This is a genomic window from Streptomyces sp. NPDC002386, from assembly GCF_053593175.1.
The window spans coordinates 1-115,108 of record NZ_JBSFBX010000009.1 but is presented as its reverse complement, the minus strand read 5'-3'; the positions used below and the strand labels follow the sequence as shown (position 1 = coordinate 115,108).

Here is a 115,108-nt window from a genome sequence, read left to right as displayed (position 1 = left end):
GCTTGACGCCCAGGCCGACCTCGGTGGCGATCATGAACGGGCGCAGGTAGAGGGACTCCTCGCCGCCGTGCGCGGGCACCCAGTCCTTGTCCTGCTGGACCAGGAGGTCACACGCCTCGACGAACGTCTCGACAGGCAGCTCCGGCATGGCGAGACGGCGCGCGGACCGCTGGAAGCGCTTGGCGTTCTGGTCCGGGCGGAAGGTGGCGACCGTGCCGTCGGGCTGGCGGTACGCCTTCAGGCCCTCGAAGATCTCCTGGGCGTAGTGCAGGACGTTGGTGGCCGGGTCGAGGGGGATCGGCGCGTACGGAACGAGCTGGCCGTCGTGCCAGCCGCGCCCCTCGGTCCACTTGATCGTCACCATGTGGTCGGTGAAGTGGCGGCCGAATCCGGGGCTGGCCAGGATCGCCTCGCGCTCCGCGGCGGCGAGCGGGTGGGCGGAGGGCTTGAGCTCGATCGTGGGCGTCGTCATGAGTGGTTGTCCTTCACCGGTGAGTAGTGACCGGGCCGCGCTCATGCCCCTCACCGGCCGGTGGCCGGTGCTAGGACGTCCGAGCTTTCCCTCATGTCGCGGCTCCGCGTTCGATTATCGCGCGCGGACCACGGCGGACGGAATCGGGGTGAAAGCGGTCCAGTGGTTGATGGTGGCACCCGGCGAGGCACAAAAGAAGCCGCCGGGTGCGTGTGCGACCCGACGGCTCGTGCGTGGCGCGGCGGGTCAGCCGGCTACGCGTACGGCGAGGGCGTCGCCGATCTCGGAGGTGCTGCGGGCGGGCTTGCCCACCCGCTCGGTGAGGTCGGCGGCGACCGCGGCGTCGATGCGGTCGGCCTCGGCGTCGTGGCCGAGGTGGCGCAGCAGCAGCGCGACGGACAGCACCGTGGCGCTGGGGTCGGCCTTGCCCTGTCCCGCGATGTCCGGTGCGGAGCCGTGCACCGGCTCGAACATGGACGGGAACTCGCCGCCGGGGTTGATGTTGCCGGAGGCGGCCACGCCGATACCTCCGGAGACGGCCGCGGCGAGGTCGGTGATGATGTCGCCGAAGAGGTTGTCGGTGACGATCACGTCGAAGCGGGCGGGGTCGGTGACCAGGTAGATGGTCGCCGCGTCCACGTGGATGTAGTCGGTGGTGACCTCGGGGTACTCCTCGGCCACCTTGTTGAAGACGTTCGTCCACAGGTGCCCGGCGAAGGTCAGCACGTTGTTCTTGTGGACCAGCGTGAGCTTCTTGCGCGGGCGGGCCTGGGCACGGGCGAAGGCGTCGCGGACCACGCGCTCGACCCCGTAGGCCGTGTTGACGGAGACCTCGGTGGCGACCTCGTGCTCGGTGCCCTTGCGGATGGTGCCGCCGTTGCCCGTGTAGGGGCCCTCGGTGCCCTCGCGGACGACCACGAAGTCGATCTCCGGCTGGCCGGCCAGCGGGGTGGAGACGCCGGGCAGCAGCTTCGACGGGCGCAGGTTGACGTGGTGGTCGAAGGCGAAGCGGAGCTTGAGCAGGAAGCCTCGCTCCAGCACGCCGGAGGGGACCGACGGGTCGCCGATGGCGCCGAGCAGGATGGCGTCGTGCCGCTTCAGGGCGTCGAGGTCCGCGTCGGTGAGGGTCTCACCGGTGGCGTGGTAGCGCCTGGCGCCGAAGTCGTACTCCTTGGTCTCCAGCTTCACATCCTGCGGCAGGACGGCGGAGAGGACCTTGAGACCCTCGGCCACGACCTCCTGGCCGATGCCGTCACCGGGGATCACTGCGAGATTGAGGCTGCGAGACATGTCGGGCACCCTACTCCTCGTCCCAGAGGATGACATGCCCTGTCCGCGATGCGGACACGCGGGCCTCCGGCCCCTTCCGGGATGCGGCGCGGCGGGGGGCCGCGCCGCACCCCGGGCGGGTGCGGCTCCCGGACCGGTGGCGGCTCAGTGGCCGGTCTCGCCGCCGTTGTCGCGGCGGTCGAGGGCACGCTGGAGGGCGGCGGCGGCGTTCTTGCGCTCGGACTCGGTCGAGCGGGTCACGTGGCGGACTCGGCGGCGGACGGTCGTCTCGGCCATGATGAATCGACTCCTTCGGGAAACCGGAGTACGGCAGGGGGGGTTGCGAGACTCCTCCGCTGCCTAATGGGCGCGGGCGGGGCCCCCAGAGGGCGGAGAGCGGTGCCGCAGGGGTTGCCTGCACGGGGACCGGCTCACGACCGCCACTCGCTGGATCGAGCGAGACGTTCGACTTCTACAAAGCTAAGGGAGCTCGACGCGCCTGTCTGCACAATTACTCGGACTTCCTACTATCTGAGACGGCGGATCCCGCCACACGGCCGCGACCTGCGCTTTGTCCGTGTACGGTCGACTCGGGCCCTCACTCGATCGACAGGGACGTCCGCCACCGCCGGCAAGGGAGAGGATCGAATGAATCAATCCGCGTGCGGGGGGAGCTTCCGCGTCGAGGACCTGTGGCCGCGGTTCGAGGAGTGGCTGGCCCGCAACGCCCCGGAGGACGGGGCGGCGCTCCGTCCCGGCGCGTCCGCCGCGGAGCTGGCCGGGCTGGAGGCAGAGCTCGGGTTCCCGCTCCACGACGATCTGAAGGCGCTGCTCGCCCGGCACAACGGGGTCGTCCCCCGCCGGTCGAGCACCCAGGCCGGGGCCTTCCTCCTCGGGCACGGACCGCTCGGCACCGACGGGATCGCGCAGTGGCGGGGCCATCTCGCCGAGATGGCGTCGGAGGCTGTGGAGGAGGGTTACGAGGACGAGGTCGTGGGGCGGACCGCGCACGAGCGCTGGGTGCCCTTCGCGCAGAGCCTCACCGGCGACCTGCTCTTCGTGGACCACCGCGACGACCACTACGGCGAGGTCGGGGAGATCTCGTTCGGCGACCCCGAGTACCGGTGGCTGTGGCCGGGGCTGGGCCTGATGCTGCACGACCTGTGCGAGTCACTGGAGGGCATGGCGCCGCTGCCGACGGCGGGCCGCCGCCCCTCCGTCCACGAGGGACGCATGCTCGAGTGGGTCACGGCCTGAGCGCGCCGGGAGACGGAAGCGGCCCTCCGGGTGCGTGACCCGGAGGGCCGGTTCACCGGCGCCCGCCGCTAGCTGATGTTGCAGACGGACTTGATGTCGCAGTACTCGAAGCCGGTCTGGACGTAGTACGCGTCGTCGTCCAGGAGCCCGATCTCGGAGGTGAACCGTCCGAGGTCACCACCGGCGTCGGTGTTCTGCTTGGCCGGAACGGCGGCCCGGCCGCAGATCTCGTTCCAGCTCGGGTACGGGTAGTTGTTGTCCAGCTCCAGCATCCAGGTGCCGTCCGTCTGCTTGTCCGCGTACATCTGGACGCAGTACTTGCCGGAACTGAGCGTCTGCCCGCCGCTCTCGCGCGACTTCGCGAAGGGGTACTCGTCGCAACTCGTGCCGTCGGCGGCCGGGTTGGGGTTCCACTCCGCCACGGCGAGCATGCACATCTTGTCGCGGTTCTCCTTGGCCTTCGTCTCGTCGGCCAGGCGGTGCAGCGGCTTGTCGAACTTCTCGCTGCCCGGGTGGGACGCCAGCTTCTCCATGAGCACCCAGTAGTACGAGGCGGCGGCCGGGTACTTCTTGGTGTTCAGCTGCAGCGTCGGGGTGTACTTCGGGAAGACGCACCCCGTGTTGCCGCCCACCTTGTTGTCGCACCGGACGTCGAACCCGTTGTTGCTCCACTTCGGGACCGCCTGGACGGCCGCGTCCGGGGTGGACCAGCTGGTCTGCCAGGTGAAGTCGAGCCGGTCCTCGCCGCCGCCGACCTTGTTCCACGAGAAGGTGTTGGTACGGGTGGCGACGTGCGGGTCACCCGCGGTCCAGGTCAGGCCGCCGCTCCAGGTGCCGTAACTCTCCGAGCAGGCGGTGGTGGACCAGCACTCCTCGTCGTACGAGGTCATCGTCGTGGAGCTGATGCCCGTCATGTTGACCAGGGAGACCTCGGTCCACGTGGTGAACTGGTTCGACTTCGGGTCGAGGTTGATCTCCTGGATGACCTTGACGGTCGCGTTGCCGACGGGGGCGCCGTCACGGCTCGCGGTGAGCACGAGGAGCCCGCGCATGCAGCCCTGGGTCCTCGTCTGCATGGCGGCGCCGTTGATGTCCTTGCACCATCCCACGGGACCCGCCGCGGCGGCCACGGACGGCGCGACGCTCCTGCCGGTCCTCGCGCTCCTCTCCTCCTTCTTGGTCAGCGGCTTGTACGTGGCGCACATGGTGACGCCGTCACGGCCGGCCGAGCACGACTCCTCGCCCGGAGCGCCGGCGAGCGCACGGGACATGAGCGAGGACGTGGTGCTGACCTCCTTGGCGTCCTGGGCGGCCACGAAGTCGACGTCGGGGGCGTTCGGATCCGCCTCCGGGAAGGTGATGGCGTTCAGGCCGTCGTGGTCGCCGGGCACGAACGCGAGCGCGTCGAAGGCGATGTCCTTGGTGCCGTCGCCCCCGTTGAAGTTGTCCAGGCTCACCTGGGGCGTCGTGTCGGTGAACCGGTACGAACCCAGGGACACCCACTTGTTGGACTGGTTGTCCGCCTGCGAGATCTGCTTGGTGACGGTGCCGAAGGCCGTCTGGATCCGGTAGTTGGCGGCACCGGTCTGCGCCCCGTGGTCCGGGATGTGCGCGAACACCTCGGCCTGACCGCCGTATTCGGTGATCTTCCGCCCCAGCTTCCAGGTCCCGGTCACCTTCATCCGGTCGCCCGGCGGCGGGTAGGACTCCGGGGAGCGGGTGTGGGTGAACCAGAAGTGGTTTCCGTAGCCGGCGCCGATCTGATGAGTGTCGATCTTGCCGGGGTAGGTGGTGACGGTCTGCCCGGTCTCGGAGTCGACGATGTCCGAGGGCTGGTAGGACAGGGTGAAGGTGCCGTCCGATCTCGCCGGGCCGCAGCCCCGCGAGTTCGATCCGGCCGGCGTGGTGCCGTCGGGGATGTCGTCGACGATCAGCGCGTTGGACGGCAGGCCCGTGGAACAGCGCGGCGGGTAGGAGTTGGCGTCGGCCTGCTCGGGGTAGCCGGTGTTGAAGCGGTGCACCTGGTGACCGCACTCGGCCAGTCTGTCGCAGTCCTTCCACTGGGCCGGCTTGTCCCACCAGCAGTGCAGCCAGTGCGGGTTGGTGTCGCTGTCACCCGAGTCCAGGGTGCAGGCCCCCTGGCCGGGGTCGTTGGAGTCGCTGTCGCCGATCCTGGACGGGTCGCAGTGGTTGCTGCTGTCGCAGAACAGGTCGATCGGCGGCTTGACGGCGGTGCGCTGGAGGTTGCTGTTCCACCAGGCGGAGAGGTAGCCGGGACGGAAGTCGCCGGGGGCGAACATGGCGGAGATGGGCCGCGCGGCCCAGCCGAGCACCTTCTCCTCGTACGGCCAGTCCTGCGGGTGCGCGGCGTGGCTGTAGTCGTCGCCGCCGCCCGCGTTCTCCAGGAACGGGGTGCGGTTGGCCTTCCACAGGGGGTTGGCCGGGTTGTTGGTCCAGCCGAGGCCCTGGTGTCCGCCGGAGTCCGGCGTGTTGTAGAAGCCGGAGTTGTACGCCCACAGGGCGAAGAACCAGTTCTCGATCCACTGCGGGTGGCCGTCGTTGACCTTCATCCCGGCGTAGTACGTGTCGTTCCACTTGTGGGAGAGGATCTGTACGCCGTAGGCGATGTTGGCGGCGTAGTCGAGGGCCACGGCCTCCTGCGTGGTGGGCGGCAGCGCGGTCTCGCCCGGCTTGGTCTTCCCCGCCAGGCGCATGCCGTCGGTGGCCTGGGTGATCCCGTAACCGCAGTCGGCCTCGGAGAAGTTGATGCGCCAGGGGTCGGCCTGGGTGCCGTCGGAGGTGTACTGGGTGCCGTAGTAGTTGCCGATGAGGCTGTTGGCGGTCACCCCCGGGACGGCGAAGCGGGTGGCCTGCCACATGTTGGACTCCTGCGCGGTGACACCGAGCATCACCTGCGAGGGGATGTGCCACCGGTCGGTGACGTCGGGGTCCTCGTTGTCGAGGGTCCCGTTGGGGTCGCCGGCCAGCACGACCGGCGGGAACAGCCCGTTCGGGCTGTAGCCGTCCATGCCGGTGTTCTTCCAGTTGGCCGGCCGGTCGAAGCGCAGCTCACCGACGACGGCCTGGTCCACGGCCCACTCGACCTGGCGCGGAGTGGGCTGGAACGCCTGCTTCCTGACGTCGTTGCGGGCCACCGAGCAGTACCGCTCGTCGGTGCCCTCGGCGGGGTCGCCCGGGGAGGCGGCCAGGACCTGTGCCCGGGCCGGCCGGGTGGACGTGCCGCCGGCACCGTTCCCGGTGGACGGGTGCCCGGTGGGTGAGGCGTCCGGAACGCCCGTGGCCGCTCCGCGGACCGGGGAGGGGGCGGCGCCCAGGGCGGCGGCCTTCGCTCCGCCGACGCGGTGCCGGCCGGGGATCGCGTCCAGGACGGTCCGCTTGCCGCTGTCCAGGGCGTGCAGGGTGATGCGCGCCGTGCGGATGCCGCTCGCCTCGTCCTTGCCGAGCGACGTGGTCCTCCCGTCGGCCCACGTGGTGCTGAGCGCCACGCCGCCGTGCCGGGACAGGCGGGCTCCCTTGGGCAGTCCGCCGGGGTTGCCGAACAGCCTGGGCTGCTTCCCGGTGCTCCTGGCGTGTCCGGTGACGAACACCCGGCCGTCGGCGGAGGAGGTGAGGTCCCAGTCGGTGAGCCGGCCGGACGCCACGGTGGCGGGCTTCGTCCTCCTGCCCTCGCGCAGGGAGGCGGCGGGAAGGTGTTCGGCCCAGGACGCAGGCCTGCCGTTCTCCTTCTTGTCCTGCTCGCGGTCGATGAAGGCCAGGCCGCCGTCACCGTCCTCGGTGAGCTGGAACGGCACGCCGCGGGTGGCGGCCAGCACGGTCTCCTTGCCCCCGCTGATCCGGACGATCCTGTTCATGTGCGCGGCGGCGATGCCGTGCTCGACGGGTATCGCGGAGGTGACCTCGCCGGGCCGCACGACGGGCCTGGCCTGCCTGCCGGTCGCGGTGTCGACGGCGATCAGGCGGGTCTGCTGCTTCTTGTCGCCCTCGTGGGTGAGCTGCGTGAACACGGCCCGCTCCCCGTTGCCGCAGCCGGGGCTGAAGTAGGCCAGCGAGGAGGTGAACGGCAGCTTGGTGACCTTGCCCGTGGTCAGGTCGACGACGGCGGTGAAGGCACCGCGGGCCATCAGTTCCGGCCGGTTGGTGAACGTACGCGGCGCGTAGGCGACGGCGACCCGCTTGCCGGACGCGGTCGTACAGGCGTTGCCGATCCAGGCGTCGGCTCCGATGCCCGGCTCGGACAGGGTCGCCGCCGTCCTCCACCGGTAGCCGTCCTTGGCGTCGGCGACCAGCACGTGGAACCCGGAGGCGTCCCCGCTGGTGGTGAAGGCGGTGTCGGAGGAGGCGGCGTAGTCGCGCCCGAGAACGGCGGAGCGTTCCGCCTTGGGTATCGCTTCCGGTTCGACGCCCGTTCCGCCCTGACCGCGCCACCCGTTCGCGGCGGATTTCGGCGGTGTGGAGTCAGCGAGGCTCTGGCCGGTCGTGCCGGCCACGAGCAGGGCTGTACAGGCGGTGATCGTCATCGCCTGCCACAGATGTGTGCGCTTCACGTGCCCCCTCTTCATCGGTGCGGACGCACGTTCCGGCGCGGGCCGCGGCGGCCTGCTCTCGCCGGCGGCCCCGTGGGCCGTGCAGTGGCCCGCTTGTATTCCTCTTGGACTGATTGCCGGAAAACGGCACCGCGGGGCCATGCCGGACGCGTCGATCAATGGAGCCATTCCGGTGCGCGACGAGACCGAATCCCCGACACCGGTCGGCATTCCGGGAATCGTTGACGTATCCGCGTAAGTCGTTCCAACTCGGCGTTTCCAGCAGGGCAGACGCAGCCTACGCGAACACCCTTACGGGTCAAGCGACTTTCAGGATGCGGGAAATCGCCGACCGATTTCAGCCGGCATCGACAAATGCGGACCGCCCACTCGGCTCATATCCGGAATGCCAACAATGGGCACTCGCCCTCGGAGCGGGCGACGTTCTCGGCCGCCGGAGAAAACCGATTTCACCGCCCTGGGCCGACGGCCGGCGACATGCCGTCAGACCACGTCTCCGTCACGCCAGTCGAAGACCAGCTCGTGCCCCGGGTCGAGCGGCCGCCCGGACGGGACCGGCCAGAGGTGGATGCTCCCTTCCTCCTCCGGCAGGCGGACGATCCCGGACGGCGAGAGGGCGCACACGCGCCCGCTCCACCGCAGCCAGCCGCGGGCCGCGTACAGCGGGGCGCCGTCCTCGCTCGCGCAGAGCGCGCCGAGGTCGTAGGCCCGGTCGACGACGCGCTCGAGAGCCGCCATCACCCGGCCCCCCAGCCCCGCCCGCCGCACATCGGCCCGCACCGCGACGGCCTCCACGTATCCGGTGCGCAGCCAGTGCCCCTGATGCCGCGTCCTGCGCATCACGACGGAGCCGTGCGCGGCGAGCCCGGCACCGTCGTGCACGAGGGCGTGGACGCCGCCGAGGCCGTGGTCCCAGTCCTCGTCACTGAAGTCGCCGTCGAAGGCGTCGTCCAACAGCGCTCTGGCGGAACGGCGTTCGGCCGGATCGAGGTCGGACGTGTGGGCGGTGCGCAGACGGAGGGTCATGCCCCCAGTATCCATCTAACCTTTAAAAACATGTTGACTGGTTAGGGGAAGGCGTGCTGGACTGCCCCCCATGCCCACTCACCAGGTCCACCACCGCACCGTCACCGTCCGCGGCCTCGAGGTGTACTACCGCGAGGCGGGACCCTCCGACGCCCCGGCGCTGCTGCTCCTGCACGGCTTCCCGAGCAGCTCGCACATGTTCCGCGACCTGATCCCGCTGCTCGCCGACCGGTACCGGGTGATCGCCCCCGACCACATCGGCTTCGGCCGGTCGGCGGTGCCCGGTCCGGCGGAGTTCTCCTACACCTTCGACGAACTCGCCTCCGTCACCGACGAGTTCACCCAGCGGCTGGGGCTGGAGCGGTACGCCCTCTACATCCAGGACTACGGCGCACCGATAGGCCTGCGCCTGGCCCTCGCACACCCCGGCCGGGTGACCGCGATCGTCACGCAGAACGGCAACGCCTACGAGGAGGGGCTGGGCGCGGAGGCCTGGGCGCCCGTGCTGGCCCTGATCGAGAAGCGGACACCGCAGACGGAGGCGCCGGTGCGGGAGATCTACTCCCCCGACGGCGTCAAGTGGCAGTACCTGCACGGGGTTCCGGACCCCTCACTGGTCAGCCCGGACGCCTACGAGCACGACACGGCGCTGCTGGCCCGCCCCGGCCAGTCGGAGATCCAGCTCGACCTGATCTCCGACTACGGCGCCAACCTCGCGCTCTACCCGGCCTTCCACGAGTACTTCCGCGTGAGCCGGGTCCCGCTGCTCGCGGTCTGGGGCGGACACGACGAGATCTTCGTGCCGGCCGGCGCGCTCGCCTTCCAGCGGGACCTCCCGGAGGCCGAGGTGCACCTGCTGCCCGCCGGGCACTTCGCCCTGGAGACGCACGCCGACGCGATCGCCGCGCTCATGCGGGACTTCCTCGGCCGTCACCTGCCCACCGGCTGAGCAGTTCGCGAAAGCCCCCGGGATCGTCCACCCACGGCATGTGCCCGGCGCCGGGGAGCGTGACCCGGCGGACGTGCGGCAGCGCCGCGGCGAGGGAGTCGACGGCCGTACGGGGGCGGATGTCGTGGGCGCCGTCGACGATCAGCACCGGCACCTCGAGGGCCCGGCAGGCGGAGCGCAGCGCTGGGGTGCCCCAGGTGCGCCGCCGTTCCTCGTTGAGGGCGCCGGCACACTCGGAGTTGATCCCGAACCACGGCTCGGCCATGCGCCCGGCCGGCTCCAGGGCCCGGTCCCGGTCCTCGAACTCCACGGACCAGTGCAGCACGGCCCGTTCCCGCTCCTCGTTCGGCGTGCGCGTCGCGATGCCGGACAACTCCCGCCAGCGGGCCAGGCGTTCGGGGTGGTCGGCGAGGCGGGCGAGGAAGTTCTCCTTGTACCCGGGGTGCCAGTCGGCGTCCGGGCCGATGCCGGTGCCGGAGACGTAGACCAGGGCGCTCACCCGGTCCGGGTGGGCCAGTGCGTAGCCCAGGCCGAGCTGAGCGCCCCAGGAGTGGCCGAGCAGCATCATCCGCTCCAGGCCGAAGTGGCGTCGTACGGCGTCCAGGTCGGCGACGAGGCGCGCGGTGGTCCAGGGGCCGTCGGCGCGCTCCGAGCGGCCGCAGCCACGCTGGTCCCAGCGGATCACGGGGGTGACGTCCGCGAGCAGCGCGGCCAGGTCGCCGAACATGTCCCACAGGCCCGGTCCGCCGTGGCACAGCACCAGCGGATCACCCTCGCCGTCCGACCGCTCCGCCCACAGCCGTGCCCCGTCGTCCGCCGTCACCGTCATGAACACATGGTGACAGAGCCGGAATTGGCAACGGGCCGGGAAGCCTGCTCGGGGGTCAGGCTTCCCGGCCCGAGTTCACGGGTCGGGCGGAGGTCAGCCCATGTGCGGGTAGGAGTAGTCGGTCGGCGGGACCAGGGTCTCCTTGATGGCGCGGGTCAGGGTCCAGCGCATCAGGTTCTGCGGGGCGCCGGCCTTGTCGTTGGTGCCGGAGGCGCGGCCGCCGCCGAAGGGCTGCTGGCCGACCACGGCGCCGGTCGACTTGTCGTTGATGTAGAAGTTGCCCGCCGCGTAGCGGAGCTTGTCCATCGTGTAAGCGGCCGCCGCGCGGTCGCCGGAGATGACGGCGCCGGTGAGGGCGTAGTCGGACGCCGACTCCATCTGGGTCAGCATCTCGTCGTACTTGTCGTCCTCGTAGACGTGCACGGCGAGGAAGGGGCCGAAGTACTCGGTCGTGAAGACCTCGTTCTCCGGGTCCGTGCACTCGACGACGGTCGGGCGCACGAAGTAGCCGACGGAGTCGTCGTACGTACCGCCCGCGACGATCGTGCAGGTCGGGTCAGCCTTGGCGCGGTCGATGGCCGCCTTGTTCTTGGCGAAGGACCGCTCGTCGATGACGGCGCCGATGAAGTTCGACAGGTCGGTGACGTCACCCATGGTCAGGTGGTCGACCTCGGCCGCGAACTCCTCCTTGAAACCGGAGTTCCAGATGGAGGCCGGGATGTAGGCGCGGGAGCTCGCCGAGCACTTCTGGCCCTGGTACTCGAAGGAACCGCGGGTCAGGGCGGTCTTGAGGACCGCGCGGTCCGCCGACGGGTGGGCGACGACGAAGTCCTTGCCGCCGGTCTCGCCGACCAGACGCGGGTAGGAGCGGTACTTCTCGATGTTGTTGCCGACCGTCTTCCACAGGTACTGGAAGGTCTTGGTCGAGCCGGTGAAGTGGATACCGGCCAGGTCGCGGTGCTCGAGGGCGACCTTGGAGACCTCGATGCCGTCGCCGGTGACGAGGTTGATGACGCCCTTGGGCAGGCCCGCCTCCTCCAGGAGCTGCATCAGCAGCACGGCGGCGTGGGTCTGCGTCGGGGACGGCTTCCACACGACGACGTTGCCCATGAGCGCCGGGGCGGTGGGCAGGTTGCCCGCGATCGCCGTGAAGTTGAAGGGCGTGATCGCGTAGACGAAGCCCTCCAGCGGGCGGTGGTCCATGCGGTTCCACACGCCCGGGGAGTTCGCCGGCGGCTGCTCGGCGAGGATCTGGCGGGCGTAGTGGACGTTGAAGCGCCAGAAGTCGACGAGCTCGCACGGGGTGTCGATCTCGGCCTGCTGGGCGGTCTTCGACTGGCCGAGCATGGTGGAGGCGGCCAGCGTCTCGCGCCAGGGGCCGGACAGCAGCTCGGCGGCGCGCAGGATGATCGCGGCGCGGTCGTCGAAGGACATGGCGCGCCAGGCCGGCGCGGCGGCCAGGGCCGCGTCGACGGCGTCCCGGGCGTCCTGCTGGGTCGCGTGCCGGCCGGTGCCGATGACGGCCTTGTGGTTGTGCGGCTGGACGACCTGGAAGGGCTCGCCGCCGCCGAGGCGCTTCTCGCCGCCGATGGTCATCGGCAGCTCGATCGGGTTCTCGGCCAGCTCCTTGAGCTTCGCCTCCAGGCGGGAGCGCTCGGGCGAGCCGGGGGCGTAGCCGTGCACCGGCTCGTTGACCGGGGTGGGGACCTGGGTCACAGCGTCCATAGGATCCTTGACTCCTTGTACGTTGAGCGGGTGTTCGGGCTCAGCCCTTGCTGACCATGCTGCGCAGGAAGAAGCGCAGGTTCGCCGGCTTCTCCGCGAGACGGCGCATGAAGTAGCCGTACCAGTCGGTGCCGTAGGCGGTGTAGACGCGCATGCGGTGGCCCTCGGCGGCCAGCCGCAGGTGCTCGTCGCCGCGGATGCCGTACAGCATCTGGAACTCGTACTCGTCCAGCTTGCGGCCGGCCTGGTGGGCCAGCTCCTGGGCTATGGAGATCAGGCGCGGGTCGTGGGACCCGATCATCGGGTAGCCCTCGCCCTCCATCAGCGTCCTCAGGATACGGACGTACGCCTTGTCGATCTCGTGCTTCTGCTGGTACGCGACCTCGGCCGGCTCCTTGTAGGCGCCCTTCACCAGGCGCACCCGGCTGCCGGCCTCCGCGAGGCGGCGGGCGTCGGCCTCGGTGCGGAAGAGGTAGGCCTGGATGACGCAGCCGGTCTGCGGGAAGTCCTTCCGCAGCTCCTCGTGGATGGCGAACATCGAGTCCAGGGTGGTGTGGTCCTCGGCGTCGAGCGTGACGGTGGTGCCGATGGCCGCGGCGGCCTCGACCACCGGGCGGACATTGGCGAGGGCCAGCTCGTGGCCGCCCTGGAATGCGGGGGCGGGCCCGGAGGGCCCATCGTTCAGGGCGGTGGCGGGCGACGGGAGGGCCTGTCCGAACATGGAGAGCTTGACGGACATCTCGACCTTCTCGCCCAGCCCCAGCTCCTCGAGCCGGCCGATCAGCTCCAGGTAGGCGTCCCGGGCGGCGGAGGCCTGCTCGGGGGTGGTGATGTCCTCGCCGACGACGTCCATCGTCAGCTCCAGGCCCTTGGCCGTCAGATCCCTGATGATCGGGACGATGTCGGTCACGGTCTCGCCGGGGATGAAGCGGTCCACGACCTGCTTGGTCACCGGAGCCGCCGAGATCAGGCGTCGCATCCGGTCGCTGCGCGACGCGGCGAGAATCACGGGACCCAGCACGGGGCACCTCCACTACAAAAGCACCAAATACGGCCGACGTCCGACGATTCGGGTACGGCACGGAGAACCACCGTGAAACTTACGGATCACTCCGATCGTCTGCCATCGACAGCTGTCACGCATCCGTGCCCGGTATCTCAGACAGATGTATGAAGCGGACCCGGAAGTGCGCGAGAATACGGGGGTGGCGTCGGAGTACAGGGCTGACTACCAGGAGCTCGTGGACGAGATCTCGGAGCTGCTGGGCGTTCCCGCGACCCTGGAGAACCGCGACTTCGAGCTGATCGCCTTCGGGGCGTACGACAGCGAGGGCGACCTGGACCCGTCGGCCCTGGACCCGGTGCGCACCCGCTCGATCCTGACCCGGCGTTCCACCGCGACGGTGCGGGAGTGGTTCGAGGGCTTCGGCATCACCCGGGCGACCGGACCGGTCCGCATCCCGCCGACCCCGGAGGCCGGCGTCTACCGCGGACGCATCTGCCTGCCGGTGCGCCACCGGGGGGTGGTCCTCGGCTACGTCTGGCTGCTGGACGACGACCCCGGTCCGACGGAGGCCCAACTGGGCGCCGCCATGCAGGTGACCGGCCGGATCGGCGCCCTGCTCGCGGACGAGCAGCGGGCGGGGGCGGGGCTGGGCCGGGAGCTGCGGGCGGTGCTGACCGCGGAACGCGGCTGGCAGCAGGACATGGCGGTGGCCGAACTGCGCACCGCGCTGGGGACGCGCGCCGACGCTCCGCACACGCTGGTCTGCGTCGCCCCCTGGCCGTCGGCCGACCCGGACGACGCGCCGTCCGTCCGCACGGTCCCGCACGCGACGGCGCTGTGCACCGTCCCCTGGGGGGCCACGGAGCAGAGCCTGGCGGTGCTGGTGCGGCTCCGCTCGGCGGACGTGGCGGCACCGGCCCTGACGGCCGCGTCCCGGGTGCTGAAGGAGTCGGCAGGGGCGCGCGGCGCGCACCGGCCCGGGGACGCGGCGGCCGCGGGGGTCGGTGAGCCCCGGCTCGGGCTGGCCGAGCTGGGCGAGGTCTGGCAGGAGGCGTCCGCCGCGGCGCGGGCGGCGCTGGCCGAGCCGCGGTTCGGGCCGGTCGCGGAGTGGGGGCGCGTCGGCCCGTACCGGCTGCTGACCGCGCTGCCGCCGCAGGCCGCCCACGACCCCGCGGTCGGCCCGCTTCTGACCCCGGCCCACCGGGAGCTGGCCCGCACCGCGGAGGTCTACCTCGACTGCGCGGGGCAGGCCGGCCGCACGGCGGCCGAGCTGGGTGTCCACCGGCAGACCCTCTACTACCGCCTCTCCCGCGTCGAGCAGCTCACCGGCCTCGACCTGGACGACGGCGAGGACCGGCTGCTGCTGCACATGGCGCTGAAGCGGGCGCGGCTGGCCTGAGCCGCCGGGCCGGACGGTCAGCGGTTCGCGGCCTCGATGACCATGCGCAGGCCCTCGGCCAGCGCGTCCCCGTCGGGAGCGGTCTTCGGGTCGAAGGTCCACTGGGCGATGAGACCGGTCATCAGGGTCACGTAGAACCTGCCGAGAGTGTCAGCGGTCTCGTCCGGGACGTCCTCCTCCCGGCCGCCCATGAGCATCGGGATGAGACCGCGGCCGGCCTCGCGCTGCGCGAGCGCCAGATGGTCGCGGACCTCGGGGAGCTGGTCGCCCATGACCACGATCTCCATACTGAGGCGCCACATCGAGCCGGGCGCGCGCATCGTGTCCACGACGTTCGACCACACCCACCGGAAGCGCTCCAGGGAACCGGGCGCACCCTCCGGCTCCACGGCGCCCCCTCCGTCGAAGGCGTCGGACAGCCCCTCCACCAGCGCGACGTACGCCTTGGCCAGCAGGGCGTCCTTCGAACCGTAGTGGTAGCCGATCGAGGCCAGGTTGGTCCCCGAGGCCTTGACGATGTCGCGCGCGGTGGTGCGCGCGAAGCCCTTCTCCAGCAGGCAGCTCTTGGCGCCTTCGAGCAGATCCTCACGGTGTCCCATGCGGTCCAGCCTAGCGCCGGATCCATACGGCCGTCCTAGACGCATGACCTATACAAGCGTTCTAGACACGCGTTTAATACGCCCGTACAGTCACCGTCATGACGAACTCGACGAGCACCGACTCCCCCGGCGGCCGCGCGGGCCGCCGCGAATGGACCGCGCTCTGCGTGCTGATGCTTCCGCTGCTGCTGGTCTCGATGGACGTCTCCGTCCTGTACTTCGCCATCCCGGCGATCAGCGCGGACCTGGAGCCGACCGGCACCCAGCAGCTGTGGATCTTCGACATCTACGCCTTCGTCCTGGCGGGCCTGCTGATGACGATGGGCTCGCTGGGCGACCGCATCGGCAGGCGCCGGCTGCTGCTGATCGGCGCGGCCGCGTTCGGCGCCGCGTCCCTGGTGGCGGCATACGCCGACAGCGCCGAGACCCTGATCGCGGCCCGCGCCGTCCTCGGCATCGGCGGCGCGACCCTGATGCCGTCGACCATGGCGCTGCTCCGCACGATGTTCACCGACCCCGCGCAGCGCGCGAAGGCGATCGGCATCTGGTCGGGCGTCATGACCGGCGGTATCGCGCTCGGTTCGGTGCTCAGCGGTGTCCTGGTCCAGTACTTCTGGTGGGGCTCGGTCTTCCTGGTCAACCTGCCGGCGATGGCACTGCTGCTGCTCCTCGGCCCGGTGCTGCTGCCCGAGTCGAGGAACCCGGAACCCGGCCGCTTCGACCTGCTGAGCGTGCCGCTGTCGATGGCCGCGGTGCTCCCCGTGATCTACGGCCTCAAGGAGATCCCGTCGGAGGGCTGGCACCCGCGGTACGTCGTCCCGGTCACCGTGGGCCTGCTCTTCGCGGCGCTGTTCGTCCACCGGCAGCGCACCGCGGCCTCACCGATGATCCCGCCGGCCCTCTTCCGCGGCCGCGGCTTCGCCCCCGCCGTCCTGCTGAACCTCGTCTCCGCGCTGGCGATGATCGGTTCGGCCTTCTTCACCACGCAGTACCTGCAGTCGGTGCTGGACAAGAGCGCGATGGAGGCGGCCCTGTGGTCGCTGCTGCCGTCGGTGCCGATCGGCCTGGCGGCCCCGGCCGCGACCGCCCTGGTCCAGCGGGGCGTCGACCGCGCCTACGTGGTCACCGCCGGCTTCGCCGTCGCGGCGGTCGGCTTCGGCATGCTGGCCCTGACCGGCACGGACTCGCTCTGGATCGTCCTCGCCGCCTGCGGGGTCCTCGCGTCCGGCATCGTCATGGTGATGTCCCAGATGACGGACCTGGCGATGGGCACGGCCCCGGTGGAGCAGGCGGGCACGGCCTCGGCTCTGCTGGAGACCGGCCAGGAGTTCGGCGGCGCGCTGGGCATGGCGGCCCTCGGCTCCATCGGTACGGCCCTGTTCCGCCACGGGATGCCGGCCTCGGCCCCGGCCGAGGCGCACGAGACCCTGGGCGGCGCGCTCGCGGTCGCCGGACGGCTGCCGGAGCGCTCGGGCGACGCCCTGGCGGCCGCGGCCCGGGAGGAGTTCACGACCGGGATGCACGGGGCGGCGATCGCGGGGGCGGCGGTGCTGGTCGTCGCGGCCGCCGCGGCGGCGGTGACACTGCGCGGGACCGGGGCGCGGCACGCTCCGGCAGCCACGGCCGGGATGGAGACAGCGGCCTGAGACGTGGCCGGACACGAGGAAGCGCCGGACGGGTCCTGGACCCGTCCGGCGCTTCCCGGTGGTCGGTCGGGTCAGACCAGGTTCACCGAGCGGGCGGAGGTCGCCCCGATCTCCTCCGCGACCTCGGCCAGCACGCCGGCGGCCACCGTGTCGTCGACGGTCAGGACGGCCAGGGCCTCCCCGCCCGCCGCCGCGCGGGCGACCTGCATACCGGCGATGTTGAGGCCGGCCTCGCCGAGGATGCGGCCGACGGTGCCGACGACACCCGGACGGTCCTCGTAGCGCAGGACGACCATGTGGTCGGCGAGGGCGAGGTCGACGTCGTAGTCGCCGACCGCGACGATCTTCTGCAGGTGCTTCGGGCCGGCCAGCGTGCCGGAGACCGACACCTCCTCGCCGCCCGCCAGCGTGCCGCGCACGGTCACCACGTTGCGGTGCTCGGCGGACTCGGAGCTGGTCGTCAGGCGCACCTCGACACCGCGCTCCTGCGCGAACAGCGGGGCGTTGACGTACGACACGGTCTCGTCGACGACGTCCTCGAAGACGCCCTTGAGCGCGGAGAGCTCGAGCACCTTCACGTCGTGCTGGGTGATCTCGCCGTAGACCTCGACGTCGAGACGGACCGCGACCTCGCCCGCGAGGGCGGTGAAGATGCGGCCGAGGCGCTCGGCGAGCGGCAGACCCGGCTTGACGTCCTCCGCGATGACACCGCCCTGCACGTTCACCGCGTCCGGCACCAGCTCGCCGGCGAGCGCCAGGCGCACCGACCGCGCGACGGCGATGCCGGCCTTCTCCTGGGCCTCGTCCGTGGACGCGCCGAGGTGCGGGGTGCAGACGACCTGGTCCAGCTCGAACAGCGGGGAGTCCGTGCAGGGCTCCTTCGCGTACACGTCGAGACCGGCGCCGGCCACCCGGCCCTCCTTCAGCGCCGCGTACAGCGCCGCCTCGTCGACGATGCCGCCGCGGGCCGCGTTGACGATGCGCACGCTGGGCTTGACCTTGCGCAGCGCCTCGTCGCCGATCAGACCGAGGGTCTCGGGGGTCTTCGGCAGGTGGACGGTGATGAAGTCGGAGACCTCGAGCAGCTCGTCGAGGGAGAGCACCTTGACGCCCATCTGCGCGGCCCGCGCGGGCTGCACGTAGGGGTCGTAGGCGACGACCTTCATGCCGAAGGCGGACATGCGCTGGGCGACGAGGGCGCCGATGCGGCCCAGGCCCACGACACCGAGGGTCTTCTCGGCCAGCTCGACACCGGTGTACTTGCTGCGCTTCCACTCGCCGTTCTTCAGCGCGGCGTTGGCCTGCGGGATGTTGCGGGCGGTGGCGAGGAGCAGACCGCAGGCGAGCTCGGCGGCGGTCACGATGTTCGAGGTCGGGGCGTTGACGACCATCACGCCGGCCTTGGTGGAGGCGGAGACGTCGACGTTGTCCAGGCCGACGCCGGCTCGCGCGACGACCTTGAGCTGCTTCGCGGCGGCGACGGCCTCCGCGTCGACCTTGGTGGCGGACCGGATCAGGATCGCGTCGACGTCGGCGATGGCGGGGAGCAGCTCGGCGCGGTCCGCGCCGTTGCAGTGCCGGATCTCGAAGTCCGGGCCAAGCGCGTCGACGGTGGCGGGCGACAGCTCTTCAGCGATGAGTACGACGGGTTTCGAGCTCACGTGAGTCCTCACAAGTCCAATGCGGACGGCCGTCCCGACGGCCGCTGGCGGTGGAGGGGGGCTAGCCGCGGAAGACGCACGACGCTGTGGGCCTGACGCGTATGTTGTGCAGCAGTCTAGTGGCGTGCAGGAGGCCGTCTTGCGCCTCTGCGGAAGGATCACCCGTCCGTGGCTGGACGGGGTGGACAAAGGGGGCCGGAGCAGTGTGCCCCGACCCCCTGACGTGGGGCTTACGCCTCCTCGTTCACCCAGCTCATCAGCTTGCGGAGCTGCTTGCCGGTGGTCTCCAGCAGGTGCTCGGAGTCCTGCTGCTTGTACTCGTTGTACTTCTTCAGGCCGCCGTGGTACTCGTCCATCCAGTTCTGGGCGAAGGAGCCGTCCTGGATCTCGGCGAGGACCTTCTTCATCTCGGCCTTGGTGGCGTCGGTGATGATGCGCGGGCCGGTGACGTAGTCGCCCCACTCGGCGGTCTCGGAGATGGACCAGCGCATCTTCTCCAGGCCGCCCTCGTACATGAGGTCCACGATCAGCTTCAGCTCGTGCAGGCACTCGAAGTAGGCGATCTCGGGCTGGTAGCCCGCCTCGGTCAGGGTCTCGAAGCCCGCCTTCACCAGCGCGGCGGTGCCACCGCACAGGACGGCCTGCTCGCCGAACAGGTCGGTCTCGGTCTCCTCGGTGAAGGTCGTCTTGATGACGCCGGCCCGGGTGCCGCCGATGCCCTTGGCGTAGGACAGGGCCAGCGCGAAGGCGTTGCCGGAGGCGTCCTGCTCGACGGCGGCGATGCAGGGAACGCCGCGGCCCTCCTCGTACTGGCGGCGGACCAGGTGGCCCGGGCCCTTCGGGGCGACCATGCAGACGTCGACGCCGGCCGGGGGCTTGATGAAGCCGAAGCGGATGTTGAAGCCGTGGCCGAAGAACAGCGCGTCGCCGTCCTTCAGGTTGGGGGCGATCGACTCCTCGTAGACCTGGCCCTGGATCGGGTCCGGGACGAGGACCATGATGACGTCGGCCTCGGCGGCGGCCTCGGCCGGGGTCACCACGCGCAGGCCCTGCTCCTCGGCCTTGGCCTTGGACTTGGAGCCCTCGTGCAGACCGACACGGACGTCGACACCGGAGTCGCGCAGCGACAGCGCGTGGGCGTGGCCCTGGCTGCCGTAGCCGATGACCGCGACCTTGCGGCCCTGGATGATGGACAGGTCGGCGTCAGCGTCGTAGAACAGCTCGGCCACTTTGGGTTCTCTCCTTGGTGTGCAGTTTCTGCTCCCACCGTATGCCGGTGAGGGGGAAGGAAGTCTCGGGGTCTCGGCATACGGGCGGACGGTGCGCGCCGGCCGCCCGTACCCAGCCTTACGCGGATCGGTCCAGAGCGCGAAGCGACCGGTCCGTGATCGAACGGGCGCCGCGGCCGATCGCGATCGTGCCGGACTGGACCAGCTCCTTGATGCCGAACGGCTCCAGCATCTTGAGCATGGCGGACAGCTTGTCGCTGGACCCGGTGGCCTCGATGGTCACGGCCTCCGGGGAGACGTCCACGGTCTTGGCGCGGAAGAGCTGGACGATCTCCACGATCTGGGAGCGGGTCTCGTTGTCGGCGCGGACCTTCACCAGGACGAGTTCGCGCTGAACGGCCTGTCCGGGCTCCAGCTCCACGATCTTCAGCACGTTGACGAGCTTGTTGAGCTGCTTGGTGACCTGCTCCAACGGGAACTCCTCGACGCTGACCACGATGGTGATCCGGGAGATGTCGGGGTGCTCGGTGACGCCCACGGCGAGCGAGTCGATGTTGAAGCCGCGACGGGAGAAGAGGGCGGCGATCCGGGCGAGGATGCCGGGGGTGTTCTCCACCAGGACGGAGAGCGTGTGCTTGGACATGTCTGGTCTTCCTCTTCGCTCTTCCGGCTCAGTCGTCTTCGCTGTCGCCGAAGTCGGGGCGGACGTCCCGGGCGGCCATGATCTCGTCGTTGGAGGTGCCGGCGGCGACCATCGGCCACACCATCGCGTCCTCGTGGACGATGAAGTCGACGACGACGGGGCGGTCGTTGATGGAGTTCGCCTCCTCGATGACCTTGTCCAAGTCCTCCGGGCGCTCGCAGCGGATCGCGTAACAGCCCATCGCCTCCGACAGCTTCACGAAGTCGGGGACCCGGGTGCCCCTGGCCTCCGGGTTGACGTCCTCCGGACCGGAGTGCAGGACGGTGTTGGAGTACCGCTGGTTGTAGAACAGGGTCTGCCACTGGCGGACCATCCCGAGGGCGCCGTTGTTGATGACGGCGACCTTGATCGGGATGTTGTTCAGGGCGCAGGTGGTCAGCTCCTGATTGGTCATCTGGAAGCAGCCGTCGCCGTCGATCGCCCACACCGTGCGGTCGGGCTGCCCGGCCTTGGCGCCCATCGCGGCCGGGACCGCGTAGCCCATGGTTCCGGCGCCGCCGGAGTTCAGCCAGGTGGCGGGCTGTTCGTACTGGATGAAGTGCGCGGACCACATCTGGTGCTGGCCGACGCCCGCCGCGAAGATCGTGCCCTCGGGCGCGAGCTGCCCGACGCGCTCGATGACGGCCTGCGGGGACAGCGAGCCGTCCTCGGGCTGGTCGTAGCCGAGCGGGTAGGTGTCGCGCCAGCGGCTCAGGTCGCTCCACCAGGCGGTGTAGTCACCCTTGTGGCCCTCGCTGTGCTCCTTCTGCACCGCCTGGACCAGGTCGGCGATGACCTCGCGGGCGTCGCCGACGATCGGCACGTCGGCGGCGCGGTTCTTGCCGATCTCGGCGGGGTCGATGTCGGCGTGGACGATCTTGGCGTACGGGGCGAAGCTGTCCAGCTTGCCGGTGACGCGGTCGTCGAAGCGGGCTCCGAGGGCGACGATCAGGTCGGCCTTCTGCAGCGCGGTGACGGCGGTGACCGCACCGTGCATGCCCGGCATTCCCACGTGCAGCGGGTGGCTGTCGGGGAACGCGCCGAGCGCCATCAGGGTGGTGGTGACGGGCGCTCCGGTGAGTTCGGCGAGGACCTTCAGCTCGGCGGTGGCCCGCGCCTTGAGGACGCCGCCGCCGACGTAGAGCACGGGACGCCTGGCCGTGGTGATCAGCTTGGCGGCCTCGCGGATCTGCTTGGCGTGCGGCTTGGTCACCGGGCGGTAGCCGGGCAGGTCCGTGACCGGCGGCCAGGAGAAGGTGGTCTTCGCCTGGAGGGCGTCCTTGGCGATGTCCACCAGGACCGGGCCGGGGCGGCCGGTGGAGGCGATGTGGAAGGCCTCCGCGATGGTCCGCGGGATGTCCTCGGCCTTGGTGACCAGGAAGTTGTGCTTGGTGATCGGCATGGTGATGCCGACGATGTCCGCCTCCTGGAAGGCGTCGGTGCCGATCGCCTTGGACGCGACCTGCCCGGTGATCGCCACGAGCGGCACCGAGTCCATGTGCGCGTCGGCGATCGGGGTGACCAGGTTGGTCGCGCCCGGGCCCGAGGTCGCCATGCAGACGCCGACCTTGCCGGTGGCCTGCGCATAACCGGTGGCCGCGTGGCCGGCGCCCTGCTCGTGCCGGACCAGGACGTGCCGGACCCGGGTGGAGTCCATCAGCGGGTCGTAAGCGGGCAGGATCGCCCCGCCGGGAATGCCGAATACCGTGTCCGCGCCGACCTCCTCGAGGGAGCGGATGAGGGACTGCGCGCCCGTGACGTGCTCGACGGGGGCGGACTGATGTCCTCCGGATCGGGGCCGGGGCTGCGGATGGGCCCCGGTGGCCTGCTCGGTCATCGGCTTCTCTTCTCGATGCTGAGGTCTTATGCGAGGTTTGGGCGGAGTCGAGGTGCCGCACGAAAGGCGCTCGTGCAACAAAAAACCCCTCGTGCCGGAAGGCAAGCGAGGGGAGCGCGCCGGGTAGGTCGCTGGGGATTCCGGATCGTCCTCCGGTGGGTCCCAGTTCAGCCGACGCGCTGTCCAAGTACGAGAATTCGGGTGCGCATGGCACTGACCCTCCCCCCGGCACGCACCACGTGTCAAGTGGGTGGGACGGGCGTCTCATTATGTGAGCGGAGTGCACTGCCACCTCCGATGACGGCGGACACTCCTCCGGTGTACACCCCCGCGGCTCCACCGGCGAACGCCGGTTCGGCGGGTGCGTGCGGCACCGGGTAATGGCCTGATCCGAGCGCCCGGCGCAGCCGGCACTCGTCCAGCATGCCCGCGAACGCGCTGCCCTGGCCGTGGGTGCAGCCCATGGCGCGCAGCACGGTCACCTGTTCCGGCAGATCCACGCCCTCGGCGACGGACTGGAGCCCGAGATCGCAGGCGATCCGGAGCAGCCCGCTGGTGATCTTGTGCAGCCGCCCCGACTCCACGACCCCCTCGACCAGCCCGCGGTCCAGCTTGAGGATGTCCACGGGCAGCCGCCGGAGGGCGGTGATGGCCGCGTGGCCGCTGCCGAAGCCGTCGAGCGCGATCCGTACGCCGAGCCGGCTGAGCGCGGTCAGCCGCCGCTCCAGTTCCTCCAGCGAGGTCCGGTGGTCGGTGTCGGTCAGCTCCAGGACCAGCGCGCCGGGCGGCAGCCCGTGCCGGTTGAGCAGGGCCTCCACGGTGCCCAGCGGCATCGAGCGGTCCAGCAGCCGCCGGGCGCTCAGCCGCACGGCGACCGGCACGACGTGTCCGGCGGCGGCCCGCTCCGCGGCCTGGTCCACCGCCTCCCGCAGGATCCAGCGGTCCAGCTCCGCGGTCTTGTCGCCGTCCTCGGCCACTCTCAGGAACTCGGCCGGGGTGAACAGCACCCCTTGGGAGGAGCGCCAGCGCGCCTGCGCGGAGACCGCCGTGATCCGGCCGTTCCCGAGGCTCACCACCGGCTGGTGCAGCAGCGTGAACTCGCCGTCGTGCAGGGCGGCGCGCAGCCGGGTGGCCAGCTCCGCCTTGCGGACGACGTCCTGCTGCATCTGCGGGCGGTACAGCTCGACGCGGCCCTTGCCGGCCGATTTCGCGCGGTACATCGCGAGGTCGGCGTTGCGCAGCAGCTCGCCCGCGCCGAGTCCCGGCTCGGCGAAGGCGACGCCGATGGAGGCGTTGACCCGGACATCGTTGCCGTCGATGGAGTAGGGCTGGGAGAGGGTGGTCCTGAGGCGGTCGGCGAGTTCCATGATGTTCCGCTCCCGGGCCGCCCGGTCCCGGGTGCCGTCCCCGGCGATCAGGGCGGCGAACTCGTCGCCGCCCAGCCGGGACGCGGTGTCCCCCTGCCGGACCGCGTCCTGGAGTCTGCGGGCGGCCTGGACGAGCAGCTCGTCCCCGGCCTGGTGCCCGATCGTGTCGTTGACGGCCTTGAAGCCGTCCAGGTCGATGAAGAGCACGGCGGTGCCGCGCAGGGCGGCGCCCCGGTCGGTGGCGCGGCGGCCGGAGAGGGCCTGCTGGACACGCCGGGTGAACAGCGCGCGGTTGGGCAGGTCGGTGAGCGGGTCGTGCTCGGCGTTGTGCTGCAGCTGGGCCTGGAGCCGGACCCTCTCGGTCACGTCCCGGCTGTTGAAGATCAGGCCGCCGTGGTGGCGGTTGACGGTGGACTCGACGTTGAGCCAGCCTCCGTCGCCCGACCGGAACCGGCACTCGATGCGGGTGGTGGGTTCGTCCAGGGGGCTGGCGGCGAGGAAGCGGCGCACCTCGTGCACCACGCAGCCCAGGTCCTCCGAGTGGATCAGCGCGGCCAGTTCGGTGCCCACCAGGTCCTCGGCGGGCCGCCCGTAGACCCCGGCGGCGGCCGGGGAGACATAGCGCAGGATGCCGTTGGGCGCGGCGATCATGATGACGTCGCTGGAGCCCTGCACCAGGGAGCGGAAGTGGTTCTCCTTCTGCGCCAGTTCCTGGGTGAGGGTGATGTTGTCCAGCAGCATGATGCCCTGCCGCATGACGAGCGCCAGCACGACGGCGCCCGCGGTGATCAGCACGACGTGGTCGGGCCTGCGGCCGTTGAGCACGTTGTAGAGGATGCCCAGGGTGCACACGGCGGCGGCCAGGTACGGCGTGAGCGCGGCCAGCGAGCCGGTGATCGGCCGTCCCGGCAGGTACCGCGGGTGGTCGCCGCCGCCCGGCGGGGGCGGGGGCACGTGAGGCTGGCCGGGGCCGCGCTGCCCCGGCACGTGCTCGTGCACGACGCGCGAGTGCCCCTCGGGCACGCGCCGTTCGCCGTCCGCCGCCCCGAGGCGGTGGGACGCGGCCCAGGGTGCGTAGGCGAGCAGCAGTGAACCGGCGAACCAGCCCGCGTCCAGCAGTTGCCCGGAGTGGTAACTGCTGTGCAGCAGAGGCGAGGTGAACAGCGCGTCGCACATCACGGTCAGGGCGAGCGCGCCGATCGCGGTGTTGACCGCCGTGCGGTTGCCCGGGGAGCGGCGGAAGTGCAGCGCGAGCACCATGCTCACGAGCGCGATGTCCAGCAGCGGGTACGCCAGCGACAGCGCCGTGTGCGCCACGCTCGGCCCGTCGAACCGGGCGGCCTGGGCCAGGGCGAGGCTCCAGGACAGGGTGAGCAGCGAGCCGCCGATCAGCCAGGCGTCCAGCGCCAGGCAGATCCAGCCCGCCCGGTTCGCCGGCCGCTGGGCGAGGACCAGCAGGCCCACGATGGCGGGCGGCGCGAAGCACAGGAAGAACAGGTCGGCGTAGCTGGGGCTGGGGACGGGCCGGTCCAGGACGACCTCGTACCACCCCCAGACCGCGTTGCCGAGGCACGCCATCGCCGAGGAGAGCGCGAAGAGCAGCCAGGCCGACCGGAAGCGGATCCGGGGCCCGCGGGCGTAGCGGAAGCAGGAGACCGCGGCGGCGCCGGCCGCGGCGCTCAGCCCGAAGTCGCCCATGAACAGCGCGACTTGCTCGGAGCCCCAGTCGAGCATCGAGCCGATCGCATAGGCCCCGCACACCAGGGCGAGGACGAGCTGGGGCACCAGCCGCGGCCCGCCGGCGGCGGACGGCGGGCGGGCGGGCGCGAGGGACGGCGGCGCCGACGGAGGCAGCGGCGTGCCGTCGAGGGTGCCCGTCAGGGCGGGCGGGGCGTTCACCGGGGCCTCCCGGTGCACGCCGCTCCCGGCTCCCCGGTGTCCCGGTGCGCCGCGAGCCTGCCGCGGCCGGCCGGTTTGCGGTGGCAGTGATGGCTCGTGTGGTGGCCGCGTCTGCACGCGGTCGTGCGCCAGGGTCCCCGCCGGCGGCTCCGCCGCGTCGGATCGTTCGTCCATAGGCCGTGCATCGCCCGTCGCCCCCCTCACAAGTCCGATCTGTCGATCCCCGGCGCCGAACGTTCGGCGGCGCAGCCCCTGTCGGGACGATACACCAGGATCGTCACTCAGGGACATAGCTTCTCTACGCTCCGTGACGACCAGCGAAGATGTCAACACGTTCCGCGCTCGAAAGATTGCGGAGGGTGCCGGGAGTGTGTCAGGTCCCCGTAGTGAGGATCACGTTCCGCAGGGGCTCGTGGTTCACGAATCGGTGCAACTGGTCCACCAGGAGCCGCTTGGCGCGCGGCAGGAAGGCCGAGGTGGGTCCGCCGACGTGCGGGCTGATGAGCACACCGGGCGCCGTCCACAGCGGGTGTCCCGGCGGCAGCGGTTCGGGGTCCGTGACGTCGAGGGCGGCCGTGATGCGCCCCTTCTCCACCTCGGTGAGCAGCGCGTTCGTGTCCACGACAGGTCCGCGGGAGACGTTGACGAGCAGCGCCCCGTCCTTCATCAGACTCAGGAAGTCCGCGTTCACCAGACCTCTGGTCGCCTCCGTCAACGGCGTGGAGAGGATCACGACGTCGGCTTTCGGAAGCAGTGAGGGCAATTCGGTGAGCGGATGCACGGGCCCGCGCGCCGTAGCGCGCCCTGAGCGCGCGACGCGCGCCACCCGCGCGAGTTCGAAGGGCGCGAGCCGGTCCTCGATGGCGGCACCGATGGCGCCGTAGCCGATGATCAGGGCGGTCTTGTCGGCGAGCGCGGGGTGGAAGCCCCCGCGCCACTCGCCCCGGTCCTGGGCCCGGACGAAGTCGGGGATGCCCCGCAGCGAGGCGAGGACGAGCGCGAGGGCCAGTTCGGCCGTGCTGGCCTCGTGGACCCCGCGCGCGTTGCAGAGCCGGACGCCCGGGGGCAGGTGCCGCAGACCCGGGTTCAGGTGGTCGACACCGGCCGACAGCGTCTGCACGACCCGCACGGTGCTCATGCGGGCCATCGGCCGCAGACCGACGGCGCTCGCCCGCATGTACGGCACGACGTAGAAGGCGCAGTCGGCCGGGTCGCCGGGAAACTCCTGCTCGCCGTCGTCGCCCCCGTCCCAGAACAGGTAACGGGGCCCCTGGGGAAGCCCTTCGATCTCCTCCGGCGCGATGGGAAGCCACACGTCTTGTGTCATGCCGAGGAGGCTATGTCAGGCGCGCGGACGGGGGGCGTTAGGTTGGGGGACCGGACGAGGGAGGTTCACGGGCAGGTGGAGCGCAGGACGATCGGCGCGGGTGCGCTCGCGGTGGGGGCCGTCGGACTCGGGTGCATGCCGATGAGCTGGGCGTACACCGGCTCCCGGCAGCGGGGCGACGAGTCGCTCAGAACCGTGCACCGGGCACTGGACCTGGGCTCGACCCTGCTGGACACGGCCGACATGTACGGCCCCTTCACCAACGAGCTGCTGCTGGGCCGGGTGCTCAGGGAGCGTCGCCGGGACGCCTTCGTGTCGACCAAGGCGGGGCTGCTCGTGGGCGAGCAGCACATCGTGGCCAACGGCCGCCCGGGCTATGTGAGACGGGCCTGCGACGCCTCGCTCAGGCGCCTGCAGACGGATGTGATCGACCTCTACCAGCTGCACCGCGCCGATCCCGAGGTCCCCGTGGAGGAGACCTGGGGCGCGATGGCCGACCTGGTGCGGGCCGGGAAGGTACGGGCACTGGGCCTGTGCGCGGTGGGCGCGCGCGCCGGCCGCCGGCCAGGCAGCCGGCTCCACGACACCACGCTGCGTCAGCTCCACCGGGTGCAGCAGGTCTTCCCGGTGAGCGCGGTGCAGGCGGAGCTGTCGGTGTGGTCGCCGGAGGCGCTGGACACGCTGCTGCCGTGGTGCGAGGCGCGGGGCGTGGGCTTCCTGGCCGCGATGCCGCTGGGCAGCGGCTTCCTGACCGGCACGCTGACGCCCGGCGAGGGCTTCGAACGGGACGACGTACGCGCCCGGCACCCCCGGTTCACGGCCGAGATGATGGCGGCCAACCAGCCGATCGTCGCCGGTCTGCGCCGCGTCGCCCGGCGGCACGGCGCGGACGTCACGGCGGCGCAGGTGGCGCTGGCCTGGGTGCTGGCGCAGGGGCGCCAGGTGATCGCGCTGCCCGGCACCAAGCGGGAGCGCTGGGCCGGGGAGAACGCTGCGGCGGCCGCACTGCGTCTGACCGCGGAGGACCTGGCGGAGGTGTCCCGGCTGCCGGCGGCACGGGGCTCCTGGGACTGAGCGGTCCCGCATGCGGCGCGCGCCGGGCGGGAACCCGGGCGGGACGGGCGGAGTATGAGAGGGAGAGGCTGTCGTACGTCCGCCACTGCGAAGGGACCATGATCGTGCAACGCCGAGTTGTGACGGCCGTGTTGGCCGCGACCGCGCTCCTGCTGACGGCGGGCTGCTCCTCCGGCGGCCAGGGCTTCCCGGCCGACGGCGGGAGCACCACGCCGAGGGGGTCGGCCACGGCCACCGCCCCGTCCGGCCGTCCCACCGAGTCGGCGCCGCCGGCCAAGGGCTCGGTGAAGGTGCTGCGCACCGTCGCCGAGGGCCTGAAGACGCCGTGGGGCCTGGCCCCGCTCCCCGACGGCGGGCTGCTGGTCTCCTCCCGGGACGACGGCACGATCACCCGCGTCGACGACAGGACGGGCCGCGAGACCGAGCTGGGCACGGTCTCGGGTGTCGCCGCGGAGGGCGAGGGCGGCCTGCTCGGCATCGCCCTCTCCCCCGGCTTCGCCTCGGACCACATGATCTACGCCTACTTCACCTCGGCCTCGGACAACCGCGTCGTGCGGATGCTGTACGACGCGGGCAAGCCGGCCGGTGAGCAACTGGGCGCCCCGGACACGGTCTTCAAGGGCATCCCCAAGGGGTTCATCCACAACGGCGGCCGGATCGCCTTCGGCCCGGACCGGATGCTGTACGCGGGCACGGGCGAGAGCGGCGACCGCGGGCTGGCCCAGGACAAGAAGTCGCTGGGCGGCAAGATCCTCCGCCTCACCCCGGAGGGCGAGCCGGCCCCCGGCAACCCGTTCCCCGGCTCCCCCGTGTACTCGTACGGCCACCGCAACGTCCAGGGGCTGGCCTGGGACTCCCGGCAGCGCCTGTTCGCCTCCGAGTTCGGCCAGGACACCTGGGACGAGCTGAACGCGATCGTGCCGGGCGGGAACTACGGCTGGCCGGACGCCGAGGGGCGGTCCTCCGGCTCGGGCTTCCGCGACCCGGTGGCCCAGTGGCACACCGACGAGGCCTCCCCGAGCGGGATCGCCTACGTCGACGGGGTCATCTGGATGGCCGGCCTGAAGGGCGAACGGCTGTGGCGCATCCCGCTGCGCGGCACCGCCGCCTCGGCGGCCCCCCAGGCGTTCCTCACCGGCGAGTACGGCAGGCTGCGCACCGTGGTCCCGGCCGGGAAGGGCAAGGTGTGGCTGGTCACGAGCAACACCGACGGCCGGGGTTCACCGAAGAAGGGGGACGACCGGGTGCTGGAGGTGTCGGTCCGCTAGCGGCCCCCTGGTGCCCGCCGCGCTCAGCCCGCCACCAGCCGGTCCTCGGTGTCCGGCGGGAACAGGCCGAGCCGGTGCGCCACCGCCGCCGCCTCGCCCCGGCCGGAGACACCGAGCTTGGCCAGGATGTTGGAGACGTGCACGCTCGCGGTCTTCGGGGAGATGAACAGCTCCTCGGCTATCTGGCGGTTGGTGCGGCCGGCCGAGACCAGGCGCAGGACGTCCCGCTCCCGGCTGGTGAGGCCGAGGGCCGACACCGGATCGGCGGGCGCGAGGGACCGGCGCGGGGCGTGGCCGAGGGTGAGCCGGGCGCGCTGGGCGAGCCGGGCGACCGCGTCGGCGAGCGGGCGGGCGCCGAGGTGGCCGGCGACCGCACCGGACAGTCTCAGCAGCTCCACGGCCCGCTCCCGGTGCTCCTCGCCGCCGTCGGTCAGCAGCGCCTGGGCGAGGCGGTGGCGGACCCGGGCCAGGTCGTAGGGGCGGTCCAGGCACTCGAAGGCCGTGACCACCGGTGACCAGGTGCCGTCGGTGTCCCGGCCCTCGGCCCGGAGCAGTTCGGCGCGGGTCCACTCGTCGTACGCCCGCCACAGGGGGGCGTCGGCGATGAGCCCGCGGGCCGCCTCGGAGAGCCGGCCGAGCATGTCCGCCCGGCCGGCCTCGGCGGCGGGCAGGGTGCCCGCGTCGGCCTCGGCGGTGGCCATCGCCAGCAGCAGCGGCCACGCGTAGCGCTGGGTGCCGGCCGGGAAGCCGGCCTCCAGGGCGGTCAGGAACTCGGCCCGTGCGTCGGCGAGCCGGCCCTCCCACGCGGCGACGCCCACGGCGATGCGGGCCAGGGGCAGCCCGTTCTGGGGCATCGGGTCGCGGGTGCCGTAGTGGGTGCGGGCGGTGGCCAGTTGGCGCGCGGCCTCCGCGCCGTCGCCGTGGGCCAGGGCGAGGTGGGCCAGGCGCAGGGCGCCCGCGCCGCGGGGTTTGGCGCTGCGCCCGATGCGGATCGCCTGCCCGGCCGCCTCGGCGGCCTCCTCCCACCGGCCCAGCGAGTACAGCGCGTCGGAGAGGTTGCCCCACACCCAGGCCTGGGAGTCGGGCAGCCCGTGGCGGCGGGTGAAGGCGATGCCCTCGCGCAGGATGGGCTCGGCGTCCCGGTCCCGGCCGACGGACTGCAGCGAGCCCGGCAGGTTCACATGGGCGCGGCCCGCCACCTGCGACACGCCCTCGGCGATCGCCTCCTCCTTGACCCGGGACATCTCCGCGAGCCCGGCCTCGATGTCACCGGCGTCGACCATGAGGCCGCCCAGGGTGAGGCGGGCGTTGAGCTCGATCTCGCGGGCGTTCACCATGCGCGCGTACTCGACGGCCTGCTCGGCGTCGGCGAGGGCCTCGGGTCCGGGCCGGTGCAGCATGGACCAGCCGGCGGCCTCGGTCAACACCTCGGCGTGCACCTCGGAGGGCGGCAGGCCCCGCACGAGTTCCTGCGCGGTGGCCAGTTCGGACCGTCCGTCGCCGCGGGCCAGGGCCTGGACCAGGCGGGAGCGCTGGACCCAGAACCAGGCGGCGCGCAGCGGGTCCGGATCGTCGTCGAGCAGTTGCAGCGCCCGCCTGACGATCTTCAGGGCGCGTTCGCGTTCGCCGCCGAAGCGCCCGGCGACCGCCGCCTCGGCCATGAGGTCGAGGTAGCGCAGCGGAGTGGTGGCCGGGTCGCAGCCGCACGGCGGGTAGACGCCGGTGTAGTCGACCGGGCGCAGGGCGGAGCGGACCTCCTGGGGCACGGTGTCCCACAGCTCCATCGCCCGCTCCAGGAGCCGAAGTTGCTCGGTGTAGGCGTGCCGGCGGCGGGCCACGACGGAGGCCTCCAGGACCGTGGGCAGGGCCTTGGCGGGGTCGTGGGCGTGGTACCAGTAGCTGGCCAGGCGCATCACCCGGGCGCCCGCGGGGACCAGCGAGGGGTCGGCCTCCAGGGCCTCGGCGTAGCGGCGGTTCAGGCGCGAGCGTTCACCGGGCAGCAGGTCGTCGGCGACGGCCTCGCGGACGAGGGCGTGCCGGAAGCGGTAGCCGTCGCCGTCCGGGGTGGCGGTGAGGATGTTGGCGCCCACGGCGGCCCGCAGGGCCTCGATGAGGTCGTCCTCGGTGAACCGGGCGACGGCGGCGATGAGCCGGTACTCCACGGTGGAGCCGCCCTCGGCGACGATCCGGGCGACCCGCTGGGCGCTCTCGGGCAGCTTCTCGACCCGGACCAGGAGCAGGTCGCGCAGGGAGTCGGAGAGGCCGGTGCAGCAGTCCTCGCAGGCGGCGACGGCCAGTTCCTCGACGAAGAAGGCGTTGCCGTCGGAGCGTTCGAAGATCGCGTCGACCTGCGCGGGGTCGGGTTCGGTGGCGAGGATGCCGGCGATCTGGCGGGCCACCTCCTCGCGGGTGAAGCGGGCGAGTTCGAGCCGGCGGACGGTGCGCAGCCGGTCGAGTTCGGCGAGCAGGGGGCGCAGCGGGTGGCGGCGGTGGATGTCGTCGGCGCGGTAGGTGGCCAGTACCAGGAGGTGGCCGGTGCGCAGGGTGCGGAAGAGATAGGCCAGCAGATGGCGGGTCGAGGCGTCGGCCCAGTGCAGGTCCTCCAGGACGAGGACGACCGTGCGCTCGGCGGCGGCCCGCTCCAGCAGCCGGGCGGTGAGTTCGAAGAGGCGGGCGGTGCCCAGCTCGTCGTGGCGGCTGGAGGCGGCCTCGCCGAGCTCGGGCAGCAGCCGGGCCAGTTCCTCCTCCTGTCCGGCCGCGGCGGCGGCGAACTCCTCGGGCAGGGCGTCGCGCAGGGCGCGCAGCGCGCTGGAGAAGGGGGCGAAGGGCAGCCCGTCGGCGCCGATCTCCACACAGCCGCCCACGGCGACGACCGCGGACCGGCGGCCGGCGACGGCGGCGAACTCCTCGACGAGGCGGGTCTTGCCGACCCCCGCCTCGCCGCCGAGCAGCAGCGCCTGCGGCTCGCCCGCGGCGGCGCGGGCGAGCGCGTCGTTCAAGGCGTCCAACTCGTCGGCGCGGCCGACGAACACGGGACTGACGGACCTGTTCTCCACGGGCCCGAGCATCGCACGAGGTCCGGAGGTCGCGGGACCCGTTTTCCACAGTATCGGTGCGATGGTCGTACGAATGGTCGGGACGACCGCGCCGGTACCGGCGCCCTCGGCGGCGCTGGTACCGGCGCCCGCGGGCCCGGCGCTCACGCGGTGCGCGGGAGCCGGTGCCGGCGGGGGCGGTCGGTATGGGGTTCGGCACCAAGGGCACCGAAGGGGGCCGTCTCCTCGCCGCGGGCGGCGCGGCGGGCGCCGGCGGCCTCGCGGGCCAGGCGCTCCTGGGCGGCCGCCCGGCGCAGCTCGGTGTGACGGAAGCGGTGGGTCTCGTACTCGTACATGGCGTGGTCCTTCCGGAGGCCGGTGTCGGCGTCGCTCGTTGCGATGCCTCCACACTCGTCCCCCAGGGGGGTCCGCCACATCGGGAGAGTTCCGCATCCTGGGGACCCGCATCCGGGCCTGGACACGGGTAAGGGGCCCCAGGGGCTCCCTAAGGTGCTCGGGGAGTCCCTAAGGCCCCTGCGGACCGGCGGGTTCTCAGCCCGTGGAGGGCAGGGCGAGCAGCGCGTCGGAGTACTTCAGGACCGCCAGCAGCAGACCGATGACGCCGAGCGAGACACCGCCCCACGCGACCGACCTGATCCACGCGGCCGACGGGCGGCCGGGGGTGCCGAACGCGGGCCGGACGAGCACGACCACGCCGGTGACCAGCGCGGCCAGCGCGAACAGGCCGGCCCACAGGGCGGTGGTGTGCCACGCGTCGCCGTAGACCTCCCTGATCTGCTTGGCGACGCTCGCGCCGGAGGAGGTCTGGAGCTGGCCGACCAGGGTCTCGCGGGCGGCGGCGACGGTACCGATCCAGCCACCGGTGAGGGAGACCAGGCCGAGCGCCGCGGAGACCACGGCACCGGCGCCCAGCCCGACCCCGGAGGGCGCCTTCTCCGCGGTCTCCTCCTCGAACGCGCCGGCCTCCTCGGGCCCCTCGGGCTCCTCCCGCTCCCCGGCCCGCGGCGCCGCGCCGGTCCCCCGGTCCTCCCCGCCGTCCCCGGCCGGGCCGGTGCCGTCCGCCGCCTTCGTGGCGTCCGTCCCGGTGGCGGCCGCCGCCTCCTCGGCCGTCCGCTCGTCGTCGGTCCTGTTGACGTCCTGTGTGTTCGTTGCCATGCCCGGCACCGTACGGATGCCGTCTGAGAGGTCTCTTAATGATCGTCCGGCGCGGTACGCGCGCGTGCCGCACGCCACTCGGGCGCCAGCACCGACCAGATCTCGGTGTCCGTGCGCACACCCCGGTACGGGTAGTTCTCCCGCAGCACGCCCTCCCGGGTCATGCCGAGGCGCCGCGCCACGCCGATGCTGGGCCCGTTGGCCGTCGACACGTGCCACTCCACCCGGTGCATGTGCCGCTCCTCGAACGCCCAGTCGAGCAGCACCCGCATGCCCCGCGTGACCAGCCCGCGCCCGGCCGCCGCCGGCTCCAGCCAGCAGCCCGCCTCGCAGACCCCGCTGGGGGTGTCCCACACCCGGAACAGCAGTCCCCCGGCCAGCCGCCCGTCCAGCCACACCCCGTGCAGGCTGCCGGTGTCGGCGCCGCGCTTCTCGGCGTACGAGGCGAGGTAGGCGCGGGCGGCGTCCAGGTCGGTCACCACGTCCGGCAGGCCGACGTGCCGGCCGATGAACTCACGTCCCCGGTCGATGTTGGCGAGCAGGTCCGCCGCGTGCCAGACCTCCAGAGGCCGCAGTTCGGCGCCGTCGTCACCCAGGGACATCGCGTACATCGCGCTGCCGCTCCTCCCGCATCACCACCGTCCGGACGTCGCTCACCCTCTCACGCGCGGGCGGCGTTCAGTCGAACTGGTCTCCGAGTGCCATGACCGCCGTACCGGCCACCAGCAGCCACAGCGCCCGGCGGGTACGGCCGCGGGCGCCGAGGACGGCGGCGAGGGCGCACAGGGCGGCGCCCAGGGCGTAGGCGGCGGCGACGAGGGCCGGGGCCGAGCCGGTGAGCCGGAGCAGCGCGGCGGCGCAGCCCGCCAGGAAGAGCAGGCCTCCGGTGCCCGCCGCGGTCCACCGGGCCCGGCGGGCGTCCTCGACGTCGTCGTGGTGGCCGTCCGGCTCGTCCGGCTCATCCGGCTCGTCCGCCTCGGCTATGACGGGTTCGGCGTCGGAATCGGTACGTCCACTCATGGCGGGTGAGCGTATAACGTCCGCCCCCGCCCGCCGCGCGGGGCCGTGACCTGGGCCGGTGCGCCCATCCGGCCGGGCGCAGCGCGACGGCCCCGGAGGATGTCCTCCGGGGCCGTCGCGTGTGGTGGCTCAGCCCTCGCTGACGCCCAGCTTCTCGAGGATCAGCTCCTTGACGCGGGCCGCGTCCGCCTGACCCCGGGTCGCCTTCATGACCGCGCCCACCAGGGCACCGGCCGCGGCCACCTTGCCACTGCGGATCTTGTCCGCGATGCCCGGGTTGCCGGCGATGGCCTCCTCGACGGCGGCGGTCAGCGCGCCCTCGTCGGAGACGACCTTCAGACCGCGCTTGTCGACCACCTCGTCCGGGGTGCCCTCGCCCGCGAGGACGCCCTCGATGACCTGGCGGGCCAGCTTGTCGTTCAGGTCACCGGAGTTCACCAGCTCGGTGACCCGGGCGACCTGCCGCGGCGTGATGGCCAGCTCGTCCAGCGACTTGCCCGACTCGTTCGCGCTGCGCGCCAGTTCGCCCATCCACCACTTGCGGGCGGAGGCCGCGTCGGCACCGGCGTCGATGGTGGCGACGATCGGGTCCAGCGCACCGGCGTTCAGGATCGCCTGCATGTCGGTGGCCGAGATGCCCCACTCGGAGAGCAGCCGGGTACGGCGGACCAGCGGCATCTCCGGCAGCGCGGCGCGGATCTCCTCGACCCACTCGCGGGACGGGGCGACCGGGACGAGGTCGGGCTCCGGGAAGTACCGGTAGTCCTCGGCCTCCTCCTTCACGCGGCCGGACGTGGTGGACCCGGTGTCCTCGTGGAAGTGCCGGGTCTCCTGCACGATCGTGCCGCCGGACGACAGCACGGCCGCGTGCCGCTGGATCTCGAAGCGGGCCGCACGCTCCACGGACCGCAGCGAGTTGACGTTCTTCGTCTCCGAACGCGTGCCGAACTTCTCGGTGCCGTTCGGACGCAGCGACAGGTTCACGTCGCAGCGCATCTGGCCCATCTCCATGCGGGCCTCGGAGACACCGAGGGCACGGATGACCTCGCGCAGCTCGCGGACGTAGGCGCGCGCGACCTCGGGGGCCCGCTCGCCGGCGCCCTCGATCGGCTTGGTGACGATCTCGATGAGCGGGATGCCCGCGCGGTTGTAGTCCAGCAGCGAGTGGGACGCGCCGTGGATACGGCCGGTGGCGCCGCCGACGTGCGTCGACTTGCCGGTGTCCTCCTCCATGTGGGCGCGCTCGATCTCCACGCGGAAGCTCTCGCCGTCCTCCAGCTGCACGTCGAGGTAGCCGTTGAAGGCGATCGGCTCGTCGTACTGGGAGGTCTGGAAGTTCTTCGGCATGTCCGGATAGAAGTAGTTCTTCCGGGCGAAGCGGCACCACTCGGCGATCTCGCAGTTCAGCGCGAGGCCGATCTTGATCGCGGACTCGACGCCGGTCGCGTTGACGACCGGGAGCGCGCCGGGCATGCCGAGGCAGACCGGGCAGGTCTGCGAGTTGGGCTCGGCGCCCAGCTCGGTCGAGCACCCGCAGAACATCTTGGTCTTGGTGCCTAGTTCGACATGGACCTCAAGGCCCATGACGGGGTCGTACGACGCCAGCGCGTCCTCGTACGACACCAGGTCGGTCGTGGTGGTCACGGTGAAAACTTCCCTCTCAGCCCAGCAGGACGTCGTCGTCGCCCAGCCGCTTCAGCTCGCGGTAGAGGATGGCGAGGCCGGTGACGATCGCGACGGCGGACACGGTGGCGTCGATCAGCCGCAGTGTGTCCTGCTCGGCGCGCGCCTTCTTGATCTGCTTGGCCACGCCGAGCGCGCTGAACGCGGTCCCGGCCATCGACAGGTACGTGCCGGACTTCGACTTCTTGAAGCCCTTGGCCTTGTTCAGTGCGCTCACAGCGACGGAGCCTCCTCGATCAGCGGGTGCCCCCACCTTTCCACGAACGCGGCCTCGACGGCGGCGCCGACCTTGTACAGCCGGTCGTCCTTGAGCGCCGGGGCGATGATCTGCAGGCCCACCGGGAGGTTGTCCTCCGGGGCGAGGCCGCAGGGCAGCGACATGGCCGCGTTGCCCGCCAGGTTGGTCGGGATGGTGCACAGGTCGGCCAGGTACATCGCCATCGGGTCGTCGGCACGCTCGCCGATCGCGAAGGCGGTGGTCGGCGTGGTCGGCGACACGATGACGTCGACCTGCTCGAAGGCCTTCTCGAAGTCACGCGTGATGAGCGTGCGGACCTTCTGCGCGGAGCCGTAGTACGCGTCGTAGTAGCCGCTCGACAGGGCGTAGGTGCCGAGCATCACGCGCCGCTTCACCTCGGGGCCGAAGCCCGCCTCACGGGTGAGGGAGGTGACCTCCTCGGCGGAGTGGCCGCCGTCGTCGCCGGTCCTGAGGCCGTAGCGCAGGCCGTCGAAGCGGGCGAGGTTCGAGGAGCACTCGGACGGCGCGATCAGGTAGTACGCGGAGAGCGCGAGGTCGAAGGACGGGCAGTCCAGCTCGACGATCTCGGCGCCCAGCTCCTTCAGCAGCTCCACCGACTCGTCGAAGCGCTGCACGACGCCGGCCTGGTAGCCCTCGCCGCGGAACTGCTTGACGACGCCGACCCGCATGCCCGCGACGCTGCCGTTGCGCGCGGCCTCGACCACCGGCGGGACCGGGGCGTCGATGGAGGTGGAGTCGAGCGGGTCGTGCCCGGCGATGACCTCGTGCAGCAGGGCCGCGTCGAGCACCGTGCGGGCGCAGGGGCCGCCCTGGTCGAGGGAGGACGAGAAGGCGACCATGCCGTAGCGGGAGACCGCGCCGTAGGTCGGCTTCACGCCCACCGTGCCGGTGACGGCGGCCGGCTGGCGGATGGAGCCGCCGGTGTCGGTGCCGATGGCGAGCGGGGCCTGGAAGGAGGCCAGCGCGGCGGAGGAACCGCCACCGGAGCCGCCGGGGATCTTGGTGAGGTCCCAGGGGTTGCCGGTCGGGCCGTAGGCGCTGTTCTCGGTGGAGGAGCCCATGGCGAACTCGTCCATGTTGGTCTTGCCGAGGATGACGACGTCGGCGGCCTTGAGCCGCTTGGTGAGCGTCGCGTCGTACGGGGGGATCCAGCCTTCGAGGATCTTGGAGCCGACGGTGGTCGGCACGCCCTCGGTGGTGAAGATGTCCTTGAGCGCGAGCGGGACGCCGGCCAGCGGGCCGAGCTTCTCGCCGCGGGCCCGCTTCTCGTCCACGGCGCGGGCCTGGGCGAGGGCGCCCTCGCGGTCGACGTGCAGGAAGGCGTGCACCTTCTCGTCGACGGCCTCGATGCGGGCGAGGTGGGCCTCGGTGACCTCGACGGCCGTCAGCTCGCCGGAGGCGATCTTCTCGGCGGTCTCGGCGGCCGTGAGCTTGATGATGTCCGTCATGGTCAGTCCTCCCCCAGGATCTGCGGCACCTTGAAACGCTGCTGCTCCTGGGCCGGGGCGCCGGAGAGCGCCTGCGCGGGGGTGAGCGAGGGACGGACCTCGTCCGCGCGCATGACGTTCGTCAGCGGCAGCGGGTGGGAGGTCGGCGGTACGTCTTGGTCGGCGACCTCGCTGACGCGGGCGACCGCGCCGATGATGTCGTCGAGCTGGCCCGCGAAGTGATCGAGTTCTTCGGGCTTCAGCTCCAGACGCGCCAGCCGGGCGAGGTGGGCGACCTCCTCGCGCGTGATGCCAGGCATGCAGCGATCCTCTGGGGTGAGTGCGTGTGGTTTGCGGCCGGGGGCCGGCGTCGCCTTCCCGCCGTCCGCCCGGAGGGCGGGCCGTGCGGCGTCTGGTGCGTGCGATCGCAAGGCGCCGGAGCGCCCTCGTGGCGGAGCCACGTGGGCGATTCGGCAACGCGGCGAGCGTGCGTGCCAGGCGTCGCGCGGCAGGCGGGAATGTGACGCCAGTCCCCAATCCTATGGGGCGGGGAGCGGTGCCCGTGAAACGGTTTGCCCGCGTCCCCGCCCGTGCCCCGGCCCGCGGCGGCCGCGCACCCCGGCTCAGCGGCGCCGGGCGTCCCAGGCGCGGCTCCTCAGGAAGTGGTTGTCGTACAGATCCTGCACCTCCAGCAGGCTCTCGGAGGTTGCCTCGCCGAGGGCGATGCGCTGGAGGTGGCGGAAGTACTCGAAGCGCTCGACACCCGGCGTGAGGACTATGAGCAGGTCGGCGCCGGCCCCGGGCACGGCGGCGAAGGCGTGCGGCCTGCCGGGCGGGACGACGACGAGGTCGCCCGGGCCGGCGGTGACGACGTCGTCGCCGGAGAGGATGTCGGCGGCGCCGTCCAGCAGGAAGAACATCTCGGCGGAGTTGTCGTGCCGGTGCGGTCGGGCGCCGTCGGCGCCCTCCCGGAGGGTGACCCGCTGGGTGGACAGCGCGCCACCGGTCGCGCTGCTGTCGGCCAGCAGGCGGACGGTGACGGGCGCGCGGCCGACCACCTCGGCCCCGGCCTCGCGGACGATCACGGTCTCGTCGAACTTCGGAACGAACAGCGACATCTTCGAACCCCCTGGTGACGGTGGTGCCGCGGTCAGACGAGGAAGAGCAGGGCGGCGCTGATCAGTACGACGACCGCCGTGGCGAAGTGGATCCCGAAGGCGACGGCCCGCGCACCACCGTGCCGCAGGACTATCAGCGTGTCACCGAGCGGCACGAGCGCCACGCAGACCATGAACCAGGCCTCGGCCCGGGCTCCGGCGAAGGCCAGCAGCGCCAGGCCCACCACTCCGAGGGCGCCGTCCCGGAGGCCCTTGATCGTGAGGTACGCCCCGGCGTCGCCGGCCGGGTCGGCCGGTACCCCGTAGCCGGCCGCGGCGGGCCGGGGCTGGAACAGGAAGCGGTATCCGAGGAACAGGCAGAACAGGTCGAGCACGACAGCCAGGGTGTACGCGGTGACGGTCACGTCATCTCTCCTTGCTAGCAGCGCTAGTGATGCAAGCGAAGCTAGCAGAGCGGCGGTAGAAACGCTAGCGGTGCTAGCATCACGGTCATGTCGATCCAGACGCGCCGGGAGCGCGAACGAGCGGAACGCGAGCGGCTGATCGTCACGGCCGCACGGGAACTCGCCGAGGCGGAGGGCTGGGACGCGGTCACCACGCGCCGGCTGGCCGCCGAGATCGAGTACAGCCAGCCCGTCCTCTACAGCCACTTCAAGGGCAAGGGCGCGATCATGGCCGCGGTCGCGGTGCAGGGCTGCGCCGACCTGGCGGCGGAGCTGCGGACGGCTCGCGCGAAGGTGCGGGATCCGCGGGACCCGCGGGAGCCACTGGCGGCGGTGGCGCGGACGTACACGTCCTTCGCGCGGCGCCGGCCGGCCCTCTACGACGCCATGTTCACCCATCTGGTGGACCTGCCGTTCGCCACGCCGGAGGCCCCCGAGGCGCTGCAGGAGGCGTTCGGGGAGCTGCTGCTCGCGGTGGAGCCGGTCGCTGCGCGGGGCGACGAGCCGGGTCTGCTCACGGAGACGTTCTGGGCGGCCCTGCACGGGCTGGTCACGCTGATGCGCAGCGGACGGCTGCCGGAGGAGGCGCACGAGCGCAGACTGGCGCTGCTGATCGGTCACTTCGCGGCGGGCTGACCGCCGCCCGCGGCCGGACGGTTCGCGGCGGTCGGACCGCCGCCCGCGGCCGGGCGGTTCGCGCCGGGCGGACCGCCCGCGCCCGGGCGCGGCCGGCCGGGCGCTACTCGGCGGCCGGCAGCGCGGCGCGCGGCCGCTGCCAGCCGCGCGACCCGCGGGCCCGCAGCCACGAGGTCGTCTCGTCCGGCGGCATCGCGGCGGCGACCAGCCAGCCCTGCACCGCGTCGCAGCCGAGGTCCCGCAGCCGCTCCCAGGTCTCGTCGTCCTCCACGCCCTCGGCGACGACGAGCAGCCCCAGCGAGTGCGCCAGGTCGACAGTGCAGCGCACGATCTCGGCGTCCTCGGTGTCGACGGCCAGCCGGGCCACGAAGGAGCGGTCGATCTTCAGCTCGCTGACGGGGAGCCGGCGCAGGTGCACCAGCGAGGAGTACCCAGTGCCGAAGTCGTCCAGGGACATCTTCACGCCGTGCCCGGTGAGCGCGGCGAGGGTGTCGGCGGCCCGCTGCGGGTCCTCCAGCAGGACGTGCTCGGTGATCTCGAGCTGGAGCGCCCCGGCCGGTACGCCGTGCCGCGCGAGGCGGGCGGCGACGGAACCGGCGAAGCCGGGCGTGTGCACGTCGCGCGGGGAGACGTTGACCGCCACCGGAACCCGCAGCCCCTGCGCCCGCCAGGCGGCGACCTGCCCGAGCGCGGTCTCCAGCACGTACTCCGTCAGATGGGGCATCAGCCCGGAGGACTCGGCGATCGCTATGAACTCGTCCGGCGGAACCTTCCCGCGCTCGGGGTGCACCCAGCGCACCAGCGCCTCCAGGCCCGCGACCTGCCCGTCGAAGCGCACCTTGGGCTGGTAGTGCAACTCCACCTCGTGGGCGTCCAGCGCCCGGCGCAGATCGCCCAGCAGGCCCAGCCGGTCGGGGGTGTTGGAGTCCCGCTTGGACTCGTAGACCTCGACGCCGGTGCGGTCCCGCTTCGCCTGGTACATCGCCACGTCCGCCCGCCGCAGCAGCCCTTCGGCGTCCAGCGCGTGGTCGGGGAAGACGGCGACGCCGGCGCTGGCCTCCAGGACGAGGGTGAGCCCGTCGAGGTCGAGCGGGGAGCTGAGTTCCGACACGAGGCCGCGGGCGACGCGGGTGGCGGAGGTGATGGAGTCCGCGACGGGCAGTAAGACCGCGAACTCGTCGCCGCCGAGGCGGGCGGCCTCCGCGCCGCGCGGCAGCGCCTGGCGGAGCCGGTCGGCGATCTGCAGCAGCAGCCGGTCGCCGGCGAGATGGCCGAGGGTGTCGTTCACCGAGCGGAACCGGTCCAGGTCGATCAGCATGAGCGCGGCGCGGGCGCCGATCCGCTCGGCGTCGTCCAGGGCGGTCCAGATCCGGTCCAGCAGCCACTGCCGGTTGGGCAGGCCGGTCAGCGGGTCGCGCAACTGCTCCTCCGCGCGGGCCCGGGCCATCCAGAGGGTGGAGTCGAGGGCGATCAGGGGGATCGCGAACAGCGGCAGCAGGACCGGCCGGGCGTCGGCGACCACGCACACCAGCGGGGCGATGCCGAGCAGCGCCACGGCGAGCAGGCCCTGCCGGACCAGGGCGGTGCGGGCCACGGTCGGCAGGGGGCCGCCGCGCGGCGCGTGCGAGTACCACAGCAGGCCGCGGCTGACGGCGAGATAGGCGGCCGCGACGAGCACCACCTCCGGCGCGGTGGTGATGCCCCAGCTCTCGGGCCGCCAGGGCTCCTCGACGCTCGGCACGCGCCCGAGGGAGCCCAGCACCAGGGCGCCGGCGCTGATACCGAGGATGTCGACCGCGCCGTGCAGCACGCCCTGCCGCCAGCGCTGGCGCCTCGCCATGCCGACCAGCACGACGACGGTGAGGCTGATCATGGCGGCCGGCATCCAGCCGTACAGCAGCAGCACGGCCAGGGTCAGGGCCGCGCCGGAGCCCGTGCCGCCCCACCAGCGGGCGCGGCCGAGCATCACGAGGTGGCCGACGATGATGCCGGTGAGCACGGCCAGCGACCAGCCCGGCGTCTCGCACGGGAAGAGCGCGTGGTGGCCGGCGAAGGCGCGGTAGAAGCCCGCCGTCAGGGCGAGCGCGGCGGCGGCCGCGAGGGCCGCGTGCGACGCGGGCCAGGGCGGCCTGCGTTCGGGGTCGGTGCCGGTCTGCGTCCGGGCGGCCTCGACGGCCGGCGGGACCGTGGGGTGCGACTCGGGCGCGGCGCCCGCTCGGGCCGGGTGGGGCAGGACCGGGGTGCGTATGGCACCCCGCCCCGTCCACCGGACCCCCCGCCACGCGCCCGCACGGCGGCGCAGGCGCAGCCGTGCGTGCGGGGCGGCGCTCTCGGTCGGTTCCATTCCCGTCCCTCTCACAGCCGGCGGTGCCCACGCCACGCGGCCCGGTGCCCGACAACCATCAGCGGCTCCGCGTCGAACAATCCTTTCCCCGTGCCCCTGGCGGACAGGGGGATGCCCCGGCCGCGGTTCGGCACGGCGGGCGCACAGCTCAACAGTAGGCCGCGGAAGGCTTCCTCGGGCAGCGGTCGTCAACGGTTGCCCGAATACGCCCGGGCCACCCGTATGCATCTGATATGCACCGATCGGGTGGCCTTCAACCGCTACTCCTCGGTCGGAAGCGCGACTTCGGCCGCCGCTTCGGGCCCCTGCTCCAACAGGACGCCGAAACCTGCCTCGTTCAGGACGGGAACCTTGAGCTGCATCGCCTTGTCGTACTTCGATCCGGGGCTGTCGCCGACGACCACGAAGGAGGTCTTCTTCGAGACCGAACCGGTCACCTTGGCGCCGCGGCTCTGCAGTGCCTCCTTGGCGCCGTCCCGGGTGAAGTTCTCCAGGGTGCCGGTGACGACGACGGTGAGCCCTTCCAGCGGGCGCGGGCCCTCGTCCTCACCGGACGACTCGTCCTCCAGCGGGACCCCGGCGGCCTTCCACTTGCGGACGATCTCGCGGTGCCAGTCCTCGGCGAACCATTCCTTGAGGGCGGTGGCGATGATGGGGCCGACGCCGTCGGTGGTGGCCAGCTCTTCCTGGGTGGCCTGTTCGATGCGGTCGATCGAGCGGAACTCGCGCGCGAGGGCCGTGGCCGCGACCGGGCCGACGTGCCGGATGGAGAGACCGTTCAGGAAGCGGGCGAGCGGACGGGTCTTCGCCGCCTCGATGTTCTCCAGCAGCGCCAGCGTGTTCTTCTTCGGCTCGCCCTTCTGGTTGGCGAAGACCGCGACGACCTTGTCCTCGCCGGTCTTCGGGTCGCGCTTGGGCAGGCCGCTGTCCGGGTCCAGCACGTAGGCCCGGATGGGCAGCAGCTTCTCCACCGTCAGGTCGAACAGGTCGCCCTCGTCGGCCAGCGGCGGGTCGGCCGGCTCCAGCGGCTGGGTCAGCGCGGCGGCGGCCACGTCGCCGAAGTGCTCGATGTCCAGGCACTCGCGGCCCGCGAGGTAGGACAGGCGCCCGCGCAACTGGGCCGGGCAGGTACGGGCGTTGGGGCAGCGGAGGTCGATGTCGCCCTCCTTCATGGGCCGCAGCGGGGTCCCGCACTCCGGGCACTCGCCCGGCATCACGAACTCCCGCTCGCCGCCGTCCCGCAGGTCGGCCACCGGACCGAGGATCTCGGGGATGACGTCACCGGCCTTGCGCAGGACGACGGTGTCGCCGATGAGCACCCCCTTGGCCTTGACGACCTCCTGGTTGTGCAGGGTGGCGAACTCGACCTCGCTGCCCGCGACCGTGACCGGCTCGACCTGGGCGTACGGCGTGACCCGGCCGGTGCGGCCGACGCCCACCTTGATGTCGATGAGCTTGGTGTTGACCTCTTCCGGGGCGTACTTGTAGGCGATCGCCCAGCGCGGCGCCCGCGCGGTGGAGCCGAGGCGCCCCTGCAGGCGCAGTTCGTCCAGCTTGACGACGACACCGTCGATCTCGTGTTCCACGGAGTGCCGGTTCTCGCCGTAGTGGGCGATGAACTCCCGTACGCCGTCGAGGTCGTCGACCACCCGGTTGTGCCCGGAGGTGGGCAGCCCCCAGGTCTTGAGCAGGTCGTAGGCCTGGGAGAGGCGGGTCATGCCCGTGAAGCCCTCCAGGGCGCCGATGCCGTGGACGACCATGTGCAGCGGGCGGGTGGCGGTGACGCGCGGGTCCTTCTGGCGCAGCGAACCGGCGGCGGCGTTGCGGGGGTTGGCGAAGGGCTTGTCCCCGGCCGCGACCAGCCGCTCGTTGAGTTCGAGGAACTTCTCCATCGGGAAGTAGACCTCGCCGCGGATCTCCACCAGGGCGGGGACGTCGTCGCCCTTCAGGCGGTCCGGGATGTCGGCGATGGTCCGGACGTTCGGCGTGATGTCCTCGCCGGTGCGGCCGTCGCCGCGCGTCGCCGCGCGGGTGAGGCGGCCGTTCTCGTAGGTGAGGTTGACGGCGAGGCCGTCGACCTTCAGCTCGCACAGGAAGTGGTACTCCTGCTCGCCCAGTTCCCTGGCGACACGGTCGGCCCAGGCGGCCAGCTCTTCGTCGTTGAAGGTGTTGTCCAGGGAGAGCATCCGCTCGCGGTGCTCCACCGCGGTGAACTCCGTCGCGTAGGATCCGGCGACCTTCTGGGTCGGCGAGTCCGGCGTGCGCAGCTCCGGGTACCGCTCCTCCAGTGCCTCCAGGCTCTTGAGGAGCTGGTCGAACTCCGCGTCGCTGACGACGGGGGCGTCCTTCACGTAGTACCGGAAGCGGTGCTCCTCGATCTGCTCAGCGAGCTGCGCGTGGTTCTCACGTGCCTCGGCGGGCACTGCCGTCTCCGCCTGCTGCTTGTCGCCGGCCACCGTGTCGTCCTCCCGTTACTCTGGGTTGTCCGCGAGGGATCTCGCCGCCCGGACGCAGTGGGCGAGCACCTGGCGTGCGTACGCCGGTGAAGCACCCGCGAGACCGCATGCCGGGGTGACCGTGACCGCTTCCGCGAGCAGCCCGGGACGCAGCCCCAGCCTGCGCCACAGCGTCCTGACACCCATGACGCTACCGGCAGGGTCTGACAACGGGCCGTCCGTGCCCGGCACGACACCGGCGAACAGGCGGAGGCCGGCCTCCACGGCCTCGCCGACGGCGTCGTCGTCACGTTCGGTGAGCAGCGAGAAGTCGAAGGAGACCGCGTCGGCGCCGGACCGGCGCAGCAGGGCGAACGGCACGTCGGGGGCGCAGGAGTGGACGGCGACCGGACCGCCGTCGTGCACCGCGACCACGTCCCGGAGCGCGGCCTCGACCAGCTGCCGGTCCACCGCCCGGTGGGTGCGGTAGCCGCTGGCGGTCCGCACCTGGCCGCGCAGTACGGCGGTGAGCGAGGGTTCGTCGAGCTGGAGCACGACGCGGGCGCCGGGGACGCGGCGCCGCACCTCGGCCAGGTGCAGCCGCAGCCCCTCGGCCAGTGAGGCGGCGAGGTCGCGGCAGGCGCCCGGGTCCGAGAGCGCGGACTCCCCGTTCCTCAGCTCCAGGGCGGCGGCCAGGGTCCAGGGCCCGACGGCCTGCACCTTGAGGTCGCCCTCGTGGCCCTGGGTGAACTCCTCCAGTGCGTCGAGGTCCTCCCCGAGCCAGGACCGGGCCCGCTTGGTGTCCCGGCCCGGCCGGTCGCCGAGGCGCCAGCCGCTGGGCTCCACGCGCGCGTACAGCTCGACCAGCATCCCGGCGGTGCGCCCGATCATGTCGGCGCCGGGCCCGCGCGCGGGCAGCTCGGGCAGGAACGGAAAGTCCTCGAAGCTGCCGGTGACGGTCCTGGCGGCCTCCCGGGCGTCCCCGCCCGGCATCGACCCGATCCCGGTTGCCCCACCGAAGCGAATGTTCTCGTCCACGGGGTGAAGCCTACGTAGCCTTCACGCCCCCGGGTGACCGGCGGTCAGCGGCCCGGGCGCACCGTCAGGTCGTTGATCTCCGCGTCCCTCGGCAGATCCAGCGCGGTGAGGACGGTGGTCGCCACCGACTCGGGGTCGATCCACCGCGAGGCGTCGTACTCCTTGCCCTCCTGGTGGTGGACCTTGGCCTGCATGGGGCTGGCCGTGCGCCCGGGGTAGACGGAGGTGACGCGGACGCCGTTGCCGTGCTCCTCCTGGCGCAGGGAGTCGGCCAGCGCCTTCAGGCCGTGCTTGGACGCGGCGTACGCGGACCAGCCGGCGTGGGCGCTCAGGCCGGCTCCGGAGTTGACGAAGATCACATGGCCGCGGGCGGCGCGGAGCTGGGGCAGGAAGTGCCGGGTCAGCTCGGCGGGGGCGATCAGGTTGACGTTGAGCTGGTGGCGCCAGGACTTGGGGGTCAGCTCGCCGACCTCGCCGAGGTCCACGACTCCGGCGATGTGCAGGAGCGAGTCGACCCGATCCGGCAGCGTCTGGTGGGAGAAGGCCCAGGAGAGCTTGTCGGGGTCGGCGAGGTCGCCCACCAGGGTGCGGGCCCCGGGGAACTCGGCCGCCAGCTCCTTGGCGCGGCCCGCGTCGCGCGCGTGCAGGACGACGTCGTCCCCGCGCGCGTGCAGGCGGCGGGCGACGGCCGCGCCGATGCCGGAGCCGGCCCCGGTGATCACATGAGTAGCCATGTGCGCCATGCTCGCATCAGCCGGCCGCTCGCGACTCCTCGAGGTGGGCCAGCGCGGCCGCGGGGTCCTCGGCGAAGAACATCAGCTCGGCGAGCGGGCGGGGCAGGAAGCCCTCCTCGTCCATGCGGCGGAACTGCTGCTGGAGGCCGTCGTAGAAACCGGCGGTGTTCAGCAGCACCACCGGCTTGTCGGTGCGGCCGTGCTTCTTCAGCTCCAGGATCTCGGTGGCCTCGTCCAGGGTGCCGGTGCCGCCCACCATGATCACCACCGCGTCGGCCTTCTCCAGCAGCAGCCTCTTGCGCTCGGCGAGGTCGGCGGCGATCACCATCTCGTCGGCCCCGGGGCGCGCCTTCGCCGCGAGGAACTCCACGGAGACGCCCAGCAGCCTGCCGCCCGCCTCCTGCACGCCGTCGGCGACGACCTTCATCAGACCGACGTTGGAACCGCCCCAGACCAGGGTGTGGCCGGCCTTGCCGAGCAGTTCCGCGAACTCGCGCGCGGGCCGGGTGTAGCGCTCGTCGAGGTCGGCGGCGGACAGGAAGACGCAGATGTTCATGCGGTCCACCGTACGCGGGAAGAAGTCCGGGCCCGCGGGCGCTGTCCAGGTATGACCCGAGGACACACGATCACCATCGAGCAGGGCGAGCGGCGCGTGCGCGCGGTGCACGGCGGCCAGGTGCTGGCGGAGACCGACCGGCCCCTGCTGCTGCGCGAGACGGGCTGTCCGGTGCGGTACTACATCCCCGCCGAGGACGTCCGGCTCGATCTGCTGACGCCGTCCGGCACCCACACCGTCTGCCCGTTCAAGGGCACCGCCTCCTACTGGTCGCTGCCGGACGCGCCCGATCTGGTCTGGGCGTACCCGGACCCGAAACCCGACGTGGCCGCGATCAAGGACCACCTGTGCTTCTACGAGGTGGAGGAAGTCGAAGAAACGTGACTCTTCACGACACCGACGTGTCGTGACCGATGAGTCCCGCGCCGTGCGGCAGTCTGCACGGGCATGGACAAGAAGACGACTTCCCGCGACGGCACCTCCCTCGCGTACCAAGTGATCGGCCGGGGTCCGGCGGTGATCCTGGTGAGCGGCGCGATGTCCACCGGCGGCACCGTGGCGCCCCTGGCACACCGGCTCGCGGACCACTGCACGGCCGTCGTCTACGACCGCCGGGGCCGCGGCGAGAGCGGTGACACGGCACCGTACGCGGTGGAGCGCGAGGTCGAGGACCTGGCCGCGCTGATCGACGCGGTGGGCGGCTCGGCGGGTCTGTTCGGGGTCTCCTCGGGCGGCGCGCTGGTGCTCGAGGCGGCGGCGAGCGGCCTGCCGGTCCCTCAGGCCGCCGTGTACGAGGTGCCGTTCGCCGACTTCCTGGACGGCGGGGCCGGGAAGCGGGCGTACACCGAGCGGCTGCGGGCGGCGCTCTCCGACGGCCGGCGCGGGGACGCGGTGGAGCTGTTCCTGCGGCTGACGGGCCTCGGCGAGGAGACGATCCGCAGCGCGCGCGAGTCACCGATGTGGGCCGGCATGGAGTCCGTCGCGCCCAGCCTGGCGTACGACGACGCGGTCCTGGGTGACGGACTGCTGCCCCGGGAGCGGCTGGCCGCGGTCTCCGTGCCGGTGCTGTCGGTCGCGGGCGGCGCGAGCCCCGGGTGGATGCGCGAGGCCGCCGAGGCGGTCGCCGGCACCGTGCCCCGGGGCACCCATCTCACGCTGGAGGGTCAGACCCACGCGGTGGAACCGGAGGTACTGGCCCCGGTCCTGGTGGAGTTCTTCACCGGCTGAGCGCTCGGCCGTGCCGCCGGGCCCGGCCCGGTGGAGGCGCGGACGAACCCGGGGCCGGTGGACGCTCGGACGAGCCCTGATCCGGTGGGCGTGAGGACGGGTCCGGCCCGGTGGGGCGGTGCTCCGGACCCGTCCTCGTTCTCGGGGTCACTGCCCGGACCCATCCCCCGAGGTGGGTCCGGGCAGCGTCAGGGTCGCCCCCGCCTCGCTCCCCTCCGTGCGAGGCCGGGACCCTGCTTGGGGGGGGGCGCACGACCCCGGCCCGCCCTCGGGCGAGCCCGCACGCCGCCCGCACAGGCCGCCTCCCGGAGTCACCCTCCGAGCGGGAGCCGCGTCCTGCGGAGGACGCGGCCCGGGCGGAACGGCATCCCGTGGGGAGGGCGCCGACCGGGTCCCGTGACCAACGCCCCCTGGGGAGGACGCCGTCCGGGTCCCGGCTCCTGTGACCGGCGTCCCGCGGAGCGGGGGCGCTTGCGCCGGTCCGCCATTTCAAGGCGAGCCCGGACGCCCGCACAGTCCGCCTCCCGGGCCGGACGGCACCCCCTGGGGAGGGCACCGTCCGGGTCCCGGCTCCCGTGACCGGAGTCCCGCGGAGCGGGGTCCGCTTGTGCCGATGCGCCGGCGTGCCGGTCGGGGCGGGCCCGGACGGTCGTGAGGGCCGGTTCCCGGTCTCATCCTCCGGGGGGAGCGGCGTCTGTGGGGAGGACGCCGTTCCCGGTGACCGGGGTCCTGCGTGGGCCGTCCGGGCCCTGTCTCCGGGGTGGGTCCGGGCCCCGTGGGGGCCGTTCCCCGGACCCACCCCTGGGTGCGTGCCGACGACGTGTGGGGCCGTCGTACCGCGCGCACCCCTCGGAACACGGTGGGGCCAGGTCACCGCGCTCCGGGGTCTTCGGTTCGCCGTCGCCCGGTGAGGGCGAGGCCCAGGGTGAGGCCGGCACCGGCCACGCCCAGGCCGGCCAGGGTGGTGGCGTCCGTGCCGGACTTCCGGCCGGCCGGCGGGGCCGCGGCCGCCGCCCGGGCGGCCTCCTCGCCGGAGCCGCCGACGCGGCCGTCCCGGTCGTGCGCCGACCCGGGGGGCCGGGACGCGTACGACGCGCGGACGTGGTGCCGGTAGCGGGCGACGGACGTGCCGTGCTCGCCCACCACGGCCCGCGCCCCGGCGTCGAGCGGCAGCACCCGGTCGCCCCGCAGCAGGTACCAGGCGTTGATCCGCGGCTCGCGGAACACGGTGCCGCGGCCATCGGCCTTGGCTGCGTACGTGGTCTCGGCGGCGCCGGAGGCGATGTTCACCACCCGCCAGCCCCGCCCGGTCCTGGCGGTCCACACCGAGGCCAGCCGCCCGGTCGCGGAGACCGCGTCGATGGCGACGAACGCCGGCTCGGCGACCGGCACGTCCTCGCGGCCCGCGACGAAGTCGGCGTTCAGGGTGTAGACGGTGGTGCCGTAGCCGGTGAGGTGCGGCGCGGCCAGCGCCCTGGCGGCCCGCGGGGATGCCGTGGCGCGGGTGGCGTGGTCCGGGGCGGCGGCGAAGAACCGGCGGAGCACGTCGAGGGTGCTGTCGCTGCCGGCCACGGCCCGGGCGGCCGCGATCTGGGCGGCGCTGTAGGCGCGGGGCACCGCCGGGGCCCGGTGCGCGGCCGGGGCGGCCTTGGCGGGGGCGGCGCCGCTCAGCACGAGCACCGCGGCGGCCAGCGTTCCGGCGGCGACCGGACGGATCAGGGCGTGGATCCGGTGCACGGCGCTCACGCCCCGGTTCCGTGGCGCGTGTGGGTCCGCGAGAGGGGGGCGGCGAGCAGACGGCTCGCGACGGCCGGGCCGCGTCCGCCGCGTGGGCGCGGTGGGCGGGAATGGGTTGCAGACATGGAGCGGTCCTCCCTGATGAGAGGTCGGGGCCGGGGCGGAAGGAGCGCGTCCGGACGCTTGCGGACGAGCATCGGGGAGTGACGATGCAGGGTCAACGCCCGTCGCCCCCGCCCGGACCGAGGTGTGAATGAATCGCGTACGACTGTGAACGCCGCGGCTCTTACCGCTGGTAGCATCGCGGCGCCCTCGGCCCGGCCGCGGTCCGGGAAGTGAACATTCACGCCACAGCGGAGGGAGGCTCCCTTGGTGAGAGCACAGCCCGACGGACCGGACGCGGAGGCACGGCTCGCCGAGGCGCTGCGCACCGGACCCTTCGCGGTGGCCCTGCGGGCGGCTCTGACGGCCCGCGGGCTGGCGCTGCACCGGGTGCGGCACCGGCTGGAGCAACGCGGCGTCAGCGTGGGCGTCACCAGCCTGAGTTACTGGCAGCGCGGCGTCCGCCGGCCGGACCGGCCAAAGTCGCTGCGGGCGGTGTCCGCGCTGGAGGAGGTGCTGGAGCTGCCCGAGCACGCCCTGACCCGGCTGCTCGGACCGCGCACGCCGGCCGACCAGCCGGTGGCCCGGCCGTTCCGGATGCTGGTCGGCCCGGACTCGGCGCTGGAAGGGCTGCTCGCCGAACTGGAGGCGCCGCGCGACGGCGGGCTGCACACGGTGCTGCAGTACGAGCGGGTGCGGATCGACGCCGAGCGTCGGCTGGCCAGCCGCGAGGCCGAGCACGTGGTGCGGGCGCACCGGGACGGCATGGACCGCTACGTCGCCATCCACTGCGGCGAGATCGGCTGCGACACCGGGCGGATGCGGGCGGTGGGCCTGGAGAACTGCCGGGTGGGGCGGGTACGCCGGGCGCCGGAGGCCGGCATGGTGGCCGTGGAGCTGCTGTTCGACGCGCGGCTCGCGGCGGGTGAGACCGCGATGATGCGGTACCGGTTCGAGGACGGCACCGGCGAGCCGAGCCACGAGTACTACCGCGGCTTCAACTACGCGGGCGGCGCCTATGTGCTGCAGGTCGCCTTCGACCGGGCGGCGCTGCCGGTGCGGTGCCGGCGGTTCGGGCGGCCCACGGTGCAGGCGCCGCCCGAGTTCCTCGGCGACCTCACGCTGAACGCGCACGGCACGGTGCACATCGTGGAGCCCGAGATCCGTCCCGGGCACGTGGGCGTGACCTGGGACTGGGAGTAGGGTCCGGGCGCCGGGCGCCCGGGGTGTCCTCAGGCCACGGGGGCCTGCGCCCGCACCGTCGACGCGATCGTCGCCGAGCCGACCACGCGCGTGCCGTCGTACAGCACGATCGCCTGGCCGGGGGCGACGCCCCTGACCGGCTCGGTGAACGACACCTCGAGGGTGCCGTCGACGAGTTCCGCCGTCACCTCGGTCTCGCCGCCGTGGGCGCGGAGCTGGGCGGTGTAGGTGCCGGGGCCGGCCGGGGCGGTGCCGCACCAGCGCGGCTTGACCGCGGTCAGGGCGGTGACGTCCAGGGCGGCGGCCGGGCCGACGGTCACGGTGTTGTTCACCGGGGAGATGTCGAGGACGTAGCGCGGCTTGCCGTCCGGGGCCGGGGTGCCCAGCCGCAGGCCCTTGCGCTGGCCGATGGTGAAGCCGTACGCGCCCTCGTGGGAGCCGACGACCGTGCCGGACTCGTCGACGATGTCCCCTTCGGCCTTGCCGAGCCGGCCGGCCAGGAAGCCCTGGGTGTCGCCGTCGGCGATGAAGCAGATGTCGTGCGAGTCCGGCTTCTTGGCGACGGCGAGGCCCCGGCGCTCGGCCTCGGCGCGGATCTCGTCCTTGGTGGTGACCGTGTCGCCGAGCGGGAACAGCGCGTGGGCCAGCTGCCGCTCGTCGAGCACGCCGAGGACGTAGCTCTGGTCCTTGGCCATGTCGGAGGCCCGGTGCAGCTCGCGCGAGCCGTCCTCCCGCGTGATCACCTGGGCGTAGTGACCGGTGCAGACGGCGTCGAAGCCGAGGGCGAGCGCCTTGTCCAGCAGCGCCGCGAACTTGATCTTCTCGTTGCAGCGCAGGCAGGGGTTGGGGGTGCGGCCGGCCTCGTACTCGGCGACGAAGTCCTCGACGACGTCCTCGCGGAAACGGTCGGCGAGGTCCCAGACGTAGAACGGGATGCCGATGACGTCGGCGGCGCGGCGGGCGTCGCGCGAGTCCTCGATGGTGCAACAGCCCCGCGCGCCGGTGCGGAAGGACTGCGGGTTCGCGGAGAGCGCGAGGTGGACGCCGGTGACGTCGTGCCCGGCTTCCGCGGCACGCGCGGCGGCGACGGCGGAGTCGACGCCGCCGGACATGGCGGCGAGGACGCGGAGGGGGCGCTGCGAGGTCTCAGTCATAACCCCTCCAGGGTACGGGGCCGCGGGAACCCCGGCCGTCGTGCATCCGTTGACGATCACAGCGGACGGGACAGGCACGAGGCGGGGGTGGCCATGACCGACACGGACCGGCGGCCGGGGCGGCGGGCGCTGCTCATCGGCGGGCTGGCGGCCGCCGTGGGCACGGCCGCGCTGGCCCGGGAGGAGCTGTCCCACGTGTGGTGGCGGCTGCCCGGGGTGGAGAAGTCACGGGTGGCCGGTGCGGTGGACTTCCGGGGCGCGCGCTGGACCGCGGCGGACCCGGCGAACTACCGCCGGGCCGACCGCCCGGACGACTACACCGTGGACCGCGTCGTCGTCCATGTCACGCAGGGCGGCTACCAGAGCGCCGTGCGGGCCTTCCAGGACCCGGCGCACGGCGCCGCGGCGCACTACATCGTGCGCAGGGACGGGAGGGTCACCCAGCTCATACGGGAGCTGGACGTGGCGTTCCACGCCGGCAACCGGGAGTACAACGAGCGCAGTGTCGGCATCGAGCACGAGGGCTTCGTGGAGGACGCCTCCTCCTTCACGGACGCGATGTACGCCGCGTCGGCGCGGCTGACGGCCGCGATCTGCGCGCGGTACGGCATCCCCCGCGACCGGGAGCACGTCATCGGGCACGTGCAGGTGCCGGGGACGGACCACACGGATCCGGGGCCGCACTGGGACTGGAAGCGCTACATGGGGCTGGTGCGGCAGGCGAGGTGATCGCCTGGAAAGAATCAAGGTTTCGCCCCTTTTTACCCGAAAGGAGAAGTTCTATCCTGGGAGCAGGCCTACGGGACGAGTGAGGGAGTTACAGCGGCGTAGCCGACTTCTGCGAGAGGCACGAGGCTTCCGCCGGGGCCGACGTCGGCGCTAGGACTGAGAGGCCGGAAGGTCGCAGGGACTGGACCGGAAGGCGACCCCCAGCCACCTGATCCGGGCAATACCGGCGAAGGGAACCCGTTTCGTAGGTCTTCGGCGTGCGCCGGGCCCCGTGGCCCGACGCACGCCGCTCAGCTGAGTCCGGCCGCCCGGGCGCGTTCCACCGCGGGGCCGATGGCCTTGGCGACCGCCTCCACGTCCGCCTCCGTCGAGGTGTGCCCGAGGGAGAAGCGCAGGGTGCCGCGGGCCAGGTCCGGGTCGGTGCCGGTGGCGAGCAGCACGTGGCTGGGCTGGGCGACGCCCGCGGTGCAGGCGGAACCGGTGGAGCACTCGATGCCCTGGGCGTCCAGCAGGAGCAGCAGGGAGTCGCCCTCGCAGCCGGGGAAGGTGAAGTGGGCGTTGGCCGGGAGGCGGCCGCCGGGCGCCGGGTCGCCGCCGAGGATCGCGTCCGGTACGGCCGCGCGGACGGCCTCCACCAACTGGTCGCGCAGGGCGCCGATCTCACGGGCGAACCAGTCGCGCTGCTCGGCGGCGAGCCTGCCGGCCACCGCGAAGGAGGCCACGGCGGGCACGTCGAGGGTGCCGGAGCGGACGTGGCGCTCCTGGCCGCCGCCGTGCAGGACGGGCACCGGGGTGTACTCGCGCCCGAGAAGCAGCGCGCCGATGCCGTACGGGCCGCCGATCTTGTGGCCCGACACGGTGAGGGCGGCGAGACCGGAGTCGGCGAAGCCGACCGGGACCTGACCGAAGGCCTGGACCGCGTCGGCGTGCAGCGGAACGTCGAACTCGGCCGCGACGTCGGCCAGTTCGCGGACCGGCATGACGGTGCCGATCTCGTTGTTGGCCCACATCACGGTGGCCAGGGCGACACTGCCGGGGTCGCGGGCGATGGCCTCGCGCAGCGCGTCGGCGTGGACGCGGCCGTGGGAGTCGACGGGGAGGTACTCGACGGTGGCGCCCTCGTGCTCACCGAGCCAGTGCACGGCGTCGAGGACGGCGTGGTGCTCGACGGGGCTGGCGAGGACCCGGGTGCGGGCCGGGTCGGCGGCGCGGCGGGCCCAGTACAGGCCCTTCACCGCGAGGTTGTCGGCCTCGGTGCCGCCCGAGGTGAAGACCACCTCGCTGGGGCGGGCGCCCAGTGCCTCCGCCAGGGTCTCGCGGGACTCCTCGACCGTGCGGCGGGCCGTGCGGCCGGACGCGTGGAGGGAGGAGGCGTTGCCCGTGATGCTCAGCTGGGCGGTCAGCGCCTCTGCCGCCTCCGGGAGCATCGGGGTCGTCGCGGCGTGGTCGAGGTAAGCCATGGTGACGCCGATTCTACGGCGCCGTCACGGTGACCTCGGCCGCCCCCGGGCGCACCTCGCCCGTGCCGGGGCCGGGCCCGGCGGCGACGGCGGCACGCCGGTCGCCTCACAGGCTCCAGGACACCGTGTTGGACAAGTCCATCGCGAGGCCCAGGACCGCGAGGTCGGCGACGCCCAGGGTCAGACCCAGCCAGGCACGGCCACGGCGGGACGTGCCGCGCCAGAGGGCGACGGCGGCCAGGACGATGGCGACCGGGCCGAGGAAGACGTTGAGGACGAGCAGGCCGAGGAGGCCCAGGATGAAGGACGCCACGGCCATCCCGTCGGCGTCCCGCGTGGCCGGGCGGTTCTCCGTGCGGCCCGAGGCCGGTGCGGTGAGTTGCATGGTGCTCAGCTCCTGGAAGTCGGTGCGGACGGTCAGTTGGCCGAGGTGTGGCGGCGGCGGCCGTGGCGCTCGCGGATCGCGAAGATGCCGAGCCAGACGGCGATGACGGCGGCCGCGGCGGCGGTGACGGTCAGCGGCGCGTGGGCGACGGTGCCCAGCACGACACCGAGCAGCATGAGTGCGGCGACGAGGAACAGCATGGGATGAGATCCCCCCTCCGAGTTGCCTCGTGTTGTTCGCGTGTGAACCTTCGGTGAACAGTTGTAGTAACAGTTGTTCACTGACTTAGAGTCTAGCGCTTCTCCCGGCTTCCCAATTCCAGAGAACAGTTGTTAACTGGATGACATGAGTCACACCCTCGGCATCCGGCAGGCCCAGAAGCAGAAGACGCGGCAGGCGTTTCTGGACGCGGCGCTCGTACTGCTGGAGGAGCAGAGTCTGAGCAGCCTCGGCCTGCGCGAGGTCACCCGGGCCGTCGGCGTCGCCCCGACCGCCTTCTACCGGCACTTCCGCTCCACCGCCGACCTGGGCGTGGCCCTGGTCGACGAGGCACTGGGCAGCCTGCATCCGATGGTGCGGACGACGGTGTCCGCGGCCGGCGACAGCGGGGAGCGCATCACGCGCGCCGTCGAGCTGATCGCCCGCCACGTCGACGCGTACCCCGCTCACGTCCGTTTCATCGCCCGTGAGCGACATGGCGGAGTCCAGCCGGTGCGCGAGGCCATCCGCGACCAACTGGCCCGTTTCGCCGAGGAGGTGAAGGCCGAGCTGGCGAACGACCCGGAGGCGCGGGGCTGGAACGAGGACGACCTGCGGATGCTCGCGCACCTCTATGTGGACCAGATGCTGCTGACCGCCTCCCTGTTCCTGGAGTCGCTGGAGGCGCCGGAGGACGAGCGGGAGCGCGTCACCCTGCTCGCCCGGCGGCAGTTGAGGCTCATCAGCATCGGCCGCCACCACTGGCTGGACTGACCCGCCCCACCGGTCCGGCGCCTCCCGTCCCGTCAGCCCTGCCGCGCCTGTCCCCCGGCCTGCCCCTCCGGCTGCCCACCGGGCCCGCCGCAGCCGCCGCCCCGACCGCCGCCGGGACCGCCCTCACCGCCGCCGGGCACGCCGCCCGGCGCACCACTGGGCGCACCGCTCGGCATCCCCGAGGGCGCGCCGGACGGCCTGGCGGTGGAGGCCCCCGAGGGCGCGCCGGACGGAAACCCGCCGGGGCGGCCGGAGCCGGTCGGCCGTCCGGAGGGCGCCCGGCAGGCCTGCCGCCCGGAGCCGCCGGCCGGGGAGGACGAGTCGTCCGAGCCGCACGCGGTCAGCAGCAGCGGGGAGAGCACCAGCAGGGCGGCGGCGGGGAGAAGGCGGGCACGCTTCATGAGGGACGGCTCCACGGAGGATGAGGAAGACCTGAGGCGGGCACTGAACCAGCGGAGCATGGGGCGTTCCTGGCCCTCCCCTGTGCCGGCGCTGTCGATCGGGCAAAGCGCGTCCCAAGTACCGCCGCCGGCCGGGAACTTCAGCCGGCGTCCGGAGCGGCCTCCCGGTACAGGGCCGTGACGGAGCGCACCGCCCGCAGCAGTTCGGCGCGCGCCTCGGGCGGGCCGATGACCTCCACCTGGTCGGAGAAGCCCAGCAGTTGGCGCACCGCGCGCAGTACCGGGTAGGACAGCCGGGCGGTGACCCAGTCGCTCACCCCGTCGTCGTCGGGGACCTCGGTCAGTTGCGCGGCGGCCATGCGCCGGAACATGTCGAGGCGTTCGCGCCGCACCCGCACGGTGACGTCGACGCCGTCCCCCGGCCGCTCCTCCACCTGCCGGCGCAGCACCTCCCAGACGTCGGCGAGTTCGACACCGGGCCGCCGCCGCACGGGATCGTCGAGCGGACGGGCCGAGCGCACCCGGTCCACACGGAACAGCCGGGGCGCGCCCCGGCGGTCGGCGACCAGGTACCAGACCCCGGCCTTGGCGACCAGGCCGTAGGGGTCCACGGTGTACGTGGTCGGCTCCCGGTCCCCGCTGTGCCGGTAGCTCAGCCGCAGCCGCCGGTCGGTGAAGACCGCGTCCTGCAGCACCTCCAGGTCCACTGCCTGCTGGGGGCCGCCGAGCCAGCGGGTGGCGTCGACCAGGATGCGCCGGCTGGTGACCTCGGCGGCGGGCCGGTGCGGTGCGGGCAGGGCGGCCATGACCTTGCGCAGGGCGGAGCCGAGCGCGGTGTCCAGGCCGAGCGCCGCGTGGGCACCCTGCGCGGCCAGGATGAACAGCGCCCGGGACTCGTCCGCGGTCAGACCGGTGACGTCGGTGCGGAAACCGGCGAGGAGTTCGATGCCGCCGTGCCGGCCGCGCTCGGCGTACACCGGCACCCCGGACGCCGACAGGGCCTCGACGTCCCGGTAGATGGTGCGCACCGACACCTCGAGCCGGTCGGCCAGTTCGCGCGCCGGAACGCGCCCGCGGGTCTGCAGGAGCAGCAGGATCGACAGCAGCCGGTCGGACTTCACGCGCCCAGAATCCCGCCGCGTCCCGCTCCGCGCAAATGTTGACGGCAGATGTCAGGTTATCCGTGGATGCTCGGCGCACCGACTCACCGAGAGGCATGTCATGACGAACGAGTTCACCGACCCGCGTCCCTACTACGTCCGCGCCACCGAGCAGGCGGCCGCGCTCATCAAGACCGTGCGCCCCGAGGACCTCGCCCGGCCGACCCCGTGTTCCGAGTTCGACGTCCGCGGTCTGCTCGGGCACGTCGTCGGCGGCACCCGGCGGATCGCGGTGGTCGGCGAGGGCGGTGACGGGCTCGCCGTCGACCCGTCCACCGACGGCGTCGCCGACGACGGCTGGGCGGCGGCCTACGACGAGGTCAGGGTCCGGGTGCTCGGGGCCTGGGAGAGCGACGAGCGCATGGTGGCCACCGTGCGCGTGCCGTGGGGCGAGGTCCCGGGCCACGCGGCGCTGTCGGGCTATGTGATGGAGATCGTGACGCACACCTGGGACCTCGCCGAGGCCCTCGGCCACCCGTGGGAACTCGACCCGGAGCTGGCCGAGTTCTCGCTCGCCAACGCGCGCCGGGTGCTGCCCGACTCGAGGCCGCGGGACGCCGCCACGCCGTTCGCCGCCCGTACCGGCGCCCCCGAGGGCGCCGGTGCCTACGAGCGGCTGGCGGCCTGGCTGGGCCGCACCCCGCTCAGCCGAGCCTGACCCGGGCGAGCTGCCGGGACTGGGCGACCAGCCGGTCCGCGCTGTCCCAGACCTCGGCGTCCTCCTCCAGGAACCCGCCGGCCAGGTTGCGGGTGGTGATCGACACCCGCAGCGGTCCGGGGGCCGGGCGGTGCCGGACGTGGACGGTGAGTTCCACCGTGGGCACCCAGCCCTTGAGGCCGATCTCGAAGGCGGTGGGCGGCAGCGCGTCCACCGCGAGCAGCAGCGAGAGCGGGTCGGCGTCGCGGCCGTCGGCCAGCCCGAACCAGGCCCGCATCTCGCCCTTGCCGGAGGGCGCGCCGAGCGCCCAGCCGAGGGTGGCGGGGTCCAGCTTGAGCATCAGCCGGTCGGCGATGGCCGAGCTGCCCTCGACCGGGGCGGGGCCGTCCTGCGGGCCGAAGCACTGGTCCAGCGGCGGGATCGCAGGCGGGGTGGCCGTCGTACGGACGTCGTCGGGCAGGCCGGCGAGGTCGCCGTACGAGGCGAGGACGCGGATCCGCTCGACCTCGTTGCCCGCGTCGTCGTACTGGAACAGCGAGGCCTGGCCCGTGGAGAGGGTGCGGCCGGTGCGGACGGTCTGGGTGCGGACGACCGCCGGGCCCGGCTGGGAGGCGGTCAGGTAGTGCGCGGAGACCGTGAAGGGGTCCGGGTGCGGGAGGGTGTCCGCGAGGGCCCTGCCGAGGACGGCCAGCAGATAGCCGCCGTTGACGGCGTTGATGATGGTCCAGCCGGCCGAGAGGTCGATGTCGTAGACACCGGTCTCGCGCCGGGTGACCGCCGTGTCACGGTCGAACTCGCTGTCGCCGATCACGGCCCGCGACGGGGAGGGGGCGGAAGCTGCTTCTGGCATGGGTGAACGGTACAACAGGAAATTACTAAGCGGTAGCTTTTGATGTCGGGGCCGGGTGAACGCGGTCCGGCCACACGGACCAGCCAGGAGGGCCCCCCGGGTGAGATTCCGGCAATTTCCAGGTAAGTGTCCGGACACGTCCACAACCCCCGGCCGGTGATCACCCTCTATGGGGACATGAGCCTCACCGGGACTCCGTTCCTCTGCACGATCGTCGTGCTCTCCGCGGTCGCCCTCATACTGCCGCTCCTGCTGTGGTCGAGGACGCCCGGGCCGAAGCCGCTGCGCGCCGCGGCCCGGGTGCTGATGCTGCTGTTCGCCCAGGGCACGGCCGTCACACTGGTCTTCGTGCTGGTCAACAACCAGAATGGCCTGTACGACAACTGGGCCGACCTCGTCGGCACCGGCGACCACGTCCAGCAGGCCGCCGACCTCGGCCGGGACGGCACCGGCGGGATCGCCCTGAAGCGGCTGCCCAGGGTCGCGCAGGACTTCCGGCCGGCCGACGGCGCCGGGATGCGCTCGGCCGGCGGGGTACGCGTCACGCAGCTCCGGGGGCGGGTCTCCGGCGTGAACGCGGAGGTCTACGTCTGGCTGCCGCCCCAGTACGGCGAACCCGCCTACCGCCACCGGAGGTTCCCGGTCGTGGAGCTGCTGCCGGGCTACCCCGGCTCGGCGAAGGCCTGGTTCGGTGCGCTGGGGGCCCACGAGCAGCTGCTGCCGCTGATGCGCGACGGCCGGGTGGCGCCCTTCATCCTGGTCGCGCCGCGCACCAACCTGCTGGCCGGTGTCGACACCGGCTGCGCCAACGTCCCCGGGCAGGTCAACGCCGACAGCTGGCTCAGCGTGGACGTGCCGAGGATGGTGCTGGACAACTTCCGCGCCCAGCCGGCGCCGTCGGGCTGGGCGGTGGCCGGCTACTCGGCCGGCGCGCACTGCGCGGTCAAGCTGGCCGTCGCCCACCCCGACCGCTACCGGGCCGCCGTGAGCCTGTCGGGCTACAACGACCCGATCGGCGAGCGCAACTCGCTGGCCGCCCAGAGCCCGGCCCTACGCGCCCGGAACAACCCCTACCTGCTGCTGCGCAAGGCGGCCGAGCCGCCCCGGATCGCCCTCTACGTCTCCGGCGAGTCCGGCGACGGGTATCAGGCGGGCGCGGCGCTGCAGGCCGTCGCCAAGGCGCCGACCACCGTGCACGTGGTGTTCCTGCCGCGCAGCGCCGGCGGTCACACCATGGCGCTGTGGCGGCCGCAGGTCCCCGACGTGTTCCGCTGGCTGACCCTGCAGATGGGCCAGAACCGCGCCAGGGGCGAGGACGGCTCGCTCGCCGGGGCCGGCACGGCACCCCTGGGCGGCACCGGCGGTGCCACCGGGAACAGGGCCGCCGGGACTACTCCTCGGTCACTGTCGAGCGCCGGTTCCACGCGCGCGGCGCTCGCCAGTGGAACTTCATCGCGAGCAGCCGCAGGACGAAGGCGGTGACGACCGCGAGCCCGCTGGTGAGCGGGGTCAGGACGTCGTAGCGGATGCAGAGGGCCACCATGGTGGCGCCGACGATCGCCGGGACCGCGTACAGGTCGCGGTCCCAGCGGAGCAGCGAGGGGACCTCGTTGGCGAGCACGTCACGCAGCACACCGCCGCCGACCGCCGTGGCGAGACCGAGGGTCGCCGACGCGGTGAGGTTGAGGCCGTAGGAGTACGCCTTAGTCGTGCCGCTGACGCAGAACAGGCCGAGACCGGCCGCGTCGAAGACCAGGACCCCCGTCTGGATCCGCTCCACGTGCGGGTGCAGGAAGAAGACCACGAGCGTCGCGATCAGCGGGGTGAGGAAGTACCCGAGGTCCGTGAAGGCCGCCGGGGGCACGGCCCCGATGACCACGTCGCGGAACAGACCCCCGCCCAGCGCCGTGACCTCGGCGAGCACGGCGATCCCGAAGATGTCGAAGTTCTTCCGGACGGCCAGCAGAGCGCCGGAGATCGCGAACACGAAGATGCCGATGACATCGAGCGTGTGCTGGACGGAGGGACTGAAGAGTTGCTGGAGCTGCACCCTGACATTCTCACCCGTCAGAGGGTGTGCACCTTACAAGTGCAGGTCAGAGGGCGGGCCTGCCTGTCGTATACAGCCAGGGGTCGAACAGATCGCCGAGTCGCTGCCCGCTGATCCGCTCGGCGAGCCGGACGAAGTCGGCCGTGTCCGCGTTGCCGTACCGGTGCAGCCGGGTCCAGGCGGGCAGCAGTTCGAAGAACGCCCGGTCGCCGATCCGCTCCCGGAGCATCTGCAGGGTCATCGCGCCACGCTGGTAGACGGCGGAGGCGAACATGGTGTCCCGCTGCGGGTCGGCCACCTTGATCTGCCAGAAGGAGGAGTCGGCGGGGCGGGCGTCGTAGGCGGCCCGGAAGGAGTCGTGGGCCGTGCGGGTGCCCTGGTGCTCCGCCCACAGCCACTGGGCGTAGGTGGCGAAGCCCTCGTTCAGCCAGGTGTCCTTCCACCGCGCCACGCTCACCGAGTCGCCGAACCACTGGTGGGCCAGTTCGTGCACGATCGTCGACTCGTTGCGCACGGCCGAGTAGGCGGGCTTGCTCTGCACCTCCAGCGAGAACCCGGCCTCGGGCATGTCGTCCACGATGGCGCCGGTCTCCTCGAAGGGGTACGGGCCGAAGATCCGGGACCAGTAGTCGGTGGCCGCGGCGGTGACCGCGTAGACGTCGACGTTGTTGCTGTTCTTCAGCACGGGGTCGATGGCGACGTAGATGGGGGTGCCGCCCGGGGTGCGGCCCGTCCGCACGTCGAACCTGCCGATGGTGGCGGTCGCGAGGTACGTGGCCATCGGCCGGCTCTCCCGCCAGTGCGTGTACGTGGAACCGCCCCGGTCCCGGGTGGAGACGAGCCGCCCGTTGGAGACACCGGTCAGGCCCTTGGGCGCCTTGATCCGGATGTCGTAGGTGGCCTTGTCGGAGGGGTGGTCGCTGGACGGGAACCAGGTCGAGGCGGCGTTCGGCTCGCAGGCGACGAAGACGCCGTCGGGCGTCTTCATCCAGCCGTAGCTGGAGCCGAAGATGATGGGACCGCCGAGCGGTTCGGGTACACCGCCGTACGTGACGGACACGGTGAACGCGCGGCCCTTGCGCAGGGTGTGGCGCGGGGTGACGGTGACCTCGTCGCCGTCCCGGGTGAAGTCCGCGCTTCTGCCGTCGACCTCGACGCGGGTGATCTCCAGCCGCTGGAGGTCGAGGTCGAAGGAGGAGAGGTTCTGGGTGGCGCGTGCCGTGAGGGTGGTACGGCCGTCGAGACGGCCGGTGCCGGGGGCGTAGGCGACGTCCAGGTCGTAGTGGCGGGCGTCGTAGCCGCCGTTGCCGAGCCCGGGGAAGTAGGGGTCGCCGACGCCGGGCGCGCCGGCGGTCGGGGCGGGTGACGCCGCGATGAGGAGGAAGGAGGCCGCCGCGGTGGCGAGGGTCCCTAACCGTGCCGAACGGGAGAGTGCCATGGTCGTCCCTTCGAGCGTGCCGATCACTGGTCGGACACGGACGACTCTGCACTCTCCCGTTCAGGCATGTACATGACTTTGCAGTTCTGTCATGCGCTACTTGCCGGTTGACTCCTGGGAGTCGGTACCGGTGGCGGGCTCCTCGGCGGGAGCGGCGGCCTCGGACGCGGTCTTGCCGGCCGAGGTCCTGGCACCGGGGCCGGTCTTCACGGAACCGCCCTCGGCGACGGCCTCGGCCGCCTCGGCCGACCCCTTCACCGCGTCGGGCTTCTCCGCGTCGGCGTCGGACTCCGCGGCCGCTTCGGTCCCGGCGGCGGGCTCCTCCGCCCCACTCGCCTCGGGCTCGTCCTCGGCGACGGCCTCGGCAGCGGCGGGCTCCTCCGCCCCACTCGCCTCGGGCTCGTCCTCGGCGACGGCCTCGGCGACGGCGGGCTCCTCCTCGGCTTCGGCGGCCTCGGGCTTCGCCGTGGCGTCCGCCTCGGGCTTCTCCTCCGCGTCGGCCGCCGGCTTCGCCGTGGCGTCGGCCCCGGGCTTCTCCGCCGCAACGGTCTCGGCGGCCGCGGGCTTCCGCTCGGTGTCCGTCCCGGCGGCCTCGGCGGCGGCCGGCTTCTCCCGCGCGGCGTCCGGGACCAGTTCCGACGCTTCCTTCGCCACCGACAGCAGCACCGTGTCCTGCGGAGCCTGGTCGGCGAAGTTCTCCGGGTGGTGACAGGCGACCCGCTGGCCGGGCTTCAGCTCCAGGAGCTGCGGCTCGGTGGTCCGGCAGATGTCCGTCGCCTTCCAGCAGCGGGTGTGGAACCGGCAGCCGGGCGGCGGGGCGATGGGCGAGGGCACGTCACCGCGGAGCAGGATGCGCTCGCTCTTCTGGCCCCGGCGCTTGGTGTCCGGCACCGGCACCGCCGACATCAGCGCCTTGGTGTACGGGTGCATCGGCGCCTCGTACAGCGAGGTGCGGTCCGCCAGCTCGACGATCTTGCCGAGGTACATCACCGCGATCCGGTCCGAGACGTGCCGGACGACCGACAGGTCGTGCGCGATGATCACGTAGGTGAGGCCGAGTTCCTGCTGGAGGTCGTCCATCAGGTTCACGACCTGCGCCTGGATCGACACGTCCAGCGCGGAGACCGGCTCGTCGGCCACGACCAGCTTCGGCTTCAGCGCGAGCGCGCGGGCGATGCCGATGCGCTGGCGCTGGCCGCCGGAGAACTCGTGCGGGTAGCGGTTGTAGTGCTCGGGGCTCAGGCCGACCAGTTCGAGCAGCCGCTGGACCTCCTTCTTCACCCCGCCCTCGGGCTCCACGCCCTGCAGCCGGAACGGCGCGGAGACGATGGAGCCGATGGTGTGGCGGGGGTTCAGGGAGCCGTACGGGTCCTGGAAGATCATCTGGATGTCACGGCGCAGCGGGCGCATCTGCCCGGTCCGCAGCTTCGTGATGTCCCGGCCCTCGAAGGTGATCCTGCCGCCGGTCGGGTCCTGGAGGCGGGTGATGACCCGGCCCATGGTCGACTTGCCGCAGCCCGACTCGCCCACCACGCCCAGGGTCTCGCCCTTGCGCACCTCGAAGTCGATCCCGTCGACGGCCTTCACCGCGCCGACCTGACGCTGGAGAATGCCCTTCTTGATCGGGAAGTGCTTCTGCAGGCCCTCGACCCTGAGCAGCACCTCACGGTCCGCCGAGTCACCCGCGGGGGCCTGCGCCTGCTGCGGGATCACGGCCTCGTCCGTCTTCTTGGTCTCACTCACAGCTTCGGCGCAATCTCTTCGGTCCAGATCCGCTCACGGTCCTCGGCCGGGAGGTGGCAGGCGGACCAGTGCCCGGTGCTCACCTGCTCCAGCTCGGGGCGCACCGTGCGGGTGACGTTCCCCTTGGGGATGTCCGCGTACGGGCAGCGCGGGTGGAAGGCGCAGCCCGACGGGACGTTGATGAGGCTCGGCGGCTGGCCCTTGACCGGGATGAGCCGTTCGGAGGTGTCGCGGTCGATGCGGGGCATCGAGCCGAGCAGGCCCCAGGTGTAGGGGTGCTGCGGCTTCTCGAAGACCTCGTCGGCCCGGCCGCGCTCGACGCACCGGCCGCCGTACATCACCAGGACGTCGTCCGCGATCTCGGCGACCACGCCGAGGTCGTGGGTGATCATGATGACCGCGGAGCCGAACTCCTTCTGCAGGTCACGGATCAGGTCGAGGATCTGCGCCTGGACGGTGACGTCCAGGGCGGTGGTCGGCTCGTCCGCGATGAGCAGCTCGGGGTTGTTGACCAGAGCCATGGCGATCATGGCGCGCTGGCGCATACCGCCGGAGAACTCGTGCGGATAGCCGTCGACGCGCTTGGCCGGCTCCGGGATGCCGACCCGGTCGAGCATCTCGACGGCCCGCTTGCGGGCGACCTTCTTGCTGACGTCGTGGTGGACCCGGTACGCCTCGACGATCTGGTCGCCGACCTTGTAGTACGGGTGCATCGCGGACAGCGGGTCCTGGAAGATCATCGCCATCTCGCGGCCGCGGAGCTTGCGCACCTCGTCCGGGGCGGCGGAGACCAGTTCCTTGCCGTCCAGCCAGATCTCGCCGGTCATCCGCACGTTCTTGCCGCGGGTGCCGAGCCGGTGCAGGCCCATGACGGCCTGCGAGGTGACCGACTTGCCGGAGCCGGACTCGCCGACGATGGCGAGGGTCCGGCCCTTCTCCAGCGAGAAGGACAGGCCGTCGACGGACTTGACCACGCCGTCGTCGGTCGGGAAGTGCACCTTGAGGTCGCGGACCTCGAGGAAGGCCTTGGGGGGCTGGGACGCGGAGGTGGGCTCGCCCACGGCGGCGCCGGTCTTGGAGAGTTCGGTCACGAGAGCCTCACCCGCGGGTCGGCGGCGGCGTAGAGCACGTCCACCAGGAGATTTGCGAAGACGACGAAGAAGGCGGCGAGCAGCGTCACGCCGAGGATCTTCGGCAGGTCGTTGTCGGTGATGCCCTGCACCGCGTACTGGCCGATGCCGGGCAGCGAGAACACCGACTCGGTGATCACCGCACCGCCGAGCAGCAGACCGAGGTCCATGCCGAAGACCGTGATGATCGGGGTCAGGGCGGCGCGCAGCCCGTGCCGGGTGACGACGGTGCGCTCCCGCAGACCCTTGGCGCGGGCCGTGCGGATGAAGTCCTCGTTCATCGTCTCCAGCATGCCCGAGCGGGTCAGCCGCGCGTAGATGGCGGAGTACAGCAGGGCGAGCGAACACCACGCCGGGAAGAGCGTGTTGGCCCACTGCGCCGGGTTCTCGGTGAGCGGGACGTACGTCTTGCCGAAGATCGGCCACTGATAGGTGAAGAGCAGGATCGCCAGGTTGCCCGTGAAGAACATGGGCAGCGAGACGCCGGTGAGCGCGATGCCCATGAAGGTCCGGTCGAGGAACGAACGCGGCTTCAGCGCGGAGATGACACCGGCCACGACGCCCGAGACCAGCCACAGCACGGCCGCACCCACGGCCAGCGACAGGGTGATCGGAAGACGGGAGGTGAGCTCCGGCCACACTGCCTGGTGGTTCTTGAAGGAGTAACCGAAGCAGGGTGCGTCGCAGTGCACCGTGGTGGGGCCGAGGTCGTAGGTGGCGCCGGCCACGATCCCCTTGATGAAGTGCCAGTACTGGACGTAGACAGGCTGGTCCAGACCGAGGTTGTGCTTGACAGCGGCGATGTCCGCCTTCGACGGGCTCTTGCCGATGTACTGCTGCGCCAACTGGTCCGCTGTCTGGCCGGCAAGCCGTGGCAGCAGGAAGAAGATGGCGAAGGTGACCGCGGAGACGACCAGCAGCAGGATCACTGCCGCGAACGTCCGGCGGAGGATGTACGAGATCACGGGGACCGGCGCTGGTGCCCGCGGGCCGCGAAGCCCGCGGGCACCAATGCCTTCACCTGCCTTCCGGGGCTGCTACTTCGACGCGACGCCGATGTTGAGGTAGTCGTACTGACCGCTGAAGGCCGCCGTGGAAACCAGGTTCGTGTAGTTCTGCGGGCGGGCCAGCAGGACCTTGAAGTAGGTCAGCGGGACGAGGACGGCGTCGTCCATGGTCTTCTTGTCGATCTGGGTGTACAGGCTGTTGCGCTCGGTGTCGTCCTGCGTGCCGATCGCCTTGCCCAGCAGGGAGTTGACGTCCTTGTTGTCGTACTGCGACAGGTTGGTGTTACCCGACTGGCTGATCGCCTTGCCGTTCAGGATCTGCTGCAGGAAGCCGTAACCGGAGGGCCAGTCGGCACCCCACTGCATCATGATCAGGCCGACGTTCTGCTTCTCGGTGAACTTCGGGACACCGGCGTAGTCGGTGAAGTACTTGCCGGACGGGAACTGCTTCAGGCTGGCGTTGATGCCGACCTTCTTCAGCGAGTTGATGATCGCCGTGGCGGCGTCGATCTCCTGCGGACGGTCCGAGCGGGCCGAGATGTTGGTGGTGATCGACGACTTGCCGCAGGCCTTCAGCTGCTCCTTGGCCTTGGCCGCGTCACCCTTGTTGCCGGAGGTCGCGTAGACGTCCGACTTCTCGTAGCCCGGGATGTCCGGGGGCAGCACGGTGGAGGCGATGTCGCCGCGGATCGGGCCGCCCTCGGCGGTCTGCACCGAGACCTTGTCGATCGCGTACTGCACGGCCTTGCGGCACTCGACCTTGTCGAACGGCTTCACCTTGGTGTTGATCGCCATGTAGACGAGACGACCACCGTAGGTGTTGTCCGTGCCGGCCTTCTTCGCCGTGTCGGTGAGGACCTTGGCCTGCGTGGAGGCCTGGACACCGGTACCGGCCAGGTCGATGGCGTCACCGGCCATGACGTCCTGGTCGATGGTCTCCGGGTTGACCTTCAGCTTGACGACGATCTTCTCGGGGAGCTGCTTGCGCAGCGGGTCCGTCTTCGCGTCCCAGTTCTCGTTGCGCACGAGCACGGCCTGCTTGCCGTCCTCGTAGCTCTGGAACTTGTACGAGCCCGACGACACGATGTGCTTGACGTAGTCGACGCCCTTGTCCTTGGACTGGGGCACCGGCGCGGTCTGCGGGGCGGCGACGAGGTAGTCGAACTCCTGGAACGCCTGGTTCAGGTGGAAGACGATCGTGGTGTCGTCCGGCGTCTCGATGGAGGACAGGCCCTTGCCGCTCTTGTCCTTGTAGGGGCCCTTGTACTTGTCGCCCTTGGCCATGAACTGCTGGAAGTAGTTCGGGCCGAGCGAGAGCACGTCACGCGCGAAGTTGGAGCGCTCGACGGCGTACTTGACGTCCTTCGAGGTGATCGGCGAGCCGTCCTCGTACTTCAGGCCCGAACGCAGCTTGTACGTCCAGGTCTTGCCGCCGTCGCTCGGGACGCCCTTGCTCGCGGCGAGGTCCGGGACGAGGGTGTTGCCCTTCTCGCCGGCGCCGGGCTGGAACGTCATCAGCGGGCGGGCGTAGAGCCGGCTGAGGTTGTACATGTACGCGTAGTACGTGTTGCCGGGGTCGAAGGAGTCCGGCACGTCGGACAGCTCGTAGGTGACCGTGCCGCCCTTCTTGTCGGAGGCGTTGACCACACCCTTGGTCGCGGCGTTGGCCCCGGCGGACGAGCCGTTGTTGTCCTTGTTGTCATCGGCCTTGCTGCAACCTGCAACGAGCAGGCTGGCGGAGCCGATGGCCGCGATAGCGGCCAGCGCTGACCTTCGCATGATGGGCGCTTTCCCCTCCATAGTCGGAAACTTTTCGGGCTCTCGGGCGGTCGCAGGCGTCAGCGACTGCGCGGGTCGAGAGCGTCGCGGAGACCGTCGCCCAGCAGATTGAACGCCAGGACGGTCACGAAGATGGCGAGACCGGGCACGATCATGTACTGGGGATCGACCTGGTAGTAGGTGACCGCTTCGCGGAGCATGCCGCCCCAGGAGGCCTGCGGGGGCTGGATGCCGACACCGAGGAAGCTCAGGGACGCCTCGAAGAGGATGTTGGTCGGGATGAGCAGCGTCGAGTAGACGATGATCGGGCCGACCAGGTTCGGCATCAGCTCCCGGAACAGGATGTACGGGCCCTTGGCGCCCATGCCGCGGGAGGCGTCCACGAACTCGCGCTCACGCAGGGCGAGGGTCTGGCCGCGCACGATCCGGCCCAGGTAGGGCCAGTTGAAGAAGCCGATGACGAAGATCAGCACGCTCAGGTGGAGCGGGAGCCCGTTGAGGCCGAACGCGCCGCCCTGCAGCGTGGCGGAGATCGCGATGGCGAACAGCAGGAGGGGGAAGGCGAGGAAGGTGTCCATCAGGCGGCTGATGATGTTGTCCACCCGGCCGCCGTAGTAGCCCGCGACGACACCCATGATGGCGCCGATCACGTTGGACAGGACCGTGGCGCCGAAGGCGACCACCAGCGACACCCAGGAGCCCTCCAGGACGCGGGTGGCGATGTCCCGGCCGAACTTCGGGTCCACACCGAGCGGGTGGTCCGCGCTCATACCGCCCCAACTGCCCTTGGGCAGCGAGGTGTCGGGGGTGATCAGGTCCTGGTGGAAGGCGTTCGGGTCGAGTCCGAGCAGGGCCTGCAGGGGCCGGGAGAGGACGGCCAGCGCGATGAGGAGGACGACGATGACGCCACCCGCGACGGCGACCTTGTCCCTCTTGAATCTCGACCAGGCGATCTGTCCAAGGGAACGACCCTCGATCCGCCCCTTACCGGCACCCTCGAGCACAGCTTCCGGCTGTGCCTCGGCTGCCGCTCCGGTGGTCTCGATCGGTGCGGTCACAGTGACCCGACCCCTCTCGCCGGTGGTGACCGGCCTGCGCCTGCCGCGGTTTGCGGCTTTGTCGACTTGCCTCGATCGCGAGTTTCGACCTCACGTCTGAATCGCGAGTCTTCAGCTTCTCCGCGATCACCCGCCAGAGCTGGCGGGGAAAGTATGCGCAACCGTGATGCAGTCCAGGGGATTCCGTTATCCGATCACGGGGTAACGGCCACCGGACGGGGGGCACTTGGGACAGAACGGTGCTTCTGCTCCAAACGGACGAATCGCCGCTCTTCTACGCGCGGAGAAGTCCGTCTCGCACACGAATTCTCCACCACCGTCCAAGTGGCGGACTGCCCGGGCCGGTTGCTCAGTAGCCCCCGTGGACCGGCGGGTAGCCGTAGCCGGGAGCCGGCGCCTGGGGCTGCGGCGGTCCCTGCGGCTGCGGCTGGGGAACGGCCGCGTGGGCGTCGCGATCGTAGAACGGGCGTGCGTTGGCCCGCATCCACAGCACCACCGGGTCGTAGTCGTCGGTCATCGCGACGGTCGACACCGGCAGTCCCTCGGGGACCGCGCCGACGGACTGCTGCATCATCGCGCGCACCGAGTCGACGGCGGCGGGCGAGGTGTCGCGCACGTCCAGGCCGATGGCGAGATACGGCGCGCCGAGCGCGGGCTGCACCCAGGCGCGGCGCAGCGAGCGCAGGGCCGGGGTGCGGTGGGCGTTCTGCACGAGCAGGGCGTAGAACTGCGCCACGTCGATGCCGGGTTCCGACAGCCGCAGGGGGCCGGCGGGCTGGCGGTCCAGACCGGTGGCGATGCGGCGCAGGTCCGGCCAGGGGACGCCGACGCCGCCGCCCGGGGCGTGCGGGTTGAGCCAGAGACCGTAGTGGTCGGGGAAGAGGGTGCGGGCCACGTCGAGCCCGTCGACCACCTCGTAGGAGCGGTTCCAGCCACTCGCCGAGAGCTCCTGCGCGGAGGTCACACAGGGGGCGTAGCCGAAGCCGTCGACCTCCATGTTCCCGTACTGGGCGTCCGGGGAGCCGGCCTGGCCGTGCCAGAGCAGCATCCAGATCTGGCCGGAGGAGGGGGTGGCGAGGGCGCGCAGCAGTGCCTCGTAGGCGTCGTAGCGGCCGGGGGTGACCTGGCGCAGCATGTGCTCGACGCTGCCGCTTGGGCTCGCGCTCACCTGTCTTACCGCCCCTTCGATTCATGCCCCGTGTTCGGGGACAGCTTATGCGCCCCACGGCCAGGGGCCCTGTGTTCGTGCGCGGGCGCGGGTCGGTGGGGCTGATCGCGCCCGGCGGCGGAGCCGCCGGCCGGCACCGCCCCGCGCCTGCCGGACCCGCTGCCACCGGGCCCGCCGGTCAGTGGCCGTACTGGTAGAAGGGCCGGACGTTGGATTTGAGCCAGGTGGCCACCGGGTCGTCCGTGACGTCCAGGAGGACGAGGTTGACCTGCCACTTGACCGGGGCCTTGCCCAGGGCGCGGCCCAGGGCCTCCAGGGGAAGGGCCCGCAGGTCGCCCTCCCACTGGGAGAGTTCCACGCCCACGAACATCACCGGCTCGGCCGTCTCCACGGCGGCGAGGCAGCGGCGGGCCGCGACGACCACGCCGGTGCCGGCGAACTCGGCGGAGGCGGCGGCGAGGAAGTCGACCGGGTCCTCCTGCCAGTCCGGCTCGAAGAGGCGGACCCGGCCGCCGGTGGCCGGGCCGTCCAGCGGGGTGCTGCCGGTGCGGCAGAGTTCGGCCACCGCCTCGGGCGGCAGCGGCAGGCCCACCACCCCGTCGGGGTTCACGAGGATGCCGGCCTGCGGGGGCAGACCGCGGGCGAACTCCACCGCCGGGGCGACGGTGTACGACATGTGGGAGCCGGCGGCCAGGCGGAGCTGCTCCTCGGAGCTGAAGACCGGGACGTACACCTGGCCCTCGATCTCCGTGGTGGGCAGGTCCAGCGGGCCGCTGTGCGGGCCGCCGCCGTTGGGCAGCGGGATCCACAGCAGGCTGCGGCCCAGCACCTCGGCGATCCGGCCGCCCGCGCCGGGTATGCCGAGGGAGGCCGAGAGCACCTCCTCCAGTTCGTTGCCGGGCCAACCGCCGTGCGGGTGGGGGTGCGTCCGTGCCGGAAAGTCCGCGGGAAGGTCCGCCGCCGAGAAGTCCATCTGCCTGCCGCCTGCTGGGAACCACTGCTGTGGTGCAAAAGGCTAGCGGTTACCCGGGACGGCGCTCAGTCGGATCGGCCGGTGAAGCCGATCCGGCGCAGCACCTCGGCGGCGTCCCGGTCCAGCAGCACCGCCGAGCCGCAGCCGGCGGGCAGTTCGCCCCGCTCCACCCCGTGCAGCAGACGGGCCGCCGTACGGCGGTGGCGGCGGAAGGCGTAGCGGGAGACGCCGCGCCCGCGCTCGCGCTGGCCCGCGCGGGCGGTCTCCGCGGTGACGTCGAGCAGGAGCAGGTGCAGGGTGCCGCCGCGGCGCCGGGCCGCGCGGGCCAGCCAGCCGCGCACCCAGGCCTGGGTGCCGCAGTCGTGCACGACGACCCCCTCGCCGGTGCCGAGGGCGCGGCGCAGCCCGGCGTAGTGGGCGAGCCGGACCAGGGGGCGGTAGAGCGCGTAGGGGAGGAAGCGGGGGACGCGGGCGTCCCAGCGGTCGCGGGTGTCCTGGGAGTCGATGCGGTGGCCGGGGACCGCGCGGTGCATCAGGGTGGACTTGCCGCTGCCGGGCAGTCCGGTGATCACCACCAGGTCGCGGGGGCCGAAGAGCAGGTCGTGCGGGCTGCGCCCGGCGCGCTCGCGCAGGTCGCGGACGACCGGGGCGGGACGGTCGGCGCAGCGCTGGCGGGCCGGGGCGGAGGGCTGCTTCGGCACCGTGAGACCGGTGGTGGCGGCGTAGGCCGTGGTCCTGTTCACCGTCATCGTCCTCCCCTTGTGGGCTCGGAGACCCTTTGCCCATCGAATGTAAAGAGAAGGTAATGCGCAGGTCCAGCGGTTGGGTGCGCGTACTGCCACAGCTCGGTTACGGATGCGGGCCCTGACGGGGCGGGGCGCGGCGTGCAATGATGTGCGCGCCAACTGCATACCGGCCGTTTGAATCCGCGCGGGAGAGTTCCCAGCCAGCTCCGCTGGGACGCCGAAGGAGCAAGTCCCTCCCTTGAATCTCTCAGGCCCCGTTACCGCGCGGGCGAGGCACATCTGAAAAGCGGGCCGCTGCGACAGTGGCTCCACCCAAGGTGCAAGCCGTGACCACTCCTCGCGAGGATCATGGCGAACCTCTCAGGTTCCGATGACAGATGGGGAGGAACGATCCTCGCCTGTCATACCTGCCCTGGGAGACGACCGACCGATGAGCAGTACCGAACCCAACGGACCGCGCCGTACCGCGCTCGACGCCCTGCACCGCTCGCTCGGCGCGACGATGACCGACTTCGCCGGCTGGGACATGCCGCTGCGCTACGGGTCCGAGCGCGACGAGCACCTCGCGGTGCGGACCAAGGCCGGTCTCTTCGACCTCTCCCACATGGGCGAGATCACCGTGACCGGGCCGCAGGCGGCCGCCCTGCTGAACCACGCGCTGGTGGGCAACATCGCCTCGGTCGGTGTCGGCCGCGCCCGCTATACCATGATCTGCCAGGCCGACGGCGGCATCCTGGACGACCTGATCGTCTACCGGCTGGCCGAGCACGAGTACATGGTCGTCGCCAACGCCTCCAACGCCCAGGTGGTGCTGGACGCGCTGACCGAGCGCGCCGCGGGCTTCGACGCCGAGGTGCGCGACGACCGGGACGCCTACGCGCTGCTCGCGGTCCAGGGCCCCGAGTCCCCCGGCATCCTGAAGTCGCTGACCGACGCCGACCTGGACGGCCTGAAGTACTACGCGGGCCTGCCCGGCACCGTCGCCGGCGTCCCCGCGCTGATCGCGCGCACGGGCTACACCGGTGAGGACGGCTTCGAGCTGTTCGTGAAGCCGGAGCACGCGGTGGAGCTGTGGCAGGCGCTGACCAAGGCGGGCGAGGGCGCCGGTCTGGTGCCGTGCGGCCTGTCCTGCCGGGACACCCTGCGCCTGGAGGCGGGCATGCCGCTGTACGGGCACGAGCTGACCACCTCCCTGACCCCCTTCGACGCCGGGCTCGGCCGGGTGGTGAAGTTCGAGAAGGAGGGCGACTTCGTGGGCCGCGAGGCGCTGGCCGAGGCCGCCGCCAGGGCCGAGCAGAACCCGCCGCGGGTGCTCGTCGGCCTGATCGCCGAGGGCCGCCGGGTGCCGCGCGCCGGATACCCCGTCGTCGCGGGCGGCTCGGTGATCGGTGAGGTCACCTCCGGTGCCCCCTCCCCCACCCTGGGCAGGCCGATCGCGATGGCGTACGTCGACGCGGCGCACGCGGCGCCGGGCGCCGAGGGTGTCGGCGTGGACATCCGGGGCAGCCACGAGCCGTACGAGGTCGTGGCGCTCCCCTTCTACAAGCGTCAGAAGTAGACACTGGGCGCGGTCCGTCCACCGGACGTGACCCTGCGCACATCCCCGCTGCTCAGCAGCAGGTCCAGCAGTCCCCCATTCATCAGCACTCCCGCGCGTACAGGAGAATTCAGGCCATGAGCAATCCCCAGCAGCTGCGCTACAGCAAGGAGCACGAGTGGCTGTCGGCCGCCGAGGACGGCGTCTCGACGGTCGGCATCACGGAGTTCGCGGCCAACGCGCTCGGCGACGTGGTCTACGCCCAGCTCCCCGAGGTCGGTGCCACGGTGTCCGCGGGTGAGACCTGCGGCGAGCTGGAGTCGACCAAGTCGGTCTCGGACCTGTACTCCCCGGTCACCGGTGAGATCACCGAGGTCAACGAGGACGTCGTCAACGACCCGTCGCTGGTGAACTCGGCCCCCTTCGAGGGCGGCTGGCTGTTCAAGGTGCGCGTCACCGAGGAGCCGGCCGACCTGCTCTCCGCCGACGAGTACACCGCCCAGAACGCCGGCTGAGGAGTCGTAGCCGTATGACTGTCCTGAACACGTCCCTGCACGAGCTGGACCCGGAGATCGCCGCCGCGGTCGACGCCGAGCTGAACCGCCAGCAGTCGACGCTGGAGATGATCGCCTCGGAGAACTTCGCGCCGCTCGCGGTGATGGAGGCCCAGGGCTCGGTGCTGACCAACAAGTACGCGGAGGGCTACCCGGGCCGCCGCTACTACGGCGGCTGCGAGCACGTCGACGTCGCCGAGCAGATCGCCATCGACCGGATCAAGGAGCTGTTCGGCGCCGAGTACGCCAACGTCCAGCCCCACTCCGGCGCCTCCGCCAACCAGGCGGCGCTGTTCGCCCTCGCCCAGCCCGGGGACACCATTCTCGGCCTGGACCTGGCGCACGGCGGCCACCTCACCCACGGGATGCGGCTGAACTTCTCCGGCAAGCAGTTCGACGTGGTCGCCTACCACGTGGACGAGGCGGGCCTGGTCGACATGGCCGAGGTCGAGCGGCTGGCCAAGGAGCACCGCCCGAAGGTGATCATCGCCGGCTGGTCGGCGTACCCGCGTCAGCTCGACTTCGCCGAGTTCCGCCGGATCGCCGACGAGGTCGAGGCGTACCTGTGGGTCGACATGGCGCACTTCGCCGGCCTGGTCGCGGCGGGTCTGCACCCGAACCCGGTCGAGTACGCGGACGTGGTCACCTCCACGACCCACAAGACCCTCGGCGGCCCGCGCGGCGGCATCATCCTGGCGAAGAAGGCCTTCGCCAAGAAGCTGAACTCGTCCGTCTTCCCGGGCTTCCAGGGCGGTCCCCTGGAGCACGTGATCGCGGCCAAGGCGGTCTCCTTCAAGGTCGCCGCCTCGGAGGAGTTCAAGGAGCGCCAGCGCCGTACGGTGGAGGGTGCCCGCATCCTCGCCGAGCGGCTCACCGCCGCCGACGCCCGCGAGGCCGGGGTCAACGTGCTGTCCGGCGGTACGGACGTGCACCTGATCCTGGTGGACCTGCGGGAGTCCGAGCTCGACGGGCAGCAGGCCGAGGACCGCCTCCACGAGGTCGGCATCACGGTCAACCGCAACGCCGTCCCGAACGACCCGCGTCCCCCGATGGTGACCTCGGGTCTGCGCATCGGTACGCCGGCCCTGGCGACCCGGGGCTTCACGGCCGAGGACTTCGCCGAGGTCGCGGACGTGATCGCCGAGGCCCTGAAGGCGCCCGCCCCGTTCGAGGGCGCCGGCGTGGCGGCCCTGAAGGCCCGGGTCGAGGCCCTGGCCGACAAGCACCCGCTGTACCCGGGTCTGAACAAGTAAGTCCGTTTCACCGGGCACCGCGCACACTGGAAGGTGTGCGCGGTGCCGCACCCGCACCACCCCGTATTGAGGAGTTTCCGTGGCCATCTCGGTCTTCGACCTGTTCTCGATCGGCATCGGCCCGTCCAGCTCCCACACGGTCGGTCCGATGCGCGCGGCGCGCATGTTCGCCCGCCGGCTGCGCAACGAGGACCTGCTGGACGCCGTCGCCTCCGTGCGCTGCGAGCTGTACGGCTCGCTCGGCGCGACCGGCCACGGCCACGGCACCCCGAAGGCGGTGCTGCTCGGTCTGGAGGGCGCCTCGCCCCGCACGGTGGACGTGGAGTCGGCCGACGAACGGGTGGAGGGGATCAGGCGGTCGGGCCGGATCTCGCTGCTCGGCGAGCACGAGATCGCCTTCTCCTTCGACGACGACCTGGTCCTGCACCGCCGCAAGGCGCTGCCCTACCACGCCAACGGCATGACGGTGTGGGCCTTCGACGCGGCCGGCACGGAGCTGCTCTCCAAGACGTACTACTCGGTCGGCGGCGGCTTCGTCGTGGACGAGGACGCGGTCGGCGCGGACCGCATCGTGCTGGACGACACGGTCCTGAAGTACCCGTTCCGCACCGGTGACGAGCTGCTGCGCCTGACCCGGGAGACGGGTCTGTCGATCTCCTCCCTGATGCTGGAGAACGAGCGCGCCTGGCGCACCGAGGACGAGATCCGGGCGGGCCTGCTGGAGATCTGGCGGGTCATGCGCGAGTGCGTGCGGCGGGGCATGTCCCGGGAGGGCATCCTGCCCGGCGGTCTGAAGGTGCGCCGCCGCGCGGCCGTCTCGGCCCGCCAGCTGCGCGCCGAGGGCGACCCGCTCGCGCACGCGATGGAGTGGATCACCCTCTACGCGATGGCGGTGAACGAGGAGAACGCGGCCGGCGGCCGCGTGGTCACCGCTCCGACGAACGGCGCGGCGGGCATCATCCCGGCGGTCCTGCACTACTACATCAACTTCGTGCCGGGCGCCGACGAGGACGGCGTGGTCCGCTTCCTCCTCGCGGCCGGCGCCATCGGCATGCTCTTCAAGGAGAACGCCTCCATCTCCGGCGCCGAGGTCGGCTGCCAGGGCGAGGTCGGCTCCGCCTGCTCGATGGCCGCGGGCGCCCTCGCCGAGGTGCTGGGCGGCAGCCCCGAGCAGGTGGAGAACGCGGCCGAGATCGGCATGGAGCACAACCTCGGCCTGACCTGCGACCCCGTGGGCGGCCTGGTCCAGATCCCCTGCATCGAGCGCAACGGCATGGCCGCGGTGAAGGCGGTCACCGCGGCGAAGATGGCGATGCGCGGCGACGGCTCGCACAAGGTGTCCCTGGACAAGGTCATCAAGACGATGAAGGACACCGGCGCCGACATGTCGGTGAAGTACAAGGAGACGGCCCGGGGCGGGCTGGCGGTGAACATCATCGAGTGCTGAGCGGCACCCCGCGTCACGCGGGGCGCCGCCGGAGCCGAGGCGCGGAGAGCGGGAGGCGGGCCGGGGCTCCGCCTCCCCTCGCCGTGCCGCGGGTGATCAGCCGGTCGTCAGGGTGACGTCGTCGACGACGAAGCTGGTCTGCAGGCTGGAGTCCTCGGAGCCCGTGAAGGCCAGCGTGATCTGCTGGCCGATGTACTGGCTCAGGTCCAGCGTGCGCTCGGTGTACCCCGTGGCCGCGTTGGCGTTGGAGTACGTCTGCTTCGCGGTCCCGTTGACCTTGACCTGGAAGGTGTCGTACGCCGTGGAGCCCGACTCGCCGGTGTCGATGTGCAGCCAGTACTTCAGGGTCGCCCTGGTGCAGCCGGCCGGGATCGTCACGGTCTGGCTGACCGTGTCGGTGGCCGTGGAGCCGTAGCCAGCCAGCCACGCGTACCGGGTGCCGGAGTGCGCGGACTGGCCGCTGAACGCGCCGATCGAGCCGGTGTCCCCGGTCCACGGCGAAGTGCCGCTCTCGAAGCCGCCGTTGGAGACCGCCTGGGAGGCCGTGCAGCCGCCGGAGCCGGTGACGGTCAGCGTGTACTGCGCGGTGTGCGTGGTGGAGCCGGCGCCGCTGATGGTGAGGTTGTACGTACCCGGCGCCACGGAGGAACCGACGGTGACCGTCGCCGTGGACGAGCCGCCGGAGGTCACCGAGGCCGGACTGAAGGAGACCGTGACCCCGGCGGGGGCGCCCGAGGCGGAGAGGCTGACGGTCTGGGCCGAGCCGTTGGTCGTGGCGGTGGACACGGTGGTGCTCAGCGAGGTGCCCGGGGCGGTGCTGCCCGTGGCGGGGCTCGCCGAGAGGGAGAAGTCGTCGGCCGGGACGGTCGCCGAGACCGCCTGGGACCACAGGGTGTAGGCGACGCCGTCGGCGCTGCGGTTCAGTCCGGTGGCGTTGATGTTGGCGGTGGTGTCGCAGGAGGAGTGGTAGCAGCTGTCGTACGCGGCGTTCGCCGTGCCGCCCCACTTGGCCGCCTGCGCCGAGGTCTTGCGGGCGCTCGCACCCATGGCGTAGCCGGAGGTGGGGATGCCGTAGTTCTCGAAGGAGTAGTCGTCGGAACGGCCCGCGCCCTCGGTGTTCTCCTCGGGCTGCAGGTTCAGCGAGTCCCAGTACGCCTTCATCGGGGCGGCGGCCGCGGAGGTGATGTGGTTGATGAAGTAGCCGCCGTTGCGCGAGGCGACCATGTCGAAGTTGTAGTAGGCCTTGATCGCCGAGCGCTGGGCGGAGGTCAGTGAACGGACGTAGAAGTCCGAGCCGTTGAGGCCCTGCTCCTCGTCCGTCCACCAGCCGAAGCGGACGCGGGCCGCCATCGACGGGTTGGTCTCGGCGAGTTTCAGCGCGACCTCCAGGAGGGTGGCGCTGCCGGAGCCGTTGTCGTTGATGCCGGGTCCGGCGGAGACGCTGTCGAGGTGCGAGCCGAACATGTACACCTTCGACGCGTCGCCGTGCGGCCACTCGGCGATCAGGTTGGGTCCGGCGCCGCTGGTGCAGCCGGAGGTGCAGGCCTGCTCGGTGACCGTGTAACCGGCCGCCTGGAGCTTGCCCTTCACGTAGGCGACCGAGTCGCGGTAGCCCTGGGTGGTCGATCTGCGGTTGCCGCCGTTGCGGGTCGCTATGGCGTTCAGCTCGGTCAGGTGCGCCTGGACCTTGGTGACGTCGATGTCGGGCGCGGCCGCGAGGGTGGCCGGAGCGGCCGCGGTGATGGTGCCCTCGGAGGCCGGCGCGGCGCTCGCGGGGAGCGCCACCAGGCCCAGTGCGGCGGCCAGGGTGACACCGGTCAGGGACAGGCCGGTCGGGGAGATTCTTCGAAGCACCGTGTCTCCTTTGTGGGGTGGGAGGAAACGGGAGGCGGGGCGTGGTGGTGCCGCGCCTCCCGGCCGATGCGGGTGGGGGTGGGGACCCGGGTGAGCGGTCCCGCACTGCGTATTGAGCATGCGCATGCCAAGTACAGGTCAAGCCTCGCCGTGCGGAACCGGCCGGATCCAGAGGTCCGCGCCGGCTCCTCGACGGCTCCCGGTGCGAGGTGGATCGGGGAGGCGCACCGGGGGTCACGAGGATTTGGGCGGGCGGCGACGAGGTTAACCGCCGTACGGTCCGTCCGCTCCTGTCCGTTTCCGGCACGTCCGCTTCCGGCCAGTGCGGCCGCCGGGCCGGTCCGTCCGCGCGACGTCCCTGGCCTCCCCCGGGACGGGCCCGTATCGTGCGCGCATGCCTGCGGCGCAGAACCCTTCGCACGACCGGCCGCCGACCGCCGCCGAGGCGCGGGCGGCCTACCTGGCCGCGGCCGGGCGGATCACGGCGACGGGGGCCCGGGACGCCGCCGCCGAACGGGAGGAACTGCGGGGCCTGTCCCCCGAGCTGACCCGGTGGCTCGCCGACCGGTGGCTCCTCGCCCCCGGCGGTGAGCGGCTGAGCACCCCGGACCGGGCCCTGCGGCACATCGTCTCGGAGCACGGGCGCCGGCTGCGGGAGACGGCCGAGAGGGCCGGCCGGGACGCCGAGGCGCTGGACGACGTGCTGTCCCTGCTGACGGCCCCGCGGTTCGACGCCCGGGAAGCGGTGGAGACCGAGTACTTCGCGGACCGGGAGCACACCCGCAAGCGGCTGGCGGAACTGGACGCGCTCAGCCGGGAGGAGTTCCTCGCGATGCGCAACTCCTTCCCCGACGCGCAGGTCCTCGACGCCAGCCTCGCAGGAGACCTGGACATGCTGGCGAACGGCGTCCGGATGCGCATGCTGACGTCCCAGCAGGCGGTCCGCTCACAGGCGCCCGCCCGCTACCTGAACGCGCTGGCCGACGCCGGGGCCGAGGTGCGGGTCGCCCCGACGGTGCCGCTGCACATGAACATCCTGGACCGGGCGATCGTCATCATCGGGGCGGGACCCGGGCCGCAGGGCGAGGGCGGCGACGTCATCCTGCACAGCACGCCCGTCGCCCGGTGCTTCTGCGCGGTCTTCACCCACGCCTGGGACCTCGCCCGGCCGCACACCGAGAGCCGGCCCGGACGCGGGCGCGCCGGCTGCGAACTGTCCGCGCAGGAACGCGAGGTGCTGGCGCTGCTGGCCACCGGCGCCAAGGACGAGACCATCGCCCGCCGGCTGGCCTGCTCGGACCGCACCCTGCGCCGCCTGATGAACCAGATCATGGAGAAACTCGGCACCTCCAGCCGCTTCGAGGCCGGAGTGACCGCGGCCCGCCTGGGTCTGGTGAACTGACCGGAAGCCGGCGGGCCGGGACGGTGCGGCCCGGCCGCGGCCGGGCACCCGCCCGCCTGCCGCACGCGGTGATGATGTTCCTCCAGGGGCTACCCCTCGGTAACCGCCCGCTTCTACGCTTCCGCCAACTTGACCGCGAGACAAGGGAGTTGACGGATGCGCGGAGTCAGACGGGTGGTGGCGTCCGTGGGGGCCGCCGCGATGCTGGCGGTGGGAGCGGGCCACGCGGCGGCGGAGGCGCCCAGGTTCTCCGACGTCACGGCGATCGGGACGCACAACGCGTACGAGAAGGACAAGTACGCGTACTTCGCGCAGGCGCTGGACTCGGGGGCCTCGCTGCTGGAACTGGACGTGTACGTCGACAGCCTGAGCCACCGGTGGCGGGTCAGCCACAGCAACCCGCTCGGCAACGACAACAACTGCGAGGCCGCGAAGAACCCGGACGAGCTGTACGGCAAGAGCCGCAACCAGGACCTCGGCGGCTGCCTGGACAACATCGCCGCCTGGAACCGGCTCCACCCCGACCATCCGCCGATCGTCTTCAAGGTGGAGATGAAGGTGGGCTTCAACGACCGGGCCGGGATGGGCCCCGACGAGTTCGACACCCTGGTGTCGGGCAGGCTCGGCGGCAGCGTCTACCGGCCGGCCGACCTGCTGGGCGGCACCCACTCCACCCTCGACGCGGCCGCCAGGGCCGACGCCTGGCCCTCCCGGGACGCCATGCGGGGCAAGTTCCTGTTCGAACTGATCCCGGGCACGGTGGAGCAGTCCAACCCGTTCGACCACTACTGGACGGACAAGGAGTACGGCGACCATCTGCGGGACCTGTCCGCGGCCGGCCGGATCTCCGCGGCCCAGGCGTTCCCGGCGGTCCTCGGCGCCGAGAACGGCGATCCGCGCGCCGGCCGGTACGACGCCTCGATCCGGCCCTGGTTCGTGTTCTTCGACGGGGACGCGGCGACCTACGTGGACAAGGGCTACGACACCTCGTTCTACGCCGCGAACCACTACATCCTGATCACCACGGGCGCCGACGGAGTGTCACCCGCGATCTCCTCGACCGACCCCACGGAGGCCGAAGTCGCCGCCCGCCTCGCCCTGCTGGCCAGGAACCACGCCAGCGTCATCACCTCCGACTGGGCCGCCGAGCCGGCCTCGGTACTGGGCTCGGTGACGACCCGGGGCTGATCCGGCACGGCGTGCGAGACCCGCGCCGAGGGGGCCGCCGGCGACGGCGGCCAAGGGCGCGGGACGGATCTCTCGTGCCGGACGGGGCATATATGAGTCGACTCCTGTAACCCCACGGCACCCCAGGGGGGTCCCCCCATGCTGCACGGCATCGACGTGAGCGCGTACCAGTCCTCGTCCTACGGCACGGACGGCCTCTCCTTCGTCTTCATCAAGGCGACGGAGGGTCGTTCGTACGTCAACCCCCGGCTCTCCGCGCAGACCAAGCACGGCCGCGACGCGGGGCTGGTCGTCGGCTACTACCACTTCCTGTGGCCGGGACACATCACCGCCCAGGCCGAGTACTTCGTCCGGCACGCCCCGGAGAAGGCGGGTGAACTGCTCGCCGTCGACTGGGAGACCACCAGCGAGGGCAACCACGCGAGCAACGCCGAGAAGGACCTGTTCATCCGGACGGTGAAGCAACTGCGCCCGCACAACAGGGTGCTGCTGTACACCAACCGCGACTACTGGCTGAACAAGGACCGCACCTCCTATGCCGGCGACGGCCTGTGGATCGCCGACTACGTGAGCGCGGGGCACCCCCGCATCAAGGCCAAGTGGCGCTTCCACCAGTACAGCAGCGAGCCCCACGACAAGGACGTGGCCGCCTTCGCGGACAAGGCGGCCCTGCGGAAGTGGGCCACGCCCTGACGACGCCGTCGGCGGGTCAGCCGCGGAAGGCCGCCGGCCGTTCCGGGGAGGCCTTGGAAAGGGCCTCGCGGACCGCGTCGGCGCCCGCCCGCAGGCCGTAGACCGGGGTGTCCGGCTGCTGGCGCCAGGAGTCGTCGATGCCGCCCGCGTCGACCGTGTCGAAGCCGAGCTCGTCGATGAGGTCGCGGACGATCCGCTTGGCGGCCTCGTCGTCACCGGCGACCGGCAGCGCCATCCGCTCGGGGTCGCCGGCCGGGCGGGGGCGGTCCAGGATGTCCTGGGCGTAGGTGCCGTTGAACGCCTTGACCACGGGGTGCCGGAGGTGCCGCTCGGTCCAGCGGCTCTCGGTCAGGCCCTCGTCCTCGATCCCGGCGATCCGGCCGTCGCGCTGCTGCGGGTAGTAGTTGCCGGTGTCGATCACGGCCACCCCCTCGGCGGCGCCGGACAGCAGGCCGGAAGGGAGTCCGGGGACCGCCTTCAGGGGGACGGTGACCACGACGACCTCGGCGCCCTCCGCGGCCTCCTCGGCCCGCACCGCCGTCGCGCCGGTCTCCTCGGCCAGGGCCTTCAGGGTCTCGGGTCCCCGCGAGTTGGCCACGGACACGTCGTGCCCGAGTGCGGTGAGCCGCCGGGTCAGATTGCCGCCGATGTTGCCCGCGCCGATGATGCCGATCTTCATGACAGACCTTCCCAGTCCATGCATGTGCATGCTTCTGACCTGGGCGACAACCACGCGCGGCGCCGGGCTATTCCGGCCGTTACGGCGAATGGGGGTACGCGGGCGCCGGGGCCCGGCGGAAGTCGTGACGGAGGGGGTGCCGTCCCGCTGCGGGACGGCACCCCCTCCGGGCACGTCACTTGCTCAGGTAGGCCCAGAACTCGTCGAACGACAGGACCTTGTCGCCGTTGAGGTCACGGGTCCGGATGACGGCCTCCGCCACCGTGTCGGTGACGTTCCAGTCACCCCCCTGGGCGAGGGCGGACTTGAACTCCGCCGCGGTGATGAAACCGTCACCGTCCGCGTCGATCCGCTGGAACTGCTTGCGTGCTTCCTCGATGTCCGCCACCGATCCGCCCCTTATGTTCGCGTTCTTCATGCCGTGCTGGCGTACTGACGCTGGTCAGATTAACGGTCCGTGTGCGCCTCCAGTGCGGCGACCACCCAGGCGAAGTCCTCCTCGTGCGCCGGGACGGGCGCTCCCTTCAGCACACCGAGCAGTGGCCGAGATGGTCCAGGACCCGGAGTTCCGGGCGCGGATGCGCGAGGCCGCCGAGTTCAACGCCGCCGACCGGGGGCCGGACACCCCGCGCGGGGCGTCCATGTGGTTCTTCAGCCGGCTCGTCCAGCTGGTGGGGCCGGCACGCGAGCGCGGTGTCGCCCCCGGCGCGCCGGAGGCCGGGCGGGTGCTGCGGGATCTGCTCGGCGACGCCGACCCGGCGGCCGTCCTCGAACGCATGAAGGCCTCCCACAATCCCCGGCTCGCCCGCTACCGGGAGCGAACCGGGAGGCCGGTGGCCCGCGCCAGCTCGCCGATGGTGAGAAGTGCGGTGCCGTCGTCGATCACGTCTGCGAGTCTGGGCCTTCCAGTCGGTGGAGACACAAGGAGCGGTGGGTTGGAGACCCTGCGGGACATACTGGACGCCGCGGCGCGCGGGGTGTTCCCGCCGGCCGACGGCCGTACGACGGTCGTACCCCAGCACGGGGCGCGGGACGCGGGGGTGCTGGCCTTCACCGCGCACTCCGTCGTCTTCACGGACGAGAACCCGCGGTGGGTGCGCGAGACGCTGGACGCGGTGGACTGCGATCCGCTGTCCGCGGCGCTGAACCCCGTCTTCCTGGCCGCCCTCCTGGCCCGCACGGGGCGCCGGGCGGAGACCGTCGACGCGCTGCTGGTCGGCTCACCGCTGCCCGGCGCACCGGCGCTCGCGCTGACCGAGATCGAGGACGCCGGCCACCCGCGCATCGCCTACGCCCGCCGTCGGCGCGACGGGGTACGGGCCTGGACGGCGGACGGCGGGGTGCTGGTCCTGGGGCGCGGCGTCGGCGGACGGCTGGAGGTGAGCGTCGAGGTGTACGAGGGGGCGCGGCACCGGGGGCTGGGCCGGGCCCTGGTGACGGCGGCCCGGCACCTGGCGGGGGAGCCGCTGTGGGCCCAGGCGGCGCCGGGGAACGCCCGCAGCGTGCGGGCGTTCCAGGCGGCCGGCTACCGCGTGGTGGGCGCGGAGGCGCTGCTGCTCGCCCCCTGACGCACCCCGCTCAGCGGAAGACGCCGGTGTGGCCGAGGGAGTAGCGGCCCGGCTGGGGGTAGACGGCGAGCCCGTGCGGACCGCTGCCGACCTTGATGCGGGCCAGTTGGGTGCCGGTGCGGGTGTCGATGGCGTACACCTCGGCGTTGTAGCGGCCGGAGAGCCACAGCACCTTGCCGTCGGCCGAGACCCCGCCCATGTCGGGGCTGCCGCCGCCGGGCAGGTGCCACTTCTTGGTGAGCCGGTTCCGGGTGAAGTCGAAGACGGAGATGGAGCCCTCGCCGCGGTTGGAGACGTACATCTCGCGGGAGTCGCGGCTGACGTACAGGCCGTGCGTGCCCTTGCCGGTGGCGAGGAACGCCGGCCGGCCGAAGGTGTCGCCGTCGAGGACCCACAGGCCGTTGGCCACCATGTCGGCGATGTAGAACCGCTTGCCGTCCGGTGAGATCTTCACGTCCTGGGGCATGGCGCCGCGCACGTCCAGCTTCTGCCGGCCGATCACCTCCATCCGCGCGGTGTCGACCTTGAGCAGCTCGCCGCTGAACTCGCAGGAGACGATGAAGTAGCGGCCGTCGAGGGAGAAGTCGGCGTGGTTGACGCCGGCGCAGTCGACCGGGACGGCCTTGACCTCCTTCATGGTGTGCGCGTCGCGGAAGACCAGGCGGCGGTCCTTGGAGGCCATGACGACGGCGTACTTGCCGTCGGGCGTGAAGTACAGGTTGTACGGGTCGTGCACGTCGACCGGCTTGCCCGCCTTGCCGGTCCGCGGATCGATGGGGGTGAGGGAGTTGCCGAGGTCGTTGTTGACCCACAGCGTCCTCAGGTCCCAGGAGGGCACGACGTGCTGCGGCTGGCGGCCCACCCGGATCGTCTCGATGATCTTGTACGTCTTCGGGTCGATGACCGTGACGGTGTCGGAGTTGGTGTTGGGCACGTAGACCCGGGAGGGGAAGCCCTCGACCACCGGCGAGAGCCGGCCCGGGCGGTCGGCGGCGTAGACGTCGCTGGGGTCCTCCACCGGCGGCATCCCCGGCAGTACGTCCACCCGCGGCTTCTTCGCCTGCGGCTGGACGGGCGCCTTGCTGCCGATGGCCTCGTTCTCGCGGTGCTGGGAGGCGCCGCACGCGGACAGCAGGGTCAGGGCGGTGAGGGCGGTTCCGGCGGCCAGCAGGCGGGCGGCTTTCGTGGTTCGCATCAGCTCAGCAGCTCCGTGGTGGTGACCGCGCGCAGTCCGCGGCGGTCGAGTTCGTGGAGTACGGCGGGGAGGGCGGTGACCGTGCCGGGATAGCCGAAGTGCAGGCTCACCACCGAGCCGGGGCGGACCTCGGCCGCGACCTTGCGGGTGATGGCGTCGGCGCCGGGCCGGGTGTAGTCGAGCGAGTCGACGTCGTACGACAGCACGTGCGGGTAGCCGGCGGCGCGGGCCAGTGCGGCGACCTCGGCGGAGGCGGTCGGGGAACGGGAGGGCCGGAACCAGGTGCCGATGGACCCGGTGAGCCGCTTCAGCCGGTCCGCGCAGTCGGTGATCTCCCTGCGGGCGTCGGCCGGTGACATGGCGTTGACGGCGACGTGCCGCTGGGTGTGGTTGCCGAGGTCGTGGCCGCCGTCGAGGACGCGGCGGGCGAGGTCCGGGTGCTCGTCCAGCCAGGTGCCGACGGCCAGCACGGTCAGCCGGGCCCCGTGGCGTTCGGCGGTGCCCAGCAGGGAGGTGGCGAGCTCCGGGTCGCCCTGGCCGTGGAAGGTGAGGGCGACCCGGGGGCGGCCGCGCGGACCGTGGGTGATCTGGGCGGGCTGCCCGGGATAGGAGCGGGGGGCGGGGGCGGCACGGGAGGTGGCCGCGTGGTGGCCGGACGCGCGGGCGGACGCGTCGGCGGAGGCGGTGGCGCTCGGTGCGGCCGGAGCGCCCGCACAACCGGCGGCGAACGCGCCCCCGGCGACGAGCCCGGCGCCCGCGCGCAGCACCTCGCGGCGGTTGGTCGTGGTCACCCGCACCATTTAAGGGGTGAAGGGTAAGAAAACGCCCGATTGGCCCGATCGGAGGAGGATGTCGGGTCGCCCCGCCCGGGCGGGCGGGGGCGGTGGTCGCGGTGGCGTCAGCGGCCCGTGTCGCGCTCGGCGACACGCATCTCGAACCAGGTGGTCTTGCCGCGCGGCAGCAGGTCCACGCCCCAGCGGTCGGCGAGTTTGTCCACCAGGAACAGGCCGCGACCGCTGACGTCCATCTCCTGAACCGGCATCAGACAGGGCAGTCCGCGGGAGGGGTCCCTGACCTCCACGCGGATCCAGCCGCGGCGCCGGCGCATCCGCAGGCCGAAGACCCGGGCGCCGGTGTGCCGAACGGCGTTGCCGACGAGTTCGGAGACGAGCAGGACCGCGTCCTCGGTCATCTTGGGGGTAAGCCCCCAGTGCCGCAGGACGACGACCTGGGCCAGCCGGCGCGCGGTGGCCGCGGACTCGGGGCGGGACGGCAGCGGCACCTCCGCCTCCGTCGGGTTGCCGAAGAGCTCGAGCGCCTTGAGCGCCCGCTCGTCCTCGACCGCGGGCGACCAACGCGCCGCGGCCGCACGGCTGTGTCCCCGCGGCTGCCCGATGCCCTCCAGCCCCGCCATGCCCCCATGATGGCCGTCCGGAGACGTCTCCGTGGGCGTTCCCGGGGAATACGCCCCCCGCGCGCTCCCGTCCCGCTCCAGCCCTCCGGCATATGCCGAAGGCATTACAGGACCGACGACAGACCGTCCGACCTGCGGAGACGACTCACTTCCGGGCAAGCGTCAGGCTCCCTCGACGAGGCAGGCTTAAGGTGGATTTAAGGCTCCCATAAACCGCCCCATCGAGGGACCCGGATCAGACAACGTGTCAATTGCAAGCGTATGTGCGGGAGTTCACACGTCCGGGGGTCACAGGAACTTGGCCTTGCCCGGCCCCTCCTCCACGAAGCTGCGCATGCCGCGCTCGCGGTCCTCGGTGGCGAAAAGGCCCGCGAACCAGTTGCGTTCGACGGCCAGACCGGTGTCGATGTCGGTCTCCAGACCGGTGTCGACGGATTCCTTCGCGGCGCGCAGCGCGATCGCGGGGCCCTGCGCGAGCCTCGCCGCCCACGCGTGCGCCTGCTCGTACACCTCGGCGGCCGGGACGACCCGGTCCACCAGGCCGATGGCGAGCGCCTCGTCGGCCTTCACCTGGCGGCCGGTGAAGATCAGGTCCTTCGCCTTGGAGGGGCCGACCAGCCGGGGCAGGCGCTGGGTGCCGCCGGCGCCCGGGATCAGGCCGAGCAGGATCTCGGGCTGGCCCAGCTTGGCGTTGTCCGCGGCGATGCGGAAGTCGGCGCAGAGGGCCAGCTCGCAGCCACCGCCGAGGGCGTAGCCGGTGATGGCCGCGACGACGGGCTTGGGGATGCGGGCTACGGCGGTGAAGGAGTCCTGCAGGGCGCGGGCGCGCAGGACCATCGCGGTGTGGTCCATCTCCTGCATCTCCTTGATGTCCGCGCCCGCCGCGAACACCCGCTCACCGCCGTAGATCACCACGGCGCGCACGTCCTCGCGGCGCGTGGCCTCCTCGGCGAGTTCCTTCAGCCGGTCCTGCGTGGCCACGTCCAGCGCGTTCATCGGCGGCCGGTCCAGGCGGATCGTTCCGACACCTTCGGCGACTTCGAGATTCACGGTCATGCCGAGCAGGTTAACGGGGGCTAACGGCGGTTGACGCGGTGCCGTCCGTCACAACCGGCCGGGGGTCCGGGGGTCGCCCCCGGGCAGGCACAGCACGGGGGCTAACGGCGGTTGACGCGGTGCCGTCCGTCACAACCGGCCGGGGGTCCGGGGGTCGCCCCCGGGCAGGCACAGCACGGGGGCTGCCGGCGGTTGACGCGGTGCCGCCCGTCACCAGGGCCCCGGAGGGGCGCGGGCACCGCGCGATCAGCGACGGCGCACCCGCGCCCCGGGGCGGCCCAGCCCCACCGGGCTCTCGCCGCGACGGGGAACCGGGGCTCACTTCTTCCAGTCCTCCCACGACATGTTCCAGCCGTTGAGCCCGTTGTCCGGGGCCACCGTCCGGTCGTGGGAGTGCTTCACGACGACCACGTCGCCGAGCATCGAGTGGTTGAAGAACCAGGCCGCCGGAACGCCCTTGTCGTATCCGCCGCGCACGTCGCGCAGTCCGACGCAGCCGTGGCTGGCGTTGTAGTTGCCGAAGGCGCCGCCACCCCAGTAGTTGCCGTGGACGAACGTGCCGGAGTTGGTCAGGCGGATGGCGTGCGGGACGTCCTTGATGTCGTACTCGCCGCCGTAGCCCACGGTCTCGCCGTTCATGCGGGTCACGGCGAGCTTCTCGCTCATGACCATCTGGCCGTTCCAGGTCTCGTAGCCGGGCTTGCCGGTGGTGACCGGGATGGTCTTGACGACCTTGCCGTCCTGGGTGACCTTCATGGTGTGCTTCTTGGCGTCCACGACGGACACCTGGTTGCGGCCGATGGTGAACTTCACGGTCTTGCGCTGCTTGCCGTAGACGCCGTCGCGGCCCTCCACGCCGTCGAGGTTGAGGTCGACGGTGACCTTGGTGCCTTCCTTCCAGTACTTCTCCGGGCGGAAGTCCAGGCGGTCGTTGCCGAACCAGTGCCCCTCGACGTCGACGGCCGGCTCGGTCCTGACGCTGATGGCCTTCTCGACGTCCGCCGGGCTGGTGATGCCCCGGGTGAAGCGGACGGAGAACGGCATGCCCACCCCGACGGTCGAGCCGTCCTCGGGGGTGAAGTAACCGACGAAGGTGTTCCGCGGGGTGAGCGTGGTGAAGCTGGAGTCCTCGGCGGCCTCGCGGCCGGCGGAGTCCTTCGCGACCGCGTGCACGCTGTACTTGGTGCCGGCGGCCAGATGGGTCGACGGCTTCCAGGCGGCTCCGTCGCCGGTGACGGAGCCGTCCACCTTCGCGCCCTTGGCGTCCTTGACGGTGACCTCGGTGAGCTTGCCCTTGGCGACGCTCACCTTCAGGGCGCCGCTGGTGTCGACGCCGGTGGCACCGGACTTGGGCGAGATGCTGACGGCGGCCGTGGACTGCTCGCTCTGCCGCGTGCCGGCGTCCTGGCCCTTCCCGTCCCCCGCTCCGGTGCCGGACTCCCGGTCACCGCCCCCGCCGCACGCGGTGACGGCCACGAGCAGAGCGCCGGATATGAGCGTCAGCCCCTTGCGGCCGAACCTCCGGCCCCCCACCGATGCCCCCGATATCGGCCGCACGTTCACCTTGCACTCCCCTCGCCGGGCCAGGTCAGGCCCGCTCCCCACCACACTTGGTGTGCGCATGTTAACCGCAGGATTTCGAGCGGGGAGGCGGCCGAAGGTCACCGTTCCGTCGCAACTTCAACCGACTGCCGCGGTCCGAACCCCCGGCCCGTTCGGCTCACTTGACGGCACTGCCCGTTTTCCACTCCTTCCAAGCCATGTTCCACCCTCCGAGCCCGTTGTCGGGAGCGACTGTTTTGTCCTTGCTGTTGACGACCTCGACGACGTCACCGACGAGACTGCGGTCGAAGAACCAGCCCGCGGGCGTGTCCGAGCCGCCGCCCTTGACGTCCCTGAGCCCGACACAGCCGTGACTGACGTTCACGCTGCCGGGGGCCTCGGGCGACCAGTAGTTGCCGTGCAGGAAGGTGCCGGAGTCGGTGAGCCGCATGGCGTGCGGGACGTCGGGGATGTCGTACTCGCCGCCGAAACCGACCGTCCGGCTGTTCATGCGGGTGACCTCGAGCATCTCCATCACCACCATCTTCCCGTTGTAGGTGGTGGTCTTCGGGGCGCCCGCGGTGATCGGCACGGTGGCCAGCAACTGCCCGTCGCGCCGCACCTCCATCATGTGCCGGGCCGCGTCCACCAGGGAGACCTGGCCGCGGCCGACGGTGAAGGTGAACGTCTTGTCCTGCAGGCCGTAGACGCCGGGGGCGCCCTCCACGTCCCGGAGGCCGAGGTCGACGGTGACCTCGGTACCGGGCTTCCAGTAGCGCTCGGGACGGAAGTCGAGCCGGTCCTTGCCGAACCAGTGCGGGCGGATCTCCACCGGCGGGTTCGCGGTCACGCGCACGGCGCGCTCGACGGCGGCGCGGTCGGTGATCTCCCGGTTGAAGGAGAGGGAGACGATCATCCCGATGCCGACGGTGGCCCGGTTCTCGGGGGTGACGTAGCCGATGAACCGTTCCTCGGGCACATACGTCGTGAACGTGCTGTGCCGGGCCGAGCGGCGGCCCTCGGAGTCGAGGGCGACCGCGTCGACGGTGTATTTGGCGGCCAGCGCCAGCCGGTCGCCGTCCGGTTCCCAGCCCAGTCCGTCGGCGGTGATGTGCCCGGGGACCGGGGCGTCCTGTGCGTCCTGGGACATCACGACGCTCACCTTCTCCAGGCGCCCGTCGGACACCCGGACCCGTAGCCGCTCCTGGGGCCGGACGGCGGTACTGCCGTCGCCCGGAGTGACCCGGATGGCGTCCTTCGGGGCCGGCGGTCCGCCGAGCAACCGGTCGATGTCCGGACCGCCGTGGCCGCCCGCGGTGCAGCCGGCCAGCAGTCCCACCCATGTCAGTACGGCGGCCAGCGCGGCCCCCGCGCGCCGTGCGCGTCCTTGTGCGTGCCTCACATGGGACTCAACGAGCGGGCACGCTCCGGGGAAACGTGAGTGCGACGCCCGTGCTGGGCAGAACAGTGGGGAGGACGACACGAAGGGGAGTTCTTCCCGGCCGGGGAGGGCTCCCCCAGCCCGCGTCGGAGCCGCCGGGGCGCAGCCGTTCCGGGCGGCCGGGTGCGCGCCCGCGCGCGCCCGGCCGTTCGGCGCGGCGCGCTGCGCCCCGCGGGCGAGCCACTGAAAGAGGGGCCGACTGGTGACGAGCGCAGCCGAGCAGCGGGCACGGGCCGGGGAGCCGGCCGCCGGGAGCGGGCCGGCGACGGCCGCGGTGAGCGGCGCCCGTCGCGGGGTGCCGCCCGCACCACCCGTCTGGCCGGGCGCGCCGACCCCGCTGGGGGCCCGGTTCCGGGTCGGCCCGGACGGTGTCGCGGGCACCAACTTCGCGCTGTGGGCGGCCGGGGCGGAGGCGGTCCGGCTGTGCCTGTTCGACGAGCGGGGCCGGGAGACACAGGTTCGGCTGACCGAACTGACGCACGAGATCTGGCACGGCTTCGTGCCAGGCGTGATGCCCGGGCAGCGCTACGGCTACCGCGTGCACGGCCGCTGGGACCCGTGGACCGGTGCGCGCTGGAACCCGGCGAAGCTGCTGCTCGACCCGTACGCGCGCGCGGTGGACGGGGAGTTCCGCCTGCCGCCGGAGGTCTACGGGCACGTCCGGGACTGGCCGGAGCAGCACGTCGCCGACACCGTCCGGGACGACCGGGACTCCGCGCCGCACGTCCCCAAGGGCGTCGTGGTCCATGACGACGACGACTGGTCCGACGACCGCCGCCCCAAGACACCGTGGGCGGACTCCGTCATCTACGAACTGCACGTACGCGGCTTCACCAGACTGCACCCCGGCATCCCCGAGGAGCTGCGCGGCACCTACGCCGGGCTCGCCCATCCGGCGGCGGTGGAGCACCTCACCGGGCTGGGCGTCACGGCCGTGGAACTGCTCCCCGTGCACCAGTTCGCCCACGAGGACCATCTGCTGCGGCGGGGCCTGAGGAACTACTGGGGCTACAACTCCATCGGCTACTTCGCCCCGCACGCGGCCTACGCGGCCTCGGGGACGACAGGCGGCCAGGTCGGCGAGTTCAAGCGGATGGTCCGCGCGCTGCACGCGGCGGGCATCGAGGTCATCCTGGACGTGGTCTACAACCACACCGCCGAGGCGGGCGAACTGGGGCCCGCGCTCTCCCTGAAGGGCATCGACAACCGGGGCTACTACCGGCTCCAGCACGACGCGCGCCGGTACGCCGACTACACCGGCTGCGGCAACACCCTGCACGTGGTCCAGCCCCAGGTGCTGCGCCTGATCACGGACTCGCTGCGCTACTGGGTGACCGAGATGGGCGTGGACGGCTTCCGCTTCGACCTCGCGGCGGCGCTCGCCCGCTCGATGCACGACGTCGACATGCTGTCCCCCTTTCTGGCGGTGATCGCCCAGGACCCGGTGCTGCGCCGGGTGAAGCTGATCGCGGAACCGTGGGACATCGGCTCGGGCGGCTACCAGGTGGGCGCCTTCCCGCCGCTGTGGACCGAGTGGAACGACCGCTACCGGGACACCGTGCGGGACTTCTGGCGCCACGCGCTGCCCGACGTGCGGGAGATGGGCTACCGCCTGTCCGGCTCGAGCGACCTGTACGCCTGGGGCGGCCGGCGGCCCTACGCCTCCGTCAACTTCGTCACCGCGCACGACGGTTTCACCCTGCGCGACCTGGTCTCCTACGGCGGCAAGCACAACGCGGCCAACGGCGAGGGCAACCGCGACGGCACCGACGACAACCGCTCCTGGAACTGCGGCGCGGAGGGGGAGACGGACGACGGGCGGGTACGGGCGCTGCGGCGCCGGCAGTTGCGGAACCTGATGACGACCCTGCTGCTGTCCACCGGTGTGCCGATGCTGGTCGCCGGTGACGAACTCGGGCGCACCCAGCGCGGCAACAACAACGCCTACTGCCAGGACAACGAGATCAGCTGGGTGGACTGGTCCCTGCTGGACGATCCCGCCTGGCGCTCGCTGTACGAGCTGACCTCCCGGCTGATCGCCCTGCGCCACCGCCATCCGGTGCTGCGCCGCCGGGCCTTCTTCTCCGGGCGCGCCCACTCGGCGGCCGGGCTGCGCGACCTGGCCTGGTTCACCCCGCGGGGCGAGGAGATGACCGAGGGCGACTGGTACGCCCCCGCCGCCACGCTTGGCATGTATCTGTCCGGTCGGGACATCCCGGGCCGGGACGAGCGGGGCGTTCCGATCCTGGACGACAGCTTTCTCGCGGTGCTGCACGCCGGGGACCGCCCGACGGTCTTCGTGCTGCCGGGGCCGCCGTGGGCGGAGCGCTACGAGGTGGTGGTCGACACCTCGCGCGAGGAGCAGTCCGAGGCGCCGGGCACGGTCCACCCGGCGGGCGAGGCGGTCACGGTGCCCGCGCGGTCGCTGCTGTTCCTGAGGGCCGGGTGAGCGCGGGCGGGGCCCGCCGGGGTGCGGGTGCGCGTCCGGCCGGCTCCCGCGCCGGTGCTCACGGCCCTACGGCCGGTCCGCCCGGCCGAGGATTCCGCGGTCGTAGGCCGCCGCGACCGCGGCCGCGCGGTCGCTGACACCCAGCTTGGCGTACAGGTGGGTGAGATGGGTCTTCACGGTGGCCTCGCTGATGAACAGCTCCCGGGCGATCTCGCGGTTCGACGTGCCCCGGGCGACCAGCCCCAGGACCTCGCGCTCACGGGCGGACAGCGGTTCGCCGCCGGGTGCGCGGACCGCGGAGACCAGCCGGGAGGCGACGGCCGGGGAGAGGACGGTGCGGCCCGCGGCGGCGGCCCGCACCGCGCCGAACAGCTCCTCGCGCAGGGCGTCCTTGAGGAGGTAGCCGGTCGCCCCGGCCTCGATCGCGGGCAGGGTGTCGGAGTCGGTGTCGTACGTCGTCAGCACGAGCACCTTGGCGCGGGCGCCGTCCCGGGTGAGCGCGCGGATGGCGTCCACCCCTCCCCCGCCGGGCATCCGCAGGTCCATGAGGATCACGTCCGGGTCGAGCGCGGCGGCCCTGGCGACGGCCTCGGGGCCGTCGGCCGCCTCCCCGAGGACGGTGAAGCCGGGCGCGGACTCGAACATACCGCGCAGACCGTCCCGTACGACCGGATGGTCGTCGACGATCAGCAGGGTGATGACGCTCTCATCGGTCATGGCGCACCAACGGTACGCGAGCCGACACCGCGGTGCCGTGGCCCGGTTCGGTCTCGAAGGTGACGCAGCCCGCGATGCGTTCGGCGCGGGCGCGCATCCCGTCCAGGCCGAATCCGCCGGACCGGGTGCGGGCCCGGGCGGTGAGCGGGTCGAAGCCGCGGCCGTCGTCGCGGATGTCGAGGACGACCTCGTCGCCCATGAAGGACAGGGTGACGCCGACGCGGGCGGCCCCCGCGTGCCGGGCGGTGTTCGACAGGGCCTCCTGCGCGATCCGCAGCAGGGTGGCGGAGACCTCGTCGTGCAGGTGCTCCGCGGTGCCGGTGACGGTGAACTCGGCGCGTACGCCGACGCGTTCGCGCCACTCGGCGACCGTCTTGCGCAGCGCGTCGGGCAGTCCGTCGTCGGCGAGCGCGACGGGGGCGAGGTTGTGCACCGAGCGGCGGGCCTCGCCGAGGCTGTGCCGGGCGAGGGCGGAGGCGCGCTCCAGATGGGTGCGGGCCACGGCCAGGTCGGGGGCGCCGGCGACGACCTGGAGCTGGGCGATGATGCCGGTCAGGCCCTGGGCGATGGTGTCGTGGATCTCGGCGGCGAGGCGGCGGCGCTCGTCGGCGACCCCGGCCTCCCGCGCCTGGACGAGGAGCTGGGCGTGCAAGGCGGCGTTCTCGTCGAGCGCCTGGTGCAGGGCGGCGTTGGTCCGCTCGAGTTCGGCGATGGTCTCGGTGCGCTCACGGGAGCGCTGCGCCTCCTGCTCGGTGAGATGGGCCGCCACCATCTGCAGGCCGGAGTTGGCCACCAGGAGTCCGGCGAAGAGGATCCACTGGACCGCGCCGCCGAACGGCGGTCCGCCGGCCTGGGCGCCGGCCACGGTGACCGCGCTCGCCAGCAGTCCGGCCCGCTGCCACCTGCGCGGCAGCGTCTCGTCGGCGTCCATGTACCCGGCCGCGGCGTAGAACGCGAAGAACGGGTTGAGCCAGGTCAGGGCGAAGGCCAGGGCCCAGCGGACGCCGTAGTACGCGGTCCCGCCCGGGGACGGCGTCCGGCCGCGGCAGGATGTGCGCGGACGGCTGCCGTGCCACCACAGCTGGAGCGCGACGGCGGCCCCGACCAGCGCCCACGCGGTGTACCACCGGGACGGGCCGGCGTGCGGATCGGCGGAGGCGACCGCTAGGACGACACCGATGCCGAGCAGCGCGTACGGCCCCCAGGTGTGCAGTTGCTCCCAGCGCCGGTCGATGCGCGTGTCCACCGCGGTCATGTCCCCAGTCTGCACGGCCCGTTCCCGCCTACTCCCAGCGGAACCAGCGGCCGGCCGCCCCCGTGAGCAGCAGGATCCACACCGCCAGCACCCCCAGGTGGCTCCAGCCCGGCCAGTGCCCGGCCGCCGCCCGGTTCAGGGCCTGGGCGGCCGCCCCGAAGGGGCTGTAGCCCACGATCCTGGCGAGGAGGCGCGGCATGGCCTGCACCGGCAGCCAGACACCCGCGCAGAACATGGCCGGGAAGAACACGGCGGACCCGATGGCACCCGCCGTCTTCGTCGTACGGGACAGAGCCGACACCACGGATCCGAGGGCGAGGGAGACCAGGACGGCCGGCAGCAGGGCCAGCGCGTATCCCACGAGCTGCTTCGGCAGGTGCACGCCGAAGGCGAGCCGTCCCACCACCAGCACCAGCAGCGCCGACGCCAGGGAGGCGACGCCGAAGACCACCATGTGCGCCGCGAGCACGGAGCCCGGACGGACGGGTGTCGTCCGCATCCGCCGCAGGATGCCGCGCTCCCGGTACCCCGTCAGGGACTGCGGCATGGACTGCAGACCGCCGACGATCAGGCCGAGCAGTACGGCCACCGGGACATAGGCGTCGATCGTGCGCAGACCGCCGAGGGAGTCCTGGGGCTGCCGGAAGGACGGGATCGAGCCGAGGATCACCAGCAGCAGCGTCGGGAAGAGCAGGATCCAGAAGACGGCGCCGGGCTCGCGGCGGAAGAGGCGGGCCTCGGTGCGCAGTACGGCGATGCTCATGCCGTCGGCTCCTTCGTCAGGTCGAGGAACGCGTCGTCCAGCGTGGCGTCCGTGACGCGCAGCTGGTGGGCGGTGACGCGGTGGCGGGCGAGCAGGGTGAGGACGGCGTCGACGGTGTCGTCGGTGCCGGAGAGCGTGATCCGGCCGTCCTTGTGCGCCACGGAGGAGAGGTGCGGCAGTGCGTTCAGATCGCGCTCGTCCAGCGGTGCGGACGGGGTGAAGCTGATGACGGTGGCGCCGGCCGAGCGGCGGATCAGCCCCGCCGGGGTGTCGAGCGCGGCCAGCCGGCCCTTGTCGATCACGGCGATGCGGTCGCAGAGCCGCTGGGCCTCCTCCATGAAGTGGGTGACGAGCAGCACGGTCACCCCGCGGTCCCGGACGTCCTCGATGAGCCGCCAGGTGTCGCGGCGTGCGCGCGGGTCCAGGCCGGTGGTGAGTTCGTCGAGGACGACGATCCTGGGATTGCCGACGAGGGCGAGCGCGATGAACAGCCGCTGCTTCTGTCCGCCGGACAGCCGGCCGAACCGGCTGCCGAGCCGGCCGGTCAGGCCGAGGCGTTCGGCGAGGGGCCCCCAGTCGAGCGGGTCGCGGTGGAACGAGGCGTACAGTTCGAGCGCCTCGCGGACGGTGATCCTCGGCTGGAGCTCGCTCTGCTGGAGCTGGGCGCCGAGCACCCGGGAGACCCGCTCGTGGTCGGCGGCCGGGTCGAGACCGGTGACCCGGACGCTGCCCCCGTCGGGGACGCGCAGGCCCTCTACGCACTCGACGGTGGTGGTCTTGCCGGCGCCGTTCGGGCCGAGGATCCCGAAGATCTCGCCCTCCTCCACACCGAAGGAGACGTCGTCGACGACCGCGCGGCCGCCGTAGAGCTTGCGCAGTGCGGTGACTTCGATGACAGGCATGGTCCGAGCGTCGCGGAGCGGGCCCGCCCGGCACATCCTCCGTCCCGCGACGGCGGCATCGTCCGATCGGCCGATGGCGGGGTGCGACCGCGAGCGCCGGGGGCGTCCCGCCGGGCGCCCGTTCCGCGGGCGGCGCGGTGGCCGCGCGGCGGGCCCCGGGCACGGTCCGGCCGCCCGAAGCCGCAGGTCGTAGGTCCAGCGGCGGAGCCGGGTCCGGCCAAAACTCGGTGGGCGATGTCAGTGGCGATCCGTAGGCTCACCCCTGATGCCCACGACACGTGCAACCACCGCAGAAGAAGTCCGCCCCGAGCGGTCGGCCGTCCGCACCCTGCTGCGCCTGTGGCCGTTCGTGCGGCCCGTGCGGGCGCGGCTGTTCACGGCCGCCTTCGTCGCGGTCGTCGCCTCGTGCGTGGGCCTGGTGATCCCGCTGGTGCTGAAGTGGATGGTCGACGGGCCGGTCGCCGACCGGAACCCGGCGGGTGTCTGGCTCGGCGCGCTGTGCCTGCTGCTCCTCGGCATCGCCGAGGCGGTCCTGTTCGGCATAAGGCGCTGGCTGGTGGCCCGGCCGCTGTCGCACGTCGAGGCCGAACTGCGGGCGGCCCTGTACCGCCGGCTGCAACGGCTGCCGGTGTCCTTCCACGACCGGTGGGCCTCGGGCCAGCTCCTCTCCCGGGCCACCACCGATCTGATGCTGCTGCGCATGTTCCTGGCGTTTCCGCTGACCTTCCTGCTGGTCAACGGTGTGACGATCCTCGTCGGCGTGGTGATCATGCTGATGCAGGACTGGGTGCTCGGCCTGGTCATCCTCGGGCCCGCCGTTCCGGTGCTGTGGACCTGCGTGGTCTTCGAGCGGCGCTACGCCGAGGTGGCGCGGCGCGCCCAGGACCAGGTCGGCGACCTGACCACGGTCGTCGAGGAGAGCGTCCTCGGCATCCGCATCATCAAGGGCTTCGGCCGGCACCGCACCCAGGCGCGGGCCTTCCACGAGCTGTCGGGCAGGCTGCGCGGCACGGAACTGCGCAAGGCCCGGCTGCTGGCCACCATCTGGGGCGTCATCGTGACGCTGCCGGAGATGGCCATCGGCGCCGCGCTGGTGGTCGGCGCGCTGCAGGTGGCCGACGGCGAGCTGTCCGCGGGCACGCTGGTCGCGTTCCTGAGCACGGCGCTCGCCCTGCGCTGGCCGGTGGACTCCATCGGCTTCCTGCTGGCCATGAGCCAGGAGGCGGCGACCGCCACCGAGCGGTACTTCGAGGTGATGGACGAGGAACCGGAGAGCGCCGGGGCGGCCGCGGACGGCGCCGGCGACGGGTCCGGACCCGGGCTGCGCTTCCACGGCGTACGGTTCCGCTACCCCGACGCGCCCCCGGACTCCCCGCCCCTGCTCGACCGCGTCGACCTGCACATCCGCCCCGGTGAGTCCATGGCCCTGGTCGGGGCCACCGGCAGTGGCAAGACGACGCTGACCGCGCTCGTCCCCCGGCTGCACGAGGTCACCTCGGGACGCATCAGCCTGAACGGCGTGGACATCGCCGCCATGCCCCGCGAGGAGCTGCGCGCGAGGGTCGCCGTGGCCTTCGAGGAACCCACGCTGTTCTCCGCGTCCGTCGGCGAGAACGTACTGATGGGCGCGGCGGACGGCGCCGGCGAGGCGGACCTGGACCGGGCGCTCGCGGTCGCCCAGGCCGACTTCGCGCACGCGCTGCCGCAGGGCACCGGCACCCAGGTGGGCGAGCAGGGGCTGAGCCTGTCCGGCGGGCAGCGCCAGCGCCTTGCGCTGGCCCGCGCGGTGGTCGGCCGGCCGGAGTTCCTGGTGCTGGACGACCCGCTGTCCGCGCTGGACGTGCACACGGAGGCCGCCGTCGAGGCCGCGCTGCGCCAGGTGCTCGCCGACACCACCGCGCTGATCGTGGCCCACCGGCCGTCCACGGTGCTGCTCGCCGACCGGGTCGCCCTGCTGTCGGGCGGCCGGATCGCCGCGGTCGGCACGCACCAGGAACTGCTGCGCACGAACGCCGAGTACGCGCACCTGATGTCGGGCGCGGCGGCCGGGGACCGGGAGGACCACCGATGACCAGCACGACGACCGCCGCCCCGGCCACGGACGACGAGGAGCGGCCGCCGCGGGCGCGGGACACCGGCGACGGCGACCCCTTCGACCACGACGTCCTGCCCACGCCGCCCGGCGCCACGGCCGCGCTGCTGCGCTCGCTGCTCGCGCCCATGAAGTCCCGGGTCGCCGTCACCACGCTCCTGCTGCTGCTCCAGCAGGCGGCCGTGCAGGCGGGTCCGCTGCTGGTGGCGTACGCCATCGACAACGCCGTTCCGGCGTTCCGGGACCACGACCACGGGCCGCTGATCGCGGTGGGCGCCGGCTACCTGCTGTGCGCGCTGCTCTCCGGCGGGCTGCAGTTCGCGTTCATCGAGGCCTCCGCCCGGGTCAACCAGAACGTGCTGCTGGATCTGCGGGGCCGGATCTTCCGGCACGCGCAGGCCCTCAGCGTCGACTTCCACGAGCGGTACACGAGCGGTCGCCTGATCTCCCGCTCCACGACGGACGTCGAGTCGCTGCGCGAACTCCTCGACGAGGGGCTGCAGGAACTGGTGACCGTCGTCCTGTCCTTCGTCTACATCTCGGCGATGCTGCTGTGGCTCGATCTCGGCCTCGGCGCGGTCGCGGTGGCCTCCTTCGTGCCGCTGTACCTGCTGGTGCGGATGTACCAGCGGCGGGCGGGGCGGGTGTACCGGGCGCGGTCCACGGCGATCGCGACGGTGATCGTGAAGTTCGTGGAGACGATGAACGGCATCCGCCCGGTGCGCGCCTTCCGCCGGGAGGCGGCGAACGACGCCGAGTTCGCCGTGCTGAACCAGCGGCACGAGCGCACCAACGGCGACGCCCTGCTGGAGATGGCCCGGTACGTGGTCGGCTCCCGGCTGGTGGCCAACACGGCGGTCGCCGGGATCGTGCTGTGGGGCGCCTACCGGGTGGCGTCCGGATCGCTGGAGCTGGGCGTGCTGGCGGCGGCCGTGCTGTACCTGCGGCGGCTGTACGACCCGATCGACCGGCTCGGCATGTTCCTGAACTCCTACCAGTCCGCGGCCGCTTCGCTGGAGAAGATCGCCGGGCTGCTGGCCCAGACGCCGACCGTGCCGGAGCCGTCGGCGCCGCGCGAACTGCCCGCGCTCGGGAACGGTTTCCCGGGCCGCGAGGTGGTCTTCGACGGGGTCCGCTTCGCGTACCGCACGGGCGGCGAGGTGCTGCCGCGCTTCGATCTGATGCTCCCGGCCGGGCAGACCGTCGCCGTCGTCGGTTCCACGGGCGCGGGCAAGTCGACGCTGGCCAAGCTGCTCGCCCGGTTCTACGACCCGTCCGACGGACGGGTGCTGCTCGACGGGGTCGACCTGCGCGAACTGGGGACGCCCGAGCTGCGGCGCGGGGTGGTCATGGTGACGCAGGAGGCGTTCCTGTTCTCCGGCACGGTGGCGGACAACATCGCGATCGGCCGGCCCGACGCCTCCCGGGAGGACGTCGAGCGGGCCGCCAAGGCGATCGGCGCGCACGAGTTCATCAGCGCCCTGCCCGACGGCTACGACACGGACGTCCGCAAGCGCGGTGGCCGCATCTCGGCCGGGCAGCGCCAGCTCGTCGCGTTCGCCCGCGCGCTGCTGGCCGATCCGGCGGTACTGATCCTGGACGAGGCGACCAGTTCCCTGGACGTGCCGGGCGAGCGGGCCGTGCAGCGGGCGATGGCCACGGTGCTGCGCGGCCGTACCGCCGTGGTGATCGCGCACCGGCTGTCGACCGTGGAGATCGCCGACCGGGTGCTGGTGATGGAGCGGGGCCGGATCGTCGAGGACGGCAGCCCGGGCGAACTCATCGCGGGCACCGGCAGGTTCGCGGATCTGCACAAGGCGTGGCGGGACAGTCTGGCGTAGCGGGACGGACGGGACGGGGGCGGCAGGTTGATCGACGCGTACGAGGATCCGGGCACACCGGACGTCCGCGGCGGCTGGCACTACCTGGGCTGGCTGGTGCTGCGCCAGCAGGTGAGGTCGCTGGTGGGCGCGCTGCTGGGCAGCGTGTGGATGGTGCTGATGGCGGCGCAGCCGTACCTGATGGCGCGGGCGGTGGACGACGGTCTGGTGCCGGGCCGGACGGCGGTGCTGGCCGGGTGGGCCGGCGTGATGTTCGTGGTCGGCGGGCTGAACTCCTGGGTGAGCATCATGCGGCACCGCACCATGACCCGGGTGCGGATGGACGCCAACTTCCGCACGGTGAAGCTGGTCGTGGAGCACGCGGCCCGGCTGGGGGCGGCGCTGCCGCGGCGGGCCGGTGCCGGGGAGGTCGTCACCATCGGGGTCGGCGACGTGCAGACCATCGCGCAGGCACTGACCGTGGTCGGGCCCGGGGTGGGCTCGCTGGTGGTCTACGTGGTGGTGGCCGGGGTGCTGCTGTCCATCTCGGCGCCGCTCGCCGCCGTGGTGCTGCTCGGGGTGCCGGTGGTCGCGCTGCTCACCGGGCCGCTGACGCTGCGGCTGCAGGGCGCGGAGGGCGAGTACCGGGAGCGGCAGGGCGTGCTGGCGGCCCGGATCGGGGATCTCGCGGGCGGGCTGCGGGTGCTCAACGGCTTCGGCGGCAAGGGACTGTTCGCGGACGCCTTCCGCGGCGACTCGCGGCGGCTGCGCGCGCAGGGGTACCGGGTGGGGGCGGTGGCCAGCTGGGTGCAGGCGCTGGGCATGGGCGTGCCCACGCTGTTCCTCGCGGTGGTGACCTGGCTCGCGGCGCGGCAGGCGGCCGAGGGCGGGATCAGCATCGGTGAGCTGGTGTCGGTGTACGGCTACGTGGCGGTGTTGATCGTCCCGGTGGCGTTCTTCATCGAGCTGACCTACCAGTTGAACCGGGGCGTGGTGGCGGCCCGCCGGGTGGTGGGGCTGCTGCGGATGGCGCCGGAGCCGGACGAGGGCACGCTGCCCGCGCCGGACGGCCCGGCCGAGCTGTGCGACCCGGCGTCCGGGGTCCGGGTGCCGGCCGGCCGGCTGGTAGCGCTGGCCTCCGCGCGTCCGGCCGACGCGGCGGCGGTGGTGGACCGGCTCGGCAGGTACGGGACGACCGACGCCACCTGGGGCGGGGTGCGGCTGGACGAGGTGCCGCTGGACGAGGTGCGGTCCCGGATCCTGGTCGCCGACAACGAGGCGGACCTGTTCGCCGGGCCGCTCGGGGAGATGGTGGCCGCCGCGGAACCGGCCGGCGAGGCCGCGCTGCGCCGGGCGGTGTACGCGGCCGCCGCCGAGGACGTCGTACGGGGGCTGCCGGACGGCCTGGACTCGGTCGTCGCCGGGCAGGGCCGCAGCCTCTCCGGCGGCCAGCGGCAGCGGATCCGGCTGGTGCGGGCGCTGCTGGCCGACCCCGAGGTGCTGCTCGCCGTGGAGCCGACCTCGGCGCTGGACGCGCACACGGAGGCCACCGTCGCCGAGCGGCTGCGGGATGCGCGCGAGGGCCGTACGACGGTGGTGACGAGCACCTCGCCGCTGGTGCTGGACCGCGCCGACACGGTGCTGTTCCTGGCCGACGGCAAGGTGGCGGCGAGCGGCCCGCACCGGCGGCTGCTGGCGGAGGAGCCGGGTTACCGGGCGCTGGTGGCGCGCGACGTCGAGGACACCTCGAACACCGGGGACACGAGGGGTACGAAGGGCATCGAGGACACCGAGGAGGCCGTGCGGTGACGGCGGGCGAGGGGCTGCTGCCGGTCGCGGACCGGGCCGGGGTGCGACGGGCGACCGTACGGCTGGTGCGGGCCGACGGGCGGGCGTTCGCCGCGGCGCTGGTGCTCAACGCGCTGGCGGCCGCGGCGGGGCTGGCCGGTCCGTGGCTGGTCGGGCGGATCATCGACGAGGTCCGGGCCGGGCACGGGGTCGACGCGGTGGACGGGCCGGCGCTGCTGATCCTGCTTTGCGCGTTCGCCCAGTTGCTGCTGGCGCGCTGGGCGCGGTACGTGGGGCACCGGTTCGGGGAGCGGACGCTGGCCCGGGTGCGCGAGGAGTACGTCGACCGGGTGCTGGCACTGCCCGCGTCGACGGTGGAGCGGGCCGGTACCGGTGACCTGACCGCGCGCGGCACGGCCGACGTGGCGACGGTCGGCACGACGCTGCGGGACGTCGGACCGGAGCTGCTCGTCAGCACCGTGCAGGCGCTGTTCGTGCTGGGCGCGGTGTTCGCGCTCGATCCGCTGCTGGGCCTGTTCGGCGTGGTGTGCCTGACGCCCATCTGGCTGGCGCTGCGCTGGTATCTGCGCCGGGCCCGGGACGGTTACCTCGCCGAGGGCGCGGCCAACTCCGAGGTGGCCGAGATCGTGGCGGCGACGGCGGCCGGGGCGCGCACGGTCGAGGCGTTCCGGCTGCGCGGGCGGCGGGTCACCGCGAGCCGGGAGGCGTTGGAGCGGTCCCGCCGGGCCCGCTTCCACACCCTCTACCTGCGGACCGTCTTCTTCCCGGCGGTCGAGGTGACCTACACCGTCCCCGTGGTGGGCGTGCTGCTGCTCGGCGGCTGGCTGCACCAGCGCGGTGCGGTGGGGGTCGGCGCGGTGGTGGCGGCGGCCCTGTACCTGCGGCAGTTCACGGAGCCGCTGGACCAGATCCTGATGCGGGTGGAGCAGTTGCAGAGCAGCGGCGCCTCGTTCGCGCGCGTGGAGGGTCTGGCGCAGGCACCCCGGACGGATCCGGAAGGCGCCTGCCCGGTGCCGGAGGACGACCGGATCGACGTGCGCGGGGTGCGGTACTCCTACGAACGCGGCGGCGAGGTGCTGCGGGGGGTGGACCTGACGGTGCGGCCCGGCGAACGGCTGGCCGTGGTCGGCCCGTCCGGCGCCGGGAAGACGACCCTCAGCAGGCTCCTCGCGGGCATCGACACCCCCGGGGCGGGCTCGGTGACGGTCGGCGGGGTGCCGATCGCCTCCCTGGAACCGGAACTGCTGCGCCGCCAGGTCGTCCTGGTCACCCAGGAGCACCACGTGTTCCTCGGCACGGTCCGGGACAACCTGCTGATCGCCGGGCCCGGCGCCACGGACGAGGCGCTGTGGGCGGCGCTGACGGCGGTGGGCGCCGACGACTGGGTGCGTGCCCTGCCCGACTCGCTCGACACCGCGCTCGGCCCGAACGGCCACTCCACCGACGGCTCCCAGGCCCAGCAACTGGCCCTGGCCCGCGTGGTGCTGGCCGACCCCCACACCCTGATCCTCGACGAGGCCACGGCCCTGCTCGATCCCACCGCCGCCCGCCACGCCGAGCGTGCCCTGGCCGCGGTCCTCCGGTCCCGTACGGTCATCGCCATCGCCCACCGCCTGCACACCGCGCACGACGCGGACCGGGTGGCGGTGATGGAGGACGGGATGCTCACCGAACTGGGCACGCACGAGGAGCTGGTGCGGGCCGACGGGGCGTACGCGTCCCTGTGGCGGACCTGGCACGGGGACGGCACGGCGGACTGACAAAGCGGACGCGGGGGCCCGTGCGCCGGTGTGTGCGGCACGGGCGGCCCGTGTCCCGTCACGCGGCCAACGGTTCGTATACCGAACATGAATATCCGGACTACGTACGATTTCCGGCCAAGTTCGTGACGTGGTCCTGACAGGTCGGGTGATTCCCTGTCACTCTTCACAACGGCCGGCTCACAGCGAACGCACAGCTTCGCACGCACCGGGTGAGCCCGCCGCGCACCTGCACGTGGTTCCGCGTAACGCCCTGTTCTGCCCGGACGTCCCAACCCACCGTCCGGTCTCCCCTGGCCGCGCGACCCGCGGTCATGCAGAAGGAGTCAGTGTTGAGCAGCACCTCTCGCAGACGCACCCCCCACACCGGGCACCACCGCACCGCCACCGTCGCCCTCGCCGGCGTCGCCGCGCTGATCGCCGCGGCCGTCCAGTCCGGCGCCGCGACCGCCGCCCCCGCCAAGCCTCAGGCCGGCAAGGCCGATCCGGCCCATGTCGCCGTCCAGCTCACGCCGGCGCAGCGCACGGAGCTGATCCGGCACGCCGACGCCCGGACGGCCGCGACGGCCCGGGCGATCGGTCTGGGCGCCAAGGAGAAGCTGGTCGTCAAGGACGTCGTCAAGGACGCCGACGGCACCCTGCACACCCGCTACGAGCGCACCTACGCCGGTCTGCCTGTGCTCGGCGGCGACCTCGTCGTCGAAACCGCCAGGTCCGGTGCCACGAAGTCGGTCGTCAAGGCCACCCGGGCCACACTGAAGGTCACGGACCTCACCCCGGCCGTGTCGAAGGCCGCGGCCGAGAAGCAGGCCGCCCAGCGGGCCAGGTCCCTCGGTGGCACCAGGTCGGCGGCGGACAGCGTGCGGAAGGTCGTCTGGGCCGGCTCCGGCAAGCCCGTCCTCGCCTACGAGACGGTCGTCGGCGGCCTCCAGGACGACGGCACGCCGAACCAGCTCCACGTCGTCACCGACGCGGCCACGGGCAAGAAGCTGTTCGAGTACCAGGGGATCAAGAACGGCATCGGCAACACCCAGTACAGCGGCCAGGTCACGCTGACCACGACCCAGTCGGGCTCGAACTACACGCTGACCGACGGGGCGCGCGGCGGCCACAAGACGTACAACCTGAACCACGGCAGCTCGGGCACCGGCACGCTGTTCTCCCAGACCAACGACACCTGGGGCAACGGCACCACGTCGAACGCCGCCACCGCGGGCGCGGACGCCCACTACGGCGCCGCGGTCACCTGGGACTTCTACAAGAGCACCTTCAACCGCAGCGGCATCAAGAACAACGGCGTCGGCGCCTACTCCCGCGTCCACTACGGCAACTCGTACGTGAACGCGTTCTGGGACGACAGCTGCTTCTGCATGACCTACGGCGACGGCTCCGGCAACGCCGACCCGCTGACCGCCCTCGACGTCGCCGGCCACGAGATGAGCCACGGCGTCACCTCCAACACCGCGAACCTGAACTACAGCGGTGAGTCCGGCGGCCTGAACGAGGCCACCAGCGACATCATGGGCACCGGCGTGGAGTTCTTCGCCAACAACTCCACCGACGTCGGCGACTACCTCATCGGCGAGAAGATCGACATCAACGGCGACGGCACCCCGCTGCGCTACATGGACAAGCCCAGCAAGGACGGCGCGTCCAAGGACAGCTGGTACTCGGGGATCGGCGGCGTCGACGTCCACTACTCGTCCGGCCCGGCGAACCACTTCTTCTACCTGCTGAGCGAGGGCAGCGGCGCCAAGGTCATCAACGGCGTCAGCTACAACTCGCCGACGGCGGACGGCCTTCCGGTCACCGGCATCGGCCGGGACAAGGCGCTGCAGATCTGGTACCGGGCGCTGACCACCAAGTGGACGTCCACCACCAACTACGCGGGCGCGCGCACCGGCACGCTCGCGGCGGCCGGCGAGCTGTACGGCACCACCAGCGCCGAGTACAAGGCCGTGCAGGACGCCTGGGCGGGCGTGGCGGTCGGTTCACGCTCCGGCGGCGGCGGGGGCGGCGGCACCTCGTACGAGAACACCAGCCCGGTGTCGATTCCGGACAACGGCCCCGCCGTCACCTCGAACATCACCGTCTCCGGCAGGAGCGGAAACGCGCCGAGCAACCTCCAGGTGAGCGTGGACATCACGCACACCTGGCGCGGTGACCTGGTGATCGACCTGGTCGGCCCGTCGGGCACCTCGTACCGCCTGAAGAACTTCTCCTCCTCCGACTCGGCGGACAACGTCCAGGCGACCTACACGGTCAACGCCGCCACCGAGTCGGCCAACGGAACCTGGAAGTTGAAGGTTCAGGATCAAGCCACGTACGACACGGGCAAGATCAACAGCTGGAAGCTGACTTTCCCGTAAACCGCTCGCCACGAGCCGGAGAACAAAGGCGTCGCCCGGGGGTTCGGACCCCCGGGCGACGCCCGTTTACATAGCCGAAACGATTATCGGACAGTTGGATTTGAGCCAACATCACATCAGGGTCCTGACATGTACGCGTCTCTGATGCCACTCTTCCCTCACCGCCGCAGCAGCACAGCAACTTCCCATCACCACCTCCGGACAGTGACCCCACTCTGACCGGACTCCCCCACGAGAAGGAGCTTCTGTGAGCCCCCTCTACGCGCGTCGCAATCGCACCACTCTGGCCGTCGCCACCGCAGTCGCCGCCGGAGCCCTGCTCTCCACTGGTCTGACCACCAGTGCCAGCGCCCAGAACGCGGCCGAGGCCGCCACCGCGAGGACGCTCGCGGCCGCCCCGACCCAGCTCTCCGCCGCGGCGCGCACCACGCTGATCCAGCAGGCCCAGGCCGGCGCGGCCGACACCGCGCGGGAGATCGGCCTCGGCACCAAGGAGAAGCTGGTCGTCAAGGACGTCGTCAAGGACGCCGACGGCACCCTGCACACCCGCTACGAGCGCACCTACGGCGGCCTGCCCGTCCTCGGCGGCGACCTCATCGTCCACACCGCGAAGTCCGGCAAGGCCGAGGGCGTCACCAAGGCCAACAAGTCGGCCGTCAAGGTGGCCTCGCTCAAGCCGCAGATCACCGCCGCCAAGGCGGAGAAGCAGGCCGTGGGCGCCGCCAGAACGCTGGGCTCCGCCAAGACCACGGCGGACGGCGCGCGCAAGGTGATCTGGGCCGGCTCCGGCAAGCCCGTCCTCGCCTACGAGACGGTCGTCGGGGGCTTCCAGGAGGACGGCACCCCGAACCAGCTGCACGTCATCACCGACGCGGCCACGGGCAAGAAGCTGTACGAGTACCAGGGCATCGAGAACGCGACCGGCACCGGCAAGACCCTGTACTCCGGCACCGTCAGCCTCAACACCAACCTGTCGGGTTCGACGTACCAGCTGTACGACACCTCGCGCGGCGGCCACAAGACGTACAACCTGGCCCGCGGCACCTCCGGCACCGGCACCCTGTTCACCGACGCCGACAACGTCTGGGGCACGGGCGCGGCCTCCAGCTCCTCGACGGACCAGACGGCCGCCGCGGACGCCGCCTACGGCGCGCAGGAGACCTGGGACTTCTACAAGAGCACCTTCGGCCGCAACGGCATCAAGAACAACGGTGTCGGCGCCTACTCCCGCGTCCACTACAGCAGCTCCTACGTCAACGCGTTCTGGGACGACAGCTGCTTCTGCATGACCTACGGCGACGGCAGCGGCAACACCCACCCGCTGACCTCGCTGGACGTGGCCGGCCACGAGATGAGCCACGGTGTCACCTCCAACACCGCGGGCCTCAACTACAGCGGCGAGTCCGGCGGTCTGAACGAGGCCACCTCGGACATCTTCGGCACGGGTGTGGAGTTCTACGCGGCCAACAGCTCGGACGTCGGTGACTACCTCATCGGCGAGAAGATCAACATCAACGGCAACGGCACCCCGCTGCGCTACATGGACAAGCCCAGCAAGGACGGCGGCTCCGCCGACTACTGGTCCTCCTCCGTGGGCAACAAGGACGTGCACTACTCGTCCGGTGTCGCGAACCACTTCTTCTACCTGCTGTCCGAGGGCAGCGGTTCGAAGACGATCAACGGCGTGACGTACAACTCGCCCACCTACAACGGCTCCACGGTCACCGGCATCGGCCGCGCCAAGGCGCTGCAGATCTGGTACAAGGCGCTCACCACGTACATGACCTCGACGACGAAGTACTCGGGTGCGCGCACGGCGACCCTGAGCGCGGCGTCGGCCCTGTACGGCTCCACCAGCACCGAGTACAAGGCGGTGGCCGCGGCCTGGGCGGCGGTCAACGTCAACTAGTCGCAGCAGAACCGGACGAGGGCGGTACCGGGGCGGATGCCCCGGTACCGCCCTCCCCTTTTGCCCCGGCCCCCTGGCCGGAAGCCGACGTTCCGCGAGCCGGCGGTTTCGGCGCGGCACAGCGGGCACGGCCCGGAGGTTCGCACCTCCGGGCCGTGCTCGTACGCATTTCCGAGGCCGTTACCGGACAACCGTTTTCCGGCCAACATCACTCGGGGGCATGACATGTACGCGCTCTCCACGCCAGGCTGTCCCCACCGCCGCGGCACCACAGCACCATCACAGCACCACACTCCTGTCGGCCCCCACGCCGGCCGGAGACCCCCCACGAACAAGGAGCTTCAGTGAGCCCCGTTCACGCGCGCCAGAAGCGCACCAAGCTGGTCATCGCCACCGCGGTGGCGGCCGGCGTACTGATCACCACCGGTGTGGCCCTCAACGCCAACGCCGACACCCCCCACGGGTCCACCACCGCCGGCGCCCTGCCGGCCGCCCCGGCCCAGCTCTCCGCCGGGGCCCGCACCACGCTGATCCGGCAGGCCCAGTCCGGCGCCGCCGCCACCGCGCGGAAGATGGACCTCGGCGCCAAGGAGAAGCTGGTCGTCAAGGACGTCGTCAAGGACGCCGACGGCACCCTGCACACCCGCTACGAGCGCACCTACGGCGGCCTGCCCGTCCTCGGCGGCGACCTCATCGTCCACACCGCGAAGTCCGGCAGGACCGAGGGCGTCACCAGGAACACCGCGGCGACCATCGCGGTCGACTCGCTCACGCCGAAGGTCACCACCGGCAAGGCCGAGTCCCAGGCGCTCACCGCGGCCAGGGCGGCCGGTTCGGAGAAGACGGCCGCCGACACGGCACCGCGCAAGGTGATCTGGGCGGCCGACGGCAAGCCGGTCCTCGCCTACGAGACGGTCGTCGGCGGCCTCCAGGACGACGGCACGCCGAACGAACTGCACGTCGTCACCGACGCCGGGACCGGCAGGAAGCTGTACGAGCACCAGGCCGTCGAGACGGGGTCCGGCAAGACCCAGTACTCGGGCACGGTGACGCTCGGCACCACCAAGTCCGGTTCCGAGTTCCAGCTCAAGGACACCTCGCGCGGCGGTCACCAGACGACCAACCTGGCCCGCAAGACCAGCGGCGAGGGCACGCTGTTCACCGACGCGGACGACGTGTGGGGCACCGGCACCGCCTCCTCCTCGCCCACCGACCAGACGGCCGCCGCCGACGCGGCCTACGGCGCCCAGGTCACCTGGGACTTCTACAAGAACACCTTCGGGCGCAGCGGCATCAAGAACGACGGCAAGGCCGCGTACTCCCGCGTCCACTACGGCAGCGACTACGTCAACGCCTTCTGGGACGACAGCTGCTTCTGCATGACCTACGGCGACGGCGAGGGCGACAACCACCCGCTGACCGCGCTGGACGTGGCCGGCCACGAGATGAGCCACGGCGTCACCTCCAACACCGCCGGTCTCGAGTACAGCGGCGAGTCCGGCGGCCTCAACGAGGCCACCAGCGACATCTTCGGCACCGGCGTGGAGTTCTACGCCGACAACACCACCGACAAGGGCGACTACCTCATCGGCGAGAAGATCGACATCAACGGCGACGGCACCCCGCTGCGCTACATGGACAAGCCCAGCAAGGACGGCGGCTCCGCCGACTACTGGTCGGCCGGCGTCGGCGACAAGGACGTGCACCAGTCCTCGGGCGTCGCGAACCACTTCTTCTACCTGCTCTCCGAGGGCAGCGGCGCGAAGACGATTGACGGCGTGAAGTACGACTCGCCGACGGCCGACGGCTCCAAGGTCACCGGCATAGGCCGGGACAAGGCGCTGAAGGTCTGGTACAAGGCGCTCACCGAGTACATGACGTCGACCACCGACTACGCGGGCGCCCGCAAGGCGACGCTGAGCGCGGCGTCGGCCCTGTACGGCGCCACCAGCACCGAGTACAACACGGTCGCGGCCGCCTGGACGGCGGTCGACGTCAAGTGACGGCGGCCCGGTGAAGCCGGGCGGTACCCGGTCGGAGGTCGTCCCGGGTACCGCCCTACCCTTTTGACCCATGTCCCAGGCGCCCTTCACCTACGAGCCGGTCGGCGCGACACGCGACGATGTGACCGTCTGCCCGCCCGGCTTCCGTCCGATGCTCGTCCGCACCCGGCTCGGCGAGGGGACGGCGGTCTTCAGCCGGGCCGCCGAGGCGGTCCTGACCTGGGAGATGCACCGCGCCATGGGCGTGCGCATCGACGCCGGCGCCGACCGCGCCGCCCCGGGCGTCGACGTCACGGTCACCCTGGCCGGCCTCATCAAGGCCCCCTGCCGTGTCGTCTGGACCGCCGAGGACCCCCGGCGGGCGGGCTGGGCCTACGGCACCCTCGAAGGCCACCCCGAGTGCGGCGAGGAGGCCTTCGTGGTCGACCGTACCGGTGACGGCACGGTCTGGCTGACCGTCGCCGCCTTCAGCCGCCCGCAGAAGTGGTACGCGCGAGCCGGCGGCCCCGCCACCCGGGGCTTCCAGCACGCCTACGCGCGCCGCTGCGGCACCGTCCTGAAGCGCCTGTGCGCCGAGTACGACGAGGCCTGAGCGGGGCGGCACCGCCCGCGGGACCCGCGCGCCCTCAGCGCAGCAGCACCCCCGCTCCCTCCGCCGCGTCCTGCGAGGGCACCGTCACCAGGCCCAGTTCGGCCGCCGAGGTGAGGAGACGGTGGGCCGGCAGGATGCGCACCGTGTAGCCGTAGGGGCCGGTGCGGTCCAGGGAGAGCGGACCCTCGTAGAGGCGGCGGCCCTCCAGGTCGGGGGCCCCGGCCGGCTTCAGCGGCACCGCCGTGGCCTCGGTGATGCGGTCCTCCGCGTCCACCCGGCCCGAGACCGCCTGCACCTCCACGTCGTCCGGCTCCAGCTCGCCCAGCCCCACCCGCACCCGCAGCCCCACGGTCGTGCCCAGCTCCGCGGTGGCCGTCGTGGCCGTCGTCTCCACGTGGTCGACGCTCACCCCGGGCCAGGCGGCCCGCACCCTGGCCTTCCACGCGGCCAGTTCACGGGCCGTGTCCGGGGTCAGCGCCCGGTGCGACTGGGCGGCGGGGGCGTACAGACGGTCGACGTACTCCCGGACCATGCGGCCCGCCAGCACCTTCGGGCCGAGCCGGCCGAGGGTGCGGCGGACCATCTCGATCCAGCGGTCGGGCAGCCCGGCCCGGCCGCGCTCGTAGAAGCGCGGGGTCACCCGCTGTTCCAGCAGGTCGTAGAGTGCGGCGGCCTCGATGTCGTCCCGGCGGTCGGGATCGGTGCCGGCGCCGTCCGCGGTCGGCACGGCCCAGCCGAAGTCCGGCTGGAACCACTCGTCCCACCAGCCGTCCAGCACGGACAGGTTGAGGCAGCCGTTGAGCGCCGCCTTCATCCCGGAGGTGCCGCAGGCCTCCAGCGGGCGCAGCGGGTTGTTCAGCCAGACGTCGCAGCCCGGGTAGAGCTTCTGCGCCATCGCCATGCCGTAGTCGGGCAGGAAGACGAGGCGGTGGCGCACGCGCGGGTCGTCGGCGAACCGCACCAGCTCCTGCACCAGCCGCTTGCCGCCGTCGTCCGCCGGGTGCGCCTTGCCCGCGACGACGATCTGGATCGGCCGCTCGGGGTGCAGCAGCAGCTCCATCAGCCGGTCGCGGTCGCGCAGCATCAGGGTCAGCCGCTTGTACGACGGGACGCGCCGGGCGAACCCGATGGTGAGCACGTCGGGATCGAGGACGCCGTCGATCCAGCCCAGCTCCGCGTCCCCGGCCCCGCGCTGCCGCCAGGAGGCGCGCAGCCGCTCCCGCACCTCGGTCACGAGCTGTTCGCGCAGGGTGCGGCGCAGTTCCCAGATGTCCTGGTCCGCGATGTCCGCCACCGAGTCCCAGCGCTCGGAGCCGCCGACGGTCAGCGCGTCCTCGGCCCGCTGGGAGCCGATCTGCCGGGCCCCGAGCCGGAGCACCTCGGGGGCCACCCAGGTCGGGGCGTGCACCCCGTTGGTCACCGAGGTGATCGGCACCTCCTCGGCGTCGAACCCCGGCCACAGGCCCGCGAACATCTCCCGGCTGACCTGCCCGTGCAGCAGGGACACCCCGTTCGCCCGCTGGGCCAGCCGGAGCCCCATGACGGCCATGTTGAACAGGTTCGGCTCACCGCCCGGGTAGGTCTCCATGCCGAGGGCCAGGACGCGCGGCACGTCGATGCCCGGGAGTTCGGAGTCCGGGCCGAAGTGCCGGGCGACCAGCTCCCGGTCGAACCGGTCGATCCCGGCCGGGACCGGGGTGTGCGTGGTGAACACGGTGCCGCCCCGCACGGCCTCCAGCGCCGCGTCGAAGTCGAGCCCCCGCGCGCACAGTTCGGCGATCCGCTCCAGACCGAGGAAGCCCGCGTGGCCCTCGTTGGTGTGGAACACCTCGGGTTCCGGGTGACCGGTGAGCCGGCAGTAGGTGCGCACGGCCCGGACACCCCCTATGCCGAGGAGCATCTCCTGCAGCAGGCGGTGCTCACTGCCACCGCCGTACAACCGGTCGGTCACCCCTCGTTCGCCGAGGTCGTTCTCCTCCACGTCCGAGTCGAGCATCAGCAGCGGCACCCTGCCGACCTGCGCCAGCCAGATCCGGGCGTGCAGCGCCCTGCCCCCGGGCAGCGCGAGCGAGACCTGGGCGGGGGTGCCGTCGGCCTCCTTCAGCTGGGTGACGGGCAGCTCGTGCGGGTCGAGCACCGGGTAGTGCTCCTGCTGCCAGCCGTCCCGGGACAGGCTCTGGCGGAAGTAGCCGTGCCGGTACAGCAGACCCACCCCGATCAGCGGCACCCCGAGGTCGCTGGCCGCCTTGAGGTGGTCGCCGGCGAGGATGCCGAGGCCGCCGGAGTACTGGGGCAGCGCGGCCGTGATGCCGAACTCCGGGGAGAAGTAGGCGACCGCGGCGGGCAGTCCGTCGCCCTGGTGCTGGTACCAGCGGTCGCCGGCCAGGTAGTCGCCGAGGTCGTCCACGACCGCGGTCAGCCGGCGCAGGAACCGCCGGTCGCCGGCCAGCTCGGCCAGCCGTGCCGGGCGCACCCCGCCCAGGAGGCGCACCGGGTCGCCCTTGGCCGCCTCCCACCGCTCGGGGTCGACGGACTGGAACAGGTCGCGCGTTTCCGCATGCCAGGACCAGCGCAGATTGCGCGCCAGGTCGCTCAGCGGCCGGAGGGGTTCGGGGAGAACGGGACGGACGGTGAACCGACGGATCGCCTTCACATCTCACCTCGGACGCGTTGCGTGGTGTGAGACGCACGGCGCTGTACGTCTCGTCGTCCCTGTCGACGGTAGTGGTTACCGGGGGGTCGGTGGGGACGTACCGGGACGGGTGTCGGGGCGCGCCGGGGTCAGGGCGGGTGGTGCCGGGGGCGTGGAGCGGCGGCCGGCGGGCACCCGGAAAAGAGGGCCGGTCTTGAACGTAGACGTACGCGCGAGTAGTTAACAAAGTGCCGGATTGCCCACCCGATACGGATGGGAAGGCTCCTCCGGTACGCCCCACAGCCGCACCGCAGCACGAACGCAGGACCCACCTCCCCATATTCATCCGCCCACACCCACGTTGACGCGGACAGGAGCGGTCATGCCCGCCACGCACCACTCGTCAGCACCACCGACCAGCAGGACAGCCGGCAAGAAGGCCTCGGGCCGGAAAGCCGGGAAGCCGGCGGAGAACGCCGGCGATCCCGGCCCGCCCCGGCGGCGTCCGGCCGAGGCCTCGTCCACGGCCGTCGGGCGCATCCCCGTCCTCGACGTGCGCCCCGTGGTCCAGCACGGGCGAAGGCCCGCCAAGGCCGTGACCGGCGAGGCGTTCGAGGTGTCGGCCACCGTGTTCCGGGAGGGGCACGACGCCGTAGCCGCGAACGTCGTGCTGCGCGACCCGGAGGGCCGGCCCGGCCCCTGGACCCCGATGCGCGAACTCGCCCCGGGCACCGACCGCTGGGGCGCCACCGTGACCCCGGGCGAGCCCGGTCACTGGACCTACACGGTGGAGGCCTGGTCGGACCCGATCGGCACCTGGCGGCACCACGCCCGGATCAAGATCCCGGCCGGCATCGACACCGAGCTGGTCCTGACCGAGGGCGCACAGCTGTACGAACGGGCGGCGGACGGTGTGCCGGAGGAACGGCGCGAGACCGTCCTGGAGGCCGCCGCCGCGCTCCGGGACGAGGCCCGTCCGGCCGCCTGGCGGCTGGCGGCCGCGCTCTCGCCGGAGGTGGAGGGGGTGCTGTCCCGGTATCCGCTGCGGGAGTTGGTGACGGCGTCGGAGGCGATGCCGCTGCTGGTGGAGCGG

Annotated in this window: 95 protein-coding genes, 1 pseudogene and 2 riboswitches (1 of these 98 cut by a window edge); of the genes and pseudogenes, 33 read left to right on the top strand and 63 right to left on the bottom strand. The window is 72.2% G+C overall.

The genetic code is table 11. The features are described from left to right. From ACWCPN_RS19545 to ACWCPN_RS19535, 3 genes are all read right to left on the bottom strand, one after another. On the bottom strand, positions 1–472 hold the 5' end (the start) of the coding sequence (locus ACWCPN_RS19545; RefSeq protein ID WP_365130089.1) for a branched-chain amino acid aminotransferase. The gene continues 617 nt to the left of window position 1, outside the view; the window shows 472 of its 1,089 coding nt (coding positions 1–472); the start codon lies at positions 470–472; its stop codon lies beyond the left edge, outside the window. Positions 473–718: 246 nt separating this feature from the next. Beyond that, positions 719–1,762: a 3-isopropylmalate dehydrogenase gene (locus ACWCPN_RS19540; protein ID WP_199212131.1), complete on the bottom strand. Its 1,044-nt coding sequence runs from the start codon at positions 1,760–1,762 to the stop codon at positions 719–721. A gap of 144 nt (positions 1,763–1,906) precedes the next feature. After that, positions 1,907–2,038 (bottom strand): hypothetical protein, encoded by a 132-nt coding sequence (locus ACWCPN_RS19535; RefSeq protein WP_365130088.1) that lies wholly within the window; start codon positions 2,036–2,038, stop codon positions 1,907–1,909. Positions 2,039–2,389: 351 nt separating this feature from the next. On the opposite strand from ACWCPN_RS19535, the gene ACWCPN_RS19530 reads away from it, so the two are divergent. After that, entirely contained in the window at positions 2,390–2,998 is a 609-nt protein-coding gene (locus ACWCPN_RS19530) for an SMI1/KNR4 family protein (protein ID WP_451207621.1), read from the top strand. A gap of 68 nt (positions 2,999–3,066) precedes the next feature. On the opposite strand, the gene ACWCPN_RS19525 is transcribed toward ACWCPN_RS19530, so the two are convergent. Further along, a complete protein-coding gene (locus tag ACWCPN_RS19525; RefSeq protein ID WP_451207618.1) occupies positions 3,067–7,563 on the bottom strand; it encodes a golvesin C-terminal-like domain-containing protein in 4,497 nt (1,498 codons plus the stop codon). Between the two features lie 483 nt (positions 7,564–8,046). Continuing rightward, the gene (locus ACWCPN_RS19520; protein WP_451207615.1) at positions 8,047–8,604 is read right to left on the bottom strand and encodes a GNAT family N-acetyltransferase; all 558 of its coding nucleotides are present in this window, start codon (positions 8,602–8,604) and stop codon (positions 8,047–8,049) included. A 55-nt stretch (positions 8,605–8,659) separates the two neighbouring features. On the opposite strand from ACWCPN_RS19520, the gene ACWCPN_RS19515 reads away from it, so the two are divergent. Then, positions 8,660–9,538, top strand: coding sequence for an alpha/beta fold hydrolase (locus tag ACWCPN_RS19515; protein WP_451207612.1), 879 nt, complete (start codon positions 8,660–8,662; stop codon positions 9,536–9,538). Here ACWCPN_RS19515 and ACWCPN_RS19510 read toward each other — a convergent pair. The 3 genes from ACWCPN_RS19510 to ACWCPN_RS19500 form a co-directional block, all read right to left on the bottom strand. After that, entirely contained in the window at positions 9,498–10,367 is an 870-nt protein-coding gene (locus ACWCPN_RS19510; protein WP_451207609.1) for an alpha/beta fold hydrolase, read from the bottom strand. The genes ACWCPN_RS19515 and ACWCPN_RS19510 overlap by 41 nt on opposite strands. A 93-nt stretch (positions 10,368–10,460) precedes the next feature. Continuing rightward, positions 10,461–12,092, bottom strand: a complete 1,632-nt coding sequence (gene pruA / locus ACWCPN_RS19505; protein ID WP_451207605.1) for an L-glutamate gamma-semialdehyde dehydrogenase — start codon at positions 12,090–12,092, stop codon at positions 10,461–10,463. 40 nt (positions 12,093–12,132) lie between these two features. Then, positions 12,133–13,113 carry a proline dehydrogenase family protein gene (locus ACWCPN_RS19500; protein ID WP_451207602.1) on the bottom strand — a complete coding sequence of 327 codons (981 nt, stop codon included), beginning with the start codon at positions 13,111–13,113 and terminating at the stop codon, positions 12,133–12,135. Between the two features lie 145 nt (positions 13,114–13,258). On the opposite strand from ACWCPN_RS19500, the gene ACWCPN_RS19495 reads away from it, so the two are divergent. Beyond that, on the top strand, positions 13,259–14,497 hold the full coding sequence (locus tag ACWCPN_RS19495; protein WP_451207599.1) for a PucR family transcriptional regulator: 1,239 nt from the start codon (positions 13,259–13,261) through the stop codon (positions 14,495–14,497). Positions 14,498–14,514: 17 nt separating this feature from the next. Here ACWCPN_RS19495 and ACWCPN_RS19490 read toward each other — a convergent pair whose 3' ends face one another. Continuing rightward, the gene (locus tag ACWCPN_RS19490; protein WP_199212125.1) at positions 14,515–15,096 is read right to left on the bottom strand and encodes a TetR/AcrR family transcriptional regulator; all 582 of its coding nucleotides are present in this window, start codon (positions 15,094–15,096) and stop codon (positions 14,515–14,517) included. Positions 15,097–15,194: 98 nt separating this feature from the next. Between ACWCPN_RS19490 and ACWCPN_RS19485 the strand changes: the two genes are divergently transcribed. Continuing rightward, complete coding sequence (locus ACWCPN_RS19485; protein WP_451207596.1) at positions 15,195–16,742, top strand: MFS transporter; 1,548 nt, start codon at positions 15,195–15,197, stop codon at positions 16,740–16,742. Positions 16,743–16,813: 71 nt separating this feature from the next. On the opposite strand, the gene serA is transcribed toward ACWCPN_RS19485, so the two are convergent. The 6 genes from serA to ACWCPN_RS19455 form a co-directional block, all read right to left on the bottom strand. Beyond that, positions 16,814–18,403 (bottom strand): phosphoglycerate dehydrogenase, encoded by a 1,590-nt coding sequence (gene serA, locus ACWCPN_RS19480; RefSeq protein ID WP_351664469.1) that lies wholly within the window; start codon positions 18,401–18,403, stop codon positions 16,814–16,816. A 230-nt stretch (positions 18,404–18,633) separates the two neighbouring features. After that, complete coding sequence (gene ilvC / locus ACWCPN_RS19475) at positions 18,634–19,632, bottom strand: ketol-acid reductoisomerase (protein ID WP_451207593.1); 999 nt, start codon at positions 19,630–19,632, stop codon at positions 18,634–18,636. Between the two features lie 118 nt (positions 19,633–19,750). Beyond that, positions 19,751–20,275, bottom strand: coding sequence for an acetolactate synthase small subunit (ilvN, locus tag ACWCPN_RS19470; protein WP_030216544.1), 525 nt, complete (start codon positions 20,273–20,275; stop codon positions 19,751–19,753). Positions 20,276–20,303: 28 nt separating this feature from the next. Then, positions 20,304–22,151 carry an acetolactate synthase large subunit gene (locus ACWCPN_RS19465; RefSeq protein WP_451207590.1) on the bottom strand — a complete coding sequence of 616 codons (1,848 nt, stop codon included), beginning with the start codon at positions 22,149–22,151 and terminating at the stop codon, positions 20,304–20,306. A 242-nt stretch (positions 22,152–22,393) separates the two neighbouring features. Next, on the bottom strand, positions 22,394–25,417 hold the full coding sequence (locus tag ACWCPN_RS19460; protein ID WP_451207587.1) for a putative bifunctional diguanylate cyclase/phosphodiesterase: 3,024 nt from the start codon (positions 25,415–25,417) through the stop codon (positions 22,394–22,396). A gap of 373 nt (positions 25,418–25,790) precedes the next feature. Beyond that, positions 25,791–26,744 (bottom strand): 2-hydroxyacid dehydrogenase, encoded by a 954-nt coding sequence (locus ACWCPN_RS19455; RefSeq protein WP_451207584.1) that lies wholly within the window; start codon positions 26,742–26,744, stop codon positions 25,791–25,793. A gap of 75 nt (positions 26,745–26,819) precedes the next feature. Here ACWCPN_RS19455 and ACWCPN_RS19450 point away from each other — a divergent pair, with 75 nt between their 5' ends. Beyond that, positions 26,820–27,818, top strand: a complete 999-nt coding sequence (locus tag ACWCPN_RS19450) for an aldo/keto reductase (RefSeq protein WP_451207581.1) — start codon at positions 26,820–26,822, stop codon at positions 27,816–27,818. Between the two features lie 98 nt (positions 27,819–27,916). After that, positions 27,917–29,086, top strand: a complete 1,170-nt coding sequence (locus ACWCPN_RS19445) for a PQQ-dependent sugar dehydrogenase (protein WP_451207578.1) — start codon at positions 27,917–27,919, stop codon at positions 29,084–29,086. A 23-nt stretch (positions 29,087–29,109) separates the two neighbouring features. On the opposite strand, the gene ACWCPN_RS19440 is transcribed toward ACWCPN_RS19445, so the two are convergent. The 11 genes from ACWCPN_RS19440 to ACWCPN_RS19390 form a co-directional block, all read right to left on the bottom strand. After that, positions 29,110–32,154 (bottom strand): helix-turn-helix transcriptional regulator, encoded by a 3,045-nt coding sequence (locus ACWCPN_RS19440; protein ID WP_451207575.1) that lies wholly within the window; start codon positions 32,152–32,154, stop codon positions 29,110–29,112. Positions 32,155–32,285: 131 nt separating this feature from the next. Next, positions 32,286–32,477: a hypothetical protein gene (locus ACWCPN_RS19435; protein ID WP_451207572.1), complete on the bottom strand. Its 192-nt coding sequence runs from the start codon at positions 32,475–32,477 to the stop codon at positions 32,286–32,288. Between the two features lie 196 nt (positions 32,478–32,673). After that, positions 32,674–33,297, bottom strand: a complete 624-nt coding sequence (locus ACWCPN_RS19430; protein ID WP_451207569.1) for a hypothetical protein — start codon at positions 33,295–33,297, stop codon at positions 32,674–32,676. 35 nt (positions 33,298–33,332) lie between these two features. After that, a complete protein-coding gene (locus tag ACWCPN_RS19425) occupies positions 33,333–33,908 on the bottom strand; it encodes a GNAT family N-acetyltransferase (RefSeq protein ID WP_451207566.1) in 576 nt (191 codons plus the stop codon). 67 nt (positions 33,909–33,975) lie between these two features. Next, the gene (locus tag ACWCPN_RS19420) at positions 33,976–34,317 is read right to left on the bottom strand and encodes a hypothetical protein (protein ID WP_451207563.1); all 342 of its coding nucleotides are present in this window, start codon (positions 34,315–34,317) and stop codon (positions 33,976–33,978) included. Between the two features lie 129 nt (positions 34,318–34,446). Beyond that, positions 34,447–35,961 (bottom strand): Asp-tRNA(Asn)/Glu-tRNA(Gln) amidotransferase subunit GatB, encoded by a 1,515-nt coding sequence (gene gatB, locus ACWCPN_RS19415; protein ID WP_451207560.1) that lies wholly within the window; start codon positions 35,959–35,961, stop codon positions 34,447–34,449. 16 nt (positions 35,962–35,977) lie between these two features. Further along, on the bottom strand, positions 35,978–36,217 hold the full coding sequence (locus ACWCPN_RS19410; protein WP_199212113.1) for a hypothetical protein: 240 nt from the start codon (positions 36,215–36,217) through the stop codon (positions 35,978–35,980). After that, the gene (gene gatA, locus ACWCPN_RS19405) at positions 36,214–37,707 is read right to left on the bottom strand and encodes an Asp-tRNA(Asn)/Glu-tRNA(Gln) amidotransferase subunit GatA (RefSeq protein WP_451207557.1); all 1,494 of its coding nucleotides are present in this window, start codon (positions 37,705–37,707) and stop codon (positions 36,214–36,216) included. The genes ACWCPN_RS19410 and gatA overlap by 4 nt, the downstream gene beginning before the upstream one ends. A gap of 2 nt (positions 37,708–37,709) precedes the next feature. Then, entirely contained in the window at positions 37,710–38,006 is a 297-nt protein-coding gene (gene gatC / locus ACWCPN_RS19400; protein ID WP_018544665.1) for an Asp-tRNA(Asn)/Glu-tRNA(Gln) amidotransferase subunit GatC, read from the bottom strand. Positions 38,007–38,309: 303 nt separating this feature from the next. Next, positions 38,310–38,804, bottom strand: coding sequence for a cupin domain-containing protein (locus tag ACWCPN_RS19395; protein WP_451207553.1), 495 nt, complete (start codon positions 38,802–38,804; stop codon positions 38,310–38,312). A gap of 32 nt (positions 38,805–38,836) precedes the next feature. Next, positions 38,837–39,208 carry a DUF4267 domain-containing protein gene (locus ACWCPN_RS19390; RefSeq protein WP_451207550.1) on the bottom strand — a complete coding sequence of 124 codons (372 nt, stop codon included), beginning with the start codon at positions 39,206–39,208 and terminating at the stop codon, positions 38,837–38,839. A gap of 87 nt (positions 39,209–39,295) precedes the next feature. On the opposite strand from ACWCPN_RS19390, the gene ACWCPN_RS19385 reads away from it, so the two are divergent. Further along, positions 39,296–39,883: a TetR/AcrR family transcriptional regulator gene (locus tag ACWCPN_RS19385; protein ID WP_451207547.1), complete on the top strand. Its 588-nt coding sequence runs from the start codon at positions 39,296–39,298 to the stop codon at positions 39,881–39,883. A gap of 103 nt (positions 39,884–39,986) precedes the next feature. On the opposite strand, the gene ACWCPN_RS19380 is transcribed toward ACWCPN_RS19385, so the two are convergent. The 5 genes from ACWCPN_RS19380 to ACWCPN_RS19360 all read right to left on the bottom strand — a co-directional run bounded on the left by ACWCPN_RS19380 (position 39,987) and on the right by ACWCPN_RS19360 (position 46,990). Next, positions 39,987–42,227 carry a putative bifunctional diguanylate cyclase/phosphodiesterase gene (locus ACWCPN_RS19380; protein ID WP_451207545.1) on the bottom strand — a complete coding sequence of 747 codons (2,241 nt, stop codon included), beginning with the start codon at positions 42,225–42,227 and terminating at the stop codon, positions 39,987–39,989. Between the two features lie 260 nt (positions 42,228–42,487). After that, positions 42,488–44,683 carry an NAD-dependent DNA ligase LigA gene (gene ligA, locus ACWCPN_RS19375; RefSeq protein WP_451207542.1) on the bottom strand — a complete coding sequence of 732 codons (2,196 nt, stop codon included), beginning with the start codon at positions 44,681–44,683 and terminating at the stop codon, positions 42,488–42,490. 15 nt (positions 44,684–44,698) lie between these two features. Further along, a complete protein-coding gene (locus ACWCPN_RS19370) occupies positions 44,699–45,655 on the bottom strand; it encodes a methionine synthase (RefSeq protein WP_451208042.1) in 957 nt (318 codons plus the stop codon). Positions 45,656–45,744: 89 nt separating this feature from the next. Next, positions 45,745–46,443, bottom strand: coding sequence for an SDR family oxidoreductase (locus tag ACWCPN_RS19365; RefSeq protein WP_451207540.1), 699 nt, complete (start codon positions 46,441–46,443; stop codon positions 45,745–45,747). 7 nt (positions 46,444–46,450) lie between these two features. After that, the gene (locus ACWCPN_RS19360; RefSeq protein WP_451207537.1) at positions 46,451–46,990 is read right to left on the bottom strand and encodes an LOG family protein; all 540 of its coding nucleotides are present in this window, start codon (positions 46,988–46,990) and stop codon (positions 46,451–46,453) included. A gap of 51 nt (positions 46,991–47,041) precedes the next feature. On the opposite strand from ACWCPN_RS19360, the gene ACWCPN_RS19355 reads away from it, so the two are divergent. Both ACWCPN_RS19355 and ACWCPN_RS19350 read left to right on the top strand, forming a co-directional pair. Then, positions 47,042–47,374, top strand: coding sequence for a DUF427 domain-containing protein (locus ACWCPN_RS19355; RefSeq protein WP_199212105.1), 333 nt, complete (start codon positions 47,042–47,044; stop codon positions 47,372–47,374). A gap of 63 nt (positions 47,375–47,437) precedes the next feature. Further along, entirely contained in the window at positions 47,438–48,217 is a 780-nt protein-coding gene (locus tag ACWCPN_RS19350; protein WP_451207534.1) for an alpha/beta fold hydrolase, read from the top strand. Between the two features lie 870 nt (positions 48,218–49,087). Here the strand turns inward: ACWCPN_RS19350 and ACWCPN_RS19345 are convergent. Beyond that, on the bottom strand, positions 49,088–49,963 hold the full coding sequence (locus ACWCPN_RS19345) for a hypothetical protein (RefSeq protein WP_451207532.1): 876 nt from the start codon (positions 49,961–49,963) through the stop codon (positions 49,088–49,090). Between the two features lie 360 nt (positions 49,964–50,323). Between ACWCPN_RS19345 and ACWCPN_RS19340 the strand changes: the two genes are divergently transcribed. Then, positions 50,324–51,259 carry a hypothetical protein gene (locus ACWCPN_RS19340; protein WP_451207530.1) on the top strand — a complete coding sequence of 312 codons (936 nt, stop codon included), beginning with the start codon at positions 50,324–50,326 and terminating at the stop codon, positions 51,257–51,259. Between the two features lie 29 nt (positions 51,260–51,288). Here ACWCPN_RS19340 and mnmA read toward each other — a convergent pair whose 3' ends face one another. Beyond that, on the bottom strand, positions 51,289–52,413 hold the full coding sequence (gene mnmA, locus ACWCPN_RS19335) for a tRNA 2-thiouridine(34) synthase MnmA (protein ID WP_451207527.1): 1,125 nt from the start codon (positions 52,411–52,413) through the stop codon (positions 51,289–51,291). A 93-nt stretch (positions 52,414–52,506) separates the two neighbouring features. Here mnmA and ACWCPN_RS19330 point away from each other — a divergent pair, with 93 nt between their 5' ends. Continuing rightward, the gene (locus ACWCPN_RS19330; protein ID WP_392295093.1) at positions 52,507–53,142 is read left to right on the top strand and encodes an N-acetylmuramoyl-L-alanine amidase; all 636 of its coding nucleotides are present in this window, start codon (positions 52,507–52,509) and stop codon (positions 53,140–53,142) included. Between the two features lie 290 nt (positions 53,143–53,432). Here ACWCPN_RS19330 and ACWCPN_RS19325 read toward each other — a convergent pair whose 3' ends face one another. The 3 genes from ACWCPN_RS19325 to ACWCPN_RS19315 all read right to left on the bottom strand — a co-directional run bounded on the left by ACWCPN_RS19325 (position 53,433) and on the right by ACWCPN_RS19315 (position 55,187). Further along, positions 53,433–54,602: a cysteine desulfurase family protein gene (locus ACWCPN_RS19325; RefSeq protein WP_199212100.1), complete on the bottom strand. Its 1,170-nt coding sequence runs from the start codon at positions 54,600–54,602 to the stop codon at positions 53,433–53,435. Positions 54,603–54,708: 106 nt separating this feature from the next. Continuing rightward, on the bottom strand, positions 54,709–54,987 hold the full coding sequence (locus ACWCPN_RS19320; protein WP_199212099.1) for a DUF4190 domain-containing protein: 279 nt from the start codon (positions 54,985–54,987) through the stop codon (positions 54,709–54,711). A gap of 32 nt (positions 54,988–55,019) precedes the next feature. Next, on the bottom strand, positions 55,020–55,187 hold the full coding sequence (locus ACWCPN_RS19315; RefSeq protein ID WP_199212098.1) for a hypothetical protein: 168 nt from the start codon (positions 55,185–55,187) through the stop codon (positions 55,020–55,022). Between the two features lie 145 nt (positions 55,188–55,332). On the opposite strand from ACWCPN_RS19315, the gene ACWCPN_RS19310 reads away from it, so the two are divergent. Then, on the top strand, positions 55,333–55,959 hold the full coding sequence (locus ACWCPN_RS19310) for a TetR family transcriptional regulator (RefSeq protein ID WP_199212097.1): 627 nt from the start codon (positions 55,333–55,335) through the stop codon (positions 55,957–55,959). Positions 55,960–55,991: 32 nt separating this feature from the next. Here the strand turns inward: ACWCPN_RS19310 and ACWCPN_RS19305 are convergent, their stop codons facing one another. Both ACWCPN_RS19305 and ACWCPN_RS19300 read right to left on the bottom strand, forming a co-directional pair. Further along, positions 55,992–56,360, bottom strand: coding sequence for a hypothetical protein (locus tag ACWCPN_RS19305; protein ID WP_451207522.1), 369 nt, complete (start codon positions 56,358–56,360; stop codon positions 55,992–55,994). A gap of 140 nt (positions 56,361–56,500) precedes the next feature. Continuing rightward, complete coding sequence (locus ACWCPN_RS19300) at positions 56,501–57,481, bottom strand: helix-turn-helix transcriptional regulator (protein WP_451207519.1); 981 nt, start codon at positions 57,479–57,481, stop codon at positions 56,501–56,503. 100 nt (positions 57,482–57,581) lie between these two features. On the opposite strand from ACWCPN_RS19300, the gene ACWCPN_RS19295 reads away from it, so the two are divergent. Then, entirely contained in the window at positions 57,582–58,178 is a 597-nt protein-coding gene (locus tag ACWCPN_RS19295) for a TIGR03086 family metal-binding protein (protein ID WP_365130135.1), read from the top strand. Here ACWCPN_RS19295 and ACWCPN_RS19290 read toward each other — a convergent pair. Then, complete coding sequence (locus ACWCPN_RS19290) at positions 58,165–59,028, bottom strand: thioesterase family protein (RefSeq protein WP_451207516.1); 864 nt, start codon at positions 59,026–59,028, stop codon at positions 58,165–58,167. The two genes, ACWCPN_RS19295 and ACWCPN_RS19290, sit on opposite strands and share 14 nt — an antisense overlap. 177 nt (positions 59,029–59,205) lie before the next feature. Here ACWCPN_RS19290 and ACWCPN_RS19285 point away from each other — a divergent pair, with 177 nt between their 5' ends. Then, complete coding sequence (locus ACWCPN_RS19285; RefSeq protein ID WP_451207514.1) at positions 59,206–60,510, top strand: alpha/beta hydrolase; 1,305 nt, start codon at positions 59,206–59,208, stop codon at positions 60,508–60,510. Here the strand turns inward: ACWCPN_RS19285 and ACWCPN_RS19280 are convergent. From ACWCPN_RS19280 to ACWCPN_RS19235, 10 genes are all read right to left on the bottom strand, one after another. Further along, positions 60,419–61,078: a trimeric intracellular cation channel family protein gene (locus ACWCPN_RS19280; RefSeq protein WP_451207512.1), complete on the bottom strand. Its 660-nt coding sequence runs from the start codon at positions 61,076–61,078 to the stop codon at positions 60,419–60,421. The two genes, ACWCPN_RS19285 and ACWCPN_RS19280, sit on opposite strands and share 92 nt — an antisense overlap. 46 nt (positions 61,079–61,124) lie before the next feature. Next, positions 61,125–62,516 (bottom strand): M1 family metallopeptidase, encoded by a 1,392-nt coding sequence (locus ACWCPN_RS19275; RefSeq protein WP_451207508.1) that lies wholly within the window; start codon positions 62,514–62,516, stop codon positions 61,125–61,127. A gap of 96 nt (positions 62,517–62,612) precedes the next feature. Continuing rightward, a complete protein-coding gene (locus ACWCPN_RS19270) occupies positions 62,613–64,229 on the bottom strand; it encodes a dipeptide ABC transporter ATP-binding protein (protein ID WP_451208039.1) in 1,617 nt (538 codons plus the stop codon). Positions 64,230–64,255: 26 nt separating this feature from the next. Continuing rightward, entirely contained in the window at positions 64,256–65,350 is a 1,095-nt protein-coding gene (locus ACWCPN_RS19265; protein WP_451207505.1) for an ABC transporter ATP-binding protein, read from the bottom strand. Further along, complete coding sequence (locus tag ACWCPN_RS19260; RefSeq protein ID WP_451207503.1) at positions 65,347–66,354, bottom strand: ABC transporter permease; 1,008 nt, start codon at positions 66,352–66,354, stop codon at positions 65,347–65,349. The genes ACWCPN_RS19265 and ACWCPN_RS19260 overlap by 4 nt, the downstream gene beginning before the upstream one ends. A gap of 72 nt (positions 66,355–66,426) precedes the next feature. After that, the gene (locus ACWCPN_RS19255; protein ID WP_451207500.1) at positions 66,427–68,175 is read right to left on the bottom strand and encodes an ABC transporter substrate-binding protein; all 1,749 of its coding nucleotides are present in this window, start codon (positions 68,173–68,175) and stop codon (positions 66,427–66,429) included. A gap of 59 nt (positions 68,176–68,234) precedes the next feature. Beyond that, positions 68,235–69,233 carry an ABC transporter permease gene (locus ACWCPN_RS19250; RefSeq protein WP_365130139.1) on the bottom strand — a complete coding sequence of 333 codons (999 nt, stop codon included), beginning with the start codon at positions 69,231–69,233 and terminating at the stop codon, positions 68,235–68,237. 349 nt (positions 69,234–69,582) lie between these two features. Beyond that, positions 69,583–70,368, bottom strand: coding sequence for an enhanced serine sensitivity protein SseB C-terminal domain-containing protein (locus tag ACWCPN_RS19245; protein ID WP_392295218.1), 786 nt, complete (start codon positions 70,366–70,368; stop codon positions 69,583–69,585). Between the two features lie 211 nt (positions 70,369–70,579). Further along, on the bottom strand, positions 70,580–71,374 hold the full coding sequence (locus ACWCPN_RS19240; RefSeq protein ID WP_451207497.1) for an enhanced serine sensitivity protein SseB: 795 nt from the start codon (positions 71,372–71,374) through the stop codon (positions 70,580–70,582). A 65-nt stretch (positions 71,375–71,439) separates the two neighbouring features. Next, a complete protein-coding gene (locus ACWCPN_RS19235) occupies positions 71,440–72,117 on the bottom strand; it encodes an AAA family ATPase (RefSeq protein ID WP_451208035.1) in 678 nt (225 codons plus the stop codon). Between the two features lie 178 nt (positions 72,118–72,295). Then, a riboswitch (glycine riboswitch) is annotated at positions 72,296–72,393 on the top strand. Next, positions 72,394–72,507, top strand: a riboswitch (glycine riboswitch). Positions 72,508–72,550: 43 nt separating this feature from the next. Between ACWCPN_RS19235 and gcvT the strand changes: the two genes are divergently transcribed. The 4 genes from gcvT (at position 72,551) to ACWCPN_RS19215 (ending at position 76,911) form a co-directional block, all read left to right on the top strand. After that, complete coding sequence (gene gcvT / locus ACWCPN_RS19230; protein WP_451207494.1) at positions 72,551–73,678, top strand: glycine cleavage system aminomethyltransferase GcvT; 1,128 nt, start codon at positions 72,551–72,553, stop codon at positions 73,676–73,678. Between the two features lie 116 nt (positions 73,679–73,794). Beyond that, on the top strand, positions 73,795–74,172 hold the full coding sequence (gene gcvH / locus ACWCPN_RS19225) for a glycine cleavage system protein GcvH (protein WP_199212090.1): 378 nt from the start codon (positions 73,795–73,797) through the stop codon (positions 74,170–74,172). Positions 74,173–74,186: 14 nt separating this feature from the next. Beyond that, on the top strand, positions 74,187–75,464 hold the full coding sequence (gene glyA / locus ACWCPN_RS19220) for a serine hydroxymethyltransferase (RefSeq protein ID WP_451207490.1): 1,278 nt from the start codon (positions 74,187–74,189) through the stop codon (positions 75,462–75,464). Between the two features lie 79 nt (positions 75,465–75,543). Then, on the top strand, positions 75,544–76,911 hold the full coding sequence (locus ACWCPN_RS19215) for an L-serine ammonia-lyase (protein ID WP_365130144.1): 1,368 nt from the start codon (positions 75,544–75,546) through the stop codon (positions 76,909–76,911). A 96-nt stretch (positions 76,912–77,007) separates the two neighbouring features. On the opposite strand, the gene ACWCPN_RS19210 is transcribed toward ACWCPN_RS19215, so the two are convergent. Further along, complete coding sequence (locus ACWCPN_RS19210; RefSeq protein WP_451207487.1) at positions 77,008–78,765, bottom strand: M28 family peptidase; 1,758 nt, start codon at positions 78,763–78,765, stop codon at positions 77,008–77,010. A gap of 394 nt (positions 78,766–79,159) precedes the next feature. Between ACWCPN_RS19210 and ACWCPN_RS19205 the strand changes: the two genes are divergently transcribed. The 3 genes from ACWCPN_RS19205 to ACWCPN_RS19195 all read left to right on the top strand — a co-directional run bounded on the left by ACWCPN_RS19205 (position 79,160) and on the right by ACWCPN_RS19195 (position 82,048). Beyond that, positions 79,160–80,167 (top strand): LuxR C-terminal-related transcriptional regulator, encoded by a 1,008-nt coding sequence (locus ACWCPN_RS19205; RefSeq protein WP_451207485.1) that lies wholly within the window; start codon positions 79,160–79,162, stop codon positions 80,165–80,167. 156 nt (positions 80,168–80,323) lie between these two features. Beyond that, positions 80,324–81,355, top strand: coding sequence for a phosphatidylinositol-specific phospholipase C domain-containing protein (locus ACWCPN_RS19200; RefSeq protein WP_451207482.1), 1,032 nt, complete (start codon positions 80,324–80,326; stop codon positions 81,353–81,355). A gap of 138 nt (positions 81,356–81,493) precedes the next feature. Beyond that, positions 81,494–82,048, top strand: a complete 555-nt coding sequence (locus ACWCPN_RS19195; RefSeq protein ID WP_199212085.1) for a GH25 family lysozyme — start codon at positions 81,494–81,496, stop codon at positions 82,046–82,048. Positions 82,049–82,064: 16 nt separating this feature from the next. On the opposite strand, the gene ACWCPN_RS19190 is transcribed toward ACWCPN_RS19195, so the two are convergent. Both ACWCPN_RS19190 and ACWCPN_RS19185 read right to left on the bottom strand, forming a co-directional pair. Then, the gene (locus ACWCPN_RS19190) at positions 82,065–82,751 is read right to left on the bottom strand and encodes an NADPH-dependent F420 reductase (protein ID WP_451207479.1); all 687 of its coding nucleotides are present in this window, start codon (positions 82,749–82,751) and stop codon (positions 82,065–82,067) included. A 151-nt stretch (positions 82,752–82,902) separates the two neighbouring features. Next, entirely contained in the window at positions 82,903–83,115 is a 213-nt protein-coding gene (locus tag ACWCPN_RS19185) for an EF-hand domain-containing protein (RefSeq protein ID WP_199213668.1), read from the bottom strand. Positions 83,116–83,266: 151 nt separating this feature from the next. Between ACWCPN_RS19185 and ACWCPN_RS19180 the strand changes: the two are divergent. Continuing rightward, positions 83,267–83,545: pseudogene (locus ACWCPN_RS19180) on the top strand (MerR family transcriptional regulator); the annotation flags it as partial. A 117-nt stretch (positions 83,546–83,662) separates the two neighbouring features. Next, complete coding sequence (locus ACWCPN_RS19175; RefSeq protein WP_451208032.1) at positions 83,663–84,295, top strand: GNAT family N-acetyltransferase; 633 nt, start codon at positions 83,663–83,665, stop codon at positions 84,293–84,295. A gap of 10 nt (positions 84,296–84,305) precedes the next feature. On the opposite strand, the gene ACWCPN_RS19170 is transcribed toward ACWCPN_RS19175, so the two are convergent. The 6 genes from ACWCPN_RS19170 to ACWCPN_RS19145 form a co-directional block, all read right to left on the bottom strand. After that, positions 84,306–85,490 carry a YVTN family beta-propeller repeat protein gene (locus tag ACWCPN_RS19170; RefSeq protein WP_451207477.1) on the bottom strand — a complete coding sequence of 395 codons (1,185 nt, stop codon included), beginning with the start codon at positions 85,488–85,490 and terminating at the stop codon, positions 84,306–84,308. Further along, positions 85,490–86,290 (bottom strand): polysaccharide deacetylase family protein, encoded by an 801-nt coding sequence (locus ACWCPN_RS19165; protein WP_451207475.1) that lies wholly within the window; start codon positions 86,288–86,290, stop codon positions 85,490–85,492. Before ACWCPN_RS19165 ends, ACWCPN_RS19170 begins: the two co-directional genes overlap by 1 nt. 98 nt (positions 86,291–86,388) lie before the next feature. Continuing rightward, positions 86,389–86,904, bottom strand: a complete 516-nt coding sequence (locus ACWCPN_RS19160) for an ATP-binding protein (protein WP_365130151.1) — start codon at positions 86,902–86,904, stop codon at positions 86,389–86,391. Positions 86,905–87,192: 288 nt separating this feature from the next. After that, positions 87,193–87,960: an enoyl-CoA hydratase/isomerase family protein gene (locus tag ACWCPN_RS19155; RefSeq protein WP_199212081.1), complete on the bottom strand. Its 768-nt coding sequence runs from the start codon at positions 87,958–87,960 to the stop codon at positions 87,193–87,195. A gap of 318 nt (positions 87,961–88,278) precedes the next feature. Then, positions 88,279–89,523: a L,D-transpeptidase gene (locus ACWCPN_RS19150; RefSeq protein WP_451207472.1), complete on the bottom strand. Its 1,245-nt coding sequence runs from the start codon at positions 89,521–89,523 to the stop codon at positions 88,279–88,281. Positions 89,524–89,680: 157 nt separating this feature from the next. Beyond that, positions 89,681–90,904: a L,D-transpeptidase gene (locus tag ACWCPN_RS19145; protein ID WP_451207470.1), complete on the bottom strand. Its 1,224-nt coding sequence runs from the start codon at positions 90,902–90,904 to the stop codon at positions 89,681–89,683. Between the two features lie 241 nt (positions 90,905–91,145). Here ACWCPN_RS19145 and glgX point away from each other — a divergent pair, with 241 nt between their 5' ends. Beyond that, positions 91,146–93,392 (top strand): glycogen debranching protein GlgX, encoded by a 2,247-nt coding sequence (gene glgX / locus ACWCPN_RS19140; RefSeq protein ID WP_451207465.1) that lies wholly within the window; start codon positions 91,146–91,148, stop codon positions 93,390–93,392. Between the two features lie 66 nt (positions 93,393–93,458). On the opposite strand, the gene ACWCPN_RS19135 is transcribed toward glgX, so the two are convergent. From ACWCPN_RS19135 to ACWCPN_RS19120, 4 genes are read right to left on the bottom strand one after another with little or no spacing between them, the layout of a single operon-like run. Continuing rightward, positions 93,459–94,109 carry a response regulator transcription factor gene (locus ACWCPN_RS19135; RefSeq protein ID WP_365130155.1) on the bottom strand — a complete coding sequence of 217 codons (651 nt, stop codon included), beginning with the start codon at positions 94,107–94,109 and terminating at the stop codon, positions 93,459–93,461. Further along, positions 94,099–95,364: a sensor histidine kinase gene (locus tag ACWCPN_RS19130; protein WP_451207462.1), complete on the bottom strand. Its 1,266-nt coding sequence runs from the start codon at positions 95,362–95,364 to the stop codon at positions 94,099–94,101. Before ACWCPN_RS19130 ends, ACWCPN_RS19135 begins: the two co-directional genes overlap by 11 nt. 28 nt (positions 95,365–95,392) lie before the next feature. Then, a complete protein-coding gene (locus ACWCPN_RS19125; RefSeq protein WP_451207459.1) occupies positions 95,393–96,127 on the bottom strand; it encodes an ABC transporter permease in 735 nt (244 codons plus the stop codon). Further along, positions 96,124–97,029 carry an ABC transporter ATP-binding protein gene (locus tag ACWCPN_RS19120; RefSeq protein ID WP_451207457.1) on the bottom strand — a complete coding sequence of 302 codons (906 nt, stop codon included), beginning with the start codon at positions 97,027–97,029 and terminating at the stop codon, positions 96,124–96,126. Before ACWCPN_RS19120 ends, ACWCPN_RS19125 begins: the two co-directional genes overlap by 4 nt. A gap of 265 nt (positions 97,030–97,294) precedes the next feature. Here ACWCPN_RS19120 and ACWCPN_RS19115 point away from each other — a divergent pair, with 265 nt between their 5' ends. The 8 genes from ACWCPN_RS19115 to ACWCPN_RS19080 all read left to right on the top strand — a co-directional run bounded on the left by ACWCPN_RS19115 (position 97,295) and on the right by ACWCPN_RS19080 (position 111,383). After that, positions 97,295–99,100: an ABC transporter ATP-binding protein gene (locus ACWCPN_RS19115; protein ID WP_451207454.1), complete on the top strand. Its 1,806-nt coding sequence runs from the start codon at positions 97,295–97,297 to the stop codon at positions 99,098–99,100. Next, complete coding sequence (locus tag ACWCPN_RS19110; protein ID WP_451207451.1) at positions 99,097–100,962, top strand: ABC transporter ATP-binding protein; 1,866 nt, start codon at positions 99,097–99,099, stop codon at positions 100,960–100,962. The genes ACWCPN_RS19115 and ACWCPN_RS19110 overlap by 4 nt, the downstream gene beginning before the upstream one ends. Before the next feature lie 27 nt (positions 100,963–100,989). After that, positions 100,990–102,750, top strand: a complete 1,761-nt coding sequence (locus tag ACWCPN_RS19105; protein ID WP_451207448.1) for an ABC transporter transmembrane domain-containing protein — start codon at positions 100,990–100,992, stop codon at positions 102,748–102,750. Then, complete coding sequence (locus ACWCPN_RS19100) at positions 102,747–104,510, top strand: ABC transporter ATP-binding protein (RefSeq protein ID WP_451207445.1); 1,764 nt, start codon at positions 102,747–102,749, stop codon at positions 104,508–104,510. The genes ACWCPN_RS19105 and ACWCPN_RS19100 overlap by 4 nt, the downstream gene beginning before the upstream one ends. Before the next feature lie 329 nt (positions 104,511–104,839). Then, complete coding sequence (locus ACWCPN_RS19095; protein ID WP_451207443.1) at positions 104,840–106,879, top strand: M4 family metallopeptidase; 2,040 nt, start codon at positions 104,840–104,842, stop codon at positions 106,877–106,879. A 247-nt stretch (positions 106,880–107,126) separates the two neighbouring features. Next, entirely contained in the window at positions 107,127–108,788 is a 1,662-nt protein-coding gene (locus tag ACWCPN_RS19090; protein WP_199212070.1) for a M4 family metallopeptidase, read from the top strand. Positions 108,789–109,132: 344 nt separating this feature from the next. Beyond that, a complete protein-coding gene (locus ACWCPN_RS19085; RefSeq protein WP_451207440.1) occupies positions 109,133–110,791 on the top strand; it encodes a M4 family metallopeptidase in 1,659 nt (552 codons plus the stop codon). Between the two features lie 70 nt (positions 110,792–110,861). Continuing rightward, entirely contained in the window at positions 110,862–111,383 is a 522-nt protein-coding gene (locus ACWCPN_RS19080) for a DUF1990 domain-containing protein (RefSeq protein WP_451207437.1), read from the top strand. Positions 111,384–111,417: 34 nt separating this feature from the next. Here ACWCPN_RS19080 and ACWCPN_RS19075 read toward each other — a convergent pair whose 3' ends face one another. Then, the gene (locus ACWCPN_RS19075) at positions 111,418–114,036 is read right to left on the bottom strand and encodes a glycosyltransferase family 1 protein (protein WP_451207434.1); all 2,619 of its coding nucleotides are present in this window, start codon (positions 114,034–114,036) and stop codon (positions 111,418–111,420) included. 361 nt (positions 114,037–114,397) lie between these two features. Here ACWCPN_RS19075 and ACWCPN_RS19070 point away from each other — a divergent pair. Then, on the top strand, positions 114,398–115,108 hold a 711-nt coding region (locus ACWCPN_RS19070), incomplete at its 3' end, for a maltotransferase domain-containing protein (protein WP_451207431.1).

What these genes read in the sequence shown, in the direction of transcription:
- ACWCPN_RS19110 (WP_451207451.1), top strand. Translation starts at nt 99,097, where the DNA reads ATGACCAGCACGACGACCGCCGCCCCGGCCACGGACGACGAGGAGCGG.
- ACWCPN_RS19240 (WP_451207497.1), bottom strand. Translation starts at nt 71,374, where the DNA reads ATGGACTTCTCGGCGGCGGACCTTCCCGCGGACTTTCCGGCACGGACG.
- ACWCPN_RS19510 (WP_451207609.1), bottom strand. Translation starts at nt 10,367, where the DNA reads ATGACGGTGACGGCGGACGACGGGGCACGGCTGTGGGCGGAGCGGTCG.
- gcvT (WP_451207494.1), top strand. Translation starts at nt 72,551, where the DNA reads ATGAGCAGTACCGAACCCAACGGACCGCGCCGTACCGCGCTCGACGCC.
- ACWCPN_RS19195 (WP_199212085.1), top strand. Translation starts at nt 81,494, where the DNA reads ATGCTGCACGGCATCGACGTGAGCGCGTACCAGTCCTCGTCCTACGGC.
- ACWCPN_RS19165 (WP_451207475.1), bottom strand. Translation starts at nt 86,290, where the DNA reads ATGGTGCGGGTGACCACGACCAACCGCCGCGAGGTGCTGCGCGCGGGC.
- ACWCPN_RS19205 (WP_451207485.1), top strand. Translation starts at nt 79,160, where the DNA reads ATGCCTGCGGCGCAGAACCCTTCGCACGACCGGCCGCCGACCGCCGCC.
- ACWCPN_RS19440 (WP_451207575.1), bottom strand. Translation starts at nt 32,154, where the DNA reads ATGCTCGGGCCCGTGGAGAACAGGTCCGTCAGTCCCGTGTTCGTCGGC.
- ACWCPN_RS19245 (WP_392295218.1), bottom strand. Translation starts at nt 70,368, where the DNA reads ATGCTGCGCCAGGTCACCCCCGGCCGCTACGACGCCTACGAGGCACTG.
- ACWCPN_RS19315 (WP_199212098.1), bottom strand. Translation starts at nt 55,187, where the DNA reads ATGCTGTTCCTCGTCGCCGCACTCATGCTGCTCGGTGTCGTGCTGGGC.
- ACWCPN_RS19515 (WP_451207612.1), top strand. Translation starts at nt 8,660, where the DNA reads ATGCCCACTCACCAGGTCCACCACCGCACCGTCACCGTCCGCGGCCTC.
- ACWCPN_RS19445 (WP_451207578.1), top strand. Translation starts at nt 27,917, where the DNA reads ATGATCGTGCAACGCCGAGTTGTGACGGCCGTGTTGGCCGCGACCGCG.
- ACWCPN_RS19435 (WP_451207572.1), bottom strand. Translation starts at nt 32,477, where the DNA reads ATGTACGAGTACGAGACCCACCGCTTCCGTCACACCGAGCTGCGCCGG.
- ilvN (WP_030216544.1), bottom strand. Translation starts at nt 20,275, where the DNA reads ATGTCCAAGCACACGCTCTCCGTCCTGGTGGAGAACACCCCCGGCATC.
- gcvH (WP_199212090.1), top strand. Translation starts at nt 73,795, where the DNA reads ATGAGCAATCCCCAGCAGCTGCGCTACAGCAAGGAGCACGAGTGGCTG.
- ACWCPN_RS19190 (WP_451207479.1), bottom strand. Translation starts at nt 82,751, where the DNA reads ATGCATGGACTGGGAAGGTCTGTCATGAAGATCGGCATCATCGGCGCG.
- ACWCPN_RS19320 (WP_199212099.1), bottom strand. Translation starts at nt 54,987, where the DNA reads ATGCAACTCACCGCACCGGCCTCGGGCCGCACGGAGAACCGCCCGGCC.
- gatC (WP_018544665.1), bottom strand. Translation starts at nt 38,006, where the DNA reads ATGCCTGGCATCACGCGCGAGGAGGTCGCCCACCTCGCCCGGCTGGCG.
- ACWCPN_RS19330 (WP_392295093.1), top strand. Translation starts at nt 52,507, where the DNA reads ATGACCGACACGGACCGGCGGCCGGGGCGGCGGGCGCTGCTCATCGGC.
- ACWCPN_RS19155 (WP_199212081.1), bottom strand. Translation starts at nt 87,960, where the DNA reads ATGACCGTGAATCTCGAAGTCGCCGAAGGTGTCGGAACGATCCGCCTG.
- ACWCPN_RS19255 (WP_451207500.1), bottom strand. Translation starts at nt 68,175, where the DNA reads ATGCGAAGGTCAGCGCTGGCCGCTATCGCGGCCATCGGCTCCGCCAGC.
- ACWCPN_RS19200 (WP_451207482.1), top strand. Translation starts at nt 80,324, where the DNA reads ATGCGCGGAGTCAGACGGGTGGTGGCGTCCGTGGGGGCCGCCGCGATG.
- ACWCPN_RS19425 (WP_451207566.1), bottom strand. Translation starts at nt 33,908, where the DNA reads ATGTACGCGATGTCCCTGGGTGACGACGGCGCCGAACTGCGGCCTCTG.
- glyA (WP_451207490.1), top strand. Translation starts at nt 74,187, where the DNA reads ATGACTGTCCTGAACACGTCCCTGCACGAGCTGGACCCGGAGATCGCC.
- ACWCPN_RS19535 (WP_365130088.1), bottom strand. Translation starts at nt 2,038, where the DNA reads ATGGCCGAGACGACCGTCCGCCGCCGAGTCCGCCACGTGACCCGCTCG.
- ACWCPN_RS19530 (WP_451207621.1), top strand. Translation starts at nt 2,390, where the DNA reads ATGAATCAATCCGCGTGCGGGGGGAGCTTCCGCGTCGAGGACCTGTGG.
- ACWCPN_RS19520 (WP_451207615.1), bottom strand. Translation starts at nt 8,604, where the DNA reads ATGGATACTGGGGGCATGACCCTCCGTCTGCGCACCGCCCACACGTCC.
- ACWCPN_RS19350 (WP_451207534.1), top strand. Translation starts at nt 47,438, where the DNA reads ATGGACAAGAAGACGACTTCCCGCGACGGCACCTCCCTCGCGTACCAA.
- ACWCPN_RS19485 (WP_451207596.1), top strand. Translation starts at nt 15,195, where the DNA reads ATGACGAACTCGACGAGCACCGACTCCCCCGGCGGCCGCGCGGGCCGC.
- ACWCPN_RS19130 (WP_451207462.1), bottom strand. Translation starts at nt 95,364, where the DNA reads ATGACCGCGGTGGACACGCGCATCGACCGGCGCTGGGAGCAACTGCAC.
- ACWCPN_RS19325 (WP_199212100.1), bottom strand. Translation starts at nt 54,602, where the DNA reads ATGGCTTACCTCGACCACGCCGCGACGACCCCGATGCTCCCGGAGGCG.
- ACWCPN_RS19370 (WP_451208042.1), bottom strand. Translation starts at nt 45,655, where the DNA reads ATGCCGGGCGGGGACGCCCGGGAGGCCGCCAGGACCGTCACCGGCAGC.
- ACWCPN_RS19540 (WP_199212131.1), bottom strand. Translation starts at nt 1,762, where the DNA reads ATGTCTCGCAGCCTCAATCTCGCAGTGATCCCCGGTGACGGCATCGGC.
- ACWCPN_RS19395 (WP_451207553.1), bottom strand. Translation starts at nt 38,804, where the DNA reads ATGTCGCTGTTCGTTCCGAAGTTCGACGAGACCGTGATCGTCCGCGAG.
- ACWCPN_RS19380 (WP_451207545.1), bottom strand. Translation starts at nt 42,227, where the DNA reads ATGGAACCGACCGAGAGCGCCGCCCCGCACGCACGGCTGCGCCTGCGC.
- ACWCPN_RS19465 (WP_451207590.1), bottom strand. Translation starts at nt 22,151, where the DNA reads ATGACCGAGCAGGCCACCGGGGCCCATCCGCAGCCCCGGCCCCGATCC.
- mnmA (WP_451207527.1), bottom strand. Translation starts at nt 52,413, where the DNA reads ATGACTGAGACCTCGCAGCGCCCCCTCCGCGTCCTCGCCGCCATGTCC.
- ACWCPN_RS19385 (WP_451207547.1), top strand. Translation starts at nt 39,296, where the DNA reads ATGTCGATCCAGACGCGCCGGGAGCGCGAACGAGCGGAACGCGAGCGG.
- ACWCPN_RS19495 (WP_451207599.1), top strand. Translation starts at nt 13,259, where the DNA reads ATGTATGAAGCGGACCCGGAAGTGCGCGAGAATACGGGGGTGGCGTCG.
- ACWCPN_RS19365 (WP_451207540.1), bottom strand. Translation starts at nt 46,443, where the DNA reads ATGGCGCACATGGCTACTCATGTGATCACCGGGGCCGGCTCCGGCATC.
- ACWCPN_RS19135 (WP_365130155.1), bottom strand. Translation starts at nt 94,109, where the DNA reads ATGACCGATGAGAGCGTCATCACCCTGCTGATCGTCGACGACCATCCG.
- ACWCPN_RS19490 (WP_199212125.1), bottom strand. Translation starts at nt 15,096, where the DNA reads ATGGGACACCGTGAGGATCTGCTCGAAGGCGCCAAGAGCTGCCTGCTG.
- ACWCPN_RS19160 (WP_365130151.1), bottom strand. Translation starts at nt 86,904, where the DNA reads ATGGCGGGGCTGGAGGGCATCGGGCAGCCGCGGGGACACAGCCGTGCG.
- ACWCPN_RS19125 (WP_451207459.1), bottom strand. Translation starts at nt 96,127, where the DNA reads ATGAGCATCGCCGTACTGCGCACCGAGGCCCGCCTCTTCCGCCGCGAG.
- ACWCPN_RS19290 (WP_451207516.1), bottom strand. Translation starts at nt 59,028, where the DNA reads ATGCCAGAAGCAGCTTCCGCCCCCTCCCCGTCGCGGGCCGTGATCGGC.
- ACWCPN_RS19310 (WP_199212097.1), top strand. Translation starts at nt 55,333, where the DNA reads ATGAGTCACACCCTCGGCATCCGGCAGGCCCAGAAGCAGAAGACGCGG.
- ACWCPN_RS19420 (WP_451207563.1), bottom strand. Translation starts at nt 34,317, where the DNA reads ATGAGTGGACGTACCGATTCCGACGCCGAACCCGTCATAGCCGAGGCG.
- ACWCPN_RS19275 (WP_451207508.1), bottom strand. Translation starts at nt 62,516, where the DNA reads ATGGCACTCTCCCGTTCGGCACGGTTAGGGACCCTCGCCACCGCGGCG.
- ACWCPN_RS19295 (WP_365130135.1), top strand. Translation starts at nt 57,582, where the DNA reads ATGACGAACGAGTTCACCGACCCGCGTCCCTACTACGTCCGCGCCACC.
- ACWCPN_RS19430 (WP_451207569.1), bottom strand. Translation starts at nt 33,297, where the DNA reads ATGGCAACGAACACACAGGACGTCAACAGGACCGACGACGAGCGGACG.
- gatA (WP_451207557.1), bottom strand. Translation starts at nt 37,707, where the DNA reads ATGACGGACATCATCAAGCTCACGGCCGCCGAGACCGCCGAGAAGATC.
- ACWCPN_RS19305 (WP_451207522.1), bottom strand. Translation starts at nt 56,360, where the DNA reads ATGAAGCGTGCCCGCCTTCTCCCCGCCGCCGCCCTGCTGGTGCTCTCC.
- ACWCPN_RS19080 (WP_451207437.1), top strand. Translation starts at nt 110,862, where the DNA reads ATGTCCCAGGCGCCCTTCACCTACGAGCCGGTCGGCGCGACACGCGAC.
- ACWCPN_RS19115 (WP_451207454.1), top strand. Translation starts at nt 97,295, where the DNA reads ATGCCCACGACACGTGCAACCACCGCAGAAGAAGTCCGCCCCGAGCGG.
- ACWCPN_RS19285 (WP_451207514.1), top strand. Translation starts at nt 59,206, where the DNA reads ATGAGCCTCACCGGGACTCCGTTCCTCTGCACGATCGTCGTGCTCTCC.
- ACWCPN_RS19355 (WP_199212105.1), top strand. Translation starts at nt 47,042, where the DNA reads ATGACCCGAGGACACACGATCACCATCGAGCAGGGCGAGCGGCGCGTG.
- pruA (WP_451207605.1), bottom strand. Translation starts at nt 12,092, where the DNA reads ATGGACGCTGTGACCCAGGTCCCCACCCCGGTCAACGAGCCGGTGCAC.
- ACWCPN_RS19120 (WP_451207457.1), bottom strand. Translation starts at nt 97,029, where the DNA reads ATGCCTGTCATCGAAGTCACCGCACTGCGCAAGCTCTACGGCGGCCGC.
- ACWCPN_RS19455 (WP_451207584.1), bottom strand. Translation starts at nt 26,744, where the DNA reads ATGACACAAGACGTGTGGCTTCCCATCGCGCCGGAGGAGATCGAAGGG.
- ACWCPN_RS19360 (WP_451207537.1), bottom strand. Translation starts at nt 46,990, where the DNA reads ATGAACATCTGCGTCTTCCTGTCCGCCGCCGACCTCGACGAGCGCTAC.
- ACWCPN_RS19170 (WP_451207477.1), bottom strand. Translation starts at nt 85,490, where the DNA reads ATGCGAACCACGAAAGCCGCCCGCCTGCTGGCCGCCGGAACCGCCCTC.